Source organism: Achromobacter sp. HZ01 (assembly GCF_003267925.1).
Taxonomy (GTDB): domain Bacteria; phylum Pseudomonadota; class Gammaproteobacteria; order Burkholderiales; family Burkholderiaceae_B; genus Achromobacter; species Achromobacter pulmonis_A.
On sequence record NZ_LWKV01000003.1, the window covers coordinates 334416 to 445471 of the forward strand.

The following is a 111056-nucleotide window of genomic DNA, read 5'->3' on the forward strand; positions in this document are numbered from 1 at the left end:
ATGGATCGACCTCGTCCAGGAATCGCCCCGCTGGGCCGACGGCAAAACCGGCCAGGCGCCGCAGCAGCCGCCCGCGCTGGCGGCCAAACCCGCGCAGGCCCCGGCGGCCTGAAGGCAGTTCCCCGGGGGCACCGGACATGCCCCGAACGCCGCGGCTATTTCCGCGGCAAAAAAAGGCCACTCGCGAGAGTGGCCTTGGTATTTCCGGCGCTGGCGTCCGATCAGTCGCGGTCGTGTCCGCGGCCGCGATGGTGATGCTTGTAGCCGCCGTGGCGATAGTAACCGCCGCGGTCGTAGTAGCGGCCGCCGCGATAATAGACCGGCGCCGGATAGACTACCGGAGGCGCGACGTATACCGGCGCCGGACGGTAATAGACCGGGGGCGGCGGCGGCACGTACACCGGCTGGGGCGCCACGTAGACCGGCGCCGGGAAAACCACCCCGGGCACGCCGATGGAAATGCCCACGTCCACCCGGGCCAAGGCGGCGCTCGAGATCAGCAGACCCGCAGCACCGGCACCAGCGATAAGCCATTTTTTCATGTTGCACCTGCCTGCTGCATGACGCAGCAAAGTTGAGTATTCGTTGAGCCTATTTTCCGGCTTTTTCGCCGGCCATTGGTAAGCGAGCCGGCCTCAATCGCGACAATCCGCAACCGTCCCCCAACCCCCGTTCCCCGCCTTGCTGCCCTGCAGCAGCCGTCGCCCGCTATGGTGAAACGGATGATGAAATCGATTGAAATCGGCTGGAATGCGGTGTAGTGGGGTGCCACGGTTACAGGCGGTCACGATCGGCGGGCGATTTCGCGCGCGGGTGTTGCAGGAATGCGCCATTGCCGCGGCCGTCAGGCCTGCTGGCAGCGGAATTCGACCACCCAGACCCAGGGATTGGCGGCCCAGGCGTGGGCGCCGTAGCGTTCGCACCAGGTCAGGGCGAAGGCGGTCTGCAGCGGCACCCCGGGCAATAGCGACGAGGATTGGTAGAGCGCCGGGATGCCTTCGGCCCGGGCGTCGGCGTCGGACAGGTTTTGCAGCCGCTGGATGCGCACGCCCACGATCACGGCCGACGTGAACGGATTGCCGGCCTCGTCGGTCAGGAGAATGCTTTCGCCCGATTTTCCGTACGGACATCGGACCCAGCTGGAAGTTTTCCGCAGCTCGGCGGGATTATCCACGGACGGCCCCATGGCCACCCATCTTCCGGAATCCGACGCGTCGGCATACCAGACGGTAGTCGGTTTGGTAGGCTGCGGTTTCAAGATACGCCGGCTCTGTACTTTATCGCCGTTCAATACAGCCTGTTTAAGCGGTTCGCTGAATTGAAGAGATTGCCTTTTCATACACTCGCGGTTCCTCTCACGATCAAGGCATGCGCCACAGCGGCATTTGCCCAGCCGGCGCATGCGAGAGCGCGGTCCGAGCCTGGCATCTTGCAGTATGCCGCCTAGCGGTCATCATGTCAGGGGCTCGCAAGGGATGTGTGTCATTTTGAATACGTTGCGAGGAAGTTTGTATACTCGAAGCATGAACACAGACCTGCACGATCTCAAGCCGGGTTACTACTGGTACACCATGGCGAACGACCCGCTGGCCATCATCCATATTCATGAGGATGGCGGCGCCACGCTGATGGGCACGGATTACCGTATCGGCGCCGAAGGCGTGGCCGATATGGTGCGCCAGGGCGAACGCTTTTTCTGGATCGAACCGCCTCAAGTCTGAGCCGCCGGCGCACCGTCCACCATGACCGACCTCTTATTGAAAAACGTCCGGGCCGGTCGCGATCCGGTGGATGTGCTGGTGCGCGGCGGGCGCATCCGGAAAATCGGCCCGGCGCTGGAAGCCGAGCCCGGCATGGCCTTGGAAGACGGCGGCGGCGCCTTGCTGCTGCCCGGCCTGATCGAAGGCCATACCCATCTGGACAAGACCACCTGGGGCTCGCCCTGGTACGTGAACCAGGTCGGGCCTGCGCTGACCGACCGCATCCACAACGAACGGCAATGGCGCGCCAGCACCGGCCATGACGCCGCCAGCCATGCGCGCGCGCTGGCGCTGGCGTTCCTGCGCGAAGGCGCGACCCGCATCCGCACCCACGTCGACGTCGATACCGATGCCGGGCTGCGCCACCTGGACGGCGTGCATGCCACGCGCCAGGAACTGGCCGACCGCGTCGAGATCCAGACCGTGGCTTTTCCCCAGTCGGGCCTGCTGGTGCGGCCCGGCACCGCCGAGCTGCTGGACCGGGCGCTGGCGAACGGGGCCGACGTGCTGGGCGGACTGGACCCTTCGGCCATCGACCGCGATCCCGCGCGTTCGCTGGACGTGCTGTTCGGCCTGGCCGACAAGCATGGCAAGCCCGTGGACATCCATCTGCACGAACCGGGCGAACTGGGCGCGTTCACGCTGGAACTGATCCTGGACCGCACCCAGGCGCTGGGCATGAACGGCAAGGTCGTCATCAGCCACGCATTCTGCCTGGGCGGGGTGGACGCGAAGCGCCTCGAGGGCCTGCTGGGCCGGCTCGCCGCGCTGGACGTGGCGCTGCTGACCACCGCGCCGCCTTCGCGTCCGGTGCCTTCGCTGCGCGCCTGCCGCGACGCCGGCGTGGCGCTTTTCGGCGGCAATGACGGCATCCGCGACACCTGGACCCCTTACGGCAGTCCCGACATGCTGGCGCGCGCCATGCTGATCGGGCTGCGCAACGACCTGCGCCGCGACGACGAGGTCGAATGGGCCTTCGATTGCGTGACCGCCGCCGCGGCCCGCGCCTGCGGCTTCGCCGATTACGGCCTGGCGCCGGGCGCGCGCGCCGACCTGGTGCTGGTCGACGCCAGCTGCGTGGCCGAAGCCGTGGCGCAGCGCGCGCCGCGCCGGCTGGTGGTGTCGCGCGGCGCAGTCGTGGCGCGCGACGGCCGCGACGCCTAGTCCCGGGCCAGCCCGAGCTGCGTTTCGGTCAGTTCCACGAAGGCCTGCATCAAGGCCGAACGCACGCCCGCGCGCGGCCAGATCGCGCCCACGGTGCGCACCGGGCAGGGCGCCGGCAGCGGCCAGCGCCTGACGTCGGCGGCCGGCGCGCCCGTGCTGGCCCAGTCCGGCAGCAGCGCGACGCCCAGCCCTTCCGACACCAGCCTCGCGATGGAATCGATGCCATCGAGCTCGAAGCGCACGTGCGGGCGCAGATTGCGCGCGCGCAGATAATCCTCGGCCATCTTGCCGCCCACCACGCTGCGGTCGTAGCGGATGTACGGCTCGCGCGCGAGCACGGCCAGCGGGTCGCGCACTTTCATGCCGGCCGGGGTCACCAGCACCAGCGGCTCGCGCCGCAGGTCACGCCACGCGCAGGTCTTGGGAATGGAAAACAGGGGGTGCACCAGCAGCGCGCCGTCCAGTTCGCCGGACAGCACCTTGCTGTAGAGCAGGGTGGTGGGGGCGGGTTCTATGTAGATCTCGATCTGCGGATGGCGCGCCACCCAGGTCCGCAGCACCGGCGGCATGATGCCGGTCAGCGCCGTGGGCGTGGCCCCCAGCCTGAGCGGGCCGGCGGGCAGTTCGGTGTCCGAGGCCGCCGAGCGCAGGTCGCGCACGTCGCGCAGGATGGCGCGGGCGCGTTCGAGGATGCGCAAGCCGGCCGGCGTGGGCTTGACGGTGCGGCCCGAGCGCGCGATGAGCGCGCTGCCCATGTCGGCCTCGAGCGCCCGCAGCCGCTGCTGCACGGTGGCCGGCGTCAGGCCCTGGTGGCGCGCGGCCTGGGCGATGGAACCGAGTTCCACGACGTGCACGTAGGTTTGCAGAAAACGCGAGTCCATGGCGGCGGCAGCCCTGTGGAAGATGGTTTTTCCATATTCTAAAGATGGGTGACGATAATTGTTGTTTTCTTTGGCCACGGCAAGAATACGTGCAGGGCGTCGCGCTGGCGGCGCCAGCCGAACCTCTCAGCCCCCCAAAGGAGCCTGTTGTGCCCATCATCGAATCCATAGACGTCTGCGCCGCCGCGGTGCCCCTGGACAAAGTCACCTCGTTTTCCAACCGTACCGTGTCGTCGCGGCACTATGGCCTGGTGAAGGTCCGCTCTTCCGACGGCGTCGAAGGCATAGGCTTCTGCTACGTGGGCAGCGCCGGCGGCGCCATTTTCGAGGCGGCGGTGCAGAGCCTGCTCGCGCCGGTGCTGCTGGGCAAGGATTCCCATGCCGTCGAGGGGCTGTGGCAGGCCATGTACCAGGAGGCGCTGCTGCAGGGGCGCCAGGGCACGGTGATGCGCGCGCTCAGCGCGCTGGACATCGCGCTGTGGGACCTCAACGCCAAGGCCGCCGGCCTGCCGCTGCACCGCTACCTGGGCGCGGTCGAGCTGGAGTCGGTGCCGGCATACGCCAGCGGCGGCTACTACCTCGACGGCAAGACGCCGCAGCACCTGGGCGAGGAAATGGCCAGCTACGTGGACAAGGGATTCCGCGCGGTCAAGATGAAGACCGGCCGCTTGTCGCCGGCCGAGGAAGAGGCGCGCCTGAAGGCCGCGCGCGAAGCCGTGGGGCCGGACGTCGAACTGATGATGGACTGCAACAACGCCTGGCAGGACGTGACCCAGGCCATGCAGTACATCCGCCGCTTCGAGCAATACGATCCCTACTTCATCGAGGAGCCGTTCGGCCCCGATGACATCGATAGCCACGCCAAGCTGGCGCGGCTGACGCGCCTGCCCATCGCCACCGCCGAAATCGGCTACGGCCGCTGGTATCACAAGGAGCTGCTGGACAAGGGCGCGGCGGGCATCCTCCAGACCGACGCCGCCGTGTGCGGCGGCATCACCGAATGGAAGCGCATCGCCGCCACCGCCGCCAGCTACGGCGTGGTGGTCTGCCCGCACTGGTTCCACGACGTACACGCGCCGCTGGTGGCCGCCACGCCGAACGCGCGCTACGTCGAATTCTTCTGGGACGACCAGGTGCTGAACTTCCGCAAGCTGGTCGACCGCCAATTGAGCCACAAGAACGGCCGCGTGATCCTGCACCAGGAACCCGGCCTGGGCTTCGGCTTCGATGAGCGCATGGTGGAGCGCTACGGCAAGTGGACCCGCGTCGGCCGCTGAGCGCCGCGGGCGGCGTCGCGACCCGCGGCGCCGCATGACTATCAGTCGCCGGCGGCAAGACCGGCGCGCGAGGAGACAGCAATGCAACGTAGGCAATTCATGAGCGGCGCCGCGGCGCTGGGCGCGGCGCTGATGCTGCCGGCGATGGCGCGGGCGCAGGACATGCCGTCGGGGCCGGTGAAAATCGTGGTGGGGTTTCCCGCCGGCGGCGGCACCGACGTGCTGGCGCGCCTGCTGGGCCAGAAGCTGGGCGTGCTGTGGAACCTGCCCGTCATCGTCGAAAACCGCGCGGGCGCGGCCGGCGTCATCGCCGCCGAGCAGGTGGCCCGCCAGCCCAATGACGGCAATACGCTGATGATGGCGCACGTCAACAGCCACGGCATCGCGCCCGGGCTGCAGCCCAAGCTGGCCTATTCGGTCGAGCGCGATTTCTCGCCCATCGCGCTGGTGGGCAAGACGCCCACCATCCTGATCGGCGGCGCCTCGCAGCCGGCCAGGACGCTGCCCGAACTGGTCGCGCTGTGCCGCGCCCAGCCGGGCAAGATCGTGTTCGGTTCGGCCGGCAGCGGCTCGGCCCAGCACCTGGCGCTGGAGATCTTCAAGGCGCGCGCCGGCATCGACGTGCTGCACGTGCCCTACAAGGGCTCCGCGCCGCTGATGAACGACCTGATGGGCGGCCACGTGCAGTACTGCTTCGAAGGCATGACCACCGCGACGCCGCTGCTGCAGTCCGGCAAGGTGATCGGCCTGGCGCAGACGCTGCAGCGCCGCTCCAAGAGCCATCCGGACGTGCCCACCGTGGCCGAGCAGGGCTATCCCGGATTCGAGGCCAGCATCTGGTTCGGCATGGTGGGTCCGGGCAATATGCCGGGCCCCATGGTCCAGCGCATGAACCAGGACATCGACCGCGTGCTGGCCATGCCCGACGTGCAGGAAAAGCTGGCGCAGATCGGCGCGGAAGAAGGCGGCGGCAGCGCGCAGCGCTTCGCCGATTTCATGCGGCAGGAACAGCAGAAATACGCCAGGACCATCAAGGACGCCAAGCTCGTCGCCGAGGGCTGAGCGGCCGCGGGCGGGCCGCTCAGCCCCCGGCGGGGGCCGCCCAGCCGGCCGAGGCCGAGATCGAGCGCGCCTTCTCGCCGAGCAGGCGCGCGGTCTCGGACTGCAGATCGTCGTCGATGGAACCGACCGGCCCCATCAGCGTGATGGCGGCCTTCATTTCGCCCAGCATGTCGAAAATGGGCGCCGACAGCGACGTGAAATGCGGCAGCAGCGCGTCGCGGCAGCGGCTCAGGCCGTGCTTGAGCACCTCGTCGCGGATGGCCTGCACGTCCTGCAGCGTGTACGAACTGCCCGCCGCGCCGCCGGCGCCCTCGGGCACCGACGAGGCCATTTCCTGCTCCAGCAGCTCGCGCGTGCTGGCTTGCGGCAGATGCGCCAGGAAGTTGCGGCCCAGCGCCGACGACAGCAGCGGCAGCACGCTGCCCACGCGCAATTCCAGCAGCGGCCGGCTGCGGCTGCCCTCGACCCGGTAGACGATGGTCGGACCCTTGTTGCCCCAGACTCCCAGGAACACCGTCTGGCCGGTGATCGCGGCCACCTCGGCCATGACCGGCCGGGCCGTGGTGAAGACGTCGAACTGCTCCAGCGCCGCCAGTCCCAGCCGCAAGGCATAAGGGCCCAGGCCGTAATGGCCGGTGTCCGCGTGCTGCTGCACCACGCCCACCTTCTGGAAGCTCACCAGGTAGTAATGGACGTTGGGCACCGTCAGTTCACAGGCCTGCGCGATTTCCTTCAACGGGATCGGGCGGCCGGCCTTGCGGATCAGGTCCAGGATGCGGAACCCCACTTCGATCGACTGGATGCCTCTGCGCGCGGCGGCTGGCGCTTTTTCTGCGTTTTCATCGACCTTGCCGGCGGGCCTAGCCATGACTGCCTCCTCTGTTTCTGGCGGGAGTGTAGCAGCGGCGCCGGGGGCCTTCCGGGGCCGCGTGCCGGGTTTTCCCCAGCTTTTTCAGCCCCGGCTTTAGATTTGATAATAGTTAATGACTACAGCAGTATCAATCTAAGTGATCGGGAAAGCAGGCATGGACGCAAATATTGCAATGCAGCATCCGGGTGGCGCGCAGACGCTCAGCCGCAAAGAGGAACGCCAGGTCGTGGTGGCATCGACCCTCGGCACCTTGTTCGAGTGGTACGACTTTTTCATCTATGGAACCCTGGCCGTCTTCATGAGCCAGGTGCTGTTTCCGCAGGACAATCCGACCGTGGCGCTGCTGGCGGCGCTGGGCGCGCTGGCGGTGGGCTTCATCATCCGGCCGCTGGGCGCGGTGCTGTTCGGCTATCTCGGCGACAGGCTCGGGCGCAAGTACACCTTCCTGATCACGGTGGTGATGATGGGCGGGGCGACCGTGCTGATCGGTTGCCTGCCCACCTATGAATCGGCGGGCCACCTGTCGTGGATACTGCTGCTGACCCTGCGCGTGGTGCAGGGCCTGGCCGTGGGCGGCGAATACGGCGGCGCGGTGATCTATGTGGCCGAGCATTGCGAGCCGCGGCGCCGCGGCCTGTTGACCGGCTGGATCCAGATCACCTCGTCGGCCGGGCTGATCCTGTCGCTGGTCGTGATCCTGTGCACCCAGGCCGCGATGAGCGCCGAGGACTTCCGCCAATGGGGCTGGCGCCTGCCGTTCATCCTGTCGATCGTGATGCTGGCGATTTCCATCTATGTGCGCGCCAGGCTGCACGAGTCGCCCGTGTTCACGCGCATGAAGCAGCAGAACCGCCTGTCGAAGAATCCGGTCAAGGAGACCTTCGGCCAATGGTCCAGCCTGCGCCTGGTGCTGCTGGCGCTGGTCGGCGTCACCGCCGGCCAGGGCGCGACCTATTTCACCGGCCAGTTCTACGTCATGATCTTCCTGCAGCAGGCGGTGCAGCTGGACCAGACCAGCGTGTACACGCTGATCCTGATCGGCTTCATCATCGGCGCGCCGACCTTCGTGCTGTTCGGCTGGCTGTCCGACCGCATCGGCCGCAAGTGGATCATGATGGCCGGCCTGTTCATCGCCGCTATCGGCTACCACGCCATGTTCGACGTGCTGCTCAAGGCCGGCAATCCCGCCCTGGCGCAGGCCATGCAGACCACGCCGGTGCGCGTGCATGCCGATGTCGGCGGCGGCGCCTGCGACTTCGGATTGCAGGCGGCGATGGTGGGCAGCCATGCCGACCACAAGAAAGTCTGTGTGCAGGCCAAGAAATTCCTGGTCGCCAAGGGCATCAACTTCGAGTATGCCGAGCCGCTGCCGGGCCAGGAGATCGCCATGAGCGTGGGCGGCCAGACCGTCAACGGCTTCGACCGGGCGGGCTACGCCGCCGCGCTGGCCGCCGCCGGCTACCCCGAGCGCGCCGATCCGGCGCGAGTCGACAACACCGTCATCGTGCTGATCCTGGTGCTGATGACCGCCGTGGTCGCCATGGTCTATGGCCCGGTCGCGGCCTACCTGGTGGAGCTGTTTCCGGCCCGCATCCGCTATACGGCGCTATCCTTCCCGTACCACATCGGCGCCGGCATCTTCGGCGGCATCGTGCCCTTTACCGCGACCTACCTGGCCCAGGCCAGCGGCAATATCTTCGGCGGCCTGATGTACCCGGTCGCCGTGACGGCGGTGGTCGGCGTCATCGGCAGCCTGTTGCTGCCCAACACCCGCGCCACGGCCATCGACGAAGACCCGACGCACTGAGAGAGAGGAGAGACATGTCCGTGCAACCCAGATTCAAGGCCGCCGTCATTCAGGCGGCGTCCATCCCCACCGACAGCCTCGCCTGCGCCCGCAAGGCGGCGGCGCTGATCCGCCAGGCGGCCGAGCAGGGCGCGCGGGTGCAGGTGTTCCCCGAAGCGTTCCTGGGCGGCTATCCCAAGGGCAACTCCTTCGGCGCGCCGATAGGCATGCGCAAGCCCGAAGGCCGCGACGCCTACGCCAGCTACCACCGCCAGGCCGTGCGCCTGGACGGCGAAGAAGTCGCGCTGATCGCGCAGGCCGCGGCCGATACCGACAGCTTCGTGGTCATGGGCTGCATCGAAGCCGACGGCGGCACGCTGTACTGCACCGTGCTGTACTTCAACGGCCAGCAGGGCCTGGCGGGCAAGCACCGCAAACTCATGCCCACGGCCGGCGAGCGCCTGGTGTGGGGGTTCGGCGACGGCTCGACCCTGCCGGTGTTCGACACGCCCTACGGCAAGATCGGCGCGGTCATCTGCTGGGAAAACTACATGCCCATGCTGCGCATGTACATGTACGGCCAGGGCGTGGCGCTGTATTGCGCGCCCACCGCCGACGACCGCGACTCCTGGATTCCCAGCATGCGCCACATCGCGCTGGAAGGGCGCTGCTACGTGCTGACCTCGTGCCAGCACCTGCGCCGCGACGCCTATCCCGACGACTTCGAATGCGCGCTGGGCGACAAGCCGGACACGGTGCTGATGCGCGGCGGCAGCGCCATCATCGACCCGCTGGGCGAAGTGCTGGCCGGGCCGGACTACTCGGGCGAGACGATTCTGTACGCGGACATCGACCCCAACCAGATCCTGCGCGGCAAGTTCGATTTCGACGTCGCCGGCCACTACGCGCGGCCCGACGTCTTCCAGCTGCAGGTCGACACCCGCGCCAAGCGTCCGGTGTCGGCGCTGGACGACGGCCGGCAGGAGGCCTGACCCATGCATTTCGATTTCAGCGCCTTGCCGGCGCAGACGGTCTACAACGTGCTGACCTCGACCGTCACCCCGCGTCCGATCGCGTGGCTCACCACCATCTCCGGCAAGGGCGTGGTGAACGCGGCGCCCTTCAGCTTTTTCAACGTCATGGGGCACCAGCCGCCCACGGTGGCCATCGGGCTGATGCGGCATGCCAACGGCGAGTTCAAGGACTCCGGCGCCAACATCATCGAGAACTGCGAGTTCGTCGTGAACCTGGTGCCCGAGTCCCTGGTCCGGCAGATGAACCAGACCTGCGCCGACTATCCGCCCGAGGTGGACGAACTGGCGGCGGCCGGGCTGACCGCCAGGCCGGCCATCCACGTGCGTCCGCCCCTGATCGAAGGCAGCCCGGTGTCGTTGGAATGCGTCAGCCAGGCCACGGTCGTGACCGGCCCGCGCCAGATCGTGGTGATCGGCCGCGTGCTGGGGGCGCACGTCGACGACGCGTACGTGCGCGACGCCGCCCGCGGCCACGTGGATACGCCGGCCCTGGGGCTGATCGCGCGCATGCACGGGGGCGGCTGGTATGCTCGCTCCTCGGACCTGTTCCAACTGGCCCGGCCCACGGCGCCGGTCTGAGGAAACGCGGGTCTTCAACCCAGGATTTCGGCGCAAGGAGGCCCGGCCCCGATGGCATGTGTTGCAAGTAGCGTTCGTTGCGCCCTGCTTGGCGCGGCACTGATGGCGGCGGCGCTGCCGGGCCATGCGGCAGACGTGGCGGGCTCCAGGGACCACCCGCTGGTGGGGCGTTTCTCGGGCGCGCAGATCAACGCCTACAAACAGCTGGATTACGACGAAGCGCTGGCGCCCGACCGGGCCATCCCCAAGGAGTCCGAGGCCAAGGCCCTGGCGCTCGAAGGCAAGGTCACGCGCATCGGCTATCGCATCGACGGCGGCAAGTCGGCGCTCGAGGTCTACCGCAATTACCAGGACACCTTGCAGGCGGGCGGCTTCAAGACCGTCTTCGAGTGCAAGGGCGACGAGCAGTGCGGCGGGGATTTCCAGTCCTACGTCTTCAACAGCGGCAAAGTCAGCCCGCTCGGCCACGGCGACGCCGTCTTTGGCGGCAAGTACTACGCCATGCTTGCCAGGAAGCAGGCGCCGTCGGGCGACGTCTATGCGTTCCTGGACGTGATGCAGGACGAAGCCAACAAACGCACGCCGGTGTTCCTGCAGGTGGTCGAACTCAAGGCCATGCAGACGGGCCAGGTCGAATTGCCCGACGCGACGGCCATGCAGAAAGCGCTGACCGAGTCCGGCAGGGTCGCCGTCTATGGCGTGTATTTCGATACCGACAAGGCCGAGGTCAAGGCCGATTCCAAGGCCGCGCTGGACGAAATGGGCAAACTGCTGCAGGCCAATCCCGCGCTCAAGGTCTACATCGTCGGCCATACCGACAACCAGGGCAGCCTGGCGCGCAACATGGACCTGTCGCAAAAGCGCGCGGACGCCGTGGCCAAGGCATTGGCCGAGTCCTATCGCATTCCCGCCGGCCGGCTGTCGGCCAAGGGCGTGGCATCGCTCGCGCCCGTGGCGTCCAACGACGCCGAAGAAGGCCGCGCCAGGAACCGGCGCGTGGAGCTGGTGAAGCAATAGGGAGAGGTGCCCGGGTCACCGACAGAAAAAAGGCCAATCCCGAGGGATTGGCCTTTTTGAATACTGGCGGAGAGGGTGGGATTCGAACCCACGGTACGGGGATACCGTACGCCTGATTTCGAGTCAGGTACATTCGACCACTCTGCCACCTCTCCTTTTCGCTATTGATGTTCCGATGACGGCGAAAGCCGGATCTTGCGATCCGCTTTTAGCGAAAGATCCCTGGTCGGAAGAATCTTCGTCGTCGAACTAGCGAAGCCCGCAATTCTACAGGATTTTTTTCGTTTGTGTAAAGGGGGCTGAAAAAAGCCCGCCACGGGGGTTTTAACTAACTACCGGCGCCGCCGTTCTTTGCCCAGAATCCCGGCAACGCCGGCGCATCGCGCCGGTCTTTCCGCTCCCTTGCGCCCATGGATCTGATCCTCATCCTCCTGCTTGCGGCCGTGCTGTGCGTGCCCATCACCCAGCAGCTGGGGCTGGGCGCCATTCCGGGTTACCTGATCGCCGGCATCCTGGTGGGGCCGTCCTGCCTGAAGCTGGTGACCAACGTGGACACCATGATCGGGGTGTCGCAGTGGGGCGTGGTGATGATGTTGTTCATCATCGGGCTGGAACTGTCGCCCAGGCGGCTGTGGGCCATGCGCAACGAGGTGTTCGTCCTGGGCTCGCTGCAGATGCTGGTCTGCGGGCTGCTGCTGGGCGTGGTGTTCGGCGCGGCGCTGCGGCACCTGGCCGGGATGAGCTGGCAGGCGGCGGTGCTTTGCGGCCTGTCGCTGGCGCTGTCGTCCACGGCGGTGGCCCTGCGCCTGCTGGAGGAACGCGGCCTGACGCGGATGCCGCTGGGGCGGTCGGCGCTGGGGGTGCTGCTGTTCCAGGACATGGCGGCGATACCGATGCTGGTGGCGGCCGGCCTGATGGGATCGGACGGAAGCTCGGCGCCGTCGTTCAAGGAGGCGTTGATCGCCGTGGCCGTGGTCGCCGCGGCTCACCACTTGCGTCTGCTGGGCTGGGCCGCGCGCGCGCAGTTGAACGAGCTGTTCACCGCCGCGGCGCTGCTGATGGTGGTGGGCGCCGCCCAGCTGTTCGACTATGCCGGGCTGTCGGCCGGCCTGGGCGGGTTCCTGGCGGGGGTGCTGATGGCCGAGTCGCGCTACCGCGACGAACTGGAAAAGGCCATCGACCCGTTCAAGGGCTTGCTGCTGGGCCTGTTTTTCGTGGCCATCGGCATGTCGGTGAACCTGAAAGTGGTGCAGCATCATTGGCTGTTCATCGTCGTCGGGGTCACCGCGCTGCTGCTGGTCAAGGGCGCGGTGCTGTACGGCTTCGCGCGCTTTCTGGGGCTGCCGCGCTACCACCGGCTGCTGTTCGCCGTGGCGCTGGCGCAGGGCGGCGAATTCAGCTTCGCCATCTTCAACGAAGCCTGGGACAACCATCTGGTGGACCTGGAACAGCGCGACGTGCTTTCCGTGGTGGTCGCCATCTCCATGGGCGTGGTGCCGGTGCTGATCAAGCTGCTCGAGCGCATCCCGGAAAACCGCGGCGGCATGGCCGAGCTGCCGGCCGTCCAGCCGCCCGCCGACGAGGCCGGCACGCCGCGCGATCCGCCTTCCGCGGCTTGACCCTGACGGTCTTGCGGGCATGGCATGATGGCCGGCATGCGGGGCAGCTACACTTGACGCCTGCTTCGCTTTCCGCCCCATGCGAGATCACAGGAGAACGTCCATGTTCAAAGGAAAAGTCGCCCTCGTCACCGGTTCCACCAGCGGTATCGGCCTGGGCATCGCCACGGCCTTCGCCGCGCAAGGCGCCGATATCGTCCTGAATGGTTTCGGCGACGCGGCCGAGATCGAAAAAGTCCGCGCCGGCCTGGCCGAAAAACATGGCGTGAAGGTGATCTACGACGGCGCCGACCTGTCCAAGGGTGAGGCCGTGCGCGGCCTGATCGAGAACGCCGTGCGCCAGCTGGGCCGCATCGACATCCTGGTCAACAACGCCGGCATCCAGCACACCGCGCCGATCGAGGAATTCCCGGTCGAGAAATGGGACGCCATCCTGGCGCTGAACCTGTCGGCCGTGTTCCACGGCACCGCCGCCGCGCTGCCGCACATGAAGAAGCAGGGCTTCGGCCGCATCATCAACATTGCTTCGGCGCACGGCCTGGTGGCCTCGGCCTACAAGTCGGCCTACGTGGCCGCCAAGCATGGCGTGGTGGGCTTCACCAAGGTCACGGCGCTGGAGACGGCCGGCCAGGGCATTACCGCCAACGCCATCTGCCCGGGCTGGGTCCGCACCCCGCTGGTGGAAAAGCAGATCACCGCACTGGCCGAAAAGAACGGCATCGACCAGGAAGCCGCCGCGCGCGAACTGCTGGGCGAAAAGCAGCCGTCGCTGCAATTCGTGACGCCGGAACAACTGGGCGGCACCGCCGTGTTCCTGGCCTCCGACGCCGCGGCCCAAATCACTGGAACGTCCGTCTCGGTCGATGGCGGCTGGACGGCGCGCTGAACAAAGGAAACCCGCAATGCTGTTTTTGCTTTCCCCCGCCAAGAAGCTGGACTACGACTCGCCGCTGCACATCGAGACGCATACCCAGCCGCTGTTCGTGGATCAGGCCGCCGGCCTGATCAAGGTGCTGAAGACCAAGTCGGCCGAGGACATCGCCGAGCTCATGAGCCTGAGTCCGGCGCTGTCGGAGCTGAACGTGCAGCGCTACGCCCACTGGAAGCGCAGCTTCACCCAGGCCAATTCGCGCCAGGCGGTGCTGGCCTTCAACGGCGACGTGTACGAAGGGCTGGAAGCCTCGACCCTCTCGGCCAAGCAGCTGGGCTGGGCGCAGGAGCACGTCGCCATCCTGAGCGGCCTGTATGGCGTGCTGCGTCCGCTGGACCTGATGCAGCCGTACCGGCTGGAAATGGGCACGCGCCTGCAGACGCCCAAGGGCAAGAACCTGTACGAATACTGGGGCAGCGCCATCGCCGACTACCTCAACGAACGCCAGGCCGGCCAGAAGGCGCCGGTGGTGGTCAACCTGGCGTCCGAGGAATACTTCAAGTCGGTCGACCTGAAGACCCTGAAGGCGCGCGTGGTGCAGTGCGTGTTCCAGGACTGGAAAAACGGCGCCTGGAAGGTCATCAGCTTCCATGCCAAGCGCGCGCGCGGCCTGATGGCGCGCTACGCCATCCTGCACAAGGTCTCCAAGCCGGAAGGCCTGCAGGGCTTCGACCTGGAAGGCTATGCGTATGACGCCTCCGCGTCGTCGGCGGACAAGCTGGTGTTCCGGCGCAAGGCGTAATACGGGGGGCGGCGCTCAGGCCGCCACCGCCATCTGCGGCGCGTGGGCGGGATCTTCCAGCGCCTGCAGTTCCTGGCGGATCATGTGGGCGGCCTTCAGTATCTGCTTGATGGGATAGACCAGCGCGGCCTGTTCGCCTTCGGTGTCGAACTGGGTGGGCAGGTCGGCGGGCGGCTGGGCGCGGCTCTGGTCCAGCAGCCCGGCCACGCCGTTCAAGGCCCGCTGCACGGCCTCGGGCGTGGCGGGCAGGGCGGCCAGGATGGGAATGGCCGCCGTGATCTGCGAGGCCAGCACGTGGTTCTGGATCAGCAGGTTGTTCAGCTCCGGCACGTTCACCTGGTGCGACTTGGGCTCGCTCATCATCCGGTAGAAGGCTTCGGCGAAATTGCTGAATGCGATGTGCACGTTCTTGCGTCCCAGCCGCCACGCCAGGTCGGCGTCGGTCACGGCGGGCGTGTCGCCGGCGGCCGCGCCCACGGGGGCGCCGTGGGCCTGCATCGCCTCGACGTAGCGCAGGCCCGCCAGCAGGTATTCGCGGTTGGCGCGCGTGGCCGCCGCGGCCAGCGGGCGCAGGTAGCGCGCTTCCCACCAGGGCAGGATATAGCTGCAGACCAGCGCCAGCGCGCAGCCCAGCAGCGTGTCCAGCGCGCGTTCGCCGATCACCGCCATGGACACCGTGCCCGGCGAGACGAAGTGGAACACCAGCACCACGAACAGCGTATTGAAGATGGCGCTGGCCATGTAGTTGAGCTGCACCAGGCTGTTGCCCATGATGCATGCGCCCAGCAGCACGGCGAACAGGATTTCGGGCTGGTCGGTCAGGTGGAACAGCAGCAGGGCGCCCAGGCAGCCTATCAGCGTGCCCATCAGCCGCCAGCCGTTGCGCTGGCGCGTGAGCGCGAAGCCCGGCTTCATGATGATGACGATGGTCAGCATGATCCAGTAGCTGTGCGACGAGAACGCCGGCGACAGCCAGCGGCTGGCCAGCGTCATGGCGATCGCGGCCGCCGCCGTGACCCGCAGCGCGTAGCGGAAGTGCGGCGAGTCCAGCCGCAGGTTGCTGGTCAGCAGCCCCAGGCGGAATTCCTGGCGCGAAATGAAGCGCGTGAGCGACTTGTTGATGCGCAGCACGTCGGTGGGCTTGGCGTCCGGCGAGGCGGCGGTGTGGTCGGCGAGCCGGTCGACGATGCGCGCCGAATTGCGCAGGCGGCGCAGCACCTGGATGATGAGCGCCAGCATCTCGGGCTCGCGCTCGCCCAGGCCCTGCTGCTTGAGCTGTTCGATCTCGTACTCGATGGCGCGCAACTCGGCCTTGGCGCTGCTGCGGTACTGCACCTTGCGTCCGCGCGACACGTCCAGCGCGATGCGGTTGAGCTCCAGCGACATCTTCACCAGCGCGTCGCGCATGAACATCAGGCAGTCGTTGCCGGCCAGCGCGCGGCGCAGCGCCGCGTAGTCGGTGTGCGTGGCCACCAGCGTGTCCAGGAGCAGCAGCATGTCGACGAACATGTTCCAGATCATCACGCGCTGGCGGTCGCCCAGGCCCTTGCCGCGGGGCAGGGCGCGCAGCACCATGTCGCGCGCGGCCTGGTGCTTGTCGGTCATGACGGACTGGCGCTGGATCAGGTCGCGGTAGGCCTCGTCCAGGTCCGACGTGGTGTCGTAGAAGGCGGCCCGGGCGGCGACGTAGTCGGCGGTGGCGAACAGCGCCACCGACATGGCCTGCTGCTCTTCGCGCAGCCAGAACAGGCGCGAAAAGCCCAGGCTGAACACCAGGTAGAACAGCGCGCCGCCCAGCGTGGCCGTGGCGTGCGCCAGCACCTCGTGCGGCTGCAGCGGCGTGTGCATGGTCAGCGTCATCAGCAGCAGGCCGGCGAAGCCGATCAGCCCGCCGCGCTTGCCGAACACGCTGAACATGGAATAGACGAAGCACTGTGCGATGACCGCCAGCCAGATCAGCACCGGATAGCTGGACGCCAGCCCCGTGATGACCACGGTCAGGGTGCCCAGCGCCGCGCCGCCCAGCATTTCGTTGGTGCGGTGGCGCTGCGGGCCGCCGGGCTGGTCGATGATGGCCAGGCACTGCGCGCCGAAGGTCGCCACCAGGCCCGTCGTGTAATTGCCGAACAGGCCGCCCACCACCAGCACGGGCAACAGCATCCCCACCCCCTGGCGCACCCCGCCGAAGAAGTAGTGGCTGTAGAGGAAGCGGCGGATGCTGGCAATGCGCAAATCCATGGGCGGGCTCGATTCTGGGCGACGGGATAAGTATAGAGAGACTGTGGATTTTTTCGGGGTCGGATGGTTACCGAAACTTCCACGCAACGCCGATTTGCCACCTTTGACGCAACGCGGTAAATTCCCCCACTTGCGCCGGCCCGCTATCCGAAGCCGGCGCGTTGAGGCGGATGGCCAGGGTCACCTCCCAGCCCTCCCGCAGCAGTTACACCTGCCGTTGGCCGCGCCACAAGCGTGTGTTGCCAAGGCTTCCATTTCGACCTCCAGCGTCCCCCAGGGGCGTTTGCACTGCGTTCTGTCGAGCGTGTGCCGGGTCGGCAGGGTGTCCGGGTGGCGTGGCTCCGTGAGCCGCTAAGCGCCGGATCATGTTGCCGCAGCCGGTATGGGTTCAGTTGCCGTCGTATCCGGGCGGGCAGCAGGCAGGGTTTGCAGGGCCGGTTTTGAAAGGAATGACAACATGGAACTGAATGGCGCCGATATCGTCGTGCGCTGCCTGGCCGAAGAAGGCGTGGAACACGTTTTCGGCTACCCCGGCGGCGCGGTGCTCTACATCTACGACGCGATTTTCAAGCAAGACAAATTCCAGCATATCCTGGTGCGCCACGAGCAGGCTGCCGTGCACGCCGCCGATGCCTATTCGCGCTCGTCGCAAAAGGTCGGCGTCTGCATCGTGACCAGCGGCCCCGGCGTGACCAATGCCGTCACCGGCATCGCCACCGCCTACATGGACTCCATCCCGATGGTCATCATCAGCGGGCAGGTGCCCACTGCGGCCATCGGCGAAGACGCCTTCCAGGAATGCGACACCGTCGGCATCACGCGCCCCTGCGTCAAGCACAATTTCCTGGTGCGCGACGTCAAGGACCTGGCCGAGACCATGCGCCGCGCGTTCTACATCGCGCGCACCGGCCGTCCCGGCCCGGTGCTGGTGGACATCCCCAAGGACATCACCGTCGCGCAGTGCAAGTACGCGCCGCCCAAGGGCGAAATCTCGATGCGCTCCTACGCGCCCGTCAACAAGGGCCACCAGGGGCAGATCAAGAAAGCCGTGCAGATGCTGCTGTCGGCCGAGCGCCCGATGATCTACACGGGCGGCGGCGTGATCCTGTCGGACGCCGCTCCCGAACTGAACAAGCTCGTCACGCAGCTGGGCGCGCCGTGCACCAGCACCCTGATGGGGCTGGGCGGCTATCCCGCCAGCAGCGGCCAGTTCGTGGGCATGCCCGGCATGCACGGCACCTACGAAGCCAATATGGCGATGCAGCACTGCGACGTGCTGCTGGCCATCGGCGCGCGCTTCGACGACCGCGTGATCGGCAATCCCAAGCACTTCGCGCAGAACGCCCGCAAGATCATCCACATCGACATCGACCCCTCGTCGATCTCCAAGCGCGTGCGCGTGGACGTGCCGATCGTGGGCAACGTGAAGGACGTGCTGGCCGATCTCAGCACCCAGTACGACATTGCCGCGGCCGAACACAAGCCCGCCTCCATCGCCAAATGGTGGGAGCAGGTCGAGGCCTGGCGCGGCAAGGAATGCCTGAAGTACGCCAACTCGGACGAGGTCATCAAGCCGCAGTTCGTGGTGGAAAAGCTCTGGGAAGTGACCGGCGGCGACGCCTTCGTCACCTCCGACGTGGGCCAGCACCAGATGTGGGCGGCCCAGTACTACAAGTTCGACAAGCCGCGCCGCTGGATCAATTCCGGCGGCCTGGGCACCATGGGCGTGGGCCTGCCCTATGCCATGGGCGTGCAGATGGCCAATCCGGGCAGCGACGTGGCCGTGATCACCGGCGAGGCGTCCATCCAGATGAACATCCAGGAGCTGTCGACCTGCCACCAGTACCGCCTGACGCCGAAGATCGTCTGCCTGAACAACCGCTTCCTGGGCATGGTCCGGCAGTGGCAGCAGATCGACTACGGTTCGCGCTATTCCGAGTCCTACATGGATTCGCTGCCCGATTTCGTCAAGGTGGCCGAGGCCTATGGCCACGTGGGCCTGCGCATCGAGCGCCCGGCCGACGTCGAGCCGGCGCTGCGCGAAGCGTTCAAGAAGCACAAGGACCGCCTGGTCTTCCTGGACTTCATCACCGACCGCACCGAAAACGTGTGGCCGATGGTCAAGGCCGGCCGCGGGCTGACCGAAATGCTGCTCGGCTCTGAAGACCTGTAAGGAGGCCACCCATGAAGCATGTGATTTCCGTCCTCCTCGAAAACGAACCCGGCGCGCTGTCGCGCGTGGTGGGCCTGTTTTCCGCGCGGGGCTACAACATCGAGACCCTGACCGTGGCGCCCACCGAGGACGCCACCCTGTCGCGCATGACCATCGTGACCACCGGGTCCGACGAGATCATCGAGCAGATCACCAAGCACCTGAACCGCCTGGTGGACGTGGTCAAGGTCGTCGACCTGACCGAGGGCGCGCACATCGAACGCGAGCTGATGCTGGTGAAAGTGCGGGCCGTCGGCAAGGAGCGCGAGGAAATGAAGCGCATGGCGGACATCTTCCGCGGCCGCATCATCGACGTGACCGACAAGTCCTACACCATCGAACTGACGGGGGTGCAGGAAAAAGTACAGGCCTTCCTGGAGGCCCTGGACCGCAGTGCCATCCTGGAAACCGTGCGCACCGGCGTGTCCGGCATCGGACGCGGCGAACGGATTCTGAAGCTTTGACCGCCGCACCCTACATCTGAACTGAAAAAATCCAAAATACTGGAATCTGGAGCACAACCATGAAAGTTTTCTACGACAAAGACTGCGATCTCTCCCTCATCAAAGGCAAGACCGTCGCCATCATCGGCTACGGTTCGCAAGGCCATGCGCACGCGCAGAACCTGCATGACTCGGGCGTGAAGGTCGTGGTCGGCCTGCGCAAGGGCGGCGCCTCGTGGAACAAGGCCGCCAACGCCGGCCTGGAAGTCAAGGAAGTCGCCGAAGCCGTCAAGTCGGCCGACATCGTCATGATGCTGCTGCCCGACGAGAACATCGCCGCCGTCTACAACAAGGAAGTGCACGCCAACATCAAGGCCGGCGCCGCGCTGGCCTTCGCCCACGGCTTTAACGTGCACTACGGCCAGGTCGTGCCGCGCGAAGACATCGACGTCATCATGATCGCGCCGAAGGCGCCGGGCCACACCGTGCGCAACACCTACAAGCAGGGCGGCGGCGTGCCGCACCTGGTGGCCGTGTACCAGGACAAGTCGGGCGCCGCGCGCGACGTGGCCCTGTCGTACGCCAGCGCCAACGGCGGCGGCCGCGCCGGCATCATCGAAACCAACTTCCGCGAAGAAACCGAAACCGACCTGTTCGGCGAACAGGCCGTGCTGTGCGGCGGCACCGTCGAACTGATCAAGGCCGGTTTCGACACGCTGGTGGAAGCCGGCTACGCGCCCGAAATGGCCTACTTCGAGTGCCTGCACGAGCTGAAGCTGATCGTCGACCTGATCTACGAAGGCGGCATCGCCAACATGAACTACTCGATCTCGAACAACGCCGAATTCGGCGAATACGAGACCGGCCCGAAGATCGTCACCGACGAGACCCGCAAGGCCATGCGCCAGTGCCTGACGGACATCCAGACCGGCGAATACGCCAAGAAGTTCATCCTGGAAAACGCCGCCGGCGCCCCGACGCTGACCTCGCGCCGCCGCATCAACGCGGAATCGCAGATCGAAGTGGTGGGCGGCAAGCTGCGCGCCATGATGCCCTGGATCGCCGCCAACAAGCTGGTGGACAAGTCCAAGAACTGATCCCTTTGCGGCGCGGGGCCCGTTCCCCGCGCAATCAGGGTCAAAACGGCATGCCCGCAGGGGCATGCCTTTTTTTTTCGGGTATTCGACTGGCTAATGCCGGGCACGTCGCTTGCGGCGGCCCGCAAGCGGGGCCAGATGGGTTAACCTTTGAAAGTCCGTTGTAAGTTATTGAGACCATGCCCAATTTTTCCATGCGCGATTCCGAGAATCGCCACCGAAGCATCTACCTGCTGCCCAACGCGTTCACCACCGCGGCGTTGTTCGCGGGGTTCTACGCCGTCGTGCAGGCCATGAACGATCGCTTCGAAGTCGCCGCCATCGCCATTTTCGTCGCCATGGTGCTGGACGGCATGGACGGCCGCGTGGCGCGGCTGACCAACACGCAGTCGGCCTTCGGCGAGCAATACGACTCGCTGTCCGACATGACCTCGTTCGGCGTGGCCCCGGCGCTGGTGATGTACGAATGGATCCTGAACGACCTGGGCCGCTGGGGCTGGCTGGCCGCCTTCGTCTACGTGTCGGGCGCGGCGCTGCGCCTGGCGCGCTTCAACACCAATATCGCCGTGGTCGACAAACGCTATTTCCAGGGCCTGCCCAGCCCGGCCGCGGCCGCGCTGGTGGCCGGCTTCGTCTGGCTGGCGGTGGACAACAAGCTGCCCATCCACGACAGCCTGATGGCCTGGGTGGCGTTCACGCTGACCATGTACGCCGGCATCACCATGGTGTCGAACGCGCCGTTCTTCAGCGGCAAGAGCTTCGCGCTGGGCCGCAGCGTGCCGTTCTGGGGCATCCTGCTGGTGGTGGCGGTCTTCGTGTTCGTCTCCAGTGATCCCCCGGTCGTGCTGTTCGGCCTGTTCGTGCTCTACGGCCTGTCGGGCTGGATCACCTGGGCCTGGCGCTGGAACCGGGCGCGCCGCCTGACGCAGGAACGCCGCAACCATACTTCCTGACCGCCGCCCGCCCGTAAAAACAAAACCCGCCGACGAACCGGCGGGTTTTGTTTTGGGCCGGGCCCGGCGCTACCACCACATGAAGCGGTCTTCGTCGTACATGGGGTCGGGGCCAGGGTGGAAATGCGTGACCTTGTTGCCGTCGCGGCCCATGTATACGTACATGAGCGAGTTCCACACACCGTTCTCTTTGTAGCGGTACGACCACACCACCTCGCGTTTTTCGCCCAGGCCGGTTTCCTCGATGCGGGCCGGCGGGCCGAATTCGCAGCGCACCCGGTCGGGGCTCCAGTCGCCCTGTTCCAGCACCTTGAAGTGCGCGTCCGTCAGCAGCGGCAGCACGCGGTCCACGCGGCCGTCGGCGCCCACGTTGGTGCCCCAGGCGTACTGGCCCATGGGCTGCTGCGTCCAGATGACGCGGCGCCCGCCGTTGGCCTGCGGACATTCGAAATTCGGGTTGCCGAACTGGGTCAGGACCTCGCCGTAAGGGGTGCCTGGCTGTATCTGGGCCATGTTGGCGCAGGCCGACAGGCCGGCCAGCGCGGCGGCGGCCAGCGCGCCGCGGGCGATCTTGTAGTATTTGGACATATTCATCTCCTGCGAAGCTCGGTTCGCGGCCGTCCAGCCGGGCCCGAAAGGGAGAGGCGGGCGGTGCATTGGGGTAATTCTAGCGAATCGGCTATAATCATCGAGCTTTATCAAGTGTATTGATTTGAGCAAGGTATTTAAGCAAGTACTTTGTGCCGGCCACAGCAACCGGAAAGTGCATCGAAAGTCGGGCGTCGAAGCTCGCCTGAGCACGTTTCAGGGCGCTGTTTGAGTCATCATTGGCAGCAGTGAGAAAGCGAATACAGCCAGGCTCGCACAAATTTTTTTCCAAACCACGTCAGGGCGCCTCGGCCCTGTCGCATGTCCGAAGAGGTCATTAATGTCTGTTGCTGACATCAAGAAATCCGATATCGTTGCGCAATTCCAACGCGCTCAAGGCGATACCGGCTCCCCCGAAGTCCAGGTGGCTCTGCTCACCGCCCGTATCAACGAGCTGACCGGTCACTTCAAAGAACACATGAAGGATCACCACTCGCGCCGCGGTCTGCTGCGCATGGTCAGCCGTCGCCGCAAGCTGCTCGACTACCTCAAGGGCCGCAATCCCGATTCGTACCGCGCACTGATCGAAAAACTCGGTCTGCGCAAGTGATCGACGGGGCTGGCTCCCCATGACGCAACCGTGGTCGGTGCGACGCATGTCGCGGCGGCCACGGTTTTTCATTTGTAAGGAATAATCGTCATGTTCAATAAAGTGACAAAATCGTTCCAGTACGGCCAGCACACGGTCGTCCTGGAAACCGGCGAGATCGCCCGCCAGGCTTCCGGCGCCGTGATGGTGTCGATCGAGGACACCGTCGTCCTGGCCACTGTCGTGGCTTCCAAGAAGGCCAAGCCGGGCCAGACGTTCTTCCCGCTGACCGTCGACTACATCGAAAAGACCTACGCCGCCGGCCGCATTCCCGGCGGCTTCTTCAAGCGCGAAGGCAAGCCGTCCGAGAAGGAAACGCTGACCTCGCGCCTGATCGACCGTCCCCTGCGTCCGCTGTTCCCCGAAGACTTCTACAACGAAGTCCAGGTGGTCATCCACACGCTGTCGGTCAACCCCGAAATCGATCCGGACATCGCCGCCATGATCGGCGCGTCGGCCGCGCTGGCCATTTCGGGCATCCCGTTCAACGGCCCGATCGGCGCCGCCCGCGTGGGCTACATCGATGGCCAGTACGCCATCAACCCGACCGCCTCGCAGCTGAAGTCGTCGCAGCTGGACCTGGTCGTCGCCGGCACCGAGAACGCCGTGCTGATGGTGGAATCGGAAGCCCGCGAGCTGTCCGAAGAAATCATGCTGGGCGGCGTGGTCTACGGCCACGAGCAGATGCAGGCCGTCATCAACGCCATCCACGAACTGGTCAAGGAAGCCGGCAAGCCCGATTGGGACTGGCAGCCGCCGGCCAAGGACGAGGCCCTGATCTCCGCCGTCACCGCCGCCGCCCAGGAAGGCCTGAGCGCCGCCTACCAGATCCGCGAAAAGCAGGCCCGCACCACGCAGCTGCGCGAAGTCTACGCCAGCGTGTCGGAGAAGCTGAACGCCGCCGCCGCCGAGAAGGGCGAGCCGGCCCCGGACGCCGTGACCGTCGACAACATCCTGTTCTCGCTGGAATCGGCCATCGTCCGCGGCCAGATCCTCAACGGCGAGCCGCGCATCGACGGCCGCGACACCCGCACCGTGCGTCCGATCAGCGTGCGCCTGGGCGTGCTGCCCCGCGCGCACGGCAGCGCGCTGTTCACCCGCGGCGAAACCCAGGCGCTGGTCGTCGCCACGCTGGGCACCAAGCAGGATGAGCAGATCATCGACGCGCTCATGGGCGAGTACCGCGACCGCTTCATGCTGCACTACAACATGCCTCCGTTCGCCACCGGCGAAACGGGCCGCATCGGCGTGCCCAAGCGCCGCGAAATCGGCCACGGCCGCCTGGCCAAGCGCGCGCTGATCCCGCTGCTGCCGGCGCCCGAGGACTTCCAGTACACCATCCGCATCGTGTCGGAAATCACCGAGTCCAACGGCTCCTCGTCGATGGCTTCGGTCTGCGGCGGCTCGCTGGCCATGATGGACGCCGGCGTGCCGGTCAAGGATCACGTGGCCGGCGTGGCCATGGGCCTGATCCTGGACGGCGGCAAGTTCGCCGTGCTGACCGACATCCTGGGCGACGAAGATCACCTGGGCGACATGGACTTCAAGGTCGCGGGCACCGAGAACGGCGTCACCGCGCTCCAGATGGACATCAAGATCCAGGGCATCACCAAGGAAATCATGCAGGTGGCGCTGGCCCAGGCCCGCGAAGGCCGCCTGCACATCCTGGGCAAGATGAAGGAAGCCCTGGACGGTTCGCGCGGCGAGCTGTCGGCTTTCGCCCCGCGCATGCTGACCATCAAGATCAACCCCGAGAAGATCCGCGACGTGATCGGCAAGGGCGGCGCCACCATCCGCGCGCTGACCGAAGAAACCGGCACGCAGATCGACATCTCCGACGACGGCACGATCGTGATCGCCAGCGTCGACGAAGCGCAGGCCAAGGAAGCCCAGCGCCGCATCGTCGAGCTGACCGCCGACGTCGAAGTGGGCCAGATCTACGAAGGCTCGGTGCTGCGCCTGCTGGACTTCGGCGCCATCGTGCAGGTGCTGCCGGGCCGCGACGGCCTGCTGCACATCTCGGAGATCGCCAACTACCGCATCGCCAACATCAACGATGTGCTGAAGGTCGGCCAGCAGGTCCGCGTCAAGGTCATCGAGGCCGACGACAAGGGCCGCCTGCGCCTGTCGATCAAGGCCATCGGCGGCATCGAGCAGCAGCAGGCCGCTGCCGCTCCGGAAGCCGCCCCGCAATCGGAACCGCAAGCCGAATAAGCCTGCGCGACCGGTAGCCAGGAACGGCGCCCCTCGGGGCGCCGTTTTTCATTCTGTAGCCGGCCGCGGCCGACGACGCGCCGATTTCCTGTAAAGTCTTGCGCGAAGAGCCGGACCGGGCCGATGCCGCCGGCGGCCGGTAGAGCGCACGGGGGGAAACGGATGGGCAAGGCATGACCGGATGGCTGAGATCCGCTGGCGCGGCGGGGCTGATCGCGGCGCTGCTGGCCGGCTGTATGAACCCCGCGCCCGGCCAGCGCGGGCCCAAGAGCGAGGACATGTCCGCCGACCAGTTCGGCCAGACCGACTTCAACCGCACCGTCACGCTGGAGGTGCGCGACAACCTCGCCAGCCTCTACGTGCTGCTGGACAAGCTGTATCGCCGCAACCCGCGCGAATGGCGCAAGACCGGGGCCCCGGACCAGGCCAAGGCGGTGGCGCTGGTCAAGCACGCGATCGAAGTCCGCATCCCGCCCCGCGACCTGCAGGGCCTGCGCGACATCCAGATCCTGGCGGTGTCGCTGGACCCCAACTACACCGGCGACCGCGTCGGCGCATTCATCTACGGCCTGGCCGACACCATCATCGCGGCCCATAATGGGAAAACCCGGTTGTACGCCATGGACGCGCTGGACGGGCAGCGGGTCTACAATGCCGCACGGAACGTCGAAGCGGCCGCCTGGCTGCTGGCGTCGCGCCGCGACAACCAGGGCGAACCGCTGCTGCTGGCCAACGAAATGTCCCAGAACGCCACGAACCTCAGCTTTGAGCGCGAATTCGGCGCCATCATCGGCCGGTTGGACCTGATCGCCAACCTGCTGGGCGAGAACGCGCGGCGCATCGGGATCAACTATGCGCAGGGGCTCTTGCTCTTCAATTTCCTTCCGGTGCGCTAAGGATTTCCCATCGTGATCGATATCGCTTCCATTCAGACCGCCCGCGAGAACCTGCGCGGCCAGGTGCTGAAGACCCCGTTTACCCTTTCCCGCACGCTGTCCGATATTTTCGGCGCCGAGATCTGGCTGAAATTCGAGAACCTGCAGTTCACGGCTTCCTTCAAGGAGCGCGGCGCGCTGAACCGCATGCTGACCCTGTCGGACGCCGAGCGCGCCGCCGGCGTGATCGCCGTGTCCGCCGGCAACCACGCCCAGGGCGTGGCCTACCACGCGCAGCGCATGGGCGTGCCGGCGGTGATCGTGATGCCGCGCTTCACGCCCACCGTGAAAATCGCCAACACGCGCCGCTTCGGCGCCGAGGTGGTGCTGGCGGGAGACACCTTCGACGACGCCAAGGCGCGCGGCTACGAGCTGGCCCGGGAGCGCGGGCTGACCATGATCCATCCGTACGACGACGAGGCCGTCATCTCGGGGCAGGGCACCGTGGCGCTGGAAATGCTGGAAGACCAGCCGCAGCTCGACATGCTGGTCATCGCCATCGGCGGCGGCGGCCTGATATCCGGGGTCGCCACCGCGGCCAAGGCGCTCAAGCCCGGCATCGAGATCGTCGGCGTGCAGACCGAACGCTTCCCGTCCATGTACGCCGCGGTCACCGGCGTCTCCATGCCGCAGGGGCAGTACACCATCGCCGAAGGCATCGCCGTCAAATCGCCCGGCGCGCTGACCCAGCCCATCGTCAGCAAACTGGTCGACCGCATCGAACTGGTGTCCGAAAGCGATATCGAACACGCCATCGTGGTGCTGCTGGAGATCGAAAAATCCGTGGTCGAAGGCGCCGGCGCGGCCGGCCTGGCCGCGCTGCTGCACGCGCAGGAAGCGGGCAGCGACCGCTACAAGGGCAAGCGCATCGGCCTGGTGCTGACCGGCGGCAACATCGACCCGCTGATGCTGGGCGAACTGATCGAGCGCGGCATGGTGCGCGCCGGACGCCTGGCGCGCATCCGCGTAGACCTGCGCGACCTGCCGGGCGCGCTGGCCCACGCCACCAAGCTCATCGCGGACGCCCAGGCCAACATCACCGAGGTCCACCACCAGCGCGCCTTCACCTCGCTGCCGGTGCGCAACGTCGAAGTCGACTTCGTGCTGCAGACCCGCGGCCCGGACCACATCCAGGAAGTGATCGACGTCCTGAACGCGGCGGGTTTCGCCGCCAGCAACCACGACCACTGAGCGCGGCCGCGCGGCGGCTCAGCCCGCCTCGCGCGCCAGCAGATTCCTCAGGCCATACAGCCGCTCGCGATGCAGGGTGGCCGCCAGCGGCTCGGGTTCGCGCCCCAGCGCGACGTAGTCGGCCGGCACCTGCGCCACCGCTTCGCGGATACGGTCGGCGCCGGTCTGCCACCATTGCACCAGCATGCGGTCCGGGTTGTAGACGTCCAGCCCCTGGCGCCGCAGTTCGGAACGGTTGAAATCCTTCAGGTTCCAGGTCAGCACCTGCACCACCGGCGGCTGCTGCAGGCCGCAGCGGGCGCGCCGCGCCAGCCCGGCCGCGATCACGTGGAAATCCTTGGGATCGCTGTAGCGCAGCGACGCCTCGTAGACCGCCGTGTCCAACTCCCGGGCGGCCGGGAAACGCGCATTCATCTCGTCCCACATCTCGCTCATGACCTCGGGCGGGATCTCCCAGATACGCGAGGCGTTGCGGCGCCATTCCTCGCCGATGCGGTCGGTCCAGACCGGCACGAACACCCCCGCCTCGGCCAGCCGCAGCAGCAGGCGGCGCAGAATGCCGGACATGAGAACGCAGGCGTCCAGGACGATGAAGGGCGGAGAGACGGCAGGGACGGTCAAGGTGCGGCCGGACAGGGTGGAAAGGCGAGGCGCAAGAATAATGGATTTTTCGATGGGGCTGCGCGGCGGGGCGGGCGGCGCGCTCAGCGGCTTGCCCCGGCGTCGCTGCGCGGCGCCGCAAGCAGCCCCCGCGACGGCATGAAAAACGCCGGAATCCGGCCTTGCGCGATGGCGGTCCTACCCAAGGCCGCCGAGCCGGGCATGCTGATGTGGCCGGGATCGAAATACACGGGCACGCCCTGGACCTCGGCGCGGCACACCGATCCGTTGCATAGCAGGTTGTGTATGTCGAAGGTTTCGACGTTGGGAAACTTCGAGGCCAGCGCAATCAGGTAGGCGTTGACGTCGCGCTCCGGGCCGTCGCGCTGGGTGCGTTTTTCGTCGCAGCGCATGGCCGGAATCGTCAGCGCCTTCTTGTCGCATTCGCGGTCGTATTGCAGGAACAGCGGGGCCGACAGGGCGATCACGACGTGCGGGACCCGCTTGCTCAATGTCGCGACCGTGGCGGCGATGTCCTGGCGCGAATTGCCCCGGTCGAAACCCACCCAGGCGCTGCCCAGGATCACCGTGTCGTATTTGCCGACCTCCGTCTCCATGGCCTCATTGAATTTGGCGCAGGTGTCGCGGATGGCGGGCATGGTGTATTGCGCGGATGTGCCGAACAGCGGCATGCAGCCGGAGATGGATATGTTCCTGAGCGCGACCCCGGCATATTTGCCGATTTCGTCGAAATAACCGACGTAGTGCGCCGCGTGCGAATCGCCCCAGAGCAGGGTTTTTACCGGCGCGCCTTTTTTTCCGATCACGCAGCGCGGGTCGCTCAGCGCATGCTCATCGAAGGAGCCGGTCTGGCAATTGTAGGAATACTCGCTGGCCGGCTTGGTGGCGCCGTCCAGCCGGGCCAGTTGCGCCTCATACCCGGCTGGCTTGAACAGCAGGCCGCTGGTGACGGAAACATACACGGCGATGCCGGCCAGCGCGGCGCTGACGGCGCCGAATTGCGCCGCAGCCCGGGCCCGAGACCTGGAGCGGCCGGCGCGCAAGGGCTTTTCCACACCGAAATACGAGATCAGCGTCATGATGGTCATGGCCGCCACGCAGTACAGATAGCCGGCCGGCGTCGGTTCGCCGTAGGCGTACCGATAGAACGCCATCACGGGCCAGTGCCACAGATAGAGCGAGTACGAAACCCGGCCCACAGCGACCATGGGGGCGAGCGACAACAGGCGGCCCGTGATGGTCCGATGCGTCGATCCGGCCAGGATCAGCATCGCCGCGCCCAGCGTGGGCGGAACCGCGGCGTATCCGGGAAATCCTCCCGTCTCGCTCAGGCGCGCCACGGACCAGGCGACCAGGGCAAGGCCGGCCACGGCCAGCAGTTCGGCGTACCCCCGCTTCAGCCCGGCCATGCGGGTGCTGCACCAGTAGGCCGCCGCGCCCATCATCAGCTCCCCGGCGCGCGCCGGCAGCATGTAATACGAAAAAGAGGGATCGGACGCCAGGTAGCGCTGGCCGACCAGGAAACTCACTGCGATCAGGATGAGGCCCAGCACGGGCCTCATGAAGTCGGGCAGCCACTTGTAGGCCGCCAGCAGCATCAGCGGCCAGAACAGATAGAACTGTTCCTCCACCGCCAGCGACCACAGATGCAGCAGCGGAACCGTTTCCGAGGAGGCGGCGAAATAGCTGGTGTCGAGGAACTTCCAGAAATAGATGTTGCCCGCGGAAATCACGCTGGCGGCGGCCGAAGCGCCCAGGTCGCGGGCGTCCTTCGGCAGCATGAAAACGGCGCCGACCAGAAGCGTGACGACGATGCAGAACAGCGACGCCGGCAGGATGCGGCGGGCGCGGGCCAGATAGAAATCGGCGAAGGAAAATGTGCCGGCGGCGATGTTGCGGCTGAGGATGCCGGTGATCAGAAAGCCGGAGATGACGAAAAAAACGTCGACGCCGACGAAACCGCCGGGCAGCCAGGTTTTATTCAGGTGGAAGACGACGACCGCCAATACTGCGATGGCCCGCAAGCCATCGATATCGGGCCTGTATCCGGCTTTGTGCTGGGGTAGTGACATATCCTCGGAATCCGCCGCGCAACATGTTGAGCCGTAGACGGAATTTTCCGCAGGCCGCCGAAAAATCCATTGATTCTAAAAGACAAATGCCGGCCGAAGCCCATATCGGCCATCGGTATTCATCCGTATGGCGCAGGCGCGATCCCGGGGTTATAGGGCCGTGGGAGAGGAAAAGCGCAGGGGAGAGGGGTGGTGCCCGAGACCGGAATCGAACCGGTACGGCCGCGAGGCCGAGGGATTTTCTTACCACTTCGGCTTTCGCCGCCAGCGCGGGCGCTGTTCGTGGTCTGGAGCACGCCTTCACCTTAGCCTTGCGGCCTTAGGTGCCCGCCGTCTGCTCTCTACACCTTCCCCGGCGATACGGCCTGGGCTTGGCTCGGCGTTGGCTCGGAACGGGTCCAGGGCATTCGCCGAGTTTGACGGGCTACACCTTTGGAGTTTCCTCCAAAGGGCTCAAATTGATTCAAGTCCCTTGTGTCTACCAATTTCACCACTCGGGCGTTGCCGGCCCGGTGAGGACCGGCAGCGGGCGTGACTATACCATCCCGCGCATGGGGATATTGGCGGCGGCGTCCATCACTCGGTGAAACGCACGGACGTGCGCGGCCGTTCGTCCACGGTCAGGGAAAACACGTCGGGACGCGCATAATGCCCCACCACGTCGAAATCGTAGCGGGCCCGCACCAGCTCTTCGGTGTCGACCTCCGCGGTCAGCAGCCCCGTTCCGCCGTGCATCGGCCCGGCCAGCACCTGGCCCAGCGGGCCGACGATGACCGAGCCGCCGTTGATCAGCGGCCGGGTGGCTTCCCAGCCCGGCACGTCCTGGCCGAGTTCGGCGGGCGAGGGCTGTACCTGGCAGGCGCTGACCACGAAGCAGCGGCCTTCGTGGGCGATGTGGCGCATCGAGCATTGCCAGATGTCGCGTTCGTCCACCGTGGGCGCGCACCAGATTTCGACGCCCTTGGCGTACATGGCGGTGCGCAGCAGCGGCATGTGGTTTTCCCAGCAGATGGCGCCGCCGATGCGGCCGGCGGCCGTGTCGACCACGGGCAGGGTGGAGCCGTCGCCCTGGCCCCAGATCAGGCGCTCGGTGCCCGTCGGCATGAGCTTGCGGTGCTTGGCGGCCAGGCCCGCGTCGGGCTCGAAGAAGAGCGCGGTGCAGTACAGCGTGCTGCCGCCGCGTTCGATCACGCCCACGACCAGGCTGGCGCCGGTGCGCTGCGACAGGGCGGCCAGCGCGTCGGTTTCCGGGCCGGGCACGTCGATGGCGTTCTCGTAATAGCGGGCATAGGCCTCGCGGCCTTCCGGCAGGCGGTAGCCCAGGCGGGTGCCGAAGATTTCGCCCTTGGGGTAGCCGCCCAGCAGCGCTTCGGGCATGACGACCAGCGCGGCGCCGCTGGCGGCGATGTCGGTTTCGAAGGCCAGGATGTGTTCCAGCGTGCGGGCCTTGCCTTCGGAGGAAGCGCCGATCTGCAGCGCGGCGACGGTTTTCGCGGTCATGGGGGTCTCGCGGGTGGATGGAGGGTCGGCACAGTGTCCGGCCCGCCCTAAAATCAATCAATCCCGCCCGGAGATAAATGATATGAACAGAATTGATATCGAATCGACGGACCTCAACCTGCTGAAGGTCTTCGAGGCGATCTACGACGAGGGCGGGGCCGGCCGCGCGGCCTTGCGCCTGGGCGTGACGCAGTCGGCGGTCAGCGCCGCGCTGGGGCGCCTGCGCACGCTGTATGCGGACCCGCTGTTCGTGCGCACCGGCCGGGGCCTGGCACCCAGCCTGCGGGCGCGCGAGCTGCGGCCGGTCATCGGCGAGGCGCTGGACAAGTGCCGCCAGAGCCTGGCGCTGGCGCGCCCAGAGGCGGCGGATTTCGCCGGGCGGTCGGTGACGCTGGGCCTGTCCGACGACTTCGAGATCGCGCTGGGGCGGCAGGCGATCGGCGCGCTGGCCGCCAGCGCGCCGGGCCTGCGCCTCATCTTCCGGCAGACCCACAGCCGGCTGGCCGCGGACATGCTGATGGCGCGCGAGGCCGATCTGGTCATTGCTTCGGGCGGCCTGGCTTCTCATGCCCTGCAGCGGGTGACGGTCGGGCAGGGCGGCTACGCCTGTCTGCTGGACCCGGCGAGCCTGACGCCGGGACAGGCGGCGCTGACCGTGGACGAGTTCATCCGCCGCCGGCACGTGCTGGTGTCCTCGGGCGGCTTCATCGGCGTGGTGGACGAGGTGCTGCACGGCCTGGGGCTGGCGCGGCGGGTGCAGGCGTCGACCACGCATTTCGCCGCGTTGGCCTTTCTATTGCGCGGCAGCGATTCCATTTCGACCCTGCCCGCGCATGCCGCGCGCGGACTGGCCGCGGCCACGGGGCTGCGCATGCTGCCCTGTCCGCTGGCCATGCCGGGCTACGCCATCGAAATGGGATGGCGGACTGACGCATTGCGCGACGCGGCGGTGGCGGCGGTGAGGCGCAGCGTGCTGGGCCTGCTGGAGGCGTTCGACTGGATGCCTTCGGGCACGGCTATCGGGGAAACCCCCGTGACCGCTGCGGCGGACAACGCGGGACACTTGCGCCCATGAAACCCGCCGCACCCCTCATCCCGCCGCCGCGCGACATCGACCTGGTGTCGCTGCGCCTGTTCCTGTCCGCCCTGCAGGAAGGCAGCCTGGCGCGCGCCGCCGCCCGCGAGAACATCGTGCCTTCGGCGGTCAGCAAGCGCATGTCGGAAATGGAAGAGGCGTTCGGCGTGCTGTTGCTGGAACGCGGCGTCAAGGGCGTGCAGCCCACGCCGGCCGGCGATGCGCTGGCTGCGCACGTGCGGCGCCTGCTGCAGGACATGGAGCGCATGCACCGCGAAATGGCGGGATTCGCGACCGGCGTGCGCGGGCGCGTCAGGCTGGCGGTCAGCGTGGCGGCGCTGTCCGGCGAGCTGCCGGAGCAGATCCAGTCGTTTCGCCGCGCGCATCCGCAGATCGACATCCTGCTGCAGGAGGACACCACGCAGGCCGCGTTTCGCGCCGTGCTGGAAGGGCAGGCCGACGTGGCGGCGGGCTCGGACTTCGGCCACGAGGGCCTGCAGGTCTATCCCTGCGGCCATTGCGAGCTGGCGGCGGTGGTGCCGGGGCAGCATCTGCTGGCCGAGCGCGAAACGCTGGACTATGCGCAGCTGCTGCCCTATGAGCAGATCGAGCTGAACCGCGACAACGGCATCAGCAGCGTATTCGAGCAGGCCGCCCGCGAGGCCGGCGTGACGCGGCGCATCAGCGCCCGCGTCAGCGCGCACGAGACCATCTGCACGCTGGTTGCCCGCGGCATGGGCGTGGCGGTGGTGCCGCTGTACCTGAAGGCGCGCCACGCGCACCTGGACATCCGTTTCATCCGCCTGACCGGTCCCTGGTCCAGCACGCCCTTGTGCATCGCCGTGCGCGACCCGGACGCGCTGGCGCCGGCGGCGCGCACGCTGCTGGCGCACCTGGGCGTGCTGCCCGCCGCCGGCGCATGACGCCTCACTGGGGCTAACCCGGACGTTCCGAAACGAGAATGCCCCGGTGCTGAAAGACCGCTACCCGCGACGCGCCCGCGGCGGCGATCATGGATGCATTGCGGCGGCGGCCGGCCCGGTTTCCGGAGCGGGCCGCGCCGGTTCATCCAACGCGGGCCAGAGGAAACATCGATGAGCGCAGCACCGGCTTCACCCTTCATGGACAACGACGAATTGCCCTTGCGCGGCATCAAGGTGCTGGAGCTGTCCCACATGATCATGGGGCCGGCGGCCGGCCTGGCGCTGGCCGACCTGGGCGCCGAAGTCATCAAGGTCGAGCCCATCGAAGGCGACCGCACGCGCCGCCTCAAGGGTTCGGGCAGCGGCTATTTCCCGGTGTTCAACCGCAACAAGCAAAGCCTGGCCATCGACCTGAAGGCGCCGCAGGGGCAGGCGGTGGTGCGCGAGCTGGCGCTGCAGGCCGACATGCTGGTGGAGAACTTCCGCGACGGCAGCCTGGCCCAGTACGGGCTGGACTACGAATCGCTGTCGGCCGCGAACCCGAAGCTGATCTACGTATCGCTCAAGGGCTTTCTGTCCGGCCCCTACAAACACCGCACCGCGCTCGACGAAGTGGTGCAGATGATGGGCGGGCTGGCCTATATCAACGGGGGCGCCGATACGCCGCAGCGCGTGGCGGCGTCGGTCAACGACATCCTAGGCGGAACGTTCGGCGTGGTGGGCGCACTGGCGGCCCTGCACGACCGCCATCTGACGGGGCGCGGCCGGCACGTGCGCTCGGGCCTGTTCGAGAACAACCTGCTGCTGGTGGCGCAGTTCATCGCCCAGTACCAGTTGACCGGATCGGCGCCCAGGCCCATGGGCGCCGAGCGGCGGCCGCCCTGGGGGGTATACGACATCTTCGATACGGCCGACGGCCGGGTGTTCGTGGCGGTGGTCGGCGATGCGCAATGGCGCAACTTCGCGCAGACCTTCCTGCCGCCGGAATGGGCCGCCGATCCGCGGCTGGCCACCGCCGTCGATCGCGAAGCCGCGCGGCCGTGGCTGGTGCCGGGCGTGGCCGAGATCCTGAAGACCTGGAAGACGGATGCGCTGTGCGCCGCGCTGGAGGCGGCCAACCTGTCCTACGGTCCGATCCGCCAGCCGCACGACCTGCTGCAGGACGCGCACCTCAACGCCGGCGGCGCGCTGCTGAAGACGCGGCTGCCGGACGGCGGCGAGATCGACGCGGCGGCCCTGCCGATCGAATTCGACGGCCGCAAGGCCGGCAAGCGCTGCGACCCGCCCCACCGGGGCGGCGACACGCAAGCCATCCTGCGGGGCCTGGGCTGGGATGCCGAGCGTATCGACGCCTTGCGCTCGGCCGGCGTCATCGCCTGAGGGGACGCAGGCGCCCGAACCCCGTCGAGGCGGCGACAGACCGCCAAGACTTCCATCGAAGAGGAGACACCCGAGATGATCCGCAAACTTCTGGCGGTGGCCGCCCTGGCCGCCGCGTGCACGGCGCACGCGCAGGACTACCCCAACAAGCCCATCCGCATCATCATTCCGTCCACGCCCGGCGGCGGCACCGACTATATCGGCCGCCTGATGAGCACCAAGCTGCATGAGCTCAACGGCTGGGCCGTCATCCCGGAAAACAAGCCGGGCGCGGGCACGGCGCTGGGCCTGGCCGAGGCGGCGCGCTCGCCCGCCCAGGGCTACGACCTGGTGATAGGCCAGTCCGACAACGTCACGCTGATACCGCTGCTGATGAAGGTGTCGTACGACCCGGTCAAGGACCTGGCACCGGTGGCGCTGGTGGCCACCACGCCCATGGTGCTGCTGGTGGCCGACGGCTCGCCGTACAAGACCCTGCCCGAAGTGATCGAGGCCGCCAAGAAAGAGCCCAACAAGATCTCGTACGGCACCTCCGGCACGGGCGGCGGCGTGCACATCGCCATGGAGATGCTGCAGCACGAGGCCGGCTTCAAGATGCAGCACGTGCCATACAAGGGTTCGGCGCCCGCGCTGGCGGATCTGATGGGCGGCCACCTGCAGTTCGCGGGCTCGTCGATCTCGTCGGCCGCGACGCTGATCAAGTCCGGCAAGGTGCGCGCGCTGGCCGTGACCTCGCCCAAGCGCAATCCCGCGCTGCCGGACGTGCCCACCGTCGCCGAGCTGGGCTACAAGGACTTCAGCGTGGTCACCTACTACGGCGTGCTGGCTCCGGCCAAGACGCCCAAGGCCGTGGTGTCCCGCCTGAACAGCGATTTCAACAAGCTGCTGGCGCGCAAGGACGTGCAGGAGGCGCTGGCCTCGCAGGGGCTGGAGACCGATCCGGTTTCCACCGAGCAGTTCGCCGCGCTGATCCAGTCGGACATCGGCAAGGCGCGCGAGACCATCAAGAGCGCGGGCATCGTGGTGCAGCAATAAGCCCGCTTCAGACCACAGGACGCCGCATATGAACCAGGAAGTCAGGCTTTGCGAAGTGGGCCCGCGCGACGGGCTGCAGATGGCCAGGGGCATGATGTCCGCCGCCGACAAGCTGCGCTGGATAAGGCAGTTGGCCGAGGCCGGGCTGCGCGAGATCGAGGTGGGCAGTTTCGTGTCGCCGCGGCTGGTGCCGCAGATGGCCGACACCGGCGCCATCCTGCCTGAAGCGCTCAAGGTGGAGGGGCTGACGGTCTGTGCGCTGGCCTGCAACCTCAAGGGAGCCATCGCCGCCTACGAGGCCGGCGCGCACGTGCTGTCGTTTCCCGTCTCGGTCAGCGACACGCACAGCCGCGCCAACGTGGGCAAGAGCACCGACGCGCAGCTGGAGGCGCTGGCGGCCATCGTCGACTGGGTCCGCGCCCAGGGCCGGCCCATGCGCATCGACGCGGCCGTGGCCACCGCCTTCGGTTGCTCGCTGGAGGGCGCGGTGCCGCTGCCGCGGGTGGCCCGGGTGGCGGCGGCCGCGGCCCGCGCCGGCGCCGACGAGATCGCCTTGGCCGACACGGTGGGCTACGCTCATCCCGCCCAGGTCCGCGACGCGGTGCGCGCCGCCCAGGACGCCGTGGGCGCGCGCCTGACCAAGCTGCACCTGCACGACACGATGGGGCTGGGGCTGGCCAATGCGCTGGCCGGCCTGAACGAAGGCATCCGCAGCTTCGACGCCTGCCTGGGCGGGCTGGGCGGCTGCCCGTTCGCGCCCGGCGCGTCAGGCAACATCGTCACCGAGGACCTGGTGTTCATGCTGGAAAGCATGGGCTATGGCACCGGCATCGACCTGCCGCGGCTATTGGCCGCGCGTCCCCTGCTGGCCGAGGCGCTGCCGCAGGAAAGCCTGCGCAGCGGCGTGGCCGCCGCCGGGATTCCCAAGACCTTCCGGGCGGCGGCCTGACAGGCCTCAGCGATACACCAGCACCGGCAGCGTGGAGTGCGCCAGCACCTTCTGCGTTTCGCTGCCCAGCAGCATGGCGGCCATGGCGCCGTGGCCGCGCGAGGACATGGCGATCAGGTCGCAGCCCTGGGTCATCGCCAGGTCGATGATGGCCTGGTAGGGGCTGTTGCTCTCGCGCATTTCGGTCGTGCAGGCCACGCCGGCGGCCTGCGCCTTGGCCGCGGCCTGCGACAGGTACGACTGGGCCAGGTCGCGCGCGTGGCGCTCGTACTCCGTGCGCACGCCCTGCAGCTGCACGGCTTCCATGGAAATGGTATGGAAGGGGCTGTAGACCGTCAGCACCGTGACTTGCGCGCCCAGCGCGCGGGCCATGCCCAGTCCTTGCTCCAGTCCGGAGAAGGACAGCGCGGAGCCGTCGATGGGGATGAGTATGTGCTTGTACATGACAACCTCCCTGGAGTGGGGGAGGGCGCGCCGGTCCGGGAGCCCTCCGCAGGAGCGTGAACAGCGACAGCTATCGTCATACTACGCCTTGCGGCGCATTCCGGCGAACCGGGCCGGCGCCGCGGATGCCGCGCGGGGACGAAAAAAAGCCCTTGCGCACGCAAGGGCTTGATTTCCTGTGTTGGCGGAAGCGGTGAGATTCGAACTCACGAACGGTTGCCCGTTGCCGGTTTTCAAGACCGGTGCAATCGACCACTCTGCCACGCTTCCGGGGGGCTTTGCCGCGCATTGTGCGGCACAGTATTGTGCGGCAAATCTTGCGGCGATTCGACCATCTGGCAAACAATCGGGCCGAGGCGGACGCGATCCGCAGCAAAGGGCGCAATAATAATCCATTTGATGCAAAGGAAGGAGGCACGCGATGCACGCCGTAGAAATCTCCCGCCCGGGCGGCCCCGAGGTCCTGGTCCCCGTGGAGCGTCCCACGCCGCAAGCCGGCGCGGGTGAAGTCCTGATCAAGGTCAGCGCGGCCGGGGTCAACCGCCCGGACGTGTTCCAGCGCAAGGGCAACTACGCGCCGCCCCCCGGCGCCTCCGACCTGCCCGGCCTGGAAGTGGCCGGCGAGATCGTCGGCGGCGACGTCGCCGGCAGCGGCCTGGCCGTGGGCGACCGCGTCTGCGCGCTGGTGGCCGGCGGCGGCTACGCGGAATACTGCGTCGCGCCCGCGGCGCAATGCCTGCCCATCCCCAAGGGCCTGTCCGATATCGAGGCCGCGGGCCTGCCGGAAACCTATTTCACGGTCTGGAGCAACGTGTTCGACCGCGGCCGGCTGTCCGAGGGCGAGAGCCTGCTGGTGCATGGCGGCGCCAGCGGCATCGGCACCACGGCGATCCAGCTTGCCCGCGCGCTGGGCCACAAGGTCTACGCCACGGTCGGCAGCGACGAGCGCGCCCGCGCCGTGGAAGCCCTGGGCGCCACGCTGGGGATCAACTACAAGACCCAGGACTTCGTCAAGGAAGTGCTGGAGGCCAATGGCGGGCGCGGCGTGGACGTGATCCTGGACATGGTGGCCGGCGACTACATCGCCCGCGACATGCAGTGCCTGGCCGACGATGGACGCATCGTCATCATCGCCCAGCTGGGCGGGGCCCGCGCCGAGGTGGACACGGCCCAGGTCATGCGCCGCCGCCTGACCATCACCGGTTCGACCCTGCGTCCGCGGCCGGTCGCCTTCAAGGGCGCCATCGCCCGCGCGCTGCGCGAACGCGCCTGGCCGCTGCTGGAAAAAGGGGACATTAAGCCCATCGTGCACGCGACCTTCCCGCTGGCCGAGGCCGCCCGGGCCCACGCCATGATGGAAAGCGGCGAAAACATCGGCAAAATCATTCTGACGATGTAAGAATCGCGGGGCCTCTCGGCGTAGCGCCCCGCAACAGGATACAATCACGGGTTTCGCCTGGAATTATTTCCAGGCAGGCCCGTGGGCGCTTTTCGCCGCCCGCATCCTCTCTAGACACTACGCCATGACTTCAGTCGAAAACCGCGCCCGCCTCGTGCTGGGCAACTGGAAGATGCACGGTAACCTGGCCGAGAACGCTGCGTTGCTGACCGAGCTGCGCGCCGCGGATGCTGCGAGCCACTGCGAAATCGGCGTCTGCGTGCCGTTTCCGTACCTGGCGCAAGCCGCATCGGCCCTGACCGGAAGCAGTGTGTCCTGGGGGGCGCAGGACGTCAGCGCGCACGAAAAGGGCGCCTATACCGGCGAGGTGTCCGGCCCCATGCTGAAGGAATTCGGCTGCCGCTGGGCGCTGGCCGGCCATTCCGAGCGCCGCGTGCTGCACGGTGAAACCGACGAAGCGGTGGCCGCCAAGGCCCAGGCCGCCCTGGCCGCCGGCCTGACGCCGGTGGTCTGCGTCGGCGAATCGCTGGCCGACCGCGACGCCGGCAATACCCTGGCCGTGATCGAGCGCCAGCTCAAGCCGGTGCTGGCCCTGGGTGCCGACGCCGTGTCGCGCATGGTGCTGGCCTATGAACCGGTCTGGGCCATCGGCACGGGCCGCAGCGCCAGCCCCGAGCAGGCCCAGGAAGTCCACGGCGCCATCCGCGCCTCGCTGCGCGCGCTGGGCGCGGAGCAGGTGCAAGTGTTGTACGGCGGCAGCGTCAAAGCTGCCAACGCCGGCAGTCTGTTCGCCATGACTGATATCGACGGGGCCCTGGTCGGCGGCGCGTCGCTCGTGGCCGAAGAATTTTTGCGTATCGCCGCCATCTAAGTTTCCGCTCCGGAGTCTGTAATGCCCATCACGTTCAAACTTCTGCTGGCCGTCCAAGTGATCTCGGCGCTGGCTATCATCGTCCTGGTCCTGCTGCAGCAGGGCAAAGGCGCCGACATGGGGTCCGCCTTCGGCAGCGGCTCGGCCGGCAGCCTGTTCGGCGCCACCGGCGCCGCGAACTTCCTGTCGCGCGCGACCAAGTGGGCCGCCGTCGTGTTCTTCGCGTCCACCGCCGGCCTGGCCTACTTCAGCCACCAGGGCTCGGCCGCTCCCGGCGTCGATTCGGGCGTGATGCAAAGCTACCCGGCCGACCGTTCGGTGCCCCAGGTGCCGGGTTCGTCGGCGCCGGCCTCGTCCGTGCCGGGCGCCGCCTCGGTGCCCGCCGCCCCGGCCAAGCCCGACGCCTCGGTGCCGTCGGTGCCGGCGGCTCCGGCCACCCCCGCGCCCGCCGCGCCGGCTCCGGCCGCCGGCGACAAGCCGGCCGAAACGCCGGCGAAGTAAGCCACAGCAGTCCACGGGGCCGGCGCAAGCCGGCCTTTTTCATGGGCGCGCCGGGCCTGCGATAATGCGCGTGGGCGGCGGCCGGCGTGGACGCGCGCGGGCCGCCGGCACAGGTATTTTCGGATCGGCCTCCATGGAAAAGCGTTTGATGCCATCGATGATGGCGCTGCAGTGTTTCGAGGCGGTGGCGCGGCACATGAGCTTCACGCGCGCCGCCGAGGAACTGCACATGACCCAGAGCGCGATCAGCAAACAGATCGCGCAACTCGAGGCGCTGCTGCGCAACCCGCTGTTCCTGCGGGTGCGGCGGCGCCTGCAGTTGACGCCGGCGGGCGCGCTGTACCAGTCCGAGGTCCGGGCCATCCTGAACCAGGTGGACATGTCCTCGCGCTACATCCTGACCTACGGCAGCGAGACGCAGGTCCTCACCATTGGCACCCAGCCGACCTTCGGCGCGCGCTGGCTGATCCCGCGCCTCAAGCGCTTCATGGCCGCGCATCCGGACATCCAGGTCAAGGTCCGCAGCGAGACCCGGCCGTTCGACCTGATGCAGGCCAAGATCGACATTTCGTTCTTCTTCGGCCACGGCACCTTGCCCGGCGCCCAGTGCCGCGAATTGTTCGAGGCCGAAGTGGTGCCGGTCTGCGCGCCCGGCTTCCTGCCGGGCGACCGGGTCGACAGCCTGGAAGCGCTGAGCACGCAGGAACTGATCCAGTGCGCCTCGCGGCCCGAGGCCTGGCACGACTATTTCTCGCACCAGCAGTTCCAGTCCGACCGCAGCTACCACGGGCCGCGCTTCGACACTTTCTACATGTGCGTGCGCGCCGCCGAAAGCGGCTGCGGCATCGCGCTGACCCCGCGCCTGCTGGCCGAGGAAGAGCTGCAGGCCGGCAAGCTGGTGATCCCGTGGGGCTACGTGCAGCCCAGCGACGGCGCGTATTTCGTCGCCTATTCCGAGCATTCGGCCGAGGTGCCGAAGATCAAGCAGTTCGTCGCCTGGGTCGAGCAGGAAGCCGCGCGCCGTCCATGAAAAAATGGACTGATTAAGCCGAATTTTTTCATTTGATTGCGGCGGCGCGGCATGATTTCATGCGGGCCTTGTCTACCGATGCGCCAAGCCCGCCATGAATCAGAATTTCGTCAGCCCCGACCAGATCCGCGCCTGGTTCTCCCGCGCCATGTCCGACATGTACAAGTCGGAAGTGCCCCTGTATGACACGCTGCTGGACCTGGTCGCCCAGGTCAACGCCAAGACCCTCGCCGAGCAGCCCGAACTGGCCGCACAGCTGGCGCGCACGGGCGAGATCGAGCGCCTGGACATCGAGCGCCATGGCGCCATCCGCGTGGGCACGGCCGAAGAGCTGTCCAATATGCGCCGCGTGTTCGCCGTGATGGGCATGCAGCCCGTGGGCTATTACGACCTGTCGCCGGCCGGCGTGCCGGTGCACTCCACCGCGTTTCGCGCCACCCACGAGCAGGCGCTGCAGGCCAGCCCGTTCCGCGTCTTCACCTCGCTGCTGCGCCTGGAATTGATCGACGACGCCGCGCTGCGCGAGAAGGCCGCACGCATCCTGGCGGCGCGCCGCATCTTCACCCCGCGGGCGCTGGAACTGGCCGCGCGCTTCGAAGCCGAGGGCGGCCTGGACGAGGCCTGCGCACGGGAATTCGTGGCCGAAGCCCTGCACACGTTCCGCTGGCACGGCGAAGCCACCGTCAGCCTGCAGGACTACCAGGAGCTGCATGGCCAGCACCGCCTGATCGCCGACGTGGTGGCCTTCAAGGGCCCGCACATCAACCACCTGACGCCGCGCACGCTGGACATCGACGAAGCCCAGGCCGAGATGCCGCGCCGCGGCGTGGCCGCCAAGGCCGTGATCGAAGGCCCGCCGCCGCGCAAGTGCCCGATCCTGCTGCGCCAGACCAGCTTCAAGGCGCTGGAGGAAGCCGTCAGCTTCATCGGCGCCGACGGCCGCGCCGCGCCCGGCAGCCATACGGCCCGCTTCGGCGAGATCGAACAGCGCGGCGTCGCGCTCACGCGCAAGGGCCGCGCGCTGTACGACCACCTGCTGGACCTGGCGCGCAGCCGCAATCCGGGCGCGACCAACGAAAGCAATGCCGCCGCCTACATGCAGAACCTGCAGGACTGCTTCGCCGCGTTTCCGGACGACTACTCGGAACTGCATGCCCAGGGCCTGGCGTATTTCCGCTACTACCTGACCGGCAAGACGGGCGCGCCGGCCAGCGCCGACGCGCAAGCGCTGATCGAGCAGGGGTACATCCGCTACGAGCCGCTGGTGTACGAAGACTTCCTGCCGGTCAGCGCCGCCGGCATCTTCCAGTCGAACCTAGGCGACAAGGGCCAGGCCGAATACGCGCAGAACGCCAGCCAGGCCGCTTTCGAGCAGGCGCTGGGCGCGCCGGTGCTGGACGAGCTGGCGCTCTACCAGGACACGCAGGACCGCTCGCTGGCGGCCTGTCTGCAGGCGCTGGGCGTACAGGCCGGCGAGCCGGCGGTAGCATGAGCCGGCTGGACCGCTGCCTGTCGGTGCGCGACTTCGAGCGCGAGGCGCGGCGCATCATGCCGCGCTGCGTCGAAGGCTACGTCTGCGGCGGCACCGAGGACGGCGCTTCGCTGGCCGAGTCGGTGCGCGCCCTGGGCGACGTCGGATTCCGGCCGCGGGGGCTGCGCGTGGTGGACCAGCGCAACAGCAAGGTCGAACTCTACGGGCAGACCTACGCCATGCCGGTGGGTTTCGCGCCCACCGGATTCTCCGCCATCGTCATGCACGAGTGCGACCTGGCGCTGGCGCAGGCCGCGCAGCACGCCGAGATTCCGTTCATCATCAGCGGCGCTTCCAGCGTGCCGCTGGAACGCCTGCAGCAGGCCACGGGCAAGCGCTGCTGGTACCAGGCCTATCTGCCGGGCAACACCGAACGCATCGGCAGGCTGTTGGGCCGCCTGCGCCAGGCCGAGATCCCGGTGCTGGTGGTCACCATCGACACCTGCGTAGGCGCGAACCGCGAGAACCTGCAGCGCCTGGCCTTCACCGTGCCTTTCAAGATGAGCGCCAGCGTGGTGCTCGACGGCCTGCGGCATCCGCGCTGGAGCCTGAACGTCTTCATGCGCACGCTGCTGGGCAGCGGCGTGCCGCGCTTCTCGAATCTTTACGAGGAGATCGGCCCGCCCATCACGCAGGACCCGCCCAACGGCTTTCGCGGCGAACGCGACAAGCTGTCGTGGGAGCACATCCGCTGGATTCGCGAGAACTGGCCGGGCAAGCTGGTGCTCAAGGGCGTGATGCATCCCGACGACGCGCGCCAGGCCTGCGCGGCCGGCGCCGACGGCGTCATCGTCTCCAACCACGGCGGCCGCCAGCTGGACGGCTGCATTTCGCCGCTGCAGGCGCTGCCCGAGATCGTGGCGGCGGTGCCGCCCGGATTTCCGGTCATGGTCGACGGCGGATTCCGCCGCGGCTCGGACGTGCTCAAGGCGGTGGCCCTGGGCGCGCGCATGGTGTTCACCGGCAGGCCGCAGCTTTTCGGGGCGGCGGTCGGCGGCCAGGCCGGCATCCGCAAGGTGGCCGCGATTTTCCGCAGCGAAATCTCGACCGACCTGGCGCTGCTGGGCTGCAGCAGCCTGGCCGACGTCACGCCGGATCTGATCGCGCCGATACGGCCGGCCAGCCCGGCATAGGCCGCCGCCAGCCCCCACAACGATAAAAACGGCCGCGCCCGCCCGGGGCGCGCCGATCCGCTTTCGACAGGAGGAAACATGAAGAAGATCCATACCAGACTGGCCGCCGCCGCGGCGGCGCTCGCCTGCTTCGCGTCGGCGCCGGCCCACGCCCAGGCCGATGCCTATCCGTCCAAGCCGGTGCGGCTGGTCGTGGGCTATGCCCCCGGCGGCACCACCGACATCAGCGCCCGCATGATCGCCGACGTGCTGGGCAAGGAGTTCGGCCAGACTTTCGTGGTCGAGAACAAGCCTGGCGCCAACAGCAACATCGGCGCCGAGTCGGTGGTGCGCGCGCCCGCCGACGGCTACACCTTGTTCGTGGGGTCCATCTCGACCGCCATCAACCAGTCCCTGTACTCCAAGATGTCGTTCGACGCGCTCAAGGACCTGGACGCCGTCGCGCTGCTGAATGTGGTGCCCAACATCCTGGCCGTCAACGCCGCCGTGCCCGTCAAGACCGTGCAGGAATACATCGATTACGCCAAAAAGCATCCCGGCAAGCTGACCTGCGCCTCGCCCGGCAACGGCTCGTCCGCGCACCTGGGCTGCGAGCTCTTCAAGATGAAGACCGGCATCGACATCCTGCACGTGCCGTATCGCGGCAGCGGCCCGGCGGTGGCCGACCTGCTGGGCGGACAGGTCGATTCCATCTTCGACAACCTGCCGCCGCTGCTGCCGCACGTGCGCGCCGGCAAGCTCACCGGCCTGGCCGTCACCACCGGCAGCCGCGTGCCGTTCGCGCCCGAAATCCCCACCATCGCCGAATCCGGCGTGGCCGGCTTCGACGTGGCGGCCTGGTTCGGCGTATTCGCGCCCGCCGGCACCCCGGCGGACATCGTGCAGAAGGTCAATACCGCCATCAACAAGGCCCTGGCATCCGACCCCGCGCTGGCGGCCAGCTACCAGAACAACGGCTTTCTGATGCCCCCGCCGCCCAACACGCCGCAGGCGTTCAAGGCCTTCATGGAAAGCGAAACCCGCAAATGGGACGAAGTCGTCAAGGCGACGAACCTGCAGATCAACTAGAATTGGTGCTGCTCGGCGGGAGCGGGCCGGACGACAAAGAACCGGCCGTTTCCCCCGAATCGCAATTTGCGTGGTAGAATGCTCGACTTTCCAGGAAGTTATGATTTTCTGGAAACCCCAGCCGACGTGGTGAAATTGGTAGACACGCTATCTTGAGGGGGTAGTGGCGAAAGCTGTGCGAGTTCGAGTCTCGCCGTCGGCACCAAGCATTTAGAATCCGTTGAACTCATATAATCAATAACGTTCAATTTCAACGGGTTGCAGGATAGGGCCTAGATCCGTTGACTGCAGAAAATCAAGTTTTCGCAGGCAACAGTCCCAGGCAATCCCCACGCATGCCAAGCATCCAGAAGATGGCGAAAGCTCATCGCACTTCGCCTTCCACGATGCGCGCCACACTGCCGCGACCGATCCTCCTCCTGACAGACGCCGGCGCAGGCCGCCCCTCGCCGCTCAGTTTCCGTCCACGCGCAACACCAGCGACCTGAGGCGGGAGCGGTCCTCCAACATGGCGTGCGCCCGGGCCGCATCGCGCAGCGGCAGTTCCTGGCTTTCCGGAATGTCCAGGGCGCCTTCCTGGCACGCGGCAAAGTAGCGCCGGGCAGCATCGCGCAGCAGCGCGGGCGTTCGCACGTGCTGGAAGACACTGGGCCGGGAAAGCGAATTGGATTTCGGAAAGAGCATCGATACTTCGAAGGCGGGCACGGCGCCCGACGCCTGGCCGTAGTTCGCGAGATGCCCGAAGGGCGCCAGGCATTCCATCGAGCCGAAGAACGTGTCCTTGCCCACCGCGTCGTACGCGACCTGGACGCCGGCGTTCCCGGTGATCTCGCGCACGCGCGCCACGAAGTCCTCGTCGCGGTAGCGCACCACCGAATGGCAGCCGGCCGCCAGCGCCAGCGGCACCTTCTCCGCGGAGCCCACCGTGCCGATCACATTGGCTCCCAGGTGCCGCGCCCACTGGCACAGCAGCGTCCCGACCCCGCCCGCCGCCGCATGCACCAGCACCCAATCGCCTTCCTGTACGGCATACACGCGCTGGACCAGCATCTGCGCGGTCAGGCCCTTGAGCAACGAAGACGCGGCCGTGATGTCGGACACGCCGTCCGGCAGCGGCACCAGGAGATCCGCGGCGATGGCGCGCCGTTCGGAATAGGCGCCATATTGCCGGGTGACATAGGCGACGCGGTCCCCCGGCTTGAAATCCCGTACGTCCCTTCCGGCCGCTACGACGACGCCGGCCGCCTCGATGCCCGGAATACCCGGCAGGGCCAGGGTCTTGTAAAGACCCGAGCGCACATACGCGTCGTGATAGTTCACGCCGACGGCGGTATGGCGCAGCAGCACTTCATGCGCCTGCGGCTCGGCGACTTCGATGGGTTCCCACTGCAGGACATCCGGGCCTCCGGTGGTGCGCATGACGATGGCTGAAGTCATGGATTTTCCTCTTGTTCGATGAAGGGGTTACAGGGTGCCGGGATAGGCGCCGCCGTCAATCAGCAGATTCTGCGCCGTAATGTAGGCGGCCTGCCGGCTGCAAAGAAAGGCGCAGGCGGCCCCGAACTCCTCCGCGTGTCCAAAGCGCCGCGCGGGAATGGCGTCCAGGCGCTTGGCGATGTAGGCCTCCAGTTCCATCGCCGCCTGAGCGGCGCCCGCGGCCAGATTGGACCTGAGCCGGTCCGTATCGAACGTGCCGGGCAACAGGTTGTTGATGGTGACGCCGCTGCCCGCGACCTGGCGCGCCAGCCCCGCCACAAAGCCGGTAAGGCCGCTGCGCGCCCCGTTGGACAGGCCCAGATAAGGGCTGGGGGCCTTTACCGCCGTGCTGGTGATATTGCAGATCCGCCCCCAGCCGCGCGACATCATGCCATCCAGCGTCTCGCGCATCAGCGCGATCGGGGTGAGCATGTTGGCGTCGAGCGCGCGGTGCCAGGCCGCGTCGTCCCAATCACGGAAATCGCCCGCGGGCGGGCCTCCCGCGTTCGTCACGAGTATGTCGAATTCCCCCCGTGCGCCGCCGGGCAGCCGGGCGGCGGCTGCAAGCGCGTCCGCGCGCCCTTCCGGGGTCGTGATGTCGGCGGCGACGGCCTCCACGCTTACCGGCCCCAACGATCTCAGATGCCCGGCCGCGGCCTGGAGCGGGGGCTCGTTGCGCGCCACGATCACCAGATGCACGCCGGCCCGCGCCAAGGCCTGGGCGCAGGCGTAGCCCAGTCCCTTGCTCGCGGCGCACACCAACGCTCTCTTTCCTGAAATACCGAGGTCCATCGTCTCCTCCATTTCCTTTGTGCGACAAGGCGGCACTTTGCATGCGACGCCGGTACGCGCATTATTTATCAAAATAAATTTTGCTGCTTGTGAAATTTTACTTTCATTATTATGATGAAAACCGAAAATTCACCCCTCTCCATCTACGCAACCATCCGAGAAGCAATGAGCGCAACGCATACAGCCCCCGTCCCGATGTCGCGGCCCCGCACCGGCGGCCAGATCCTGGTCGACCAGCTTCGCATCCACGGAATCGAACACGTCTTCTGCGTTCCGGGCGAAAGCTATCTTGCGGTGCTGGACGCATTGCACGATGCCGACATCAACGTGACGGTATGCCGCCAGGAAGGCGGCGCCATGATGATGGCCGAGGCGCATGGCAAGCTGACCGGCCGGCCCGCCGCCTGCTTCGTGACGCGGGGGCCGGGAGCCGCGAACGCGACGCCTGGAATCCATATCGCTTCGCACGATTCCACTCCCGTGCTGGTTTTCGTCGGCCAGATAGAACGCGGCGTGCGCGAGCGCGGTGCGCTCCAGGAGCTGGACTACCGCGCCGCATTCAGCCATTTCGCGAAGTGGGCCACCGAGATCGACGACGCCCGCCGCATACCAGAGATCGTGTCGCGTGCGGTCCACACGGCCATGTCGGGCCGGCCCGGGCCGGTTCTGGTCGCGCTGCCCGAGGACATGCTCGTCGACCGGGTCGAATGCGCGGATGCGCAGCCGGCCCAGGAAACGCAAGCCTATCCCGGCGCCGGGCAGGTGGCCGCCGCGCTGGCGCTCCTGGCCCAGGCCAGCCGGCCCCTGGTGGTGCTCGGCGGCACCCGCTGGACCGCCGAGGCGGTAAGCCGTTTCGCGCAGTGGGCGCGCGACTCGCGCCTGCCGGTGACCGTTTCGCTGCGCCGCCAGATGCTTTTTCCAACCAGCAACGAATCATTCGTCGGCGATCTCGGCTTCGGGCCCAATCCGGCCCTGGTCGAACAGGTCAAGCAGGCCGATCTCATTCTCCTGGTCGGCAGCCGGATGTCCGAGACGCCCAGCCAGGGCTATACCCTGCTCGACATTCCCGTTCCGAGGCAAAAGCTCATCCACGTCTTCCCCGATGCAGCCGAGCTTGGCCGCGTCTACGCGCCCACGCTCGGCATCTGCGCGACCCCCTCGGCATTTGTCGAGGCGCTGGCCGCCAAGCCGCTGCCGGCCTCGAAATCCCGCGCGGAATATGCCGCCAGGCTGCGCACCATCTACGAGACATGGCGCAGCACCGAGCCAGTGGCGACTCCGGGCGCGTTGCAGATGTCCAGGGTGATGGAGCATCTCAACAAGGTGCTGCCGCAGGACGCCATCGTATGCAACGGCGCCGGCAACTATGCCACCTGGATTCACCGCTTCTACCGCTTCGACGCATTCGGCACCCAGCTGGCGCCGACCTCCGGCTCGATGGGCTATGGCGTTCCGGCCGCAGTGGGCGCAAAACGCGTGTTCCCGCACAAGACCGTGGTCGCGTTCGCCGGGGACGGCTGTTTCCTGATGAACGGCCAGGAATTCGCGACGGCCGTGCAATACGGGCTGCCGATCATCGTCATCGTGGTGGACAACGGCATGTACGGGACGATACGCATGCACCAGGAACGAGAGTATCCCGGCCGCGTCAGCGCCACGGCGCTGCGCAACCCCGACTTCGCCGCCTATGCCCGCGCCTTCGGCGGGCACGGAGAGCGCGTCGAGAAAACGGAGGATTTCGCCCCCGCCTTCGAGCGCGCGCTGGCCTGCGGCCAGCCCGCCATCCTGCATTGCGTGATCGACCCGGAGGCCATCAGCCCCGCTTTCACGCTCTCGCAGGTGCGCGAATCCGCGCTGGCCGCCGGCCGCGGCCGCGTCTGAACCCAAGCACGGAGAACACCGCCATGGATACAGCAAAAGCGGCGCATCGCAACCTGATCGGAGGCGAATGGTGCGATGCGGCCGACGTCACGCAGAACGTCAACCCATCGGACACGCGGGAGATCGTCGGCCTGTACGCGCGCGGCGGCGCGGCCGACGCGCAACATGCCGTGGAGGCGGCGCGCGCCGCCTTCCCGGCATGGTCTGGCAGTTCCCCGCAACTGCGCCATGACATCCTCGCTCGCGCGGCCCATGAGCTGCAGTCGCGCAGGGAGGAGTTGGGGCGTTTGCTTTCCAGCGAGGAGGGCAAGACGCTGCCCGAGGGCATAGGCGAGGTGGCGCGCGCGGCGAGCGTGCTGTCCTTCATGGCGGGCGAGGCGCTGCGTATACGCGGTGACCGCCTGCCCGGCCTGCAGCCGGGTAGCGACACCGAAGTCACCCGGGAGCCCCTGGGCGTGGTGGGCGTGATCTCGCCTTGGAATTTCCCCATCGCCATCCCCGCCTGGAAGATCGCGCCGGCGCTGGCCTATGGCAATACCGTGGTGTTCAAGCCGGCGGATCTGGTGCCGGCCTCGGCCTGGGCGCTCGTGGACATCCTGCACCGCGCCGGCTTGCCGGATGGCGTGCTCAATCTGGTGATGGGCCCCGGAAGCCAGATCGGCAGCGTGTTGTGCTCGCATCCCGAGGTCGACGCGATCAGCTTTACCGGTTCGGTTCCCACGGGCCGCCGCATCGCGGCCGACTGCGTGGCCGGCCCGTCCATGAAACGCATGCAACTGGAGATGGGCGGCAAGAATCCGCTGGTCATCCTGGACGACGCGGACCTCGACGTCGCGGTGGAATGCGCCGTGCAGGGCGCGTTCTTCAGCACGGGCCAGCGCTGCACGGCATCGTCCCGCTTCATCGTGACAGAGGGCATCCACGACCGTTTCGTGCAGGGCGTCGCCAGGCGGCTGGAAACGCTCAGGATCGGCCATGCCTTGCGGGCCGACTCGCATATCGGTCCGGTCGTGGACCGCAAGCAGCTCGACGTCGACCTGTCGTACATCGACATCGGCCGCAAGGAAGGCGCCCGCCTGGTCTGGGGCGGGGAGCGCCTGGAACGGGACACGCCGGGCTTCTACCTGCAGCCCGCCCTGTTCAGCGAGGTCGACCCATCCATGCGGATCGCCCGCGAAGAGATCTTCGGTCCCGTCGCTTCCGTCACGCGGGCCCGCGATTTCGAGGAAGCGCTCCATCTCGCCAACGACACGGAATTCGGCCTCGCCGCCGGCATCTGCACCACCAGCCTGCGCCACGCGTCCCAATTCAAGCGGCAGGCCCAGGCCGGCATCGTCAAGGTCAACCAGGCGACCAGCGGTCTGGACTACCACTTGCCGTTCGGCGGACGCAAGGCTTCCTCTTACGGACCGCGCGAACAGGGCCAGTATGCGGTGGACTTCTATACCGTCATCAAGACGGCGTACACGTCCGCCTGAAGCCGGTCGCCGCGCGGTGAGCGGTTCCCCATCCACTGAAGGAGACAAGAAGATGAAGAAACTGATCGGCAGCCTTTTCCTGTTCTCGGCGGCCGCGATGGCGACCGTTGCGCATGCGGCGGATTATCCGCAGCGCGCCATCCGCATCATCGTCCCGTTCGCCGCGGGCGGCATCACCGACGTGATGGGGCGCACGATCGCCAACCATCTCGGCGCCGAGCTCGGGCAGCCCGTCATCGTGGAGAACCGGCCCGGGGCCAGCGGCATGATAGGGTGCGAAGCGGCCGCCAAGGCGGAGCCCGACGGCTATACCCTGCTGGTGGCGGGCATCGCCCCGCTGGGCACGAACCCCGTGATGTACCGGCAGATCCGGTACGACCCGGTCAAGAGCTACGAACACATCGGCCTGGTGGCCAAGCAGCCGCTGGTCATCGTCGTGGGCAAGGCGGTGCCGGCCGACAGCATCCAGGAGCTCGCGGCCTACCTCAAGGCGCGCCCTCAAGGCGACATGTTCTATGGCACGTCCGGCAGTTCGTACCAGCTGATCACCGAAGCCTTCAACGCGCAATTGGGCGTGAAGATGACCCATGTCCCCTTCAAGGGCACGAGCCCCGCGATCGAGGCGATGCTGGGCGGACAGATCGGCTTCATGATCGATCCCTATTCCACCATGGGCGCGCTGGTCAAGGCCGGCAAGGTCAAGGCGCTGGCGCTCACCGCCGACAAGCGTTCCGACGCCGCGCCGCAGTTGCCCACGGTGAGCGAGGAAGGCATACCGGGATTCGAGGCTTCGTCGTGGCAGGGCCTGCTCGCGCCGGCGGGAACGCCCAGGGAGATCGTCGAGAAGCTGAATACGGCCCTGGTGAAGATTCTCGCATCCGATGAGATCAAGCAGAACTTCGCCGCCTCCGGCGTGCAGCCCTCGCCATCTTCGCCGGAAGAGTTCCGCCGATTCATCATCGCCGAGAACGAGCGCTGGAAGCGTGTTGCCGCGGCCGCGGGCATCCAGCCTCAGGACTGACCGCGATGGCGCCGTCCGGCCGCCGTCAACGGCCGGACAGTTGCGCGATCTGCTGCAGAGCGGGCACCTGGAGCGGCATCAGGCGGGTGCAGGCCAGCAGTTCCCTGGCGACGAACGCGACGGTCTCGTCGTCGAAGCTTTCGGAATAGGCCGTGATCGCCAGGCAGCCAAGCGCGGTCTTGTCCCAGGAATAATAATTGGCCGCAATGGCGCTCAGGCCATCGTAGAACTCGTCGCGCACCAGCACGTAGCCGTTCTCCGCGGCCCGTTTGAGATCCGCGTCCAGCGCCGCCTTCGTCGTGAGGGTCTTGCTGGTCCGCGCCGCATAGGGAGGCTTGCCCAGCAGCGCCTCGCGCCTGGCCGGATCGGATGCGAGCAGCAAGGCCTTGCCCGGACCGGAGGCATGCATGGGGCCATGCAGCCAGGTCGAGTAATACGGATTGAGCGAAGTGCCCGCCTGCATCACATCGACCACGACCCGCTCGCCGCCGATATAGGCTACCAGCACGACCGACTGGTTCACCTTGTTCGCGAGGCCGCGCACCAGCGGATCGGCCTGGCGGCGCAGTTCTTCCAGCGGGTGCTTCAACCCCAGGGGACGCAGCGTGGAAGGCGAGGCCAGATAGTATTTGCCGTCGCCGATGCGCAGGACGCGCTTGGCGTCCTCCAGCGTTCTCAACAGGCGCAACGTGGTGCTTAGATCCAGTTTGACGTCGGAGGCCAGTTCCGCGAGCGTCATCGGGTGGCTTGCGGCGATCAGGGTGTCCAGCAGGGCCAGTCCGCGCAACAGGGTGCCGGCCAGCGGCCCGCTCCCCTTGGCGCTATCGGTCAGTGCGGCCGTCCCGGCGGCGGTGGAAGATGCAGGATTTTTACGTGGTCTCGGCATAGTCTGGTCTACAAGGCGGGGCACGCATAGGCTGGAGTCCAGCCGCTGACGCGCTCCGGCCAAGCTGCGGATCAGAGTTTAGCGTACTTGCGCAGCGCTTCCGTGAACGAAAGTCCCGCCCGGATTTCGTCGCTGGCCAGCCTGTCCTGGTGTTCGAGTTCGCTTGCGCGCTGCGCCACTTCCGCCGCCCGATCGCGCGGCACCACCACCAGGCCGCTGGAGTCCCCGATGATGATATCGCCCGGATGCACGGGCATGCCATCGATCTTCACCGTGGTATTGATCTCGATGACCTTGACCCGCGTCTTGCCCGACAGCGGCACGACGTGGCGCGAGAACACCGGGAACCCCAGTTCGATGATCTCGTCGGCATCGCGCACGCCGCCGTCCACCACCAGCCCCACGACGCCGTTCTGCACGGCCGCCACTGAAGCCACCCCGCCCCAGGTGGACACCTGCTGGCCGCCGTTGTCGATCACGACGACATCCAGGGGCCGGCACATGTCGACGACGGCGCCCAGCCCGAACTCGGAGGGCAGGTAGGCGTTCTTCGCGCCCGTGACTTCCTTGACGGTGAGCGCGGCGCCGACGAATCGCATTCCCGGCGCGACCGGCCCGAGGTTCAGGCCGATGCTGCCGATACCGAGGTCGTCGAGCACATTACCGATGGTGCTGGTGGCAAGGCCCTCGAACGCTTTGATCAGTTCAGGGGAGGTCTCGGGACGGGTTCCTTGATGGATAGGCACTTGCGTTCTTCTCCAAATTGAATGATGATGCATGCCAAAATTACAATAAAGAAATAAAACTTTCAATGGATGATTAATTAATTTCGTCTAGTGAATTACCTTTGTTTGTGTGGCCGAGTGGCAGAGCCAGGCGACGATGGCTCTGCATATCTGGACGGCAAAGGTCCAAATACAAGGAGACTGGATACATGCGTGAAACTCGACGTACCGTGCTCAAACAACTCTCAGCCGCGGCGCTGGTCGGCGCCTTCGCCCCGCGGGCCTTCGCCTCCGGCGACTGGCCAAGCCGGCCCGTCCGGGTCATCGTCCCTTTCACGCCCGGCGGGTCCACCGACATCGCGGCTCGGCTGGCGGCCGAAGGCATGGGCCGCGCGCTGGGGCAGACCTTCGTGGTGGAAAACCGCCCCGGCGCCGGCGGAAACCTGGGGCTCGAGGCCTTGGCGCGGTCGGACAACGATGGCTACACGATCGGTATTCTCACCACGGCTCACCCGATCAACAGCTGGCTGTACAAGAAGCCCGGCTATGACCTCGCAAGCAGTTTTTCGCCCATCGGCTTTCTGCAGGAAGGGCCCATCATGCTGGTGGTGCATCCCAGCCTGCAGGTCAACTCGCTGCCGGAATTCATCGCATACGCCAAAGCGCGTCCGGGCAAGCTCAACTTCGCCACCTCAGGCACCGGCAATTCCACCCACATGGCGGGCGAACTATTCTGCAACCGCGCGCAGATCCAGATGACGCACGTGCCCTACAAGGGCAGCGCGCCCGCGATCACGGACACCATCGCGGGAGTATGCGAGCTGAGCTTCGACACGATGATCTCCGCGCTTCCGCATGTAAAGGCGGGCAAGCTCAAGGCCATTGCGGTCACGACCGCCCAGCGTTCCCCGATGACGCCCGAGGTGCCCGCCATCGCCGAGACCATCCCCGGCTTCGACGTGTCGGCCTGGAACGGCATGGTGGCGCCGGCGGGCACGCCCAAGGAAGTCATCGGAAAGCTGCATCAGGCGATGGTGCAGGCGCTGGCCGCTCCCGCAGTGATCCAACGCTTCGCGGACATGGGCGTAGCGCCCCGCGCCATGCAGCCGGACGAGTTCCAGCGCTTCATCCTGCAGGAGCGGGATATGTGGGGCAAGACGGTCCAGGCCGCGAACATCACCATCGATTGAGAACGGATCCGTTGCGCCGCCTTTGATACAAAGGCGGCAAGCGTGGAACGAAAAGATAAAAACAGGAGACAAATATGAAAGCAAATCGGCGTTCCGCCATCAAGGCGGCATTGGCCCTGGCCATCGTCACGGCCGGCATGACGGGCGTGCCCGCGCATGCCAAGGACGAGGCGGCCGCCGCCTACCCCGCCAAGCAGGTGACCTTTCTGGTGCCCTACGCCGCCGGGGGACCCACGGACCTGATAGCGCGCCAGCTCGCCTTCGGCCTGAGCAAGCTGTGGAACCAGCCCGTGGTGGTCGAGAACCGCACGGGCGCCAGCGGCATCGTCGCCTTGACGGCCCTGGCGCGCGCGCCTTCGGATGGCTATACGCTGGGGATCATGGTGTCCCCGGTGACGGCCATCGCGCCGCTCACGCAGCCCAGCTTCCGCTACGACGTCACGCAGGACTTCACCGCGGTATCCGATCTGGTCGACTACGCCCTGGTTCTGCTCGCCGGGCCTCAGATCAAGGCGGCGAATCTCAAGGAACTGGTGGAATTCGCCAAGCAGAACCCGACGGCCGTCAGCTACGGTTCCTCGGGCCTGGGCGGCACCAACCATCTTGCGGGCGAACTGTTTTCCCGGTCCGCCAACGCGCCCATGCTGCACGTTCCCTACAAGGGGAATGCCCCGGCGCTCAATGACGTCATGGCGGGGCAGGTCAGTTTCGTGTTCGCCCAGACCGATGCGGCCATCGGGCTCGCCAAGAGCGACAAGGTGCGGGCGCTGGGCATCACTTCCAAGCAACGCAACGCCATGCTGCCCAACGTTCCCACGATGGAAGAAAGCGGCTTCAAGGGCGTGGACGTTGGAGGCTGGACGGGCGTGATGGGACCGGCGAAACTGCCTCCCGATGTGCTCAAGAAGCTGGAAGCGGGCATTGCCGAAGTCAAGAAGACCCCGGAATTCAAGGAAAGAATGGAGTCCCTCGGTTTTGTGATCACCGGCACCTCTTCCGCCGATTTCACCCAGCGCGTGCGTGCCGAACGGGATTTCTGGAAAGCCAAAGTCACCGAAGCGAACATCCAACTCCAATGAACTCAAAGAAACTCCTGTCGATAGGCGACTACGAGCGTGCGGCCAAGGCGGTCCTGCCGCATGCGGTGTTCGGCTACGTCAACGGCGGCACCGAAGACTGCCTGACGCTGCAAGCCAACCGCGAGGCGTTCCGTTCGGTCCAGTTCCGTCCGCGCGGCCTGGTCGGCGTCGCGCAGCGCACGCAGGCCGTGGAACTCTGGGGAAGGCAGTACCGGCATCCTTTCGGGATCGCGCCCATGGGCATGACCGCCATGTGCCGCCACCGCTGCGAATGGGACCTGGCCAAGGCCGCGTCAGAGGCGAAAATTCCGTTCGTGCTCAGCGGCCTTTCCACGCTGGCCATGGAAACCGTGCGCCAGGCCGATGCCGATTTCTGGTACCAGGGCTACATCCCCGGCGACAAGGACGTCATCGAACCGCTGCTGCAGCGCCTGCGGGCCAACGAGGTCGACGTGCTGGTCGTCACCATCGACACGCCCGTGGGCGCGAACCGCGAGAACAACCAGCGCAACGGCTTCACCATTCCGTTCAAGTTCAGCGGCGGCCTGCTCTGGGACGGGCTGCGCCATCCCCGCTGGTCCGCCAACGTGTTTCTCCGCACCTTGCTTTCGGACCGGCAGGTGCCGCGCTTCTGCAACGTGGTCGCCGATACGCGCGGCTACCGCATCACCGAAGAACCCAAGGGCGGCCTGCGCGGCGGCCGCGACCGGCTGGACTGGTCGCACTTGGCCTGGATGCGCGACATCTGGCCGGGCCGCATCGTCCTCAAGGGCGTCGCCCATCCCGGCGACGCGCAGTTGGCGGAACAAATGGGCCTGGACGGCGTCATCGTCTCCAACCACGGCGGACGCCAGCTCGACGGCGCGCAGGGCGCCCTGGACGCCTTGCCCGAGGTCGTCGCCGCGGTGGGCCCGAATTTCCCGGTGATGGTCGACGGCGGTTTTCGCCGCGGCGCCGACGTCCTCAAGGCCATCGCGCTGGGCGCGCGCATGGTGTTCCTGGGCCGCCCCTTTCTCTATGGCGCGTCCGTGGCCGGACAGGCCGGCGTGGCGCGCATCATCGACATTTTGGGAACCGAAATCGACCGCAACCTGGGGTTGCTCGGGTGCCGCGACCTGGCGGAGCTGGGAAGCGACTTCATCGTGTCGCGCCCTTGATCTTCGCGAGCAGATAGTTGCCCCAATGCGCTCCTTAAGGAATTCATCACGCAGCCGGCGGTTGAACGATTCGATCAGCCCATTATCCGTCGGCTTGCCTGGGCGTGTGTAATCGAGACCGTCGTTCGCCGCAGTAGGATATATCGCATGGCGACACCCGAAGAAATCATGAAACACCACGAATCGGACCCGGACGAAGACCCCTGGGTCCGAGGCCGGCCGGCACCGGCGCCGGTGGAAGTCGTGCCCTACGATCCCCGATGGCCGGCCCGCTACGAGGCGCTGGCCGCGGCGATACGCGAGGCGCTGGGGCCGGCGGCGCTGGACGTGGAGCATATGGGGTCCACGGCGGTGCCGGGGCTGGCGGCCAAGCCGGTGATCGACATCGACCTGACCGTGGCCGATCCGGCGCGGGAGGAAGACTACGTGGGGCCGCTGGAGGCGATCGGCTATGTGCTGGCGCTGCGCGAGCCGTCCTGGCATCAGCACCGCGCGCTGCGGCTGGAGGCGCCGGCGGCGAACCTGCATGTGTTCGGGCCCGATTGTCCGGAGAATATCCGGCACCGGATGTTCCGCGACTGGCTGCGCGCCAATCCGGCGGACCGCGACCTGTATGCGCGGGCCAAGCAGTCCGCGGCCGTGGGCGCGATGCAGGTGATGGCGTACAACAAGCGCAAGGAGGCGACGCTGCGCGAGATCTACGAGCGCATGTTCCGCGCGGCCGGCTTTCTATAAGGCGCTCAGGCGCCCGGCAGCATGTAGCGCGCGGATACGGCGAGGATGCGTTGGGCGGATTCGCGCAGCTGGCGGGCTTCGCGGTAGGCCTGCAGGGACACGACGGCGTCATAGCGGCGCGCGCTGCGGGGGCCGGCGAGCAGCGCCGGACGGCGGCTCAGGATCGGGGATATCAGGCGTTGCATATTGGAACCTTCGTGGAACCTTGGTACGGGCGTCTGGCCCGGGGTATGGCAGGCATCGTAGGCCGGCCGGCAAGGCGCGGCAACGAATTACCTTTCATATGGATATCCAGGGATATCCAGAGATATCCGGGCCTTTCCCCGGGGATGCCGGGGAGTTGCGCGCATTGCGGAGTCAGTATCGCCGGCTTATATGACAGTCTGATGCCGGCGGCGCACGCTAGCCCAATATGCGCGAGGAGGAGACGGCCGCGACCCAGACCCAGCGCTCGCCGCGCAGTTCGAAGTCGTAGGTCATGGCGTCCGAAGGCCTGTGCAGGAACGGCGCGAACCAGACGCGCACGCGGCCGGGCGACGGGGTCTGCCATAGCGAGACGCCGCTGATGGGACTGTTCGGCGTCAGGCCCAGCATGGAGATATAGGCCTCGTCGCGCGGGCTGTGGCTTTCGATCTCGATGGGCCATTCGCCCAGTTCCTTGCTGCCGGAGTAGAACGTCATGCCGGTGCCGAACGAGTCGGCCGCGTCCTCGCCGTAGCGGGCGATGGAGAGTTTGCTCATGCCGTCGTCGGAGCGGGCGCACAGGATGCGCTGGAACAGGTCGAGCAGGGCAGCCTCGTGCGCCACGCCGAGCTGGCCGCGCAGCTGCGCGGCGACGGGCGCCTGGCCGTCGATGCAGTGGCGCGTTTCCAGCAGCAGTCCGCGGTCGCTGCGGGAGATGGCGCTGCCGCTTTTGGCGCCGGAAAGCATGGCGCCGATGTCGCGCAGCACGGGTTGTGCGAGGGCGGGGTTGCCGGCCGCCAGGGCCGCGCAAAGAGTCAGTGTGGGGGTGATGCGCATTGCTGCTTGTCGTGATCGTCGTTGCGGTATCGGCGCCAGGTACGCGAGTCAGGCGGGTTTCAGCCGCGAGGGCACTTCGTCGGTGTCGCTGCAGACCGCCAGCACTTCGGCCGGCTTTTTGCTCAGCGACAGGTAGACGTGGCCGATGCTGCTGTCGAAATAGGCGGTTTCGTGCTTGGCGAGCACGACGCTGTCGCCGTTCTCGAACTGGATGCGGACCTTGCCCGACAGCACCACGGCGAATTCCTGGCCGGGATGCCGGATGTAGTCCTCGAACTCGACCACTTTGCGCGAGTCGATGAGGGCGACCATGGGCGTCATTTTCTTGCCCGGGTATTCGCCCATCAGCAGGCGGTAGTGGTAGTTCTCCGTGACATAGTCGCAGGCGTCGCCGAGCTTGTTCTTGACGTAGGTCGGCGCGACGGCGGCCTGGGAGGCGTCGCCCAGCATGAACAGCCGGGTCATGTCGACGTCCAGCGCGCGGGCCAGCGCGCCGAATTTCTCGTAGCTCAGGGCGATCTGCCCCAGCTCGGCCTTGGAAAGCGTGGACACCGCGATGCCGCTGGCGCGGGAGACTTCCTGCAAGGTCAGTTTTCTTGCCTTGCGCTCGGCCCGCAGGCGAGCGCCCATTTCTTCCTTGCCCACGATTTCGGGCGGAACGGTCTTGCCGGGTAGGGCCATGTAGCGGTCTGGCATCAAGGGTTGAGGGCTGGGGCTGGGGCCCGCAAGCCCCGCCGCGTTTGCCGGATTGTAAAGGTTGCGCCCGGTTCAGGCGGCCCGGTTCAGCACGCGCCCGGCGTGCAGGCCGGTAAAGGCCTGGTCCTGCCAGACCGGCGCGCCGTTGACGTAGACCGAATGGATGCCGGCTGCGCTCTCGGTGGGCCGCTCGAAGGTGGCGGAGTCGGCCACGGTGGCCGGGTCGAAGACCGTCAGGTCGGCGTAGTAGCCGGGCCGCACCTGGCCGCGTCCGGCCAGGCCGAAGCGGGCGGCGGTCAGGCCGGTCATCTTCCAGACGGCCGTCTCCAGCGGGAACAGGCCCAGGTCGCGCGAGTAGTGCCCCAGCACGCGCGGGAAGGTGCCCCACAGCCGCGGGTGCGGGCGCTCGTCGTGGGGCAGGCCGTCCGAGCCGATCATGGTGGGGCCGAAGGCCAGGATGCGCTGGACGTCGGGCTCGTCCATCATGAAGTAGATGGCGCCGGCCGGCTGCAGTTCGGGCACCACGTCGTACTTGGACTTGCCGCGTTCGGCGGCGATCTCGTCCAGGTCGCGCCCGCTCAGTTCGGGGCAGGGCTTGCACCAGGTGATGAGGGTGCGGCCGGCGAGCAGCACGCGGTCCTGCTTGAGCATGGTGGAGCCGGCCACGTAGGGGTAGGCGTCCAGCGAGACATCCTGGCCGGCCATGGCGGCCTCGATCAGGGCCAGGGTTTCGCGGGAGCGGCCGAAGTTGGGCTTGCCCATGACCTTGTGGTGCGAGATCACGACGGGCACGCCCAGTTCGCGGCCGATGCGGAAGGTTTCTTCCAGCGCCGCGACGATGTGCTCGCCTTCGTCGCGCATGTGGGTGGCGTAGACGCCGCCGCGCGCGGCCAGCGGCCGGCAGACTTCGATGATCTCTTCGGTGCTGGCGCAGGCGGCGGGCGGGTAGAACGCGCCGGTGGAGATGCCGATGGCGCCGCTGGCCAGGGCTTCGTCGGCCAGCGCCCGCATGGCCTCGATCTCGGCGGGCGTGGCCTCGCGCTGCAGCTCGGGCATGACGGCGGCGCGCAGCGTGGAGTGGCCCACCATGCAGGCGGCGTTGACGGCGGCGGGCGCGGCGCGCAGCGCGTCGAGGTAGTCGCGGAAGCGTTCGTAGCGATAGGAGCCGCCTTCGTCCAGCAGGTCCAGCGGCGCGGGCGGATTGGCGTGCGCCAGCGGCGCCAGGCTGATGCCGCAATTGCCGGTGACCACGGTGGTGACGCCCTGCGAAATCTTGGGCGTCATGTCGCGGCGCTTGAGCAGGTAGTTGTCGTCGTGCGTATGGGAGTCGATGAAACCGGGCGCCACCACCTTGCCGGCGACGTCGATGCGGCGTGCGGCGGTATGGCCGGCCAGGTCGCCGACGGCGGCGATGCGGTCGCCGCGCACGCCCACGTCGGCGCGGCGGCCGGGGGTGTTGGCGCCGTCGATGACGGTGCCGCCGGCAAGAATGTAATCGAACGGGGTGGCGTCGGGCTGGGACATGCGTATCTCCGTCTAGGCAAAGTGGCAGGCGACCTGCTGCCCGGGGGCGACGTGGCGCGGCAGCGGGGTTTCTTCGGCGCAGCGCGGCCGGGCCATGGGGCAGCGGCTGCGGAACGCGCAGCCCGAGGGCGGCGACAGGGGGCTGGGGATTTCGCCCCTGAGCACCTCGACCGGCGTGCGCTCGCCGCGGCGGGCGGACGGCACCGCGGCCAGCAGGGCGCGGGTATAGGGATGGGCCGGACGCCCGAAGATGGCGTCGCGCGGGCCGCTTTCGACGATGCGGCCCAGGTACATCACGGCCACCTGGTGGCTGATGTGGCGCACCACGCTCAGGTCGTGCGAAATGAACACGTAGGTCAGGCCGAGGTCGCGCTGCAGGTCCATCAGCAGGTTGATGACCTGGGCCTGGACCGAGACGTCCAGCGCCGACACCGGCTCGTCGCACACGATCAGCCCGGGGTCCAGCGCCAGCGCGCGCGCGATCACGATGCGCTGGCGCTGCCCGCCGGAGAATTCGTGCGGGTAGCGGTCGGCGGCGTCGGGGCGCAGGCTGACGCGGGCCAGCAGTTGCGCCACGCGCTCGCGGATCGCGGCGCGGCCGTGGCCGAAGTTGCGCAGCGGCTCGCCGATGATGTCGCGCACCCGCATGCGCGGATTCATGGACGAAAACGGGTCCTGGAAGATGAACTGCACCCGCTGGCGCATGGCGCGCAGCTGGCGGCCGTTCATCGCCGCCAGGTCCTGGCCTTCGAGCAGGATGCGGCCGGCGGTGGGTTCGGCCAGCCGGATCAGGCATTTGCCGGTGGTGGATTTGCCGCAGCCGGATTCGCCGACCAGGCTCAGCGTCTGGCCGCGCGGCACCGACAGCGACACGCCGTCGACGGCGCGCAGCACCTTGCCGCCGTCCACCGGGAAGTGCTTCTTGAGGTCGATGACTTCCAGCATGGGCGCGGCGGATGCGGACATGGCGGACGCGGCGGGCGCGAGGGGGATATCGTGCAGGTTCATGGCGGCTCTCACGCGGTCAGGGCGCCGGTCGCGGGCGCGGCGGCCAGTCCTTCGGCGCGCGCCCAGCACCAGACGCGGTGGCGGCTGCCGGCGTCCACGGCGGGCGGGGCGGCGTCGCGGCAGCGCGGCTGCGCCTCGGGGCAGCGCGCGGCGAAGGCGCAGCCGCGCGAGGCCGGCGTCATCACGGGCACGATGCCCGGCAGCTCGGCCAGCCGGGCGTCGTGGCCCTGGCCGTCGACGAAATCGGGCAGCGATCGGATCAGCGCCCGGGTATAGGGATGCTGCGGGCGGTCCAGCACGTCGTCCACGCCGCCTTCCTCGACCTTGCGGCCGGCGTACATGACGATGACGCGCTGGCACATCTGCGCCACGACGCCCAGGTCGTGCGTGATCAGCACGATGGCGGTCCCCAGGCGCGCCTGGATGTCGCGCAGCAGGTGCAGGATCTGCGCCTGGATGGTGACGTCCAGCGCGGTGGTGGGTTCGTCGGCGATCAGCACCTTGGGCTGGCAGGCCAGCGCCATCGCGATCATGGCGCGCTGGCGCATGCCGCCGGACAACTGATAGGGGTACTCGCGCACGCGGCGCGCGGGGTCGGCGATCTGCACCAGGTCCAGCAGTTGTTCGGCCTGGGCCAGGGCGTCGCGGCGCGACAGGCCCTGGTGCAGCATCAGCGATTCGCTGATCTGGCGGCCGATGGTGAACACCGGGTTCAGGGACGTCATCGGCTCCTGGAAGATCATCGAGATCCGGTTGCCGCGGATCGCGCGCATGGCTTTCTCGGGCAGGGTCAGCAGGTCCTGGCCGTCGAACTCGATGCGTCCGCCGGCATTGCGGCCGGGGGCGCGCAGCAGACGCATGATGGACAGCGAGGTCACGCTCTTGCCGCAGCCGGATTCGCCCACCAGGCCCAGGGTTTCGCCGGGCATCAGGTCGAACGACAGGCCGTCGACGGCGACCACCGTGGTCTCGTCGCCGTCGAAACAGGTGGTGAGGTCGCGCACGCTCAGGACGGGTCGGGTTTGCATGGACGCTCCTACAGCTTTTTGGCCAGGCGCGGATCGAGCATGTCGCGCAGTCCGTCGCCCACCAGGTTGACGGCCAGCACGGCCACGCCCAGGAACAGGCCGGGATACAGGATGATGTGGAAGGCCACGGCCACGAAGTTGCGACCCTCGGCCATGATGTTGCCCCAGCTCGGTATCTGCGGCGGGATGCCCACGCCCAGGAAGCTCAGCACGGCCTCCGTCAGGATGGCCGAGGCCGCGATGAAGGTGGCCTGCACCATCAGCGGCGCGAACAGGTTGGGCAGGACGTGGCGCAGCAGGATGGCCGGCACGCGCGTGCCGCAGGACACCGCGGCCTCGATGTAGGGCTGCTCGCGTATCGTCAGCACCAGCGCGCGCACCAGGCGCACGACGCGCGGCACTTCCGGGATCACGATGGCGACGATCACGGTGCCCAGGCCGCCCTTGAGCGTGGCCATCAGCGCGATCGCCAGCAGCACGCCGGGAATGGCCATCAGGCCGTCCATGATGCGCATGATGACGGCGTCCAGGCGGCGGAAATAGCCGGCCGCCATGCCCAGCGCGACGCCGCCCGCGGTGGCGACCGCCGCCACCACCAGGCCGACCACCAGGGACACGCGCGCGCCCCAGAGCGTGCGCGAGTAGACGTCGCGGCCCAGGGCGTCGGTGCCGAAGTAGTGTTCGGACGAGGGCGGCTTCATGCGCGCCATCGGATTGATGTCCTGCGGATCGACCGTGGCCAGCCACGGCGCGGCCAGCGCGATCGCGGCCAGGAGCAGCAGGATGGCGCCGCCGGCATACAGCATCGGGTGGCGGCGCAGCGATTTCAGCGCGCGGCGCAGGCGCGTACGCCTGGCGGGCAGCGGCAGGGTTGCGGTAGTCATGCGTTTCCCCGTCAGTAGCGGATACGCGGATCGAAGAGCCGGTAGCTCAGGTCGACCAGCAGGTTGATCAGCACGTAGATGCCCGAGGCCACCAGCAGCACGCCCTGGATGACCGGATAGTCGTGGCGCAGCACCGCGTCTATGGTCAGGCGGCCCAGGCCGGGAATGGCGAACACGGTCTCCGTGACCACCACGCCGCCGATCAGCAGCGCCACGCCCACGCCGATGGTGGTGACGATGGGGTTGGCGGCGTTCTTCAAGGCATGCCATACGATGGGGCCGGCCGACAGGCCCTTGGCCCGGGCGGTGCGGATGTAGTCCTCGGACAGCGCCTCCAGCATGGTGGCGCGCGTCATGCGCGTGAGCAGCGCCATATACACCAGGCCCAGCGACAGGCAGGGCAGCACCAGGTGGCGCAGGTAGGGCGCCAGGCCGGCCGACAGCGGCTTGTAGCCCTGCACCGGCAGCCAGCCCAGCTTGATGGAGAAACCGTAGACCAGGCTGTAGCCGATCAGGAACACCGGCACCGAGAACGCGCAGACCGCGCCCACCATGACCAGCCGGTCCAGCCAGCGTCCGGCGTTCCAGGCCGCCAGCACGCCCAGCGGTATCGCCGCGACCACGGCGAACAGCATGGTGAAGGCGGCGATGGACAGGGTGGGGCCCATGCGCTGGCCGATCAGTTCCGAGACCGGCATCCGCGTGGCGATGGAGGTGCCCAGGTCGCCGCTGGCGATGTGCGCGACCCAGATGCCGAACTGCTGCAGCAGCGGCTTGTCCAGGCCCAGGTTCTGGCGGATCTTCTCCACGTCGTCGGCGGTGGCGTTGTCGCCGGCGATGACGGCCGCCGGGTCGCCCGGCGACAGGTGGATCAGCAGGAACACCACGACCGCGACCACGGCCATGACGGGAATGACGGCCGCGACGCGGCGCAGTATGAATTTCACGCTGTTTTCCCCCCGGCTTGCGGCCGGGCGCAAGCCGCGCCCGGCGTCTGCCTTACGGTTTTTCGATGTTCCACATCACCGGGATGCCGGTCTTGAGCAGCTCGGTGTGTTGCAGCCCGCGAAACGCGGAGACCGGCTTGAATTCGCCCCACATGACGTACGGCACCGTCTGGTAGGCGCGCGCCTGCAGCTGCGCGGCGATCTGCTTGCGCTTGGCCGCGTCGGTTTCGCGGATCCATTGCGTGCGCAGCGCGTCCAGCTCCTTGTCGCAGGGCCAGCCCGGCAGGCTGTTGCCGCAGGCCGCGGACAGCCAGGGGTTGGTCACCGGCGTGCTGGCGTCGTAATAGCCGCCCCAGGTCAGGAAGATGTTCCAGCCGCCTTGCGCGGGCGGGTCTTTCTTCAGGCGGCGCGCGGCCAGCGAGGCCCAGTCCATGGATTGCAGGTCCACGTTGATGCCAGCCTTCTTCATGTTCTGCGCCAGGACCATGACGGCCGGCGCGCTGATGTGGTCGGTCGGATACAGCACCACGACCTTTTCGCCCTTGTAGCCGGCCTCCTGCAGCAGCTGTTTGGCGCGTTCCGGGTCGCGCTTGGCGTAGGGCGCGGCGCCGGCGTCGGTGGCCAGGGGCGAGCCGCAGACATAGAGCGTGGCGCAATAGTCGACCCGGTACTTCTCGGGGTAGCCCATGGCCGACAGCATTTCCTTCTGGCTGACCAGGTAGTAGAGGGCCTGGCGCGCCTGCGGCTTGTCGAAGGGCGGATGCAGCGAGTTGAGCACGACCATGCCCTGCGAGGACACCGAGGTGTTCAGCGTGATGTCCGGATTGCTTTCCAGCACCGGCAGGAAGTCCGGCGTGGTCTGTTCGATCATGTCGACCTCGCCGTTCATCAGCGCCGCCGTCGCGGTGTTGCCGTCGGGGATGTAGACCCATTCGACCCGGTCCACCTTGACCTGCTTGCCGCCGGCCAGGCCGTCGGCCGGCTCGGCGCGCGGCACGTAGGCGGGGTTCTTGACGTACACCACCTTGTTGCCCGGCACCCATTCGTCGCGCTTGAACAGGAACGGGCCGGAGCCGACCATTTCGGTGACCTGGGTGTTGGGGTCCGTCATCGCCAGGCGCTTGGGCATGATGAAGGGCGGCATGCCGGAAGGCTTGGACAGGGCGTCCAGCACCAGGCCGAAGGGCTGTTTCAAGGTCAGCGTGAAGCTGTTGTCGCCGGTGGCGGCAAGCTCGGCGCCGGCGGCCATCATGGCCTGGCCCAGCGTGTCCTTCTTGGCCCAGCGCTGGATCGAGGCCACGCAGTCCTCGGCCTTGACCGGCGTGCCGTCGTTGAACTTCAGGCCCGGGCGCAGCGTGAAGCGCCAGGACCTGCCGTCCTCCGACACGGTCCAGGTGTCCACCATCTGCGGCTGCACCTGGCCCTTGCCGTCCTGCGAGAACAGGGTGTCGAACACCATGTAGCCGTGGTTGCGCGTGATGTAGGCGGTATTGAACAGCGGGTCCAGCGTCTTGAGGTCCGCGTGCGGCACCAGGCGCAGGGTCTTGGTCTGCGCGGCCGCGCCGGCGGCGGCGCCGATGGCCAGCAGGGCGGCTGCGCCCAGCAAACTGATACGTCGGATCATTGTTTTCCCCTTGGTCTTGCGGCGCCCGTGGCGGGCGGCGGTGGATGGCGCTTCACGCCGTGAACGGCCATTTCGGCAGCTTGCGCTTGACGAACGGCAACGCGTTGTAGTCCTGCGTGATGGCGCCCGGCGTCTCCACGTAGATGACGTGGCGGCCCACCTTCGAGTACGAGGCGTAGAAGTGCTGCGACGATTTCACGATGATGAGTTTCATGGCCGCCAGGTCCACGCCGAACTGCGTGAACAGGTCGGTGCCCATGGCCTGGGTGCGATTGGTGGTCAGGGCCAGCGTCACGCCCTGGCTGCGCACGATGGCGGTGTCGCCCAGCAGGGCCGGCGTGCCGGCCAGGCCGGTCATGACGGCGTCGCGCTGCAGCGCCAGGATTTCGCAGTCCAGGTCCAGCGGCCGGCCCGAGACCGGCGCGACCTTGCCGCCGATGCGCAGCTTGATCTGCGCGCCCACGCCGGCCTCGAAGCAGAGCTGCACGGCCACCGGGTCCCAGAACGGACCCGTGGCCACGTCGCGGATGCCGCGCGCCAGCACGCGTTCCAGGATGAAGGTGGCGTCGCTGGGCGCGCCGCCGCCGGCGTTGTCTGCGGAGTCCGCCAGCACCACCGGGAAATCGTCCAGCGCCAGCGCCTGGTCCAGCGCGTCGTCGGCGCCCGGGTAGGGCGGCGCGAGCTGGTCGCGAAAACCGATGATCTCTGCGCCCAGCGCGCGCGCCAGCGCGTCGGCGCCGGCCTGGTCGCCGTCGGTGTAGACCAGCACCTTGGAGCCCATGTCGGGCGTGTCGCCCCACGGAAAGCCATGCGCGATGGACACCGACAGCACGCCGTCCTTGCCTTCCATGGCCAGCAGGCGGTCCACGAAGCCGCGCATCGGCTCGCGGCTGGTGTGCATGATGGAGATCATCTCGCAGTCGTACACGGCGCGCGTGGGGCGGATGCGGCCTTCGGCGCGCGCCACGCACAGGTCCACCAGGTCGTAGGCGCGCTCCAGGATGTCGGTGTGGGGATATTCCTTGAAACAGACCAGGAAGTCGGCGCTGTCCGTCATGGTCGCGGTCAGGTGGCAATGCGGGTCGAGCTCGGCGCCGATCACGGTATCGGGTCCCACGATCTCGCGCGCGCGGCGCAGCAGGTCGCCCTCGCAGTCGTCGTAGCCGTCGGCCACCATGGCGCCATGCAGGCCGAACAGCGCGATGTCGACCTTGCCGGCGCGGCGCAGGTCGTCCAGCAGTTCGTCGCGCAGGGTTTCGTAGGCATGGCGGGTGGTGATGCCGGCCGGCGTGGCGCCGGCCGTCATGCCTTCGATCAGGGTCCAGTCCTTGCCCTGCGCGCGCTGGCGCGCGGCCCACAGCGGGCCGGAGAACATCTGCATGCGGTCGGGATGCTGGCCGGCGGGGTAGTAGCCGCGCGCGCGATAGGCGGACAGCCCGGTGGGAATGGGAGAGAAGGTGTTGGTCTCGGTCGCGAGGGACCCGGAAAATATTCTCATGCTGCCGCTCCGCGTAAAGAGAGTTGGGGGTCGATGAACAATCAGCGCAGGCGCGCGGGACGCACGGCGGCGGCGTCCACCCCGTGCATGTGCAGATGGGCCGGCAGCGGCTGGCGCATGAGCAGCGCGGCGGCCAGCTCCGAGGTCGCCGCCGCGGTCTGGATGCCATAGCCGCCTTGCGCCGCCAGCCAGAAAAACGCCGGCGCCTCCGGGTCCCAGCCCACCACGAAGTCGCCGTCGCGCACGAAGGAGCGCAGCCCGGCCCAGGTGTGCCGGGGGCGGCGGATGGTGAGCGAGGTCGCGGACTCGATCCGGTAGATGCCGGTGGCCACGTCCAGTTCTTCGGGCACCACGTCGTGCGCCTCGACCGGATCGGCGTTGGCGGGCGAGCCCAGCAGCTGGCCGGCGTCGGGCTTGAAGTAATAGCTTTCGTCGACGCCGACCACCGCGGGCCAGCGCGAAAAATCCACGTCCTGCGGGCCGGAGAAGGTGAAGGCGGTGCGGCGGCACGGCTGCAGCCCGACCTGGCGCGCGCCGCACAGGGCGGCGGCCTGGTCGGCCCAGGCGCCGGCGGCGTTGACCACGGCGCGCGCGCGCACTTGGCGGCCGTCGGCCAGCGTCAGCGTCCAGGCGTCGTCGGCGTGGACCGCGGCCACCACTTCGGCGCGGTTGAGCAGCGCCGCGCCCTGGCGCGTCATGGCGCGCAGGAATCCCTGGTGCAGGGCGTGCACGTCGATGTCGCGGGCGTCCGGCTCCTCGATGGCGCCGCAAAGCTGTTCGGCGCGCAGGCAGGGCACGCGGGCGAGCGCCTGCCCGGCGTCGATCAGCCTCACGTTGGGCGACTGGCTGCGGAAGTCTTCATACACCTGGTGCAGCAGGCCTTCCTGTTCGGGCGTCGCCACGTACAGCACGCCGCGCGGATGCAGCAGCGGCGTGTCGCTGAAGCCCGGCGGCGGGTTTTCGTAGAAGGCGCGGCTGGCCCGCGTGAGCGCCTTGATCTGCGCGGTGCCGTAGGTTTCCATGAACATGGCCGCCGAGCGGCCGGTGGAGTGATAGCCCGGCTGGGGCTCGCGTTCCAACACGGCGACCGAGGCCGTGGCGCTGAGGCGGTAGGCGACCGAGGCGCCGGCGATGCCGGCGCCGATCACGGCGTAATCGTATAGGGGCTCTGCTGTCATTTTGTCGGAACCGAGAATTCTCTTATTTGATAATTCTCGAATACGATAGTTTTTTGGCGGCAGACGGGTAATAGGGGTAAGCCCTGATGGGCTCGGCAGGCTTCAGGCCGGCCTGTAATGCATGGGCGCATCCGCGATGCCGGAAGATTTGGCGCATGAGTGGAACGGTTTGTTCCGGCCGGAAACGCGGCCGCATCGGCGCTTTACGCCATCGCCGGCCGTAGAATTCCTCATGCACGTTTCTCTATCTACCAGTCGGAAGGTCATATCGTCATGAGCAATGCTTACCTCGAAGCGCTGAAGAAGCGCCGCACCCAATATTCGCTGGGCCGCAATCTGTCGATGCCCAAGGATGAACTGGCGACGCTGATCCAGGAAGCGATCAAGCACAGCCCGTCCTCGTTCAACTCGCAGAGCTCGCGCGCCGTGATCCTGTTCGGCGCGGAAAGCGAAAAACTGTGGGACATCGCCATCGAGGAAGTGCGCAAGGTCGCCCCGGCCGAAGGGTTCGACAAGACCGAGGCCAAGCTCAAGAGCTTCGCCGCCGGCGTGGGCACCGTGCTGTTCTTCGAGGACCAGGACGTGGTGCGCAGCCTGCAGGAGAAGTTCGCGCTGTACGCCGATAACTTCCCCGTCTGGTCCGAACAGGCCGGCGGCATGGCGCAGCTGTCGGTCTGGACCGCCCTGGCCAACGCCGGCGTGGGCGCCAGCCTGCAGCACTACAACCCGCTGATCGACGCCGCCGTGGCGAGCCAGTGGAATATCCCGGCCTACTGGAAGCTGCGCGCGCAGATGCCGTTCGGCTCCAATGAGAACGGCTTCGGCGAGAAGCCGTTCATGGACGACGCCGAACGCTTCCGCGTGATCGGCTGATCGCACCGGGCGCCCGCGGGCGCCCGACGTCGCGCCCGCCGGTCAGCGCTTGAGCACGACCGGCGGCGTCGGCGATTCGTCGACCACCAGCTGGAAGATGTCCGGCCGCGCATAGTGGCCCACCACGTCGAAATCGAACTTGCCGCGCGCAATGTCGTCCAGGTCCAGGTCGGCGGTCAGGATGCACTCTCCCTCATAGTCCGGTCCGGCCAGGACCTCGCCCAGCGGGCTGATGATGGCGCTGCCGCCGCGCATCAGCACGGTGTCGGGCGCGTTGCCCTGGATCGCGTCGTAGTCCTCCGGGAAGTCGGCGCGGGTCAGGTACTGGCAGGCGGTCAGCACGAAGCAGCGGCCTTCCAGCGCGATGTGGCGGGCGGTGGCCAGCCAAGAATCCTTGTCGTCGGCCGTGGGCATGCAGTAGAGCTGGATGCCCTTGCCGTACATCGCCATGCGCAGCAGCGGCATGTAGTTCTCCCAGCAGATCACCGAGCCCAGCTTGCCGAAGGGCGTGTCGAACACGGGCAGGGTGGAGCCGTCGCCGTAGCCCCAGACCAGCCGCTCCATCGCCGTGGGCATGAGCTTGCGGTGCTTGCCCAGCAGTTCGCCCTCGGGCGAGAAGAACAGCACCGTGCAGTACAGCGTGCCGCCGTCGCGCTCGATCACGCCGATGACCACGTACGAGCCGGCTTCGCGCGCGGCCTCGGCGATCTGTTCGGTCTCGGGGCCGGGCACGTCGATGGCGCTGTCGTAGTAGCGCAGGAACTCATCGCGTCCGCGCGGCAGGCGTCCGCCCACGCGCGCGCCGAAGTCGGCGCCCTTGGGATAGGCCGACAGCAGGGCCTCGGGGAACACCTGCAGGCGCGCGCCCTGCGCGGCAGCCTCCAGGATGAGCTTGACCACCTTCCTGGTGGTGGCGGCGCTGTCGAAGGGAACCGATGCGGTCTGGATCACCGCGGCTCGCAAATGCATAGGGACTCCTTAGTGGGTCTGTCTGGCGGCGTCTGCCGCGGAAATGGCGCCCCGTTCGATCGACAGGGTGCGATCGGCCATGGCGTCGAGCAACTTGGGGTTGGATTCGGTGATGATGATGGCCAGCTCGGGCTGCTGGCGGCGCAGCGTGCGCAGGCTGTCCGCATAGCGCAGCGCCAGCGCCGGGGCCAGGCCCTGGAACGGTTCGTCCAGCAGCACCAGCCGGTGGCCGGCCATCAGCGCGCGGCCCAGCGCCACCATCTTCTGCTGGCCGCCCGACAGCAGGCCGCCGGCGCGCGCGCTCAGCGCGGGCAGCTCGGGGGCCACGGCGTAGATCAGGTCGAGCCGCTGGCGCACCGCGCGCGCGGGCAGGCCGCAGGCCCAGGCCGGCACCATGATGTTCTCCAGCACCGAGAATTTGCCGATCAGGCGGCGTTCCTCGGGCGCGTAGCCGATGCCCAGGCCGGCGCGCCGGTGCGCGTCCATGGCGCGCAGGTCCTGTCCGTCGAAGCGCAGCGTGCCGCCGTCGGCGCGCAGCACGCCCATGATGGCGCGCAGCAGCGAGGTCTTGCCCGCGCCGTTGCGTCCGATCAGGGCCAGCGTTTCGCCGGCGGACAGATCCAGGCCGACTTCGCGAAGGACGGCGGCGCCTTCGATGCGGGCGGTGAGTCGGTCGATATGCAGCATCACATCGCTCCCACCACGTCGCGCAGCACGTCCTCGCGCTGGAGGATGTCGGCCGGCGTGCCGACCGCCGCCACCTGGCCGGCGTTCCAGAACACCACGCGGTCCATGTAGCGTTCGACCAGTTCCATGTCGTGCTCGACCAGCAGGGCGGTGATGCCCTGGTCGCGCAGCACGGGTATGAGCATGTCCATGATGGCGAATTTCTCCTGTGAACTGACGCCGCTGGTCGGCTCGTCCATCAGCAGCAGACGCGGCTTGAGCGCCAGCGCCACGGCGATGTCGATGAGCTTGCGCACGCCTTCGGGCAGCGAGCCGATCTCGCGCTTGCTGTGGCCTTGCAGGTGGAACAGGCGCAGCAGCGCCGCGGCTTCGTCGCGCGCCTCGGGGGTGGACAGCGGCGACAGCCGCCAGAAGCCGCGGCGCGCGGCGATGGCGAGCAGCAGGTTCTGTTCGACCGTCTGTTCGGTGAAGAGCTGCGGCAGCTGGAAGGCGCGCGCGATGCCCAGCCGGGCGATCCGGCGCGGCGGCAGCCGCGTCAGTTCCACGCCGTCGAACTGCACGCTGCCGGCCGAGGCCCGCACATAGCCCGTGCACAGGTTCAGGAAGGTGGTCTTGCCCGAGCCGTTGGGGCCGATGATGGAGGCCAGTTCGCCCGCGTGCAGCGTCAGGTCCACGCCGTTGGCGGCCTTGACCCCGCCGAATTCGATGTGCAGGCCGCGGGCCTGCAGGATGGGCGCGCTCATGCCGAGGCCTTCTTGGCGGCGCGGGCCGCGCCCGCTTTCCTGACCAGGCCGCACAGGCCTTGCGGCGCGAACAGCACGATGAGTATGAGCACCGCGCCCATGATGAGCTGCCAGGCGTTGGCGGCCGCGGCGCTGGCGTAGCTGCGCAGCAGTTCGAAGCCCACCGCGCCGGCCAGCGCGCCGGCCACGTGCCCCACGCCGCCCAGCACCGCGATGAACACGAATTCGGCGGACTTGGTCCAGTAGCCCAGTTCGGGCGTGACGTGGCCGGTGCCCAGCGCCGCCAGCGCGCCGCCCAGGCCGGCCAGCGCCGCCGAGGCGACGTAGGCGCGGTAGAGCACGGCGCGGCCCGACACCCCCAGGTATTCCAGGCGGGTCTCGTTGGTTTTCAGCGCCGACAGCGCCTGGCCCTGGGGCGAGGCCAGATAGCGCGAGGTGGCGAGCAGCGCCAGCGCCAGCAGCGCCACCGCGAGCGCATACGTGGCCGGGCCGTAGTCGTCGGCCGGCAGCGCCAGGCCGGCGTAGCGGTGCTGCGCGACGGTCAGGCCGTCGCTGCCGCCGGTCAGGTCATAGAGCTTGAGCAGCAGCGTGAAGCCCACCATCGAGAAAGCCAGGTTCAGCATGGCGAAGAAGATGTCGCGGTAGCGCACCAGGATGGCGCCCAGCGCCGCGCCCAGCAGCGCGCTGCACGCCACGGCGAAAGGCAGCGTGAGCAGCAGTTCCGGACCCAGCCAGCGCGATCCGAACGCCACCGCATAGGCGCCGGCGGCGAAGTACAGCGCGTGGCCGTAGGAGATCTGGCCGGCGCGCAGCAGCACCAGGATGCCCAGCGCCACCACCGCCTCGGCGACCGCCATGAACAGGATGGCGCGCAGTCCGGGCGCCATCGCGGGCGCGGCCAGCAGGATGGCCGCGGCCAGCAGCACGGGCGCCTTGTCGCGTAGAGAAAATTGCATGATTCAAACCCTCTTCACCTGCGCGCGGCCGAACAGCCCGTAGGGCCGGACCAGCAGGATTAGCGTCATCACCACGTAGGGGACGACCGATGCGATTTCGCTGTACAGGTGCACGCACAGCGCCTGGCCCAGCCCGATGATGAGCGCGGTCACCGCCGCGCCCTGGAAATGGCCCAGCCCGGCCGCGGCCACGATGGCGAAGGACAGCACGATGGTGTCGGCGCCGATGCCCGGCACCAGCGAAGTGGTGGGCGAGGCCAGCGCGCCGCCCAGCGCCGCCAGCATGGCGCCCAGCGTGAAGGTCAGCAGGTAAACGCGCCTGGCGTTCACGCCCAGCGTGCAGGCGACCTCGTAGTCCTCGATCACGGCGGTGATGAGCTTGCCCTGGCGCGTGTACGAAAAGAACCAGGTCAGGCCCGCCATCACCGCCACCGCCGCGGCCGGCAGCAGCACGAGCTGGTAGACGGTGTAGTAGATGCCGCCGATCTCCAGCATGCCCAGGCGCGCCAGCGGCGCGTCGGCGAAGATGGGCTCCACGCCGAACAGCAGCTTCTGCGCGTCCTCCAGCATCATGAAGATGCCGAAGGTGATGAGGATCTGCAGCGAGGGTTCCTTGCCGTAGACGCGCCGCAGCAGCACGCGCTCGATTACCGGGCCCAGGGCCAGCCCGACCACCAGCGCGGCCGCGAGCAGCGCGGGATAGGTCCAGGCGCCGCCGTCGGGGCCGGCCAGCCACAGGCCGAGCGCCGCGGCCGTATAGGCGCCCAGCGCGTAGAAGCTGCCATGGGCGATGTTGAGGATGCGCATGATGCCGAAGATCAGGCTCAGCCCCACCGCGACCATGAACGAGACCGACGCCTGCGCCAGCCCGTCCAGGAGCGCCAACAATAGGGTTTGCTGCATGGTCGCCGCCGTTATTCAGCCGGGATGGAGATCTGTTCGAGCAGCGACGGCTTGAGCGTGCGCAGCCAGTCGTCGGTCTTTTCGCCCACCGGCGGCGAGACCAGCTCGGGCGGAATCAGCGCCAGCCGCGACAGCGTCAGGAACGGCTGGCCCTCGGCCGGCTTGCTGACGCCGTAGAGCTGGCCTTCCATGGCCTGGTGGTCCGCGCGGATGGCCAGCTTGCCGGTGTAGTCGTCCAGCTGCAGGCCGTCCCAGCCTTGCAGCAGCGCGGTCTTGAGCGTGGCGGGCTGGCCGTCCCAGCGCTGTTCCAGCGCCTGGCGCACGGCCGACAGGGCCTGGGCCATGTGGTAGGCGGGGAAGCTGGGATAGGCGCGCGTCTTGGCGCGGAAGTCTTCCACGAACTTGCGGTGCTGCGCGTTGTCGCGCATGGCCGGGTTGAACGCCCAGCTGTCGCCGCGCATGCCCACGATCGCGTTGGCCGGGAAGGTCTTGCCCAATTGCTCCAGCGAGCTCTGCCCGTTGGGCGCCACCAGGCGGCTGGTGCGGAACAGCGCGCGCGAGGACGACTGCTTGACGAAGGTGTTCATGTCGCCGCCCCACAGCGTGGTGAAGACGACGTCGGGGCGCAGCGCCGACAGGCGCGAGATTTCGGTCGAATAGTCGGCCGTGCCCAGCTTGGGGAACAGCTCGGCCACGAACTTCACGTCCGGCCGCAGCGCCTGCACCGCCTCCTTGAACGCGGCCCAGTTGTCGCGGCCGAAGGCGTAATCCTGGTTGATGCCGGCGATGGTCTTGACCTGCGGCATGTCCTTGAGCAGGTAGAGCGCGGCGGCCACGTTGTTCGAGGGCGTGTAGTCGGCGGTGCGGTACACGTGGTCGTAGCGCTGTTCCTCGAACAGCCGCGCGGTGCCGCAGTCCCACAGCAGGGTCGGCATCTTGAGCTGCTCGGCCACCGGCGCCACCGCCAGGCAGGTCGAGCTGGACAGCCCGATCACCATGGCGTCGACCTGGTTCGATTCGACCAGGCGCTTGTACTCGATAACCGTGTTGTCCACGCCCTGGTTCTCGTCGAAGAACGTCAGCTTCACCTGCGCGCCCTTGATGCCGCCCTGGCGGTTGATGTCGGCGGCCACCAGTTCGGCGGCGTCGCGGGCCGGCACCCCGAACACCGCGCCGGCGCCGGACAGGAAGGTCGAGATGCCGATCCGGACGCTGCGGTCGGATTGGGCCTGGGCTGCGCTGGCGCACAGCAAAAGGGCGCTGACCGTGGCCAGTGCGGTTTTACGGGATAGGCGCATGAGTGACTCCCCTGGGTGTACGCGTCCGGACAAAGATGACGGAAATTTCCGACATCGATTTCTTTTGCTTCCCGTTTTACGGGAATCATGACGCCGAATCGTAAGTTTGTCGGGTATATGCGTCAATGTCGCATGTGCCGGTTTTATCTTGGGAAGTTTATTTAATTCATTGATTATTAATGATAAGTTAGTAAAACTAGGTGTTTTCCCTGTTTCCTTCTCCGGTGATTTGAGTGGCCAAAGGGATATAGTGTCGGAAAACTCCGACTTGAATTTTTTAAGTCGGATTATTCCGACAGATTGAATGGCAGAGCGCTTCGTTACACTGCGGCAGGTGGCTCTGGCCATTCACCAACAACGAGCGAACCGGCGCAATGGATGTAGAAGATCAACTCGCCCGCCTGGGCATCAGCGGCAATCTGTTCAAGGTCTATCGCGCCGCGATAGAGCTGGGGGAGGCGCCCGTGTCGGAGGTCGCCACGCGCGCGGGGCTGCCGCGCACCACGGTCTACGACGCCGTCACGCGTCTGCAGGAGCACGGGCTGATCGCGCTGGACGATCGCGGCAGCCGGCGCTTCGTCACCGCGCTCGATCCCAGCGTGCTGCTGGAGCAGGCGCAGGCGCGCCGGCAGATGCTGGAAAACATGATGCCGCAGCTGCGCTCGCTCTATAACCAGGCCAAGGGCAAGCCCAACATCCGCTTCTACGAAGGCGCCGAGGGCGTGCGCACGGTGCTGCGCGATTCGCTGTCGGCCGAGTCCAAGCAGCTGCGCGCGATCTTTTCCATGTCCGAGCTGGAGGACGCGCCCGGCCTGGACGAGATCGACGTCTATCGCGCCGAGCGGATCGCCCTGGGCATCCACATGAAGGTTGTGCGCTCGCGCAGCCGCGACACCGCCGACATCTGGCCGTCCAGCGTGGACGAGCTGCGCGAACTGCGCTTCGCGCCGGAACACATGACGCTCTCAATGACCGCGCTGATCTACGACCACCGCGTCGCGCTGGTGTCGTCGCGGCGCGAGAACTACGGGCTCATCATCGAAAGCGAGGAATTCGCCGCCTTGCAGCGCACGTTGTTCGACGCGATCTGGTCGCTGAGCCACCCGCCCGAAGCCGCAGGCTGAGGCGGGCGGGCCCGGTCAGTCCGTCTTCCAGCCCCACTTGCGGAAGATGGCCTTGCCTTCGGGCGCTTCGAGGAAATCGACGAAGGCCTGGGCCTGGGGATTGGCCTTGCCCTTGCGGGTCACGACCGCGCCGGCGTCGCGATAGATGCGGTACGGCTCTTCCACCTCGACCATGCTGGCCAGATCGGGATTCGACACCTGCCAGATGTTCCAGATCAGCCAGGCGTCGATGCTCTGGTCCTCGGTCCATTGCTTGCGGGCCTGGGCGCTGTTGCCCGCTTCCGGCAGGATCAGATTGGCGCGCAGCGCCCGCACGCTTTCGATGTCGCCCAGCCGGCCGGCCACGTCCTCCCACAGCCCGGTCTGCCCGGCGCCCGAGACCGCCATGACCTTGACGCCCGGCTTGAGCAGGTCCTTGAAGCCGCCGATGCCCTTGGGGTTGCCGGGACGCACCAGGATGGCGGCGGGACGCAGGTACAGCGGGCGGGCCTCGCGCAGGTCGAACACGCCGGGCAGCGCCGTGGCGAAGCCGCTCATCATGTTTTCCGCGCCGCTGTAGATCACGTCGGCGTCCTGTTTGGCCTGTTCGGCCCAGGCCGGCGTGGGGCCGGCGGTGACCGTCACGCGCAGGCCGTGCTGCTTGCCGAAGGCGGCGGCCGCTTCCTTCATGGCCGGGGCGGGGCCGCCCGGTCCGTACACATTGAGGTCCTGCGCCGCCCAGGCGGCGGGGCCCGCCAGGCAGGCCAGGGCGGCCACGCCGCAGGCGAACTTTCTGATCGACTTCATGGTTGTTTCCGCTGTATTCCGATGCGCGCCGGGGCCGGCGCGCCAGGTTGGTCTGAGGGCATGCCGTGGCGTGCGGGGCATGCTTTCGATGGACGCATGCGGGAAAGCGGATATTCCGCAAGACGGTCCGCCGGCGCGTCCGGCGGACAGCAAAATCCGGAAGATAGGGGTGGTCAGCGCGCCGTTAGCGGCTTTTTGGCAAGAAATGCAGGATTTTGCGGGTATCGTGTCTATATGTAAACGCGGCGGGCCGGCCGCGCGGGGGAAGCCGGAACGGCTTGCAAGATTTTGAAACGGCCTACCCGTCCTTCGGTCCGATTCGTCCATACCCCGGACGTAGAATGCCGCTTTTCACCCGTGCCATCCGGCTCAAAGGACCGAACCATGAAAAAAACCATTCTCCTTGCGTCCGTATGCGCCGCGCTGCTCCAAGCTTGCGCCCCGGCATCGTCCCCTCGCGAAGAATCCTCCATGCCTACCAACGCCGCCACCTCCGCCTCCAGCCAAGTGACCCTGCCCGCCTACTACTGGCGCCTGGCTTCCGCCGTCGACGCCTCGGGCAAGCCGGTAGCCGCGCTGCAGGAAGGCATCGGCCGTCCGCTGCGCCTGGAGTTCAGCGACGACAAGATGAGCGTGCGCGGCGGCTGCAACACCCAGTTCGGCGGCTACGCCTACAAGAACGGCGTGCTGCGCATCGACAACCTGGCCTCCACCATGAAGGCCTGCGAACCGGCCCTGATGAAGCTGGACGCCGAACTCGGCCTGCGCCTGAAGGGCGAGCTGCGCGCCACGCTGGGCGGCGACAGCGCCGAGCCCACCCTGGAGCTGGTGGCCAAGGACGGCAGCGTGCTGAAGTTCGTCGGCGAGCCCACGCCGGAAACGCGCTACGGCAGCGCCGGCGAAATCATGTTCCTGGAAGTCGCCCCGAAGAAAACGGCGTGCAGCCATCCGCTGATTCCCGGCTACCAGTGCCTGATGGTGCGCGAGCGCCGCTACAACGAGGCCGGCGTCGCGCAGCCCACGACCGACGAATGGCGCCCGCTGTACCAGTCGATCGAGGGTTATGAGCACCAGGACGGCATGCGCACCGTGCTGCGCGTCAAGCGCTACGACTGGAAGAACCCGCCGGCCGACGCGCCTTCCCAGGTGTACGTGCTGGACATGGTGGTGGAGCAGGGCGTCGCCCGCAAGAAGTAAGAAGCACAGTAAGAAGCACGTGAAAGCGCCGGACGAGGCGGCTACGCCTCGGCCCGGCAGAACGTGATCTGGAAGCTGCCCGGCAGCTCGAACGCCACGTGGTGCCGCACCTGCGGCTCGATCACCACCTGCTGGCCGCTGGTCAGCACCACCTCGGTATGCGGCGGGTCGTCCAGCGTATAGCGCAGCACGCCCGCATGCACCAGCAGCAATCCCCATGTGCCTTCCTTGACCGTATGCGCGGTGCGCAGCGCGGCGGGCAGGTTGTCGGGGGTGAATATCGGACTTTGTGAGTAGGGCCGCACGCCTTCCGGCAGCACGTCGGGCAGGCTGGGCAGGCTGTGCCGCGTCTGCCACACGCTCCAGAGCTTGGCGGCGATGCCTTCGGCCATGATGTCGGCCTGTTCCTGCAGCAGCGGATGCCCGAGGCTGGCGGTGACGCCGTGGAACAGCCCCAGCCAGCGCTGGAACAAGGGCCAGGACAAGTCCGGTATGCGCACGTGCGCCTGCACCGGCGCGCCCTTGAAGCGGCCCGTGCCCAGCAGCACCGACGACCAGAAATCGCACAGCATCTCCAGGTGGTGATCCCAGTCGGCCACGCGGGAGTTGAATATCGGCCCCAGTATTTCGTCCTGGCGCACCAAGGCATAGAAGCGGTGCACCATCTGCTGGATGTCGGATTCGGCGATGAAGTTCGGAGCGGATGCGGGGGCGGTCTGGGGCATGGCGGAACCAGGCAGGGTAGTGGGCGCGCAGCCATTGTCCGGCGCGGCCGGCCGGCCGCCGATGACAATCGTCATTGGGCCGCGCGGCCGGGCTGGACGCCATGCCGCCGGTTCGGCATTGATAATCGTCATTCTGGGTGTTTCGGCGTGAATGAGAAGATTTTTATGTAAATCATTCTCGTGTGATATCCAGGAATTCAATGACGGACTCTTTCGCGCGCCGCCACGCTTGCGCCAACCTTTCCGGCGCCCTGCTTTTGCCAGCCCGGACGGCCCCGGTGCGGATCTCGCCGGCCTGGTGCGCGGCCGGCGTGCTGTTGCTGGTGCTGGCGTGGCACCTGGCGGCGCGCCAGCTCGGCCCGCAAGTGCTGGCCACGCCCTGGCAGGCCTTGCGCGCCATCGGCCCATTGCTGCACAGCCCGCAGTTCTACGCCAATGCCGGCGTCTGCCTGATGCGCATCGGCGCAGGCGTGCTGGCCGGCGCATCCGTCGGCTTCGCGCTGGGCATGCTGGCCGGGCACAGCGGCCGGCTGCGCGGGCTGATCGAGCCGCTGCGCTGGCTGTTGACCGCCTTGCCGCCGGTGGTGGCGGTGGTGCTGGCCGCGCTGTGGTTCGGCCGCGGCTCGCCCATGGTGATCGTCATCACCGCGCTGATCATGGCGCCGGGCATGTACTCCCATACCGTCCAGGGCGTGCAGGCGGTGGATTGCAAGCTGGTCGAAATGACGCGCGTCTACCGCTATGGAATGTGGCGCAGCCTGCGCCACCTGTACCTGCCGGTGCTCCGGCCCGTGCTGTTGGCCGCGCTGATCGGCGCAGCCAGCACCGGCGCGCGGCTGGTGGTCATGGCCGAAGCGCTGGGCGCCGAGAGCGGGGTGGGCCACGCGCTGGCCAATGCCCGCGGCGCCTTCGCCAGCGCCGAGCTGATCGCCTGGGCGCTGTTGATCCTGGGGCTGGCGGCGGCGCTGGAATTCGCCTGCCTGCGGCCGCTGCGGCGCCGGCTGGAACCCTTGCTGGAGCAGCCCCGCCATGCTTGAAATGCAATCCGTTTCGCTGCGCTGCGGCGCCCGCCACGTGCTGCACGACGTGGACCTGCGCCTGCGGCCGGGCGAGCGGCTGGGCCTGATCGGCCCGCGCGGCGCGGGCAAGACCAGCCTGCTGCGCCTTGCCGCCGGCCTGGCGCGTCCCAGCGGCGGCGTGCTGCGCAATGGCTTCCGGCATCCGCTGCTGATGTTCAAGGAGCCGCGGCTGCTGCTCTGGCGCCACGCGCTGGAGAACGTGGCGCTGCCGTTGCGGGCGTCGGGATTGCCGGAGCCGGAGGCCCGCAGCGTGTCGGCGTACTGGCTGCGCCGCGTCGGCCTGGACGCGGCGATGGAGTCGCCGGCCGCCGAACTGCCCCGCGCCCTGGCGCAGCGCGCGGCCCTGGCGCGCGCGCTGGCCCTGGCTCCCGACCTGCTGATGCTGGACCGGCCCTTCAACGCAATGGAGCCGGCCGCGCGCCGCCAGCTCGCCGACTGCTGCCGGCAGGCCGTGGTCCGCAGCGGCGCGGCGCTGCTGTGCGTCAGCGACGACCCCGACGAACTGCTGGGCCTGGTCGATCGTTGCGCGCTGCTCCACCGGGGGCGGCTCAGGCCGGTCTCGCTGGTCTCGCCGTTTGGCGGCAGCATGCAGGCCGACGCGCAGCGCCTGCGCGAACTGCTGGCGGTGGCCGGGGCCGAACCCTGACTGGCTCGGGCCGCTTTGATTTAGCTCATCCATCGGTGGGGCGGCGGGGTGAGACAATCGTTTGCAGGAGCTCCCAGCCATGAATACCTATCCCTTGCTGCTCGTCCTGCATCTGCTGGCCGCTTTCGTGTTCGTCGGCACGGTGACCTTCGAGGTGCTGTTCCTGGAACCCGTGCACAAGCGCCTGCCCGCCGAGGTGCGCAAGGCATTGGGCAGCCAGCTCGGCCCGCGCGTGCGCTCGGTGGTTCCGTGGGCGGTGCTGGTGCTTTACCTGGCCGGCCTGGGCCTGGCCTGGCAGTACCGGGGCGCGCTCGTCAGCCCCGGCTCGTCGCCCTTCGGCATCCTGTTCAGCCTGAAGATCCTGCTGGCCTTGAGCGTGCTGGCGCATGTGGTGACGGCGCTGACGATGGCCCGGCGCAAGCGGCTCACGCCCGAGCGGCAGCGGCGCATACACCGCAGCGTGTTCTGCCACATGGTGGCCATCGTGATCCTGGCCAAACTGATGTTCTACGTGAACGGGTAGCGCCGGGTCAGCGCGACAGCCGCAGGCACTCCATGAAGTAGGCAGCATGTTCCGACGCCAGCGCCGCGTCGCGCCACACCATGCCGGTGATGCCGCGGCTGCGCATCGCCAGCGGCAGCACCCGGATCATGTTCTGCCTGGCGAAATGGCGCGCCAGCCGTTCCGAGATCGGCATCACCAGGTCCGAATCCGCCAATAGCGAGAGGTTGACGAGAACCGACGAGGACTCGACCTGCTGCCAGGGCGCGGGCTGCCCGGCCAGGGCCAGTTCATAGTCCATCCGCATGCGCATCGGGGTGGAGGGGCCGGGCACGATCCAGGGATGCGCCTGCACGTCGCGCCAGGTGACCGAGCGCTTGCCGGCCAGCGGGTGGCTGCCGCCCACGGCCAGGCAGATGGGCTCGTCGTAAAGCTCTTCGTAGTGCAGATTGCGCGGCAGCGAGTGCTGCTCCAGGCGTCCCACCAGCACGTCGTAGGAGCCTTCCTGCATCAGCGGAAGCAGGTGGTCCAGCGTGTTTTCCGCCAGGCGCAGCAGCACCTTGGGATAGCGTTCGCGGAAGCGCCGGATGCCGGGCGGCAGCAGCACCGGCGCGATATTGGGCGTGACGCCCACGGCCAGCGTGCCGGTGGCGCCGTGGGCCAGTTGCGCCATGGTGTCCTGGGCGCGGCCCAGCTTACCCAGGATTTCACGCGCGTGGGTGCGCAGTTCCAGTCCGTACAGCGTGGGTTCGATACCGCGCGCATGCCGCTCGAACAGCGGCAGGCCGATGTCTTCTTCCAGGCTGCGCAGCCATTTCGACAGCGCCGGCTGGGTGATGTTGAGTTCGGACGCAACCTGGCTCAGGTTACGGCTCTCGCACAGGCGCACCAGGATGGCCAGGTGGCGCAGGCGGATGCGGTGGGTCCAGTCCATGCGTGTCCGTCGTCTTTTCAGACATGAGTCTGTGGTTATGGCTCAGTAATATTAATTCATTATCAATTCATGTCTGCCCTGCACATAATGGCCGCACAACAGAGCCATGCCGGCATCGACCCGGCGGCGAGGAGACACGATGCAGCCGAATTTCCTGCTATTCATCACGGATCAGCAGCGCGCCGATCATCTGGGCAGCTATGGCAACGCCATAGTGCGCACGCCGGAACTGGACGCGCTGGCGGCGCAGGGGTGGTCCGCCGACCGCTTCTACGTGGCCTCGCCGATCTGCATGCCCAACCGCGCCACGCTGATGACAGGCCGCATGCCTTCAGTGCACGGCGTGCGCCACAACGGCATCCCGCTATCGCAGCGCGCCACCACCTTCGTCGAACGCCTGCGCGGCGCGGGCTACGCCACCGCGCTGGTCGGCAAGGCGCATTTACAGAACATGACGGGCAACGGCCCCGCCTGGCCGCCGGCCGGCGGCGACGGCACGCAGGGCGAAGCCTGGACCGCGGAACCCGGCGACTACGACCAGGAGTGGGGGCCGCTGTGGCGCACCGATCCGGCCCACGACCTGGATACGCCGTTCTACGGTTTCGGGCGCGTGGCGCTGGCGGTGGACCACGGCGACCAGGTCTGGGGCCATTACGAGCGCTGGCTGGCGCAAGAGCATCCCGAGGCGCGGCGCCTGTGGGGGCCCGAGCACGCCTTGCCCGCGTCGGAGTTCGAGCTGACCCGGCATCACCAGGCCTGGCGCACCCGCGTGCCGGAGGAGTGCTCCACCAACGCCTATATCGGCGACCAGACCATCGCCTTGCTGCGCGAGCATGCCGCGGGCGGCAAGCCGTTTTTCATCCAGTGTTCGTTTCCCGATCCGCACCATCCGTTCACGCCTCACGGCAAGTACTGGGACATGTACCGCCCCGAAGACGTGGAGCTGCCGGCGTCCTTCCATGCCTGCGCCGCGCCCGGCCACCGTCCGCCGCCGCACGTGGCGTGGCTGCATGAGCAGCGCGACCGCAACCAGGCGGTCAAGCACACGCCGGCGATCTTCGCCTGCACCGAGCGCGAGGCGCGCGAGGCCATTGCGCTGAACTACGGCTCCATCAGCCATATCGACGCCACCATCGGCCGGGTCATGCAGGCCTTGCGCCAGACCGGGCTGGACCGGAACACCGTGGTCATCTTCACCAGCGACCACGGCGATTACCTGGGCGATCACCAGTTGCTGCTCAAGGGGCCGGTCCATTACCAGAGCCTGATCCGCACGCCTTTCATCTGGCGCGACCCGCAGGCCGCGCCGGCCGCGCCGCGCAGCCAGGCGCTGTGCTCGACCGCCGACATCGCGGCCACGGTGCTGGCCCGCGCCGGCCTGCCCGCCTACAACGGGATGCAGGGCCAGTCGCTGCTGCCGCTGATGTCCGGCGCGGCGACGGCGGTGCGCGACGCTGCGCTGATCGAAGAAGAGGGCCAGCGCACCATGTTCGGCTTTGCGGGCCGCACCCGCATGCGCACGCTGCAGACGCCGCGCCACCGCCTCAGCGTGTACGCGGACGCGGACTGGGGCGAACTCTACGACCTGCAGGAAGACCCTCACGAACTGCGCAACCTGTGGAGCGATCCGGCCGCCGCCGCGCTGCGCGGCGAGCTGTTGATGACGCTTGCGCGCAGCATGATCCGCCACGCCGAAACCAGCCCGCACCCCACCGCCATCGCCTGACATCCAGGCAGGAGACAACCATGATCAAGCCCATGCTGCTGTTCTGTACCGCGATGTTGCTGGGAGGCGCCGCGGCCGCCGCGCCGTCGGACTACCCCACGCGCCCCATACGCCTGGTCGTCAATTTTCCGCCCGCCGGACCGCTGGACCTGGAGGCCCGGGCCATCGCGCAGCATGCCGGACAACTGCTGGGGCAGACCGTGGTGGTCGAGAACCGCTCGGGCGCGTCCGGCAACATCGGCGCCCAGTCCGTGGCCCAGGCCGCTGCCGACGGCTACACACTGCTGATGACCCTGGACACGCTGATGACGGTCAATCGCTTTATCTTCAAGGACCTGGAGCGCGACGTCACCGCCCGGCTGGAACCGGTGAGCCTGGCCGGCAGCTTCGGCATGGCCCTGGCGGTGCGGCCCGAACTGGGCGTCGCTTCCCTGGACGAGTTCCTCAGCTACGCCAGGTCGCATCCCATCAGCTACGCCTCCGCCGGCTACGGCAGCCCGGGCAACCTGGCCTTCGAAAAGCTGCGCCTGGCCGTCGGCATACCGGCCGCGCACGTGCCTTACCGCGGCAACGCCCCGGCCGTCAACGCGCTGCTGGGCGACCAGATACAGGCCGCCTTTCTCGCCACGCCCGGCATTCTGCCGCACGTCAAGGCGGGCAAGCTGCAGGCCCTGGCCGTGTCGGGCGGGCAACGCGACGCCGACCTGCCCGAGGTGCCGACGGTGGCGCAGTCCGGCGTGGCCGGCCTGAAGAACTACGACGTGGCCTTCGGTTTCCTGGTGATGGCGCCCAAGGGCACGCCCGAGCCGATCGTGCGGATCTGGGAAAAGACCCTGGCGCAGGTCTATGCCATGCCGGAATTCCAGCGCAGCATGGCGAGCCTGGGCATACGCCAGCCTTACGCCGGCCAGGCGCAGGCCCGCGAATGGGTGCGCAAGGAATCCGAGGGCTGGAAGGCCGTGATCGAGCAGGCCGGCATCAAGGCGCAATAAGTCCCGTCATGCGCCGGCCAGCGCCGGCGCCGGCGGATGGCCGGGCGCCGCCTGCGCGCGCAGGCGCGGCGCTTCGGCGGAAGGGCCGTCGTCCTGCAGGCGGAACACGCCCACGGCCTGCAGCAGATGCGCGGCCTGCGATTGCAGCGCCGTGGACGCGCTGGCGGCCTGGGCCACGCGGGCCGCGGTCTGGCGGGTCAGCTCGTCCATCTTGTCGACCGCCTGGTTGACCTCTTCGATGCCGGCGCTCTGGGCGCGGCCGGCCTCGCCGATCTCGGCGACGATGCCGGCGACGCGGTCGATGCTGGAGACGACCTCGCGGATCACGCCGGCGGCGGCGTCGGCCTGGCGGAACCCGTTGCTGGTTTTCTCCAGCGAGCCGTCGATCAGGCCGCGGATCTCGCGCGCCGCGCCGGCGCTGCGCTGGGCCAGCGCGCGGACTTCGCTGGCCACCACCGCGAAGCCGCGTCCGCTTTCGCCCGCGCGGGCCGCTTCCACCGCCGCGTTCAACGCCAGGATGTTGGTCTGGAACGCGATGCTGTCGATCAGGCCGGTGATCTCGGAGATCTTCTGCGATTCCTGCTGGATCTCGCCCATCACGGCGGCCACGCCGGCCACCGCGGCGCTGCCCTGTCCGCCGATCTGCCGCGCCTGCTCGCTGAGCTGGCCGGCCTGCTGGGCGCGCTGCGCGTTGTCATGGACGTTGGCGGCCAGCGCGTGCATGGAGGTTGCGGTGCGCGCCAGCGATTCGGCCTGGGTGCGCGCGCGTTCGTCCAGCTGCAGATTGTCCTGCATCATGTGGTGCGAGGCGGCCGACAGGGCCGACGCGGTGGAGCGCACTTCGCTCATGGTGCGATGCACGGCGTCCATGGTGGTCTTGAAGCTGCGGCCCAGGTCGCTGGCCATGCTCAGCCCGCCGAAGCGCAGGTCGAACATGCCGGGTTCGCGTCCGATGTGCGCGCTGAGCCGCGCCAGTTCTTCGGCGGCGACGGCGGCGCGCTCCATTTTCCAGGCCAGCCATCCCAGCGCCGCGGCCTGCACCACCACATAGGCCGCATGCAGCAGCACCATGCCCAGGCTGGGCTCGGTGAAACAGAGCGTGCCGTATCCCCATTGCTGCAGATAATTGAAGGACAGGTGATGCACGGCGATCACCAGCGCCGCGCACAGGATGGTGCGCCAGTCGCGATAGGCCAGCAGCAGCGACAGCAGCACGAAAATGCCGAAGTGCACTTCCGTCTGGCCGGATGCGAGGTGGATGTGCAGCGCGGCCAGCACCATCAGGCCACAGGCCACGGCCAGGCGGGTGGAGAGGCGGCCGGGACGCCAGAGGATCAGCAGCGTGGGTATGCCCGCCGCCAGCAGCCCCGCGGTGGTGGCTTCGCCCCAGCGGTTGTAGAGCGGCGCCATGCCGAGCCCTACGATGAACAGCAGCCACAGGAGCGGCAGCATGGCGCGGTCAGTCCGGCGATACGAGTCTTCCAGCAAGCGGCTTGCGGTGCTCATGGGGCGGTTCCTCGGGCTAGGTGGCGCGCGGTGTCGCGCAATCGCGATTCTGCTCGAAAAAACGCAATTTGTGAACAATTATGGCAAATTATGCAGCGATGCAACAAAGGCCCCGGCGGCGGCCGGCGCTATAGTCGAAATCCACACTCTTCCCACGGGAGCTCCCATGCAGACGCACGAAATCCATCGCGGCCGGCTGATCGACCACATCCAGCTGGTAGTGCGCGACCTGGCCGCCAGCAGGCGCTTCTATGAGGCGGTGTTCGACGTGCTGAAGGTGCCGCTGGGCGGCGCCGGCGAGGACTATTTCTGGGCCGACGAGCTGTTCGTGTCCACGGCCGACAGCAAGGCCGCGCTGGGGCAGTTGACGGGCCGCCACCATCTGGCGTTCCAGGCGCGGGACCAGGCCATGGTGGACGCCTTCTACCAGGCGGCGCTGGCGAACGGCGGCAAGGACAACGGCGCGCCGGGACCGCGCAACTATCACCCGGGCTATTACGGGGCCTTCGTGCTGGACCCGGACGGCAACAATATCGAAGCGGTATTCCACGGCGAGGCGCAGCGCAGCGCGCCGTCGGTCAAGGTGACGTTCTGACCGAAGGCGGCGCGCCGGCTGCGGACCGGGTTCACTGTGCGCGGACCGGGGGCGCGGCGGCGGGCTTCACCGTGTCCATGTATTGCCGGTAGCTGGCGCGGTATTGCGGGCTGTAGACGTCAGGCGTGCTGTCGCCGCTCCAGCTGTTTTCCAGTCCGGCCTGCTTCCAGGCGGCCAGGTCGCGCATGACGTCCTCGCGGGTGACGGTGGAATTGTCGTCGGGCGAGGCCGCGGCCGATTGCGCGCTTGCCGTACCGGACAGCAGCGCGGCGGCCGCCAGGGCGGCCGGGACGGCGACACGGAAGAATAGGGCGGTTTTCATGAGGTGCTCCTCGATGGCAAGAGTGAGCGCGGCGTTGGGACCGGTGTCCTCGGGGCTTGCGGGAAGGCAGTCTCGGCAAGGGCAGCCGCGCGACCGGTTATATGCATCCGGCTTCATGCTTTCGAGTCCATCGTAGGTCGCATACCGATGCGGCCGCATACCCAAAATGGAGTACGCGGCCGGGCGCGGCCTACAGCAGGGAGGCGAGCCGCACCAGTTCGGACTGGCGGCTGCATTCCATCTTGCTCAGCAGCGACGCCACCTGTTTGCGCACGGTCAGCACCGAGGCCTGGCGCAGCGTGGCGATCTCTTCGACGCTGTGGCCGGCGGCCAGTCCGGCCAGCACGGCGGCTTCGGCATGCGTGATGGCGAACACGGATACCAGCCGGTCGATGTCGGGCGGCGCGAAGGCGCTTTTGCGCCGCATGCGCACCAGCAGCATGTGCTCGCCGACCAGGTTGAGCGCTTCCGGCGCCACGCTGACGTCGATCCAGCACAGCTCGCCCCAGCCGGTGGACGAGGCCAGCGAATGCGTGCGTCCATCGCGCACGACGGCCGCGCGGCAGGCGTCGAGCTGCGCCTGCATCTTTCCATCGGCATGGCGCAGGCGCCCGCCGTTCACGTTCCAGCCGTGTCCGTCGTCCAGGTAGCGTGCGGCCAGCGGCGACATCCTGGCCACCAGGCCGTTGTTGGTCATGAGCAGGACCGCTTCGCCGACGTCGCCGAATGCGCTCTCGATGGAGCGCCAGCCGATGGCCAGCGCTTGCTCGCGTTGCGCCAGCAGGCCGCGCAGCATGCGGAAATAATGCGCGTAGGCGCCTTGCTGGACGCGTTCATAGGTCTTGTCGTCGATCGTCGAACGCTGGAAGCCGATGCCCGCGTGCATGGTGGCGTTCGATTCGACCACCAGCGACACGATCTGCGCCATGCGGTGCTTGACCATGAAGTCCGCGTAGTATTCGGTGCGATGCAGCTGTCCGCGCTGGTGGAGGTTGGCGGTGTCCAGCCACGTGCCGGCCGGCGACAGGCGCGCATCTTTTTCGAGCACGTCGTGGCGGTAGTAGTGCTGCTGGTAGTCCGCGGTGCAGTCCTCGGGACAGCCGTGCGAATACAGGTTCACCAGGTTGTTGCGCCTGTCGAACACCAGCAGCGCGCTGCTGTCGGCGCCCACCATGTCGCGCGCGGTAGTGAGTATGTCCTGCCAAGGCGGATCGGGATCGGTAAGGTGGCTGACGGCCTCGACGGCTCGCCGGACCGCAAGCATGTGTTCGGCCATTTGACGCCTCCGACTCTGGTTCAGGCAGGCATGGCAGCCGCTGCCGCTTTTGCAAATTATCCTCGCAAATGCGCGCTTCGGATGAGAATCATCGATCTGGTGCGGCCGTACCGGAGCGTTTCAATCAAGCGCGCCGCCGGGGCCCGGGCCGCCCGTCGCCGGCGCGCCCGCGGGACCGGCGGCCGGCGCCTGGACCGCCGCACGCCACAGGTCCAGGAAGTGTTTTTTCTTCAGCGGGTCCAGGTACACCAGCAGGCCCACGCCCAGGCCCACGGGGCGCACGCCGGCGGCGGCGATGACCGAGGCGTTCACCGGCCGCATGCCGGATTGCTCCTGCACCATCTGCTGGCCGCGCGGCGACAGCAGGTAGTCCAGGAATTGCGCGCCGAGATCGGGACGCGGCGCCTGGCGCGGGATGATGGCCGAGCGCGACAGCATCAGCGTGTAGTCCTGCGGGTACACGATGGCCAGCGGCGCGCCGCGCGCGATGCGGTGGCGCGTATAGGATTCCAGCAGGTTGTAGGCCAGCGTGGTCTGGCCGCGCTCGAGCTGGTCCAGCGCATGTTCGGTGGACGCGTGCATGGCGACGCGGTTGCGTCCGAACGCGGCCAGCAGCGCGCCGGCCATGCTGTCCAGGCGCGTGTCCTGCGTGGCGGCCAGATAGCCGATGCCGCTGCCCTGCACGTCATAGGTCGAGATGCTGCCGGCCAGCGGCTGGTCCGGCGCCTGCAGCAGCGACAGCAGTTCGCGCCGCGTGCGCGGCGCGCGCGCGGCCGGCAGCCTGTCGGTGTTGTAGACCATCACGATGGGATCGGTGCCGATGCTGAAGACCTCGTCGCGCCAGTTCGCCCAGCGCGGCAGCGCCTGCGTCTGCGGCGACACATGGGGCAACGCGTAGCCGTCGTTGACCAGCTTGGTCTGCAGGTCCATGGCGCTGCTGATGACGATGTCCGGGCCGGTGCGCGCGCCGGGCGCCTGCCACGCGCGCGCCACGGCCTGCGCGTACAGGTCCTGCGTGGAGATCTCGGTGTATTCCAGCCGCACGGAGGGATTGAGCCGGCTGAAATCCTCCAGCACGCCGCGAAACACCTGCACGCTGTTGGAGGCATGCACCACCAGCACGTTGCGGCTGTCGGCCGGCCCCAGCGTCAGCCCGTCGCCGCTGGTTTCGGCGGCCTGGCCGGCCAGCGGCAGCAGCACGGCGGCGGCGATGGCGAGCCCGCGCCAGGCGGCGATGGGCCTACTTTTCATGGGCCGTCCCCGGCAGCGTGATCGCGGCTTCCAGTCCGCCGTCCACCCGGTTGCTCAGGACCAGCCGGCCCTGGTGGATCTCGACCACGCGCTTGACGATGGACAGCCCCAGGCCGGCGCCGGACGAGCGCGGATTGGGGCCGCGGGTGAAGCGCTCGAACGCCGCGTGGGCCAGCGCCGGCGGTATGCCGGGGCCGCGGTCCGACACGGCGACGCGCCAGCCCGCGTCCGCGCGCTCCAGCCGCACTTCGATGTGGCCTGCTTCGTTGGCGCCGTGGCGCAGCGCGTTGTCGATCAGATTCTTGAAGGCTTCGCGCAGCATCAGGCTGTCGCCCGGCACGACCGGCGGATGCGCGTCGCCGGCGTCGGGCAGGCGCAGCCGCACGTCGGGCTGCGGGTCGGCCTGCGGCACCGTGTCGTACACCGCCTGGCCGAGCAGTTCGGCCAGGTCCACCGGCTGGAACTGCCTGACGTTGCTGCGGTGGATCACGCTGGCGTCGGACAGCAGCTGGTTGACCAGGCGCGAGAGTTTCTCGGCGTTGCGCAGCACCGCCAGCAGGCTGCGGCGCTGTTCGGCCGGGTCTTCCTCGTCCAGCGCCACTTCCATCTGGGCGTGCAGCGCGGCCAGCGGCGTGCGCAGCTGGTGCGCGGCCTCGGCGATGAACAGGCGCAGCGTGTCCAGGTTTTCCGACAGGCGCGCCATGAAGCCGTCCAGCGCATGCACCAGGGTGTCGAGCTCCTGCGGCACGGGCGCATCGATGGGATGCAGTTCGGAGGCGCCGCGCGCGGCCAGTTCGCGCTCGATGCGCTGGATCGGCGAGAGCGAGCGCTGCAGGCCCCAGTAGGCCAGCGCCAGCGCCGCGGCGGCAAAGCCGATCAGGGCCAGCGTGCCCTGCCACAGTATGCCGGCGGCCAGCGCGTTGCGCGCCTCGCGCGTCTGGGCGACTTCGATGACGGCGGTTTCTGCGTCGCGCGGGCCGGCGATCTTGCGCTCCATCCAGGCCACGCGCACCGGCTCGTCCTGGTAGCGGGCTTCGAACAGGCGCGGCGTGTCGGCCGGCGCGGCCTCGGCGCGCGCGGGCGGCGAGGGCAGGTCGGCGTAGCCCGAGACCAGTTCGCCGCCGCCGGCGGTGACGCGGTAGAACACGCGGTCGCGCGGCGCCTGCTCCAGCAGCGCCAGCGACGCGTAGGGCATGTCCATGCGCCATTCGCCCTGCACCAGCTGCAGGCTGTCGGCGATCGACAGCACCGAGGCGCGCAGCAGCTGGTCGTAGGTGGTGTCGGCGGTCTGGTAGGCGTAGCCGCGCACCAGCAGGTAGAGCGCGGCCAGGGCGGCCGCGAACAGGGCCAGCAGCGTGGCCAGCATGCGGCGGCGGACGGAGATTCGGCGCTGCGGCACGGGCTACTCGGAATCGTCGGCCGCCTCGCCGACCGCCGTCAGCAGGTAGCCGGTGCCGCGCTGCGTTTCGATGCGCAGCGGCGTGCCTTCGAGCTTGCGGCGCAGGCGGGCGATGTAGACCTCGATGGCGTTGGGGGCGGCGTCGTCGTCGAAGGCGAACAGCTTGCTGGCGATTTCGGCCTTGCTGACGCTGCGGTTCATGCCGGCCAGCAGGATCTCCAGCAGGCTGTATTCGCGCTTGGGCAGTTCGATGCGCCGTCCGCCCAGCGTGACCTGGCGCGCGGCGCTGTCGATGGCCAGTTCGCCGAAGCGCAGCACGCCCGCGGCCTGGGCCGCGGGCCGGCGCAAGAGGGCGCGGCAGCGCGCCTCCAGCTCGCGGAAATCGAAGGGCTTGGCGAGGTAGTCGTCGGCGCCGGTATCCAGGGCGTGGACCCGGTCTTCGATGTCGATGCGCGCGGTCAGCGCCAGCACCGGCGTCTTGCTGCCCCGGTCGCGCAGGCGCAGCAGGATGTCGAAGCCCGACATGCGCGGCAGGCCGATGTCCAGGATGACCAGGTCGAAGGTCTCGTATTGCAGTACGCCGTCGGCGCTCAGGCCGTCGTTCTGGCTGTCGACCGCATGGCCGAGCCGGCGCAGCCGGCGCACGATGGCGTCGGCCAGGTCCTCGTCGTCTTCGATCACCAGTATGCGCATGGCGGGAATTGTCGCACGGAGATTCAGGGGGACGGACCAGCGTCCGCCACGAAAAAGACAGGTTGTCGACAGCTTTAGTTTCTAGTCTTGCGGTCCAGCTTCCCCCGCCGGAGGCTGCCTCGCATAACAACGACGAGTCGGAGATAACCCTCATGCTATTGACCCTGCTTGGCTTCGGCATGGTGATCACGTTCATGACGCTGATCATGACCAAGCGCCTGTCGCCCCTGGTGGCGCTCATTCTTGTTCCCATTCTTTTTGCCTTGCTGGGCGGCTTCGGGGCGGGCATAGACAAGATGATGCTGGACGGCATCCGCAAGATCGCGCCGACCGGCGTGATGCTGATGTTCGCCATCCTGTATTTCGGCGTCATGATCGACGCCGGCCTGTTCGACCCCATCGTGGGCCGCATCCTGCGCGCGGTGAAGGGCGATCCGCTGAAGATCGTGGTGGGCACGACCGTGCTGGCGCTGGTGATCTCGCTGGACGGCGACGGCTCGACCACCTACATGATCGTGGTGGCCTCGATGCTGCCGCTGTACCGGCGTCTGAAAATGAACGCATTGGCCATGACCTGCCTGGCCATGCTGGCCAGCGGCGTCATGAACCTGACGCCCTGGGGCGGGCCCACGGCGCGCGCGGCCAGCGCGCTGCACGTGGACGCCGGCGACATTTTCGTGCCGCTGGTGCCGGTGATGGGCGTGGCCATCGTCGCCATCCTGGTCCTGGCGTTCTGCCTGGGGCTGCGCGAACGCCGCCGCCTGGGCGTGCTGTCGCTGCCCGAGGGCGCGTCGCTGCACGCGGGCTACGACGAGGACGGTCCCAAGACGCTGCCCGAGATCGAGGTCGACCACGACCTGCGCCGTCCGCGCCTGCTGTGGGTGAACGCCGGCCTGACGCTGGCGCTGATGGTGAGCCTGATCCTGGGCGTGCTGCCGCTGCCGGTGCTGTTCATGATCGCCTTCGCGATCGCGCTGGTCATCAACTACCCCGACCTGGCCGAGCAGCGCCGCCGCGTGACGCAGCACGCCGGCAACGTGCTGTCGGTGGTGTCGCTGATCTTCGCGGCCGGCATCTTCACCGGCATCCTGTCGGGCACCGGCATGGTCGAGGCCATGTCGCGCAGCCTGCTGGCGGTGATCCCGGACGCGATGGGGCCGTACCTGGCCGGCATCACCGCGCTGGTGAGCCTGCCCTTCACCTTCTTCATGTCCAACGACGCTTTCTACTTCGGCGTGCTGCCGATCCTGAGCGAAGCGGCGCAGGGCTACGGAATTTCCGCGGTCGAGATGGCGCGCGCCTCGCTGGTCGGCCAGCCCGTGCACCTGCTCAGCCCCCTGGTTCCTTCCACCTACCTGCTGGTGGGCCTGGCCGGCGTCGACTTCGGCGACCACCAGCGCTATTCGCTGAAGTGGGCCACCATGGTCTGCCTGGTGATGCTGGCCGCCGCGCTGGCGTTCGGCCTGTTCCCGCTAGTGGGTCAAACTTCCTGAGGACTTGTCATGGCTTTGCGCATTGCTTATGTCACCAGCGGAATGGGCCACACCGGCACCGCGATCTGCCAGGCGCTGCACCTTGCGGGACACCGTGTGGTGGCGGGCTGCGGCCCGCGCTCCACGCGCAAGGACCACTGGCTGAAGGAACAGAAGTCGCTGGGCTACGACTTCATCGCCTCCGAGGGCGACGCCACCGACTGGGCCTCGACCGAGGCGGCCTTCGCCAAGGTGCGGCGCGAGGTCGGCGAGATCGACGTGCTGGTCAACAACGCCGGCGCCATGCTGGACATGCGTTTCCGCCAGATGAGCCACGCCGACTGGTCGGCGGTGCTGCGCAGCAACCTGGACACGCTGTTCAACAGCACCAAGCAGGTGGTCGACAGCATGGCCGACCGCGGCTGGGGCCGCATCATCAACATCGGTTCGGTGGCGGCCGAGAAAGGCCAGATCGGCCAGATCAACTACGCCACGGCCAAGGGCGCGGTCATCGGCTTCACGCGCTCGCTGGCGCAGGAAGTGGCCGCGCGCGGCGTGACCGTCAACCTGGTGTCGCCGGGCTTCATCGCCGACGACACGGTCAAGGCCTTCCCGCCGGCGCTGCTGGACCGCATCGTCGAAAGCGTGCCGGTCGGCCGCCTGGGCACCGCCCAGGACCTGGCCGGGCTGTGCGCGTGGCTGGCCTCGGACGAGGCCGCTTTCGTCACCGGCGCGAACTACGCGATCAACGGCGGCGTCTACATGAGCTGAAGCGCCTGCTTCAGTTCTGCAGCTTGACCGCGCCGCTGTCGAGCAGCTTCTTCCACTTGGCGTCGTCGGCCTCGATGAATTTCTGCAGGTCGGCCGGCGAGCCGCCGCCGGCGATCATGCCGGCGTTGTCGACGGCGGCCTTGAATTCCGGGGTGGCGATGGCGGCACGCAGCGCCGCGTTCACCTGTTCCAGCTGCGCCGCCGGGATGCTGTTGGCGGCGGCGACCGAGAACCATTGCGTGGCGGCGTAGCCCTTGAAGCCGGTTTCCTCCACCGTGGGCACGTCGGGCAGGCTCTTCAGGCGGTACGGCGTGGTGACCGCGTAGGCCTTGAGCGCGCCGGCCTTGATCTGTGGCATGACGGGGGCCGAGCCCAGTATCGCCAGCGGAATCTGGCCGCCGGCCACGTCCGACACCGCCTGTCCGCCGCCCTTGTAGGGCACGTGCACCATGCGCGTGCCGGCATACTGGTTCAGCAGTTCGCCGGCCAGGTTCTGCGAAGTGCCGTTGCCCGAGCTGCCGTAGCTCCACGCTTCGGGCCGGCGCCTGGCGTCGGCCAGCACGTCCTGCAGCGTGGCGCGCGCGTTTTTGGCCGGTCCGACGATGACCATGGGGCCTTCGGCCATCAGGATGACGGGCGACAGTTCATGGCCGATCCGCGGCTGCGGCGTGGGGTAGACCAGCGGCCCCGGCACGGTCAGCAGATAGCCGTCTTCCGGCTTGCTGCGCGCCACCAGCTGCAGCGCGATGGCGCCGGCCGCGCCCGGACGGTTTTCCACGATCACGTTCAGCCCGCTTTGCCGCGCCAGTTCCTGGGCGGCGATGCGGGTCAGGACGTCGGCGGTGCCGCCGGGCACGAAGCCCACGACCCAGGTGATCTGCCTGGCGGGCCAGTCCAGCCCGGCCTGCGCCGCGCCGGCGGCGGCGAAGGCTGCGGCGCCGAACAGCAGCGCGCCGCAACGGATGACGAACTTCATGGTATTCCCCTGATGCTTTTCTTGTGTTGTGTTGGCGGTTCCGCCCGGGCCTTCAGCTGGGGTCCGGCTTGCCGGGCGGCGTGTTCGGGTGGGCGAGGCACGACTGGTTGAACGCCTGCACCATTTTCAGAATGGGGCCGAGCACCCAGGTGTTGAAGATGAGGATGTCGCTCTCTTCCTTGGGGTCCTGCTTCAGGTTGAACAGATAGGGCGACTCCAGCTTGCCCTTGCCTTCGTTGACCTCCGGCTCCCAGTAGAAATGCAGTTTCCAGTCGCGCCACTTGACCGCGCGCAGGTCGTTCTTGATGTAGAACAGAAAGCCCTCGCGCGCCGAGGCCGGGCTGGCGCCGGTGAAGAAGTCGGTCTGGTCCACGCCGTCGATGGGCCGGTCCTGCGGAATCGGCGCGCCGCCGATGCGCGACAGCGTGGTGTACAGGTCGGTAACGTGCACGATCTCGTTGGAGACCCGGCCCGGCTCGACCTTGCCGGGCCAGCGGATGATGAAGGGCACGCGCAGGCTGCCTTCCATGGCCGTATGGTAGGTGCCGGTCCAGGGGCCGGCGGTGCCGCGGTACGGCTTGCGGAACTCGGGGCCGTTGTCGCTGCAGAAGATGAAGACGGTATCGTCGCGCAGGCCCAGCTCGTCCACCGCGTGCGAAATCTGGCCCACGCGGTGGTCCATTTCCACCATGGAGTCGGCGAAGTCGCCGGCCCCGGTGCGTCCGGCGAAATCCGGGTGCGGCAGGGTGGGGAAATGCAGGTGCACCAGCGGCAGGTACAGGAAGAAGGGGCGCGCGGCCTGCGCGTGCCTGCGCATGAAGCCGATGGAGCGCTCGACCAGTTCGGCGTCGATCCCGCGGCGCGTGTCCAGGTCGTAGACCTTCACGTTTTCCGAGGGCGAGCCGGCCTGCCCCTGCATGATGTGCGGGATGTCGGCGACCGCGGGATCGAAACCGATCGAGGACGTGAACTGGCTCTCGTCGGTGGTGCGCGGAATGCCGTACCACTCGTCGAAGCCGCGGTCGCTGGGGTAGCGGCCGGGGATGTCGCCCAGGTGCCATTTGCCATAGTGCGCGGTGGCGTAGCCCTGCGCCGACAGCTGCTGCGCCAGCGTGATTTCGTCGCGCGCCAGCCCCTGCGGCAGCCCGGGAGGCACCGATTGCAGGCAGCCGGTGCGGATCGGATGGCGGCCGCTCATCAGCGCGGAGCGGGTCGGCACGCAGTCGCTTTCCACGTTGAAGTTCTGCAGCAGCAGGCCTTCGGCGGCGAGATGGTCGATGTGCGGCGTGGGCGCGCCGCGCAGGGCGCCGCCGCCATAGCAGCCCAGTTCTCCCCATCCCAGGTTGTCGGCCACGATCAGTACGATGTTGGGCTTGTTTGCCACGCGCTGCACCCTCTGTTTTTTTTCGGTTACGACGGAAATTCTAGGTCGGGGCGCTTGGCGTAATATTCCTGAAGGTATGAATTCCCATAAATAATATTCATGAACCTGTCGCTGCGTGACATCGAATACTTCCTGGCGGCCGTGGAACACGGCAACCTGGGCCGCGCCGCGGCGGCCTGCGACATCAGCCAGCCGGCGCTGTCCAAGTCGCTGCAGCGCCTGGAGGCCGACACCGGCCTGGCGCTGCTGGACCGCGGCGGGCGCGGCCTGCGCCTGACCTCGGCGGGCCTGGTGTTCCTGGAGCACGCGCGCAAGCTGTGGGCCGAGTATCGCGACGCGGTCAGGCACGCGATGGAGTTGCGGGTGGGCGCGGCCGGACTGCTGCGCGTGGGCGCGACCGGCGCCACGGTGGACAGCTTCGTGATGCCGGCGCTGCGCCTGCTGCTGCCGCGCCGTCCGGCCCTGCGCATCGAGCTGACCCAGGGCCTGTCCGACGACCTGAACGAACAGGTGGCCAGCGGCCGGCTGGACCTGGCGGTGACGCCGGTCTATGCGCCCGCGCCGGCGGCGCTGCTGCAGGAGCCCATCATCGAGGACCAGTTGTGCGTGGCGGCCAGTCGCAAGCATCCCCTGGCCGCGCGCCGCAAATTGTCGCTGCGCGATCTGCAGGGACAGCGCTGGATACTGCCGGCTTCCAGCTCCATCGCGCGCAAGGCGCTGGACGCGCGCTATGCCGAAGCCGGCCTGGGCCTGCCGACGGCCGCGCTCGAGGTGGAGCATTTCTCCAAAGGCACGCTCGCGCTCCTGGCCGGCTCGGACCTGCTGGCGGTCGCGCCGCAAAGCGCGCTGGACGCCGAGCGCAGCATCGCGGTGCTGCCGGTCGCGCTGGGCCGGCCCCTGCAGCGCCACATCGCGCTGATTTCGCGCCACGACACCACCTGGTCGCCGTTGATGACGGAGTTCCGCGAGGCGATTCTGGATAGCACGGGGATGGGCGGGTAGATGGCGGCAGGGGCCGCCTCAGACCCTCACCCCTTCAACCCGATACGCCGCGCCAGCTTGTGCAGGTTGCTCGGGTCCACCTCCAGCGCGCGCGCGGCGTTGGCCCAGTTGCCCTGGTGCGCCTGCAGCGCGCGGCGGATCGCCTGGCGCTGGCAGGCGTCGACGGCGGCGCGCAGCGGCTGCGTCACGCCGGCGGCGTGCGCGTCGGAATCCGCGTCGTCTTCCGGCGGCGGCGACGGCATGTCGCCGTCGGCCAGGTCCAGCAGCTTGGCGCCCAGGGTCACGATTTCATTGCGGCTGGCGCCGTGGCTGACGGCCTTGATGGCGGCGCGGCTGATGACGTGCTCCAGCTCGCGCACGTTGCCCGGCCAGCGGTAGCGGCGCATGACTTCCTCGGCCTCGGCCGACAGCCTCAGGCTGCGCAGGCCCAGGCGCGCACGGTTCAGCTCCAGGTAGCGGCCCGCCAGCAGCAGCACGTCGTTGCCGCGGTCGCGCAGCGGCGGGATCGGGATCGGGTAGACCGACAGTCGGTGATAGAGGTCGGCGCGGAAATCGCCCGCCTGCACCAGGTCGCGCAGGCTGCGGTTGGTGGCGGCCACGATGCGCACGTCCACCCGGCGCGGGCGGTCGTCGCCCAGGCGCTGGATTTCGCCGTTCTGCAGGGTGCGCAGCAGCTTGGCCTGCACCAGCAGCGGCAGTTCGCCCACTTCGTCCAGGAACAATGTGCCGCCGTTGGCGGCCTCGAAGCGGCCGGGGCGGTCGGTGACCGCGCCGGAGAAGGCGCCCTTGGCGTGACCGAACAGTTCGCTCTCGGCCAGCGATTCGGGCAGCGCGGCGCAGTTCACGTGGACCAGCGGCTTGTCGCGGCGGCGCGAGAGGCGGTGCACGCGGTGCGCGAACAGCTCCTTGCCCACGCCGGTCTCGCCCAGCAGCAGGATGGGCAGCTCGGAATCGGCCACCACTTCGATCTCGTGCAGCAGCCGGCCGATGGATTCGCTCTGCCCCAGGATCTCGTTGCCGTCGAGCGCGGCGCTGTCGGCCGGTTCGGCGCCGCGCGCCACGCGCAGCGCGCGGATCTCGGCTTCCAGCCGGGTGGTGCGAAGCGCCGCTTCCAGCAGCACGATGTAGTCGCGCAGGTCGGCCTGGGCCTCGGCGTCGAAGGTGCCCACCTCCAGCGCGTCCAGCGTCAGCACGCCCCAGGGCCGGCCCTCGGTGTGCAGGCTGGTGCCCATGCAGTCGTGCACCGGCAGCGGTTCGCCAGCCATGCCGTTGATCAGGCCGTCGTAGGGATCGGGCAGGGTGCTGTCGTGGTGGAAACAGGTGACCCCGCGCCGCGCCAGGATGGCGGCCAGCCGCGGGTGCTGCTGCACCGCGAAGCGGCGCCCCAGCGCGTCCTGGGTCAGCCCGTCCACCGCGACCGGGCGCAGGTGGTCTTCTTCCAGTTGCAGCAGCGCCACCGCGCCGCAGCGGAAATGCGTGCGCAGGCTGGAGACCAGCCGCTGCAGGCGGATGGCGGGAGGCAGGTCTACGACCAGATCGGCGAGCAGGAGGTTTTGCATGGGGTGAATTCTACCGCCGAGGGTGATTATTACCCAGAACCGATAGGGTGATATTCACCCATTAAATTGCAGGCAATTGATAAATAACAAGTTTTTCCTGGCACGGATTTCGCTCTATTCCAGTTACCCGTTACGCACACTGGAGAATACGATGAGCTTGGTTGAGCAATCCCTGGGGCAGTTGGCCCGCAGCATTCCTGGCGCCACCCAGGTCTTTCACGAATATGAGCTGGACTTCTGCTGCGGCGGCAAGAAAAGCCTGGCCGAGGCCGCGGCCCAGCGTTCGCTGGACGTGGCGCAGATCGAAGCGCGCCTGGCCGAACTGGCCAGGAACCCGTCCACCGAAACGGACTGGGGCCTGGCCACGCCGGCCGACCTGATCGACCACATCGTGCAGCGCTATCACGAGGTTCATCGCCGCCAGCTGCCCGAACTGATGCGCCTGGCGCTGAAGGTCGAGCAGGTGCACGCCGACAGCCCCGACTGCCCCGCCGGCCTGGCCGACCACCTGCGCGTCATGCAGCAGGAACTCGAAAGCCATATGCAGAAAGAGGAACAGGTGCTGTTCCCGATGCTGGCCCGCGGCCACGGCGCCATGGCCACCATGCCGATCCGCGTCATGCGCATGGAGCACGACGACCACGGCGTGGCGCTGGAACGCCTGCTGGCCCTGACCAACAACGCGACCTTGCCGCGCGCCGCGTGCAACACCTGGCGCGCGCTGTACCTCGGCATCCGCGCCTTCAAGGAAGACCTGATGGCGCACATCCACCTCGAAAACAACATCCTGTTCGAGAACGGTTCCGGCGACGGCGGCGCGTGCTGTGGCGGGCAGGCGGCAGGCTGACGACGCGGCAGGTGGGCCCGCATCGAAACGCGCTAGCGCTCCTCGGGCGCAACGCCTTCCAGGCTGCGGCGCAGCGCCGCATGCGCGGCCAGGTCCACCGGCCGGTGCCGGCGTTCCTGGCTGGCCGGATACCGGCCCAGGTAGTTGCCGCCCTTGCGGTCGCCGGCCGGCCGCACCGGCCGGGGCGCGAAGCCGCCGCCGCAATTGGGGCAGACGTTGCCCAGCAGGCCTTCGGCGCAATCGGCGCAGAACGTGCATTCGAAGCTGCATATCCGGGCCTGGGTGGAGGCCGGCGGCAGCGCGGCGTCGCAGTGTTCGCAGGTGGGGCGCAGGGCGAGCATGGCAATCTCCTGGGACGGGAACCCTGAAGCTTAGGCTGCCGGGGCGGCCGCCGGCCATGCCGATCCGGACACAAAAGGAATGAAAACGGCCATACGCGCGGCGGTGCGCCGCCTGTACACTCGGAAAACCTTACGAGGACAGGGGTCTGCCGATGGCCGGAAGCAGTTTCTTCGCGTTGTTCGACGATATCGCCACCATCCTGGATGACGTCTCCGTCATGACCAAGGTGGCGGCCAAGAAAACCGCCGGCGTGCTGGGCGACGACCTGGCGTTGAACGCGCAGCAGGTCACCGGGGTGCCGGTTGACCGCGAACTGTCGGTGGTCTGGGCGGTCGCCAAGGGCTCGTTCGTCAACAAGCTGATCCTGGTTCCGGCGGCGCTGCTCATCAGCGCCTTCGCGCCCTGGGCGATCACGCCGCTGCTGATGCTGGGCGGCGCGTTCCTGTGCTACGAGGGCGTGGAGAAGCTGGCCCACAAATACCTGCCGCACGGCGATTCGCCCGAAGGCAACCATGCGGCCCGGGCCGAGGCCCTGCAGGACCAGGCGGTCGACATGGTGGCGTTCGAGCGCGACAAGATCAAGGGCGCGGTGCGCACCGACTTCATCCTGTCGGCGGAAATCATCGTCATCAGCCTGGGCGCGGTGGCCGACGCCGACTTCACGCGCCAGGTGCTGGTGCTGTCCATCATCGCCATCGCCATGACGGTGGGCGTCTACGGCCTGGTCGCCGGCATCGTCAAGCTCGACGACCTGGGCCTGTACCTCAGCCGCAAGTCCTCGCAGGCCCTGGCCTGGCTGGGCCGGCGCATCGTCGGGGCCGCGCCCTATCTGATGAAGACGCTGTCGGTGGTGGGCACGGCGGCCATGTTCATGGTCGGCGGCGCCATCCTGACCCATGGCATCGCGCCGGTGTCGGCCGCGATCGAACACGCCGCTTCCGCGGTGGGCGGCGGCGTGGCCGCGGCGCTGGTCTCGACCCTGCTCAACGCCTTGTTCGGCATGGCGGCCGGGGCCGTGGTGCTGGGCGCGGTCAGCCTGGTGAAGCGGCTGCTGGGGAAGCGCTGACCGGCGCGGGGCTCGCGGGCGAGCCCATGGCCTGGAACAGCGCCGCCGTTTCGGTCAGGCGCGCCTCGGCGTAATCGAGTTCGCGCAGCCGGGCGGCGACGTAATGCTGCTCGGCCGCGTATTCGGTGTAGGGCGGCAGCGCGCCCAGCCGCACGCGGCTGGCCGTGTTGCGGTAGGACTGTCCGGCCGCCTGCCGCGAGGCTTCGGCCGAAGCCAGCGCCTGGCCGCCGCCCTCCAGCCGCGACAGCGTGTCGGCCACGTCCCGGAACGCCATCAGCACCGTCTGCCGGTATTGCAGCAGCGAGGCCTGGTAGCGCTCCTTGGCCGCATCGCGTTCGGCCAGCAGCGCGCCGCCGTGGAACAGCGGCTGCGTGAGCGAGGCGCCCACGGCCCATATCGCGCCGGCGCCCGACATGGCCGCGGGCCAGTTGAAGCCGGCCTGGCCCATGGAGGCCGACAGCGACAGGCTGGGAAAGAGCTGCGCGGTGGCCGCGCCCACGTCGGCCGCGGCGGCCTGCACCACGGCGTCGGCCAGCAGAATGTCCGGGCGCGAGGCCAGCAGTTCGGACGGCACCACCACCGGCACCTGCTGCGGCACGGCCAGGCTGTCGAAATCCAGGTCGGGCGGCGCCTGGTCGGGGTTGCGGCCCAGCAGCACGGCCAGCGCATGGCGCGTGGCGTGCCAGCGCGCCCGCAGCATCGGCAGCGCGGCTTCCAGCGCGGCGGCGTCCTGGTCGGCGTCGAGCGCGTCGTTCTGCGAGGCCGCGCCCAGCTCGTAGCGGCGTTGCGTATCGCGCGCCACCTGCCGCGCCAGCAGCGCCTGCTTTTCGTTCAAGGCCACGCGCTGCGCCAGCGCCGAGGCGGAGATGGCGCCGGTGACGATATTGCCGGCCAGTGCGCGCCGCGCGGATTCGAGCTGGAACGCCTGCTGCGCGAACTGCGCCGTCAGCGACAGGTTGGCGAAGCGCGCCGCGCCGAACAGGTCCAGGTCGTAGCGGGCCTGCACCTGGCCGGTGAAGACGTTGTAGCGGGCCGTGGGCTCCGGCAGGTTGGGCATGGTGAGCGCGCGCCGGCGCGTGGCGTCGGCGCCGGCGTCCACGGCCGGCATCAGCGACGAATTGACCTGGCCGCGCAGCTGTTCGCGCGCGCCGGCCAGGTTGCGCTCGGCCGCGGCCAGGTCGGGACTGTTGGCCAGGCCTTCCTGCACCAGCGCGTCCAGCGCCGCGGAGCCGTAGCGCTTCCACCATTCGGGCACCGGCCGCGCGCCGTGTTCGAAGCGCTGCGCCACGCCCTGGGCCGTGGCGCCGGCGGCCGGCGTGGGGGCCACGCCGTATTGCGCGGGCTGCGTCACGGCCGGCGGCTTGCCGTCGGGCGCGAAGGCGCAGCCGCCCAGGGCCAGCAGCAGCGCCAGGACGGCGGGACGGATCGGGGTTCGTGGCATCGTCATGCTCCGCGCTCCACGGTATCGCCGGCGTTGGCGCCGGGCGGCACGCCCGCGGGTTCGTCGCGCTCGTCGCGGCGCACGCGGAACCAGGCCGCATACAGCGCCGGCAGGAAGAACAGCGTCAGCACCGTGGCGCTGGTGATGCCGCCCATGAGGGCGGTGGCCATCGGGCCGAAGAAGTTGCTGCGCAACAGCGGGATCAGCGCCAGCACGGCGGCCGCGGCCGTCAGCGTGATGGGCCGGAAGCGCCGCACCGTGGCGCCGACGATGGCGTCCACGCGCTTGTGGCCGGCGGCGATGTCCTGTTCGATCTGGTCCACCAGGATGACCGAGTTGCGCATGATGATGCCGAACATGGCGATCACGCCCAGCATGGCCACGAAGCCGAACGGCTTGCCGAACAGCAGCAGCGCGGCGACCACGCCGATCAGCCCGAGCGGGGCGGTCAGCACCACCATGAGCACCCGCGCGAAACTCTGCAGCTGCACCATCAGCAGCGTCAGCACGGCCACCGCCATCAGCGGCATCTGCGCGTTGATGGACGACTGGCCCTTGCCGCTTTCCTCCACCGGCCCGCCCACTTCGATGCGGTAGCCCACCGGCAGGCCGGCGCGCAGTTTGTCGAGCCGGGCGTCGATGGCGCGGGTGACGTCGATGCCCTGGGCGTCGCCCAGCACGTCGGCCTGCACCGTGATGGTGGGCTGGCGGTCGCGTTCCCAGATGACGCCGTATTCCAGGTCGTAGCGCACCTGGCCCAGGCTGCCCAGCGGCACCGGGCCGTTGGGCGTGGGCATGGCCAGCGTGGCCAGGCGCGCGGGGTCGACCCGTTCGTCGCGCGGCGCGCGCAGGCTGACGGTGATCAGCTTGTCGCGTTCGCGGTATTGCGTCACCGCGTAGCCCGACAGCGTCATGGCGAGGAAGTCGGAAATGTCGCTGGAGCTCACGCCCAGTTCGCGCGCCTTCTGCTGGTCGATCTCGAAGCGCACCGAGCGCTCGGAGGGTTCGTCCCAATCGAACTGCACATTGGTCGAGCGCGCGTCGGCGCGGACTTCGGCGGCCACCTGCTCGGCCACCGCGCGCACGTCGGCGATCTGGTCGCCGCTGACGCGGAACTGCACCTGGAAGCCCACCGGCGGCCCGTTCTCCAGCCGCGACAGGCGGCTGCGGATGGCCGGGAATTTTTCGCGCAGCATGGGCTGCAGCCATTGCGCCAGCTTTTCGCGGTCTTCCACCGAATGGGTGGTGATGACCAGCTGGGCGAAGTTGGGCGTGGCCAGCTGCTGGTCCAGCGGCAGGTAGAAGCGCGGCGCGCCGGCGCCGACGTAGCTGACCGAATGCTCGATCTCGGGACGGCCCTGCAACGCCTGTTCCAGCCGTTCCACCTGGCGCAGCGTGGCGTCGAACGAGGCGCCTTCCTGCAGGCGCAGGTCCACCAGCAGTTCGCTGCGGTCGGAGCTGGGGAAGAACTGCTGCGGCACCAGCCCGAAGCCGGCCATCGCCAGCGCGAAGGCCGCGACCGTGCCGCCCAGCACCAGGTAGCGGCGCTCCACGCACCAGGCGACCCAGCGCCGCAGCCGCCGGTAAAAGCCGGTGTCGTAGATGTCGTGTTCGTGGTCCTCGGGCAGGTGGGCTTCGCGCTTGCGCTCGGGCAGCAGGCGATAGCCCAGCAGCGGAATCAGCACCACGGCGGCGAACCACGAGACGATCAGCGCGATGGCCGAGACCTGGAAGATGGAGCGGGTGTATTCGCCGGTGCTGGACTTGGCCAGCGCGATCGGCAGAAAGCCCGCCACCGTCACCAGCGTGCCGGTCAGCATGGGAAAGGCGGTGCTGGTGTAGGCGAACGCGGCCGCGCGCGCGCGGCTCCAGCCCTGTTCCAGTTTCACCGCCATCATCTCGACGGCGATGATGGCGTCGTCCACCAGCAGGCCCAGGGCCAGCACCAGCGTGCCCAGCGACACCTTGTGCAGGCCGATGCCGAACATCTCCATGAAGAGCGCCGTGACGGCCAGCACCACCGGAATCGAAATCACCACCACCATGCCGGTGCGCAGCCCCAGCGAGACCAGGCTCACGATCAGCACGATGGCGACCGCTTCGGCCACCGAGCGCAGGAATTCGTCGACCGAATGCGACACCGCCCGCGGCATGCTGGAGACTTCCTTCAGGGTCAGGCCCGCCGGCAGCTGCGCCTGCAGCTCGCCGAACCTGGCGCTCAGCGCGCGGCCCAGGTGGACCACGTCCTGGCCGGGCTGCATGGTGATGCCGATGCCCAGCGCCAGGCGTCCGCCCAGGCGCATCTGCTCCACGGGCGGGTCGTCGTAGCCGCGGCGGATGGTGGCGATGTCGCCCAGCCGCAGCGACTTGCCGTCGATGCGGATCAGCGTGTCGGCCAGGGCCTGCGGGCTGTCGTACTGGCCGGTGGGGCGCACGAAGACGCGGTCGTCGGCGGTGGTCAGGGTGCCGGCGGCGGTGACGGCGTTCTGGCTGTTGATGGCCTGCGCGATCTGCTGCGGCGACACGCCCAGCCGGCTCAGCCGGGTATTGGAGATCTCGATGTAGACGTGTTCGGGCTGCTCGCCGAAGTAATCCACCTTGGCCACGCCGGGCACGCGCAGCAGCACCGTGCGCAGCTTGTCGGCGTAGTCGCGCAGCTGCGCGGGCGTGAAGCCGTCGCCCTGCAGGGTGTAGATGTTGGTGTAGACGTCGCCGAATTCGTCGTTGAAGAAGGGGCCCTGTACGCCGGGCGGCAGCGTGGCCGAAATATCCCCGACCTTCTTGCGGATCTGGTACCACTGGTCGGCCACGGTGCCGGCCGGCGCCGAGTCCTTCATGGTGTAGAAGATCAGCGACTCGCCGGGCCGCGAATAGCTGCGCAGGAAGTCGGTGTTGGCGGCTTCCTGCAGTTTCCTGGCGATGCGGTCGGTGACCTGTTCCTGCACCTGGCGGGCGGTGGCGCCGGGCCACATCGTCTTGATCACCATGACCCGGAACGTGAAGGGCGGGTCTTCCGATTGCGCCAGCCGGGAGTAGGACAGCACGCCGAACAGCGTCACCAGCGTGATGATGAATATCACCAGCGGCTGGTGGCGCAGCGCCCAGGCCGAGAGGTTGAAGCGGCCTTCCTCGTGGCCCGGCGCGCTCATGAGGCGTGGTCCTCGGGATGCAGCGGCGCCACCGGGCGTACTTTTTCGCCGGCGGACACGGTATGCACGCCCTGCCACACCACGCGTTCGCCGGCCTGCAGGCCGCCGGCCAGGGTCACGGTGCGCGCGTCGAAGCGCAGCACCTCGACGCGGCGCAGCTCCAGCGTGTCTTCGCCCTGCCTGACGACCCACACCGCGGGCGCGGGGCCGTCATGGAACAGCGCGGTGGCCGGCAGCGTATACGTGGGCGGCCCGTCGCCGGCCGGGTTGTCGAAACGGATATTGGCCGTCATGCCCAGGCGCACGTCCGGGGTGGGCGCCTGCAGCGTGAGCTTGGCGCGATAGGTGCGGCTGCGCGGATCGGCGGCCGGCGATATTTCGCGCAGCACGGCGGCAAAGCTGCGGCCGGGCAGGGGGCCGAGCGTGACGCTGGCCTGTTGCCCGATCTCCAGGCCCGCCAGCACGCTTTCCGGCACGTCGCAGATGGCGTCGATGTCGCCGGACCAGGCCAGGCTGTACACCGGTTGGCCGGCGGCCACGTTCTGGCCGGTGTCGGCCTGCTCGGCGGTGATGACGCCGGCATGGTCGGCCCGCAGCGTCGTGTATTCGAGCTGGTCGGCCGCCAGCCCCGCCTGCTGCGCGGCCTGGTCGCGTTGCGCCAGCGCCGCGGCGTAGGCGTTGCGGGTCTGTTCCAGTTGGGTCGTGGCGATCAGGTTTTCGCGCGCCTGGGCGCGGTCGCGGTCGAGCTGCCGGCGCGCATAGTCCAGCTGGTGCTGGGCGGCGGTCAATTGGGCGCGGGCGCTGGCCGCGTTCTTGCTGGCGTCGGCGGGATCGAGCCTGGCCACGACCTGGCCGGGTTCGACCGCGTCGCCCAGCCTGACCGCGCGTTCGACGATCTTGCCGCCCACGCGAAACGACAGCGGCGTGCTGTAGCGCGCCTGGACTTCGCCGGGCAGGGTCCAGGCCGGCAGGCGTTCGTCGGCCTGGGCCGGCATGGCGACGACCGGGCGCGGCGCCGGCGCGGGCGCCGGCTCGCGTCCGCAGCCGGCAAGCGCAAGCGCCAGCAGCGCGGCGGCGGGCAGCCGCAGCAAATGGGTACTCGGGGAAAAGGGCGCCGCGCCGGGGGCGGCACGGCGCAGGCCTGGGCCAGGGCAATTCACGGAACACCTCGCGGCGCGGAGAAACAGGCGGCCGCTACCGGCCGATACGGCCTGGATTCTAATACATCAATGTATCTGGATTCAATTGTGAATCCGAAACTGCGTCCGATGCTAAACTTGCCGCCATGTCAAAAGTCCGTCTTACGCGAGAGCAAAGCCGTGACCAGACGCGGCAGCGTCTGCTCGACGCTGCGCAATCGATTTTTCTTGCCAAGGGGTTCGTGGCCGCCAGCGTCGAGGACATCGCCGAGCAGGCGGGGTACACGCGCGGGGCGTTCTATTCCAATTTCTCCAGCAAGTCCGAGCTCTTCCTGCAGCTGCTCAAGCGCGACCACGAAAGCGTGATGGCCGACATGCGCGCCATCTTCGAGGACGGCGAGTCGCGTGCGCAGATGGAGGCGCGGGTGCTGGAGTATTACTCCACGCACTACCGCGAGAACGATTGCTTCCTGCTGTGGATGGAAGCCAAGCTGCAGGCCGCCCGCGACCCGGAGTTCCGCGTCGGTTTCGCGACCTGTATGCGCGAGCTGCGCGAGGCCACCACCGAATACATCCGCCAGTTTTCGGCCCGCGTCGGCACGCCTTTGCCGCTGCCGGCCGAACAGCTGGCGCTGGGCCTGCTGGCCCTGTCGGACGGCATGCAGTTCAGCTATGCCTTCGATCCGCAGGCCGTCACCCCGGAGATGACCGAGGCCGTGCTGGCCGGATTCTTCCGCCGCGTGGTGTTCGGCGAATCCGGCCCGCCGCAGGCGGAACAGCCCTAGGGCAGCAGCTCGGAAATCTCGATCAGGTTCAGGTCGGGGTCGCGCAGGTACACCGAGCGGATCTTGCCGGTGGCCCCGGTGCGCGGCACCGGGCCTTCGATGATGGCGGCGCCGGCCTGGCGCAGCCGCTCGATGACTTCATCCAGCGGGCGATCGGCGATGAAGCACAGGTCCAGCGCGCCCGGCACCGGCAGATGGGCCTTGGGTTCGAACTCGCGGCCGCGCACGTGCAGGTTGATCTTCTGGTTGCCGAAACGCAACGCCTGCCGGCCTTCCCCGAAAGTTTCCAGGCGCATGCCCAGGATACGGGTGTAGAAATCCACTGTGGCTTCCGGGTCGGTGCAGGTCAGGACCAGGTGGTCCAGATGGTCGATCATGAGGGCTCTCCGGCTGGCCGCCTGCATTGGGATCGAGTTTGGCAGACGGCGCTTGGCCGTGATAGTAATACTTGCGGCGCGCAGCCGGACTGAGGGGGGCGCGCGCCGGATTTTCCCACCCTCGCCGCAAGGATCTGCTGCATGACTTCAGAAACCCGGCCATCCACCATAAACCGACCCGTGTTCTTTCCCGCGGCCCTGTTCACGCTGCTGCTTGTGGGCTTCGCGATACTCGCGCCCAAGGCCGCGCAAAGCCTGTTCGGGTCCGTGCAAAGCTGGATACTGGGCAACGCAAGCTGGTTCTACATACTGGTGGTGGCCATCATTCTGCTGGCCGTGGTGTTCCTGGCGGTCAGCCGCTACGGCGACATCAAGCTGGGCCCCGACCACAGCGAGCCCGACTACCGCAACTTCACCTGGTTCGCCATGCTGTTCTCGGCGGGCATGGGCATCGGCCTGATGTTCTTCGGCGTGGCCGAGCCGGTCATGCACTTCATGTCGCCGCCGGTGGGCGAGGGCGGCACGGTCGCGGCCGCGCGCGAAGCCATGAACATCACCTTCTTCCACTGGGGCCTGCACGCCTGGGCCGTGTACGCGGTGGTGGCGCTGATCCTGGCGTTCTTCAGCTATCGCCACGGGCTGCCGCTGACCCTGCGCTCGGCGCTCTATCCGCTGATCGGCAACCGCATCCACGGGCCGATCGGCCATGCCGTCGACATCTTCGCCATCATCGGCACGGTGCTGGGCGTGGCGACCTCGCTGGGCCTGGGCGTGGCGCAGATCAACAGCGGCCTGAACCAGCTGTTCGGCATCTCGGTGGGCGTGCCCACCCAGATCGTCCTCATCATCATCACCTGTGGCCTGGCGACCCTGTCGGTGGCCAGCGGCCTGGACAAGGGCATCCGCATCCTGTCCGAAACCAACCTGGCGCTGGCGGCGGTGTTGCTGCTGTTCGTGCTGGTCGCCGGTCCCACCGTGTTCCTGCTGCAGACCTTCGTGCAGAACACCGGCGCCTACCTGTCCGACATCGTCAACAAGACCTTCAACCTGTACGCCTACGAACCCACCGACTGGATCGGCGGCTGGACCCTGTTCTACTGGGGCTGGTGGATCGCCTGGTCGCCCTTCGTGGGCCTGTTCATCGCGCGCATCTCGCGCGGACGCACCATCCGCGAATTCGTGACCGGCGTGCTGCTGGTGCCGGCCGGCTTCACCCTGTTCTGGATGACGGTGTTCGGCGATACCGCCATCCACATGATCCTGGTCGACAAGGTGCAGGGCTTCGCCGAGGTCGTGCAGGCCGATTCGTCGCTGGCGCTGTTCGCGTTCCTCGACCAGCTGCCCTGGAGCAGCGTGCTGTCGGTCATCGCCATCGCGATGGTGGCCGTGTTCTTCGTGACGTCGGCCGACTCCGGCGCGCTGGTGGTGGACCTGCTGGCTTCCGGCGGTTCGGACCGCACGCCCGTGTGGCAGCGGATTTTCTGGTCGCTGCTGATGGGCGCGGTGGCCATCGCGCTGCTGCTGGCCGACGGGCTGACCGCGCTGCAGACGGCCACCATCGCCAGCGCGCTGCCGTTCTCCATCATCCTGCTGCTGTCCCTGTGGGGGCTGTTCAAGGCGCTCAAGCTGGACGCCACCAAGCGCGGCATCCGCTACCAGTCGCTGACCCTGTCGCGTCCGGCCCGCGGCGGCCAGTCCTGGGAGCGGCGCCTGCGCAACATGGTCATGATGCCGCGCCGCGCCCACGTGCTGCGCTTTATCGCCGACGTGGTGCGCCCGGCGCTGGAAGACGTGGCCGACGAACTGCGCCGCCAGGGCTACGCCGTGGCCGTGCGCGACGACGAGAACGAAGGCGCCGTCACGCTGGAGGTCTCGCATGGCGATTACCTGGACTTCTGGTACGCGGTGCGCCCCGAGGCCTTCGTGCGGCCCAGCCTGACGCCGGAAGAGGCGGCCGACGAAGACGAACGCAAGTACTTCCGCGCCGAAGTCCACCTGCGCGAAGGCGGGCAGGACTACGACATCATGGGCTGGAGCCGGGATGCCGTGATCGGCGACATCCTCGACCAGTACGAACGGCACCGCCATTATCTGCACATGGTCCGCTAGCGCGCGCCGCCGCACCATCCATCGCCGCCGGATTTTTCCGGCGGTTTTTTTTCGCCGGGCCATCCCCGTTCATCGGCAATAGGCCGACGCTATGTAGGGTTTTGCGTTTTCTTCTTTGACGAAATCTACGATTTCAAGGATTATTCAAAGCCGTGTCTTTGATAAATAACGAGACGGGCATGAGATCGAATTCTGGAACGTGGAAGGCGGGCGCCGTGGTGCTGGCGGTGGCGCTGGCCGGCGCGGGGCTGTACTGGAAGTATGGCGGCGCGAAGCAGAGCGGCGGCTGGAGCATGGCGCCGGTCAAGGTGGCGGTGGCGGCGGCGCAGCAGGCGGATTTCCCGGTGACGCTGGGCGGCATCGGGTCGCTGGAGGCCACGCGCCAGGTGCAGGTGGCCGCCGAGGTCGACGGCCGCCTGGCCCGCATCCTGTTCTCGCCGGGCGAGCGGGTGCGGGCCGGCCAGCTGCTGGCGCAGCTCAACGACGCGCCCGAGCAGGGCGAACTGGCGCGGCTGCAGGCCCAGGCCCGCAATGCGCGGGCGCAGCTGGAACGCACCCGCCGCCTGCTGCCGCAGCAGGCGGCCACGCGCGAGCAGCTGGACCAGGCCCAGGCCGACTACGACCAGACGGCCGCCGATATCAGGCGGGTGCAGGCGCTGATCGAGCAAAAGCACATCAAGGCGCCGTTCGACGGCGTGCTCGGCGTGCGCCGGGTGCACCTGGGGCAGTTCCTGCGGGCCGGCGATCCGCTGGTGTCGCTGACCGACGCGTCCGTCATGTACGCCAACATCACGCTGCCCGAACAGGCGCTGGGGGCGTTGCAGGTGGGCCAGCCGGTGACGCTGACGGTCGA

Annotated in this window: 104 protein-coding genes, 3 tRNA genes and 1 pseudogene (2 of these 108 cut by a window edge); 57 read left to right on the forward strand and 51 right to left on the reverse strand. The window is 68.0% G+C overall.

What is annotated here, in order from left to right; all coding sequences use genetic code 11:
• On the forward strand, positions 1-112 hold the 3' portion of the coding sequence (locus A6B37_RS26100) for a hypothetical protein (RefSeq protein ID WP_168202239.1). It extends 47 nt beyond the left edge of the window; only the last 112 of its 159 coding nucleotides appear in the window; its start codon lies beyond the left edge, outside the window; the stop codon is at positions 110-112.
• A gap of 109 nt (positions 113-221) precedes the next feature.
• On the opposite strand, the gene A6B37_RS17615 is transcribed toward A6B37_RS26100, so the two are convergent.
• Both A6B37_RS17615 and A6B37_RS17620 read right to left on the reverse strand, forming a co-directional pair.
• Positions 222-542 (reverse strand): virulence factor, encoded by a 321-nt coding sequence (locus A6B37_RS17615; protein WP_102774242.1) that lies wholly within the window; start codon positions 540-542, stop codon positions 222-224.
• Between the two features lie 302 nt (positions 543-844).
• On the reverse strand, positions 845-1339 hold the full coding sequence (locus A6B37_RS17620) for a hypothetical protein (protein WP_102774243.1): 495 nt from the start codon (positions 1337-1339) through the stop codon (positions 845-847).
• A 184-nt stretch (positions 1340-1523) separates the two neighbouring features.
• Here A6B37_RS17620 and A6B37_RS17625 point away from each other — a divergent pair, with 184 nt between their 5' ends.
• Complete coding sequence (locus A6B37_RS17625) at positions 1524-1721, forward strand: hypothetical protein (protein WP_043543675.1); 198 nt, start codon at positions 1524-1526, stop codon at positions 1719-1721.
• 21 nt (positions 1722-1742) lie between these two features.
• A complete protein-coding gene (locus tag A6B37_RS17630) occupies positions 1743-2924 on the forward strand; it encodes an amidohydrolase family protein (protein WP_111826489.1) in 1182 nt (393 codons plus the stop codon).
• On the opposite strand, the gene A6B37_RS17635 is transcribed toward A6B37_RS17630, so the two are convergent.
• On the reverse strand, positions 2921-3805 hold the full coding sequence (locus A6B37_RS17635) for a LysR family transcriptional regulator (protein WP_111826490.1): 885 nt from the start codon (positions 3803-3805) through the stop codon (positions 2921-2923). The two genes, A6B37_RS17630 and A6B37_RS17635, sit on opposite strands and share 4 nt — an antisense overlap.
• Before the next feature lie 149 nt (positions 3806-3954).
• On the opposite strand from A6B37_RS17635, the gene A6B37_RS17640 reads away from it, so the two are divergent.
• Together A6B37_RS17640 and A6B37_RS17645 are read left to right on the forward strand one after the other, a co-directional pair.
• Positions 3955-5082, forward strand: coding sequence for a mandelate racemase/muconate lactonizing enzyme family protein (locus A6B37_RS17640; RefSeq protein WP_111826491.1), 1128 nt, complete (start codon positions 3955-3957; stop codon positions 5080-5082).
• Positions 5083-5163: 81 nt separating this feature from the next.
• Positions 5164-6144, forward strand: a complete 981-nt coding sequence (locus tag A6B37_RS17645) for a tripartite tricarboxylate transporter substrate binding protein (RefSeq protein WP_102774247.1) — start codon at positions 5164-5166, stop codon at positions 6142-6144.
• A 19-nt stretch (positions 6145-6163) separates the two neighbouring features.
• Here A6B37_RS17645 and A6B37_RS17650 read toward each other — a convergent pair whose 3' ends face one another.
• On the reverse strand, positions 6164-7012 hold the full coding sequence (locus tag A6B37_RS17650) for an IclR family transcriptional regulator (protein ID WP_102774248.1): 849 nt from the start codon (positions 7010-7012) through the stop codon (positions 6164-6166).
• Between the two features lie 175 nt (positions 7013-7187).
• Between A6B37_RS17650 and A6B37_RS17655 the strand changes: the two genes are divergently transcribed.
• The 4 genes from A6B37_RS17655 to A6B37_RS17670 all read left to right on the forward strand — a co-directional run bounded on the left by A6B37_RS17655 (position 7188) and on the right by A6B37_RS17670 (position 11431).
• The gene (locus A6B37_RS17655; RefSeq protein ID WP_246842506.1) at positions 7188-8822 is read left to right on the forward strand and encodes an MFS transporter; all 1635 of its coding nucleotides are present in this window, start codon (positions 7188-7190) and stop codon (positions 8820-8822) included.
• Between the two features lie 14 nt (positions 8823-8836).
• Positions 8837-9793, forward strand: coding sequence for a carbon-nitrogen hydrolase family protein (locus A6B37_RS17660; protein WP_102774250.1), 957 nt, complete (start codon positions 8837-8839; stop codon positions 9791-9793).
• Positions 9794-9796: 3 nt separating this feature from the next.
• The gene (locus tag A6B37_RS17665) at positions 9797-10414 is read left to right on the forward strand and encodes a flavin reductase family protein (protein WP_102774251.1); all 618 of its coding nucleotides are present in this window, start codon (positions 9797-9799) and stop codon (positions 10412-10414) included.
• Between the two features lie 102 nt (positions 10415-10516).
• Positions 10517-11431 (forward strand): OmpA family protein, encoded by a 915-nt coding sequence (locus A6B37_RS17670; RefSeq protein ID WP_246842507.1) that lies wholly within the window; start codon positions 10517-10519, stop codon positions 11429-11431.
• Positions 11432-11495: 64 nt separating this feature from the next.
• Here A6B37_RS17670 and A6B37_RS17675 read toward each other — a convergent pair.
• Positions 11496-11586, reverse strand: a tRNA-Ser gene (locus A6B37_RS17675).
• Between the two features lie 255 nt (positions 11587-11841).
• Between A6B37_RS17675 and A6B37_RS17680 the strand changes: the two genes are divergently transcribed.
• From A6B37_RS17680 to yaaA, 3 genes are all read left to right on the forward strand, one after another.
• Positions 11842-13050 carry a cation:proton antiporter gene (locus A6B37_RS17680; RefSeq protein WP_102774547.1) on the forward strand — a complete coding sequence of 403 codons (1209 nt, stop codon included), beginning with the start codon at positions 11842-11844 and terminating at the stop codon, positions 13048-13050.
• Positions 13051-13153: 103 nt separating this feature from the next.
• A complete protein-coding gene (locus tag A6B37_RS17685; protein WP_111826494.1) occupies positions 13154-13936 on the forward strand; it encodes a 3-hydroxybutyrate dehydrogenase in 783 nt (260 codons plus the stop codon).
• Between the two features lie 16 nt (positions 13937-13952).
• Positions 13953-14723, forward strand: coding sequence for a peroxide stress protein YaaA (yaaA, locus tag A6B37_RS17690; protein WP_111826495.1), 771 nt, complete (start codon positions 13953-13955; stop codon positions 14721-14723).
• Between the two features lie 15 nt (positions 14724-14738).
• On the opposite strand, the gene A6B37_RS17695 is transcribed toward yaaA, so the two are convergent.
• Positions 14739-16961, reverse strand: coding sequence for an FUSC family protein (locus A6B37_RS17695; RefSeq protein WP_102774255.1), 2223 nt, complete (start codon positions 16959-16961; stop codon positions 14739-14741).
• A gap of 382 nt (positions 16962-17343) precedes the next feature.
• Here A6B37_RS17695 and A6B37_RS17700 point away from each other — a divergent pair, with 382 nt between their 5' ends.
• The 4 genes from A6B37_RS17700 to pssA all read left to right on the forward strand — a co-directional run bounded on the left by A6B37_RS17700 (position 17344) and on the right by pssA (position 21666).
• Entirely contained in the window at positions 17344-19134 is a 1791-nt protein-coding gene (locus tag A6B37_RS17700) for an acetolactate synthase 3 catalytic subunit (protein WP_280638437.1), read from the forward strand.
• An 11-nt stretch (positions 19135-19145) separates the two neighbouring features.
• A complete protein-coding gene (ilvN, locus tag A6B37_RS17705; protein WP_102774257.1) occupies positions 19146-19637 on the forward strand; it encodes an acetolactate synthase small subunit in 492 nt (163 codons plus the stop codon).
• Between the two features lie 59 nt (positions 19638-19696).
• Positions 19697-20713: a ketol-acid reductoisomerase gene (gene ilvC / locus A6B37_RS17710; protein ID WP_102774258.1), complete on the forward strand. Its 1017-nt coding sequence runs from the start codon at positions 19697-19699 to the stop codon at positions 20711-20713.
• Positions 20714-20892: 179 nt separating this feature from the next.
• Positions 20893-21666 (forward strand): CDP-diacylglycerol--serine O-phosphatidyltransferase, encoded by a 774-nt coding sequence (pssA, locus tag A6B37_RS17715; protein WP_102774259.1) that lies wholly within the window; start codon positions 20893-20895, stop codon positions 21664-21666.
• Positions 21667-21735: 69 nt separating this feature from the next.
• Here the strand turns inward: pssA and A6B37_RS17720 are convergent, their stop codons facing one another.
• Complete coding sequence (locus A6B37_RS17720) at positions 21736-22254, reverse strand: hypothetical protein (RefSeq protein ID WP_102774260.1); 519 nt, start codon at positions 22252-22254, stop codon at positions 21736-21738.
• A 340-nt stretch (positions 22255-22594) separates the two neighbouring features.
• On the opposite strand from A6B37_RS17720, the gene rpsO reads away from it, so the two are divergent.
• From rpsO to A6B37_RS17740, 4 genes are all read left to right on the forward strand, one after another.
• Positions 22595-22864 carry a 30S ribosomal protein S15 gene (gene rpsO, locus A6B37_RS17725; RefSeq protein WP_006223612.1) on the forward strand — a complete coding sequence of 90 codons (270 nt, stop codon included), beginning with the start codon at positions 22595-22597 and terminating at the stop codon, positions 22862-22864.
• A gap of 90 nt (positions 22865-22954) precedes the next feature.
• Positions 22955-25117, forward strand: coding sequence for a polyribonucleotide nucleotidyltransferase (gene pnp, locus A6B37_RS17730; RefSeq protein WP_111826496.1), 2163 nt, complete (start codon positions 22955-22957; stop codon positions 25115-25117).
• A 173-nt stretch (positions 25118-25290) separates the two neighbouring features.
• Positions 25291-26013 carry a hypothetical protein gene (locus tag A6B37_RS17735; protein WP_102774262.1) on the forward strand — a complete coding sequence of 241 codons (723 nt, stop codon included), beginning with the start codon at positions 25291-25293 and terminating at the stop codon, positions 26011-26013.
• A gap of 12 nt (positions 26014-26025) precedes the next feature.
• Positions 26026-27243, forward strand: coding sequence for a threonine ammonia-lyase (locus tag A6B37_RS17740; protein WP_102774263.1), 1218 nt, complete (start codon positions 26026-26028; stop codon positions 27241-27243).
• 18 nt (positions 27244-27261) lie between these two features.
• Here the strand turns inward: A6B37_RS17740 and A6B37_RS17745 are convergent, their stop codons facing one another.
• From A6B37_RS17745 to A6B37_RS17755, 3 genes are all read right to left on the reverse strand, one after another.
• Complete coding sequence (locus A6B37_RS17745; RefSeq protein ID WP_111826497.1) at positions 27262-27864, reverse strand: PIN domain-containing protein; 603 nt, start codon at positions 27862-27864, stop codon at positions 27262-27264.
• Positions 27865-27947: 83 nt separating this feature from the next.
• Complete coding sequence (locus A6B37_RS17750) at positions 27948-29888, reverse strand: acyltransferase family protein (RefSeq protein WP_168202240.1); 1941 nt, start codon at positions 29886-29888, stop codon at positions 27948-27950.
• Between the two features lie 624 nt (positions 29889-30512).
• Positions 30513-31436 (reverse strand): carbon-nitrogen hydrolase family protein, encoded by a 924-nt coding sequence (locus A6B37_RS17755; RefSeq protein ID WP_111826499.1) that lies wholly within the window; start codon positions 31434-31436, stop codon positions 30513-30515.
• A gap of 82 nt (positions 31437-31518) precedes the next feature.
• On the opposite strand from A6B37_RS17755, the gene A6B37_RS17760 reads away from it, so the two are divergent.
• The 5 genes from A6B37_RS17760 (at position 31519) to A6B37_RS17780 (ending at position 36798) form a co-directional block, all read left to right on the forward strand.
• Complete coding sequence (locus A6B37_RS17760; protein WP_111826500.1) at positions 31519-32511, forward strand: LysR substrate-binding domain-containing protein; 993 nt, start codon at positions 31519-31521, stop codon at positions 32509-32511.
• A complete protein-coding gene (locus tag A6B37_RS17765; RefSeq protein WP_102774268.1) occupies positions 32508-33434 on the forward strand; it encodes a LysR family transcriptional regulator in 927 nt (308 codons plus the stop codon). The genes A6B37_RS17760 and A6B37_RS17765 overlap by 4 nt, the downstream gene beginning before the upstream one ends.
• Positions 33435-33605: 171 nt before the next feature.
• Positions 33606-34814, forward strand: a complete 1209-nt coding sequence (locus A6B37_RS17770; protein WP_102774269.1) for a CaiB/BaiF CoA-transferase family protein — start codon at positions 33606-33608, stop codon at positions 34812-34814.
• A 75-nt stretch (positions 34815-34889) separates the two neighbouring features.
• Entirely contained in the window at positions 34890-35849 is a 960-nt protein-coding gene (locus tag A6B37_RS17775) for a tripartite tricarboxylate transporter substrate binding protein (RefSeq protein ID WP_111826501.1), read from the forward strand.
• Positions 35850-35877: 28 nt separating this feature from the next.
• A complete protein-coding gene (locus tag A6B37_RS17780) occupies positions 35878-36798 on the forward strand; it encodes a hydroxymethylglutaryl-CoA lyase (RefSeq protein WP_102774271.1) in 921 nt (306 codons plus the stop codon).
• A gap of 6 nt (positions 36799-36804) precedes the next feature.
• Here the strand turns inward: A6B37_RS17780 and A6B37_RS17785 are convergent, their stop codons facing one another.
• A complete protein-coding gene (locus tag A6B37_RS17785; RefSeq protein WP_102774272.1) occupies positions 36805-37242 on the reverse strand; it encodes a universal stress protein in 438 nt (145 codons plus the stop codon).
• Between the two features lie 182 nt (positions 37243-37424).
• Positions 37425-37512 (reverse strand) — tRNA-Ser (locus tag A6B37_RS17790).
• Between the two features lie 151 nt (positions 37513-37663).
• On the opposite strand from A6B37_RS17790, the gene A6B37_RS17795 reads away from it, so the two are divergent.
• From A6B37_RS17795 to A6B37_RS17830, 8 genes are all read left to right on the forward strand, one after another.
• Positions 37664-38641 carry an NAD(P)H-quinone oxidoreductase gene (locus A6B37_RS17795; protein ID WP_102774273.1) on the forward strand — a complete coding sequence of 326 codons (978 nt, stop codon included), beginning with the start codon at positions 37664-37666 and terminating at the stop codon, positions 38639-38641.
• A gap of 124 nt (positions 38642-38765) precedes the next feature.
• On the forward strand, positions 38766-39512 hold the full coding sequence (gene tpiA, locus A6B37_RS17800; protein ID WP_111826502.1) for a triose-phosphate isomerase: 747 nt from the start codon (positions 38766-38768) through the stop codon (positions 39510-39512).
• Positions 39513-39533: 21 nt separating this feature from the next.
• A complete protein-coding gene (gene secG / locus A6B37_RS17805) occupies positions 39534-40013 on the forward strand; it encodes a preprotein translocase subunit SecG (protein WP_102774275.1) in 480 nt (159 codons plus the stop codon).
• Positions 40014-40146: 133 nt separating this feature from the next.
• Positions 40147-41043, forward strand: a complete 897-nt coding sequence (locus tag A6B37_RS17810) for a LysR substrate-binding domain-containing protein (protein WP_111826503.1) — start codon at positions 40147-40149, stop codon at positions 41041-41043.
• 94 nt (positions 41044-41137) lie between these two features.
• Positions 41138-42535: a VOC family protein gene (locus tag A6B37_RS17815; RefSeq protein ID WP_111826504.1), complete on the forward strand. Its 1398-nt coding sequence runs from the start codon at positions 41138-41140 to the stop codon at positions 42533-42535.
• Positions 42532-43707, forward strand: coding sequence for an alpha-hydroxy acid oxidase (locus A6B37_RS17820; protein ID WP_102774278.1), 1176 nt, complete (start codon positions 42532-42534; stop codon positions 43705-43707). The genes A6B37_RS17815 and A6B37_RS17820 overlap by 4 nt, the downstream gene beginning before the upstream one ends.
• Positions 43708-43785: 78 nt before the next feature.
• Positions 43786-44775, forward strand: a complete 990-nt coding sequence (locus A6B37_RS17825; protein ID WP_102774279.1) for a tripartite tricarboxylate transporter substrate binding protein — start codon at positions 43786-43788, stop codon at positions 44773-44775.
• Between the two features lie 120 nt (positions 44776-44895).
• A tRNA-Leu gene (locus tag A6B37_RS17830) sits at positions 44896-44980 on the forward strand.
• Positions 44981-45228: 248 nt separating this feature from the next.
• Here A6B37_RS17830 and A6B37_RS17835 read toward each other — a convergent pair.
• The gene (locus A6B37_RS17835; protein ID WP_111826505.1) at positions 45229-46212 is read right to left on the reverse strand and encodes a quinone oxidoreductase; all 984 of its coding nucleotides are present in this window, start codon (positions 46210-46212) and stop codon (positions 45229-45231) included.
• A gap of 27 nt (positions 46213-46239) precedes the next feature.
• Entirely contained in the window at positions 46240-47043 is an 804-nt protein-coding gene (locus A6B37_RS17840) for an SDR family oxidoreductase (RefSeq protein ID WP_102774281.1), read from the reverse strand.
• 165 nt (positions 47044-47208) lie between these two features.
• On the opposite strand from A6B37_RS17840, the gene A6B37_RS17845 reads away from it, so the two are divergent.
• From A6B37_RS17845 to A6B37_RS17855, 3 genes are read left to right on the forward strand one after another with little or no spacing between them, the layout of a single operon-like run.
• On the forward strand, positions 47209-48924 hold the full coding sequence (locus tag A6B37_RS17845) for a thiamine pyrophosphate-binding protein (RefSeq protein WP_246842509.1): 1716 nt from the start codon (positions 47209-47211) through the stop codon (positions 48922-48924).
• A 23-nt stretch (positions 48925-48947) separates the two neighbouring features.
• Positions 48948-50402: an aldehyde dehydrogenase family protein gene (locus A6B37_RS17850; protein ID WP_102774283.1), complete on the forward strand. Its 1455-nt coding sequence runs from the start codon at positions 48948-48950 to the stop codon at positions 50400-50402.
• 52 nt (positions 50403-50454) lie between these two features.
• Positions 50455-51423 carry a tripartite tricarboxylate transporter substrate binding protein gene (locus A6B37_RS17855; protein ID WP_168202241.1) on the forward strand — a complete coding sequence of 323 codons (969 nt, stop codon included), beginning with the start codon at positions 50455-50457 and terminating at the stop codon, positions 51421-51423.
• Positions 51424-51448: 25 nt separating this feature from the next.
• Here the strand turns inward: A6B37_RS17855 and A6B37_RS17860 are convergent, their stop codons facing one another.
• Complete coding sequence (locus A6B37_RS17860; RefSeq protein WP_102774285.1) at positions 51449-52309, reverse strand: IclR family transcriptional regulator C-terminal domain-containing protein; 861 nt, start codon at positions 52307-52309, stop codon at positions 51449-51451.
• A gap of 71 nt (positions 52310-52380) precedes the next feature.
• Positions 52381-53055 (reverse strand): RraA family protein, encoded by a 675-nt coding sequence (locus A6B37_RS17865; protein WP_168202242.1) that lies wholly within the window; start codon positions 53053-53055, stop codon positions 52381-52383.
• A 188-nt stretch (positions 53056-53243) separates the two neighbouring features.
• On the opposite strand from A6B37_RS17865, the gene A6B37_RS17870 reads away from it, so the two are divergent.
• The 3 genes from A6B37_RS17870 (at position 53244) to A6B37_RS17880 (ending at position 56460) form a co-directional block, all read left to right on the forward strand.
• Positions 53244-54224 carry a tripartite tricarboxylate transporter substrate binding protein gene (locus A6B37_RS17870; protein WP_102774287.1) on the forward strand — a complete coding sequence of 327 codons (981 nt, stop codon included), beginning with the start codon at positions 53244-53246 and terminating at the stop codon, positions 54222-54224.
• Between the two features lie 74 nt (positions 54225-54298).
• Positions 54299-55303: a tripartite tricarboxylate transporter substrate binding protein gene (locus A6B37_RS17875; protein ID WP_111826509.1), complete on the forward strand. Its 1005-nt coding sequence runs from the start codon at positions 54299-54301 to the stop codon at positions 55301-55303.
• Positions 55300-56460, forward strand: coding sequence for an alpha-hydroxy acid oxidase (locus A6B37_RS17880; RefSeq protein WP_111826510.1), 1161 nt, complete (start codon positions 55300-55302; stop codon positions 56458-56460). The genes A6B37_RS17875 and A6B37_RS17880 overlap by 4 nt, the downstream gene beginning before the upstream one ends.
• A 36-nt stretch (positions 56461-56496) precedes the next feature.
• Here A6B37_RS17880 and A6B37_RS17885 read toward each other — a convergent pair.
• A pseudogene (locus tag A6B37_RS17885) lies at positions 56497-56583 on the reverse strand (integrase core domain-containing protein); the annotation flags it as partial.
• A 24-nt stretch (positions 56584-56607) separates the two neighbouring features.
• Between A6B37_RS17885 and A6B37_RS17890 the strand changes: the two are divergent.
• Positions 56608-57195: a GrpB family protein gene (locus A6B37_RS17890; protein WP_111826511.1), complete on the forward strand. Its 588-nt coding sequence runs from the start codon at positions 56608-56610 to the stop codon at positions 57193-57195.
• 5 nt (positions 57196-57200) lie between these two features.
• Here the strand turns inward: A6B37_RS17890 and A6B37_RS17895 are convergent, their stop codons facing one another.
• From A6B37_RS17895 to A6B37_RS17945, 11 genes are all read right to left on the reverse strand, one after another.
• Positions 57201-57380 (reverse strand): hypothetical protein, encoded by a 180-nt coding sequence (locus A6B37_RS17895; protein WP_102774291.1) that lies wholly within the window; start codon positions 57378-57380, stop codon positions 57201-57203.
• A gap of 217 nt (positions 57381-57597) precedes the next feature.
• Positions 57598-58215, reverse strand: a complete 618-nt coding sequence (locus tag A6B37_RS17900; protein ID WP_146748014.1) for a hypothetical protein — start codon at positions 58213-58215, stop codon at positions 57598-57600.
• A gap of 48 nt (positions 58216-58263) precedes the next feature.
• Entirely contained in the window at positions 58264-58911 is a 648-nt protein-coding gene (locus A6B37_RS17905; protein WP_246842510.1) for an XRE family transcriptional regulator, read from the reverse strand.
• Positions 58912-58983: 72 nt separating this feature from the next.
• A complete protein-coding gene (locus A6B37_RS17910; RefSeq protein ID WP_111826513.1) occupies positions 58984-60435 on the reverse strand; it encodes a D-aminoacylase in 1452 nt (483 codons plus the stop codon).
• 12 nt (positions 60436-60447) lie between these two features.
• A complete protein-coding gene (locus tag A6B37_RS17915; protein ID WP_102774294.1) occupies positions 60448-61443 on the reverse strand; it encodes a dipeptide ABC transporter ATP-binding protein in 996 nt (331 codons plus the stop codon).
• An 8-nt stretch (positions 61444-61451) separates the two neighbouring features.
• Positions 61452-62471: an ABC transporter ATP-binding protein gene (locus A6B37_RS17920; RefSeq protein ID WP_111826514.1), complete on the reverse strand. Its 1020-nt coding sequence runs from the start codon at positions 62469-62471 to the stop codon at positions 61452-61454.
• A gap of 8 nt (positions 62472-62479) precedes the next feature.
• A complete protein-coding gene (locus A6B37_RS17925) occupies positions 62480-63355 on the reverse strand; it encodes an ABC transporter permease (RefSeq protein WP_102774296.1) in 876 nt (291 codons plus the stop codon).
• A gap of 11 nt (positions 63356-63366) precedes the next feature.
• Positions 63367-64302 (reverse strand): ABC transporter permease, encoded by a 936-nt coding sequence (locus A6B37_RS17930; protein ID WP_111826515.1) that lies wholly within the window; start codon positions 64300-64302, stop codon positions 63367-63369.
• Positions 64303-64354: 52 nt separating this feature from the next.
• Positions 64355-65926: an ABC transporter substrate-binding protein gene (locus tag A6B37_RS17935; RefSeq protein WP_111826516.1), complete on the reverse strand. Its 1572-nt coding sequence runs from the start codon at positions 65924-65926 to the stop codon at positions 64355-64357.
• A gap of 52 nt (positions 65927-65978) precedes the next feature.
• Positions 65979-67424, reverse strand: coding sequence for a M81 family metallopeptidase (locus A6B37_RS17940; protein ID WP_102774299.1), 1446 nt, complete (start codon positions 67422-67424; stop codon positions 65979-65981).
• 41 nt (positions 67425-67465) lie between these two features.
• Positions 67466-68602 carry an FAD-dependent oxidoreductase gene (locus A6B37_RS17945; RefSeq protein ID WP_111826517.1) on the reverse strand — a complete coding sequence of 379 codons (1137 nt, stop codon included), beginning with the start codon at positions 68600-68602 and terminating at the stop codon, positions 67466-67468.
• A gap of 273 nt (positions 68603-68875) precedes the next feature.
• Here A6B37_RS17945 and A6B37_RS17950 point away from each other — a divergent pair, with 273 nt between their 5' ends.
• Positions 68876-69475, forward strand: coding sequence for a nitroreductase family protein (locus A6B37_RS17950; RefSeq protein WP_102774301.1), 600 nt, complete (start codon positions 68876-68878; stop codon positions 69473-69475).
• 42 nt (positions 69476-69517) lie between these two features.
• On the opposite strand, the gene A6B37_RS17955 is transcribed toward A6B37_RS17950, so the two are convergent.
• From A6B37_RS17955 to A6B37_RS17980, 6 genes are read right to left on the reverse strand one after another with little or no spacing between them, the layout of a single operon-like run.
• Entirely contained in the window at positions 69518-70444 is a 927-nt protein-coding gene (locus tag A6B37_RS17955) for a carbon-nitrogen hydrolase family protein (RefSeq protein WP_111826518.1), read from the reverse strand.
• A gap of 9 nt (positions 70445-70453) precedes the next feature.
• The gene (locus tag A6B37_RS17960; RefSeq protein WP_111826519.1) at positions 70454-71131 is read right to left on the reverse strand and encodes an ATP-binding cassette domain-containing protein; all 678 of its coding nucleotides are present in this window, start codon (positions 71129-71131) and stop codon (positions 70454-70456) included.
• Positions 71131-71874, reverse strand: a complete 744-nt coding sequence (locus tag A6B37_RS17965) for an ABC transporter ATP-binding protein (protein WP_111826520.1) — start codon at positions 71872-71874, stop codon at positions 71131-71133. Before A6B37_RS17965 ends, A6B37_RS17960 begins: the two co-directional genes overlap by 1 nt.
• On the reverse strand, positions 71871-72830 hold the full coding sequence (locus A6B37_RS17970; RefSeq protein ID WP_111826521.1) for a branched-chain amino acid ABC transporter permease: 960 nt from the start codon (positions 72828-72830) through the stop codon (positions 71871-71873). The genes A6B37_RS17965 and A6B37_RS17970 overlap by 4 nt, the downstream gene beginning before the upstream one ends.
• Before the next feature lie 3 nt (positions 72831-72833).
• A complete protein-coding gene (locus tag A6B37_RS17975; protein WP_102774305.1) occupies positions 72834-73733 on the reverse strand; it encodes a branched-chain amino acid ABC transporter permease in 900 nt (299 codons plus the stop codon).
• Between the two features lie 11 nt (positions 73734-73744).
• Positions 73745-75031 (reverse strand): ABC transporter substrate-binding protein, encoded by a 1287-nt coding sequence (locus A6B37_RS17980; RefSeq protein ID WP_168202243.1) that lies wholly within the window; start codon positions 75029-75031, stop codon positions 73745-73747.
• A 374-nt stretch (positions 75032-75405) separates the two neighbouring features.
• Between A6B37_RS17980 and A6B37_RS17985 the strand changes: the two genes are divergently transcribed.
• Positions 75406-76155, forward strand: a complete 750-nt coding sequence (locus A6B37_RS17985; RefSeq protein WP_111826523.1) for a helix-turn-helix domain-containing protein — start codon at positions 75406-75408, stop codon at positions 76153-76155.
• A gap of 15 nt (positions 76156-76170) precedes the next feature.
• Here A6B37_RS17985 and A6B37_RS17990 read toward each other — a convergent pair whose 3' ends face one another.
• Positions 76171-76941, reverse strand: a complete 771-nt coding sequence (locus A6B37_RS17990; protein ID WP_102774308.1) for an extracellular solute-binding protein — start codon at positions 76939-76941, stop codon at positions 76171-76173.
• A 471-nt stretch (positions 76942-77412) separates the two neighbouring features.
• Between A6B37_RS17990 and A6B37_RS17995 the strand changes: the two genes are divergently transcribed.
• Entirely contained in the window at positions 77413-78138 is a 726-nt protein-coding gene (locus tag A6B37_RS17995; RefSeq protein WP_210405808.1) for an META and DUF4377 domain-containing protein, read from the forward strand.
• Between the two features lie 41 nt (positions 78139-78179).
• On the opposite strand, the gene A6B37_RS18000 is transcribed toward A6B37_RS17995, so the two are convergent.
• A complete protein-coding gene (locus A6B37_RS18000) occupies positions 78180-78863 on the reverse strand; it encodes a DUF1971 domain-containing protein (RefSeq protein WP_102774549.1) in 684 nt (227 codons plus the stop codon).
• A gap of 200 nt (positions 78864-79063) precedes the next feature.
• Here A6B37_RS18000 and A6B37_RS18005 point away from each other — a divergent pair, with 200 nt between their 5' ends.
• The 3 genes from A6B37_RS18005 (at position 79064) to A6B37_RS18015 (ending at position 81111) form a co-directional block, all read left to right on the forward strand.
• Entirely contained in the window at positions 79064-79900 is an 837-nt protein-coding gene (locus tag A6B37_RS18005; protein WP_111826525.1) for an ABC transporter permease subunit, read from the forward strand.
• Complete coding sequence (locus tag A6B37_RS18010) at positions 79893-80588, forward strand: ATP-binding cassette domain-containing protein (RefSeq protein WP_111826526.1); 696 nt, start codon at positions 79893-79895, stop codon at positions 80586-80588. The genes A6B37_RS18005 and A6B37_RS18010 overlap by 8 nt, the downstream gene beginning before the upstream one ends.
• A 79-nt stretch (positions 80589-80667) precedes the next feature.
• On the forward strand, positions 80668-81111 hold the full coding sequence (locus A6B37_RS18015; protein ID WP_111826527.1) for a hypothetical protein: 444 nt from the start codon (positions 80668-80670) through the stop codon (positions 81109-81111).
• Positions 81112-81118: 7 nt separating this feature from the next.
• Here A6B37_RS18015 and A6B37_RS18020 read toward each other — a convergent pair whose 3' ends face one another.
• Positions 81119-82024, reverse strand: a complete 906-nt coding sequence (locus A6B37_RS18020) for a LysR family transcriptional regulator (protein ID WP_111826528.1) — start codon at positions 82022-82024, stop codon at positions 81119-81121.
• A 139-nt stretch (positions 82025-82163) separates the two neighbouring features.
• Between A6B37_RS18020 and A6B37_RS18025 the strand changes: the two genes are divergently transcribed.
• Both A6B37_RS18025 and A6B37_RS18030 read left to right on the forward strand, forming a co-directional pair.
• On the forward strand, positions 82164-83750 hold the full coding sequence (locus A6B37_RS18025; RefSeq protein ID WP_111826529.1) for a sulfatase-like hydrolase/transferase: 1587 nt from the start codon (positions 82164-82166) through the stop codon (positions 83748-83750).
• Positions 83751-83770: 20 nt separating this feature from the next.
• A complete protein-coding gene (locus A6B37_RS18030; RefSeq protein ID WP_111826530.1) occupies positions 83771-84742 on the forward strand; it encodes a tripartite tricarboxylate transporter substrate binding protein in 972 nt (323 codons plus the stop codon).
• A gap of 6 nt (positions 84743-84748) precedes the next feature.
• Here the strand turns inward: A6B37_RS18030 and A6B37_RS18035 are convergent, their stop codons facing one another.
• Positions 84749-86248, reverse strand: coding sequence for a methyl-accepting chemotaxis protein (locus A6B37_RS18035; RefSeq protein ID WP_111826531.1), 1500 nt, complete (start codon positions 86246-86248; stop codon positions 84749-84751).
• Between the two features lie 166 nt (positions 86249-86414).
• On the opposite strand from A6B37_RS18035, the gene A6B37_RS18040 reads away from it, so the two are divergent.
• On the forward strand, positions 86415-86843 hold the full coding sequence (locus A6B37_RS18040) for a VOC family protein (RefSeq protein WP_102774316.1): 429 nt from the start codon (positions 86415-86417) through the stop codon (positions 86841-86843).
• Positions 86844-86874: 31 nt separating this feature from the next.
• Here A6B37_RS18040 and A6B37_RS18045 read toward each other — a convergent pair whose 3' ends face one another.
• The 5 genes from A6B37_RS18045 to A6B37_RS18065 all read right to left on the reverse strand — a co-directional run bounded on the left by A6B37_RS18045 (position 86875) and on the right by A6B37_RS18065 (position 91784).
• On the reverse strand, positions 86875-87165 hold the full coding sequence (locus tag A6B37_RS18045) for a DUF4148 domain-containing protein (protein WP_111826532.1): 291 nt from the start codon (positions 87163-87165) through the stop codon (positions 86875-86877).
• 190 nt (positions 87166-87355) lie between these two features.
• The gene (locus A6B37_RS18050) at positions 87356-88441 is read right to left on the reverse strand and encodes a LuxR C-terminal-related transcriptional regulator (RefSeq protein ID WP_111826533.1); all 1086 of its coding nucleotides are present in this window, start codon (positions 88439-88441) and stop codon (positions 87356-87358) included.
• A 120-nt stretch (positions 88442-88561) separates the two neighbouring features.
• Positions 88562-89692 (reverse strand): ABC transporter substrate-binding protein, encoded by a 1131-nt coding sequence (locus A6B37_RS18055; protein ID WP_111826534.1) that lies wholly within the window; start codon positions 89690-89692, stop codon positions 88562-88564.
• Positions 89682-91091 (reverse strand): sensor histidine kinase, encoded by a 1410-nt coding sequence (locus A6B37_RS18060; protein ID WP_210405809.1) that lies wholly within the window; start codon positions 91089-91091, stop codon positions 89682-89684. Before A6B37_RS18060 ends, A6B37_RS18055 begins: the two co-directional genes overlap by 11 nt.
• A gap of 3 nt (positions 91092-91094) precedes the next feature.
• Entirely contained in the window at positions 91095-91784 is a 690-nt protein-coding gene (locus tag A6B37_RS18065; RefSeq protein WP_102774321.1) for a response regulator transcription factor, read from the reverse strand.
• Positions 91785-91936: 152 nt separating this feature from the next.
• Between A6B37_RS18065 and A6B37_RS18070 the strand changes: the two genes are divergently transcribed.
• Positions 91937-93277, forward strand: a complete 1341-nt coding sequence (locus A6B37_RS18070; RefSeq protein WP_102774322.1) for a CitMHS family transporter — start codon at positions 91937-91939, stop codon at positions 93275-93277.
• Between the two features lie 9 nt (positions 93278-93286).
• A complete protein-coding gene (locus tag A6B37_RS18075) occupies positions 93287-94027 on the forward strand; it encodes an SDR family oxidoreductase (protein WP_102774323.1) in 741 nt (246 codons plus the stop codon).
• Positions 94028-94037: 10 nt separating this feature from the next.
• On the opposite strand, the gene A6B37_RS18080 is transcribed toward A6B37_RS18075, so the two are convergent.
• Complete coding sequence (locus A6B37_RS18080; protein WP_111826536.1) at positions 94038-95003, reverse strand: tripartite tricarboxylate transporter substrate binding protein; 966 nt, start codon at positions 95001-95003, stop codon at positions 94038-94040.
• Between the two features lie 52 nt (positions 95004-95055).
• Complete coding sequence (locus A6B37_RS18085) at positions 95056-96387, reverse strand: arylsulfatase (protein ID WP_111826691.1); 1332 nt, start codon at positions 96385-96387, stop codon at positions 95056-95058.
• 99 nt (positions 96388-96486) lie between these two features.
• On the opposite strand from A6B37_RS18085, the gene A6B37_RS18090 reads away from it, so the two are divergent.
• A complete protein-coding gene (locus tag A6B37_RS18090) occupies positions 96487-97389 on the forward strand; it encodes a LysR family transcriptional regulator (RefSeq protein WP_111826537.1) in 903 nt (300 codons plus the stop codon).
• A gap of 26 nt (positions 97390-97415) precedes the next feature.
• Here the strand turns inward: A6B37_RS18090 and norR are convergent, their stop codons facing one another.
• On the reverse strand, positions 97416-98948 hold the full coding sequence (gene norR / locus A6B37_RS18095) for a nitric oxide reductase transcriptional regulator NorR (RefSeq protein ID WP_102774326.1): 1533 nt from the start codon (positions 98946-98948) through the stop codon (positions 97416-97418).
• A gap of 151 nt (positions 98949-99099) precedes the next feature.
• Between norR and ytfE the strand changes: the two genes are divergently transcribed.
• Positions 99100-99795 carry an iron-sulfur cluster repair protein YtfE gene (ytfE, locus tag A6B37_RS18100; protein ID WP_102774327.1) on the forward strand — a complete coding sequence of 232 codons (696 nt, stop codon included), beginning with the start codon at positions 99100-99102 and terminating at the stop codon, positions 99793-99795.
• 32 nt (positions 99796-99827) lie between these two features.
• On the opposite strand, the gene A6B37_RS18105 is transcribed toward ytfE, so the two are convergent.
• Positions 99828-100136, reverse strand: coding sequence for a DUF1272 domain-containing protein (locus A6B37_RS18105; RefSeq protein WP_111826538.1), 309 nt, complete (start codon positions 100134-100136; stop codon positions 99828-99830).
• Between the two features lie 152 nt (positions 100137-100288).
• Between A6B37_RS18105 and A6B37_RS18110 the strand changes: the two genes are divergently transcribed.
• The gene (locus A6B37_RS18110) at positions 100289-101203 is read left to right on the forward strand and encodes a DUF808 domain-containing protein (protein ID WP_102774329.1); all 915 of its coding nucleotides are present in this window, start codon (positions 100289-100291) and stop codon (positions 101201-101203) included.
• Here A6B37_RS18110 and A6B37_RS18115 read toward each other — a convergent pair.
• From A6B37_RS18115 to A6B37_RS18125, 3 genes are read right to left on the reverse strand one after another with little or no spacing between them, the layout of a single operon-like run.
• On the reverse strand, positions 101169-102644 hold the full coding sequence (locus A6B37_RS18115) for an efflux transporter outer membrane subunit (protein ID WP_111826539.1): 1476 nt from the start codon (positions 102642-102644) through the stop codon (positions 101169-101171). The genes A6B37_RS18110 and A6B37_RS18115 overlap by 35 nt on opposite strands.
• Positions 102645-102646: 2 nt before the next feature.
• Positions 102647-105793, reverse strand: coding sequence for an efflux RND transporter permease subunit (locus tag A6B37_RS18120; RefSeq protein WP_111826540.1), 3147 nt, complete (start codon positions 105791-105793; stop codon positions 102647-102649).
• A complete protein-coding gene (locus tag A6B37_RS18125) occupies positions 105790-106884 on the reverse strand; it encodes an efflux RND transporter periplasmic adaptor subunit (RefSeq protein ID WP_348639092.1) in 1095 nt (364 codons plus the stop codon). Before A6B37_RS18125 ends, A6B37_RS18120 begins: the two co-directional genes overlap by 4 nt.
• 194 nt (positions 106885-107078) lie before the next feature.
• On the opposite strand from A6B37_RS18125, the gene A6B37_RS18130 reads away from it, so the two are divergent.
• Positions 107079-107717: a TetR/AcrR family transcriptional regulator gene (locus A6B37_RS18130; protein ID WP_102774333.1), complete on the forward strand. Its 639-nt coding sequence runs from the start codon at positions 107079-107081 to the stop codon at positions 107715-107717.
• Here the strand turns inward: A6B37_RS18130 and A6B37_RS18135 are convergent.
• Entirely contained in the window at positions 107714-108094 is a 381-nt protein-coding gene (locus tag A6B37_RS18135; protein WP_102774334.1) for a VOC family protein, read from the reverse strand. The genes A6B37_RS18130 and A6B37_RS18135 overlap by 4 nt on opposite strands.
• Positions 108095-108235: 141 nt before the next feature.
• On the opposite strand from A6B37_RS18135, the gene betT reads away from it, so the two are divergent.
• Together betT and A6B37_RS18145 are read left to right on the forward strand one after the other, a co-directional pair.
• Positions 108236-110203 carry a choline BCCT transporter BetT gene (gene betT, locus A6B37_RS18140; protein WP_102774335.1) on the forward strand — a complete coding sequence of 656 codons (1968 nt, stop codon included), beginning with the start codon at positions 108236-108238 and terminating at the stop codon, positions 110201-110203.
• A gap of 179 nt (positions 110204-110382) precedes the next feature.
• Positions 110383-111056 carry the 5' portion of an efflux RND transporter periplasmic adaptor subunit gene (locus tag A6B37_RS18145; RefSeq protein WP_111826541.1) on the forward strand. Its footprint extends 460 nt past the window's final position, so the window shows 674 of its 1134 coding nt (coding positions 1-674); it begins with the start codon at positions 110383-110385; the stop codon falls past the right edge of the window.

What these genes read in the sequence shown, in the direction of transcription:
- A6B37_RS17720 (WP_102774260.1), bottom strand. Translation starts at nt 22,254, where the DNA reads ATGTCCAAATACTACAAGATCGCCCGCGGCGCGCTGGCCGCCGCCGCG.
- A6B37_RS18025 (WP_111826529.1), top strand. Translation starts at nt 82,164, where the DNA reads ATGCAGCCGAATTTCCTGCTATTCATCACGGATCAGCAGCGCGCCGAT.
- A6B37_RS18065 (WP_102774321.1), bottom strand. Translation starts at nt 91,784, where the DNA reads ATGCGCATACTGGTGATCGAAGACGACGAGGACCTGGCCGACGCCATC.
- A6B37_RS17650 (WP_102774248.1), bottom strand. Translation starts at nt 7,012, where the DNA reads ATGGCTAGGCCCGCCGGCAAGGTCGATGAAAACGCAGAAAAAGCGCCA.
- A6B37_RS17615 (WP_102774242.1), bottom strand. Translation starts at nt 542, where the DNA reads ATGAAAAAATGGCTTATCGCTGGTGCCGGTGCTGCGGGTCTGCTGATC.
- A6B37_RS18130 (WP_102774333.1), top strand. Translation starts at nt 107,079, where the DNA reads ATGTCAAAAGTCCGTCTTACGCGAGAGCAAAGCCGTGACCAGACGCGG.
- A6B37_RS17860 (WP_102774285.1), bottom strand. Translation starts at nt 52,309, where the DNA reads ATGCCGAGACCACGTAAAAATCCTGCATCTTCCACCGCCGCCGGGACG.
- A6B37_RS17845 (WP_246842509.1), top strand. Translation starts at nt 47,209, where the DNA reads ATGAGCGCAACGCATACAGCCCCCGTCCCGATGTCGCGGCCCCGCACC.
- A6B37_RS18075 (WP_102774323.1), top strand. Translation starts at nt 93,287, where the DNA reads ATGGCTTTGCGCATTGCTTATGTCACCAGCGGAATGGGCCACACCGGC.
- A6B37_RS17680 (WP_102774547.1), top strand. Translation starts at nt 11,842, where the DNA reads ATGGATCTGATCCTCATCCTCCTGCTTGCGGCCGTGCTGTGCGTGCCC.
- A6B37_RS18110 (WP_102774329.1), top strand. Translation starts at nt 100,289, where the DNA reads ATGGCCGGAAGCAGTTTCTTCGCGTTGTTCGACGATATCGCCACCATC.
- secG (WP_102774275.1), top strand. Translation starts at nt 39,534, where the DNA reads ATGCCCATCACGTTCAAACTTCTGCTGGCCGTCCAAGTGATCTCGGCG.
- A6B37_RS17660 (WP_102774250.1), top strand. Translation starts at nt 8,837, where the DNA reads ATGTCCGTGCAACCCAGATTCAAGGCCGCCGTCATTCAGGCGGCGTCC.
- A6B37_RS17765 (WP_102774268.1), top strand. Translation starts at nt 32,508, where the DNA reads ATGAAACCCGCCGCACCCCTCATCCCGCCGCCGCGCGACATCGACCTG.
- A6B37_RS17665 (WP_102774251.1), top strand. Translation starts at nt 9,797, where the DNA reads ATGCATTTCGATTTCAGCGCCTTGCCGGCGCAGACGGTCTACAACGTG.
- A6B37_RS17815 (WP_111826504.1), top strand. Translation starts at nt 41,138, where the DNA reads ATGAATCAGAATTTCGTCAGCCCCGACCAGATCCGCGCCTGGTTCTCC.
- A6B37_RS17855 (WP_168202241.1), top strand. Translation starts at nt 50,455, where the DNA reads ATGAAGAAACTGATCGGCAGCCTTTTCCTGTTCTCGGCGGCCGCGATG.
- A6B37_RS18050 (WP_111826533.1), bottom strand. Translation starts at nt 88,441, where the DNA reads ATGGCCGAACACATGCTTGCGGTCCGGCGAGCCGTCGAGGCCGTCAGC.
- A6B37_RS18010 (WP_111826526.1), top strand. Translation starts at nt 79,893, where the DNA reads ATGCTTGAAATGCAATCCGTTTCGCTGCGCTGCGGCGCCCGCCACGTG.
- A6B37_RS17895 (WP_102774291.1), bottom strand. Translation starts at nt 57,380, where the DNA reads ATGCAACGCCTGATATCCCCGATCCTGAGCCGCCGTCCGGCGCTGCTC.
- A6B37_RS17965 (WP_111826520.1), bottom strand. Translation starts at nt 71,874, where the DNA reads ATGAGCGCGCCCATCCTGCAGGCCCGCGGCCTGCACATCGAATTCGGC.
- A6B37_RS17955 (WP_111826518.1), bottom strand. Translation starts at nt 70,444, where the DNA reads ATGCATTTGCGAGCCGCGGTGATCCAGACCGCATCGGTTCCCTTCGAC.
- betT (WP_102774335.1), top strand. Translation starts at nt 108,236, where the DNA reads ATGACTTCAGAAACCCGGCCATCCACCATAAACCGACCCGTGTTCTTT.
- A6B37_RS17840 (WP_102774281.1), bottom strand. Translation starts at nt 47,043, where the DNA reads ATGGACCTCGGTATTTCAGGAAAGAGAGCGTTGGTGTGCGCCGCGAGC.
- A6B37_RS17625 (WP_043543675.1), top strand. Translation starts at nt 1,524, where the DNA reads ATGAACACAGACCTGCACGATCTCAAGCCGGGTTACTACTGGTACACC.
- A6B37_RS18000 (WP_102774549.1), bottom strand. Translation starts at nt 78,863, where the DNA reads ATGCCCCAGACCGCCCCCGCATCCGCTCCGAACTTCATCGCCGAATCC.
- A6B37_RS18040 (WP_102774316.1), top strand. Translation starts at nt 86,415, where the DNA reads ATGCAGACGCACGAAATCCATCGCGGCCGGCTGATCGACCACATCCAG.
- A6B37_RS17825 (WP_102774279.1), top strand. Translation starts at nt 43,786, where the DNA reads ATGAAGAAGATCCATACCAGACTGGCCGCCGCCGCGGCGGCGCTCGCC.
- A6B37_RS17960 (WP_111826519.1), bottom strand. Translation starts at nt 71,131, where the DNA reads ATGCTGCATATCGACCGACTCACCGCCCGCATCGAAGGCGCCGCCGTC.
- A6B37_RS18020 (WP_111826528.1), bottom strand. Translation starts at nt 82,024, where the DNA reads ATGGACTGGACCCACCGCATCCGCCTGCGCCACCTGGCCATCCTGGTG.
- A6B37_RS17905 (WP_246842510.1), bottom strand. Translation starts at nt 58,911, where the DNA reads ATGCCAGACCGCTACATGGCCCTACCCGGCAAGACCGTTCCGCCCGAA.
- pssA (WP_102774259.1), top strand. Translation starts at nt 20,893, where the DNA reads ATGCCCAATTTTTCCATGCGCGATTCCGAGAATCGCCACCGAAGCATC.
- A6B37_RS17645 (WP_102774247.1), top strand. Translation starts at nt 5,164, where the DNA reads ATGCAACGTAGGCAATTCATGAGCGGCGCCGCGGCGCTGGGCGCGGCG.
- A6B37_RS17940 (WP_102774299.1), bottom strand. Translation starts at nt 67,424, where the DNA reads ATGAGAATATTTTCCGGGTCCCTCGCGACCGAGACCAACACCTTCTCT.
- A6B37_RS17635 (WP_111826490.1), bottom strand. Translation starts at nt 3,805, where the DNA reads ATGGACTCGCGTTTTCTGCAAACCTACGTGCACGTCGTGGAACTCGGT.
- A6B37_RS18115 (WP_111826539.1), bottom strand. Translation starts at nt 102,644, where the DNA reads ATGCCACGAACCCCGATCCGTCCCGCCGTCCTGGCGCTGCTGCTGGCC.
- A6B37_RS18120 (WP_111826540.1), bottom strand. Translation starts at nt 105,793, where the DNA reads ATGAGCGCGCCGGGCCACGAGGAAGGCCGCTTCAACCTCTCGGCCTGG.
- A6B37_RS18015 (WP_111826527.1), top strand. Translation starts at nt 80,668, where the DNA reads ATGAATACCTATCCCTTGCTGCTCGTCCTGCATCTGCTGGCCGCTTTC.
- A6B37_RS17990 (WP_102774308.1), bottom strand. Translation starts at nt 76,941, where the DNA reads ATGAAGTCGATCAGAAAGTTCGCCTGCGGCGTGGCCGCCCTGGCCTGC.
- A6B37_RS18030 (WP_111826530.1), top strand. Translation starts at nt 83,771, where the DNA reads ATGATCAAGCCCATGCTGCTGTTCTGTACCGCGATGTTGCTGGGAGGC.
- A6B37_RS17920 (WP_111826514.1), bottom strand. Translation starts at nt 62,471, where the DNA reads ATGCAAACCCGACCCGTCCTGAGCGTGCGCGACCTCACCACCTGTTTC.
- A6B37_RS17950 (WP_102774301.1), top strand. Translation starts at nt 68,876, where the DNA reads ATGAGCAATGCTTACCTCGAAGCGCTGAAGAAGCGCCGCACCCAATAT.
- A6B37_RS17975 (WP_102774305.1), bottom strand. Translation starts at nt 73,733, where the DNA reads ATGCAGCAAACCCTATTGTTGGCGCTCCTGGACGGGCTGGCGCAGGCG.
- rpsO (WP_006223612.1), top strand. Translation starts at nt 22,595, where the DNA reads ATGTCTGTTGCTGACATCAAGAAATCCGATATCGTTGCGCAATTCCAA.
- A6B37_RS17820 (WP_102774278.1), top strand. Translation starts at nt 42,532, where the DNA reads ATGAGCCGGCTGGACCGCTGCCTGTCGGTGCGCGACTTCGAGCGCGAG.
- A6B37_RS17835 (WP_111826505.1), bottom strand. Translation starts at nt 46,212, where the DNA reads ATGACTTCAGCCATCGTCATGCGCACCACCGGAGGCCCGGATGTCCTG.
- ilvC (WP_102774258.1), top strand. Translation starts at nt 19,697, where the DNA reads ATGAAAGTTTTCTACGACAAAGACTGCGATCTCTCCCTCATCAAAGGC.
- A6B37_RS18070 (WP_102774322.1), top strand. Translation starts at nt 91,937, where the DNA reads ATGCTATTGACCCTGCTTGGCTTCGGCATGGTGATCACGTTCATGACG.
- A6B37_RS17670 (WP_246842507.1), top strand. Translation starts at nt 10,517, where the DNA reads ATGGCGGCGGCGCTGCCGGGCCATGCGGCAGACGTGGCGGGCTCCAGG.
- A6B37_RS18045 (WP_111826532.1), bottom strand. Translation starts at nt 87,165, where the DNA reads ATGAAAACCGCCCTATTCTTCCGTGTCGCCGTCCCGGCCGCCCTGGCG.
- A6B37_RS17985 (WP_111826523.1), top strand. Translation starts at nt 75,406, where the DNA reads ATGGATGTAGAAGATCAACTCGCCCGCCTGGGCATCAGCGGCAATCTG.
- A6B37_RS18005 (WP_111826525.1), top strand. Translation starts at nt 79,064, where the DNA reads ATGACGGACTCTTTCGCGCGCCGCCACGCTTGCGCCAACCTTTCCGGC.
- A6B37_RS17980 (WP_168202243.1), bottom strand. Translation starts at nt 75,031, where the DNA reads ATGCGCCTATCCCGTAAAACCGCACTGGCCACGGTCAGCGCCCTTTTG.
- A6B37_RS17735 (WP_102774262.1), top strand. Translation starts at nt 25,291, where the DNA reads ATGACCGGATGGCTGAGATCCGCTGGCGCGGCGGGGCTGATCGCGGCG.
- A6B37_RS17870 (WP_102774287.1), top strand. Translation starts at nt 53,244, where the DNA reads ATGCGTGAAACTCGACGTACCGTGCTCAAACAACTCTCAGCCGCGGCG.
- A6B37_RS17890 (WP_111826511.1), top strand. Translation starts at nt 56,608, where the DNA reads ATGGCGACACCCGAAGAAATCATGAAACACCACGAATCGGACCCGGAC.
- A6B37_RS17910 (WP_111826513.1), bottom strand. Translation starts at nt 60,435, where the DNA reads ATGTCCCAGCCCGACGCCACCCCGTTCGATTACATTCTTGCCGGCGGC.
- A6B37_RS18055 (WP_111826534.1), bottom strand. Translation starts at nt 89,692, where the DNA reads ATGAAAAGTAGGCCCATCGCCGCCTGGCGCGGGCTCGCCATCGCCGCC.
- pnp (WP_111826496.1), top strand. Translation starts at nt 22,955, where the DNA reads ATGTTCAATAAAGTGACAAAATCGTTCCAGTACGGCCAGCACACGGTC.
- A6B37_RS17935 (WP_111826516.1), bottom strand. Translation starts at nt 65,926, where the DNA reads ATGATCCGACGTATCAGTTTGCTGGGCGCAGCCGCCCTGCTGGCCATC.
- A6B37_RS18135 (WP_102774334.1), bottom strand. Translation starts at nt 108,094, where the DNA reads ATGATCGACCATCTGGACCACCTGGTCCTGACCTGCACCGACCCGGAA.
- A6B37_RS17620 (WP_102774243.1), bottom strand. Translation starts at nt 1,339, where the DNA reads ATGAAAAGGCAATCTCTTCAATTCAGCGAACCGCTTAAACAGGCTGTA.
- A6B37_RS17685 (WP_111826494.1), top strand. Translation starts at nt 13,154, where the DNA reads ATGTTCAAAGGAAAAGTCGCCCTCGTCACCGGTTCCACCAGCGGTATC.
- A6B37_RS17700 (WP_280638437.1), top strand. Translation starts at nt 17,344, where the DNA reads ATGGGTTCAGTTGCCGTCGTATCCGGGCGGGCAGCAGGCAGGGTTTGC.
- A6B37_RS17850 (WP_102774283.1), top strand. Translation starts at nt 48,948, where the DNA reads ATGGATACAGCAAAAGCGGCGCATCGCAACCTGATCGGAGGCGAATGG.
- A6B37_RS17695 (WP_102774255.1), bottom strand. Translation starts at nt 16,961, where the DNA reads ATGGATTTGCGCATTGCCAGCATCCGCCGCTTCCTCTACAGCCACTAC.
- A6B37_RS17655 (WP_246842506.1), top strand. Translation starts at nt 7,188, where the DNA reads ATGCAGCATCCGGGTGGCGCGCAGACGCTCAGCCGCAAAGAGGAACGC.
- A6B37_RS17770 (WP_102774269.1), top strand. Translation starts at nt 33,606, where the DNA reads ATGAGCGCAGCACCGGCTTCACCCTTCATGGACAACGACGAATTGCCC.
- A6B37_RS17780 (WP_102774271.1), top strand. Translation starts at nt 35,878, where the DNA reads ATGAACCAGGAAGTCAGGCTTTGCGAAGTGGGCCCGCGCGACGGGCTG.
- A6B37_RS18105 (WP_111826538.1), bottom strand. Translation starts at nt 100,136, where the DNA reads ATGCTCGCCCTGCGCCCCACCTGCGAACACTGCGACGCCGCGCTGCCG.
- A6B37_RS17945 (WP_111826517.1), bottom strand. Translation starts at nt 68,602, where the DNA reads ATGACAGCAGAGCCCCTATACGATTACGCCGTGATCGGCGCCGGCATC.
- A6B37_RS18035 (WP_111826531.1), bottom strand. Translation starts at nt 86,248, where the DNA reads ATGAGCACCGCAAGCCGCTTGCTGGAAGACTCGTATCGCCGGACTGAC.
- A6B37_RS17810 (WP_111826503.1), top strand. Translation starts at nt 40,147, where the DNA reads ATGGAAAAGCGTTTGATGCCATCGATGATGGCGCTGCAGTGTTTCGAG.
- A6B37_RS17900 (WP_146748014.1), bottom strand. Translation starts at nt 58,215, where the DNA reads ATGCGCATCACCCCCACACTGACTCTTTGCGCGGCCCTGGCGGCCGGC.
- A6B37_RS17760 (WP_111826500.1), top strand. Translation starts at nt 31,519, where the DNA reads ATGAACAGAATTGATATCGAATCGACGGACCTCAACCTGCTGAAGGTC.
- A6B37_RS18090 (WP_111826537.1), top strand. Translation starts at nt 96,487, where the DNA reads ATGAACCTGTCGCTGCGTGACATCGAATACTTCCTGGCGGCCGTGGAA.
- yaaA (WP_111826495.1), top strand. Translation starts at nt 13,953, where the DNA reads ATGCTGTTTTTGCTTTCCCCCGCCAAGAAGCTGGACTACGACTCGCCG.
- A6B37_RS17775 (WP_111826501.1), top strand. Translation starts at nt 34,890, where the DNA reads ATGATCCGCAAACTTCTGGCGGTGGCCGCCCTGGCCGCCGCGTGCACG.
- A6B37_RS17970 (WP_111826521.1), bottom strand. Translation starts at nt 72,830, where the DNA reads ATGCAATTTTCTCTACGCGACAAGGCGCCCGTGCTGCTGGCCGCGGCC.
- A6B37_RS17925 (WP_102774296.1), bottom strand. Translation starts at nt 63,355, where the DNA reads ATGACTACCGCAACCCTGCCGCTGCCCGCCAGGCGTACGCGCCTGCGC.
- A6B37_RS17915 (WP_102774294.1), bottom strand. Translation starts at nt 61,443, where the DNA reads ATGAACCTGCACGATATCCCCCTCGCGCCCGCCGCGTCCGCCATGTCC.
- tpiA (WP_111826502.1), top strand. Translation starts at nt 38,766, where the DNA reads ATGACTTCAGTCGAAAACCGCGCCCGCCTCGTGCTGGGCAACTGGAAG.
- A6B37_RS17785 (WP_102774272.1), bottom strand. Translation starts at nt 37,242, where the DNA reads ATGTACAAGCACATACTCATCCCCATCGACGGCTCCGCGCTGTCCTTC.
- A6B37_RS18080 (WP_111826536.1), bottom strand. Translation starts at nt 95,003, where the DNA reads ATGAAGTTCGTCATCCGTTGCGGCGCGCTGCTGTTCGGCGCCGCAGCC.
- A6B37_RS17880 (WP_111826510.1), top strand. Translation starts at nt 55,300, where the DNA reads ATGAACTCAAAGAAACTCCTGTCGATAGGCGACTACGAGCGTGCGGCC.
- A6B37_RS17875 (WP_111826509.1), top strand. Translation starts at nt 54,299, where the DNA reads ATGAAAGCAAATCGGCGTTCCGCCATCAAGGCGGCATTGGCCCTGGCC.
- A6B37_RS17755 (WP_111826499.1), bottom strand. Translation starts at nt 31,436, where the DNA reads ATGACCGCGAAAACCGTCGCCGCGCTGCAGATCGGCGCTTCCTCCGAA.
- ytfE (WP_102774327.1), top strand. Translation starts at nt 99,100, where the DNA reads ATGAGCTTGGTTGAGCAATCCCTGGGGCAGTTGGCCCGCAGCATTCCT.
- A6B37_RS17995 (WP_210405808.1), top strand. Translation starts at nt 77,413, where the DNA reads ATGCCTACCAACGCCGCCACCTCCGCCTCCAGCCAAGTGACCCTGCCC.
- norR (WP_102774326.1), bottom strand. Translation starts at nt 98,948, where the DNA reads ATGCAAAACCTCCTGCTCGCCGATCTGGTCGTAGACCTGCCTCCCGCC.
- ilvN (WP_102774257.1), top strand. Translation starts at nt 19,146, where the DNA reads ATGAAGCATGTGATTTCCGTCCTCCTCGAAAACGAACCCGGCGCGCTG.
- A6B37_RS17795 (WP_102774273.1), top strand. Translation starts at nt 37,664, where the DNA reads ATGCACGCCGTAGAAATCTCCCGCCCGGGCGGCCCCGAGGTCCTGGTC.
- A6B37_RS17630 (WP_111826489.1), top strand. Translation starts at nt 1,743, where the DNA reads ATGACCGACCTCTTATTGAAAAACGTCCGGGCCGGTCGCGATCCGGTG.